Annotated in this window: 108 protein-coding genes and 9 pseudogenes (1 of these 117 cut by a window edge); 62 read left to right on the top strand and 55 right to left on the bottom strand. The window is 60.4% G+C overall.

Annotation, left to right across the window (positions count from 1 at the left end; translation table 11 throughout):
- Positions 1-62: 62 nt before the first annotated feature.
- From V5B59_RS22270 to V5B59_RS22285, 4 genes are all read right to left on the bottom strand, one after another.
- Positions 63-1,208: a cytochrome P450 gene (locus V5B59_RS22270; RefSeq protein WP_332352328.1), complete on the bottom strand. Its 1,146-nt coding sequence runs from the start codon at positions 1,206-1,208 to the stop codon at positions 63-65.
- 33 nt (positions 1,209-1,241) lie between these two features.
- Entirely contained in the window at positions 1,242-1,826 is a 585-nt protein-coding gene (locus V5B59_RS22275; protein ID WP_332352329.1) for a hypothetical protein, read from the bottom strand.
- Positions 1,826-2,560, bottom strand: coding sequence for a recombinase zinc beta ribbon domain-containing protein (locus V5B59_RS22280; RefSeq protein WP_034913923.1), 735 nt, complete (start codon positions 2,558-2,560; stop codon positions 1,826-1,828). Before V5B59_RS22280 ends, V5B59_RS22275 begins: the two co-directional genes overlap by 1 nt.
- Before the next feature lie 201 nt (positions 2,561-2,761).
- Positions 2,762-3,202: a DUF2924 domain-containing protein gene (locus V5B59_RS22285; protein ID WP_034913920.1), complete on the bottom strand. Its 441-nt coding sequence runs from the start codon at positions 3,200-3,202 to the stop codon at positions 2,762-2,764.
- A 209-nt stretch (positions 3,203-3,411) separates the two neighbouring features.
- Here V5B59_RS22285 and V5B59_RS22290 point away from each other — a divergent pair, with 209 nt between their 5' ends.
- The gene (locus tag V5B59_RS22290; protein WP_408612957.1) at positions 3,412-4,464 is read left to right on the top strand and encodes an IS4 family transposase; all 1,053 of its coding nucleotides are present in this window, start codon (positions 3,412-3,414) and stop codon (positions 4,462-4,464) included.
- On the opposite strand, the gene V5B59_RS22295 is transcribed toward V5B59_RS22290, so the two are convergent.
- Positions 4,404-6,488, bottom strand: coding sequence for a recombinase family protein (locus V5B59_RS22295; protein ID WP_332352330.1), 2,085 nt, complete (start codon positions 6,486-6,488; stop codon positions 4,404-4,406). The two genes, V5B59_RS22290 and V5B59_RS22295, sit on opposite strands and share 61 nt — an antisense overlap.
- A 274-nt stretch (positions 6,489-6,762) precedes the next feature.
- Between V5B59_RS22295 and V5B59_RS22300 the strand changes: the two genes are divergently transcribed.
- The 7 genes and pseudogenes from V5B59_RS22300 to istB all read left to right on the top strand — a co-directional run bounded on the left by V5B59_RS22300 (position 6,763) and on the right by istB (position 10,987).
- Positions 6,763-7,119 carry an IS4 family transposase gene (locus V5B59_RS22300; protein ID WP_408612958.1) on the top strand — a complete coding sequence of 119 codons (357 nt, stop codon included), beginning with the start codon at positions 6,763-6,765 and terminating at the stop codon, positions 7,117-7,119.
- A gap of 384 nt (positions 7,120-7,503) precedes the next feature.
- The gene (locus tag V5B59_RS22305) at positions 7,504-7,923 is read left to right on the top strand and encodes a DUF3780 domain-containing protein (protein ID WP_288129096.1); all 420 of its coding nucleotides are present in this window, start codon (positions 7,504-7,506) and stop codon (positions 7,921-7,923) included.
- A 96-nt stretch (positions 7,924-8,019) separates the two neighbouring features.
- Positions 8,020-8,253 carry an antitoxin gene (locus V5B59_RS22310; RefSeq protein ID WP_034913918.1) on the top strand — a complete coding sequence of 78 codons (234 nt, stop codon included), beginning with the start codon at positions 8,020-8,022 and terminating at the stop codon, positions 8,251-8,253.
- Positions 8,250-8,495, top strand: a pseudogene (locus V5B59_RS22315) (type II toxin-antitoxin system VapC family toxin); the annotation flags it as partial. The gene V5B59_RS22310 and the pseudogene V5B59_RS22315, both read left to right, overlap by 4 nt.
- A 2-nt stretch (positions 8,496-8,497) precedes the next feature.
- Positions 8,498-8,605: pseudogene (locus tag V5B59_RS26410) on the top strand (DUF1156 domain-containing protein); the annotation flags it as partial.
- A 112-nt stretch (positions 8,606-8,717) separates the two neighbouring features.
- A pseudogene (gene istA / locus V5B59_RS22320) lies at positions 8,718-10,258 on the top strand (IS21 family transposase).
- 12 nt (positions 10,259-10,270) lie between these two features.
- Positions 10,271-10,987 carry an IS21-like element helper ATPase IstB gene (gene istB, locus V5B59_RS22325; protein WP_332352332.1) on the top strand — a complete coding sequence of 239 codons (717 nt, stop codon included), beginning with the start codon at positions 10,271-10,273 and terminating at the stop codon, positions 10,985-10,987.
- On the opposite strand, the gene V5B59_RS22330 is transcribed toward istB, so the two are convergent.
- Both V5B59_RS22330 and V5B59_RS22335 read right to left on the bottom strand, forming a co-directional pair.
- Positions 10,899-11,471, bottom strand: coding sequence for a DUF6399 domain-containing protein (locus V5B59_RS22330; RefSeq protein ID WP_332351642.1), 573 nt, complete (start codon positions 11,469-11,471; stop codon positions 10,899-10,901). The genes istB and V5B59_RS22330 overlap by 89 nt on opposite strands.
- Entirely contained in the window at positions 11,426-11,941 is a 516-nt protein-coding gene (locus V5B59_RS22335; RefSeq protein ID WP_332351643.1) for a hypothetical protein, read from the bottom strand. Before V5B59_RS22335 ends, V5B59_RS22330 begins: the two co-directional genes overlap by 46 nt.
- Before the next feature lie 392 nt (positions 11,942-12,333).
- Here V5B59_RS22335 and V5B59_RS22340 point away from each other — a divergent pair.
- Positions 12,334-12,456 (top strand): annotated as a pseudogene (locus V5B59_RS22340) (ATP-binding protein); the annotation flags it as partial.
- A 211-nt stretch (positions 12,457-12,667) separates the two neighbouring features.
- Positions 12,668-12,949, top strand: coding sequence for a hypothetical protein (locus tag V5B59_RS22345; RefSeq protein WP_169071141.1), 282 nt, complete (start codon positions 12,668-12,670; stop codon positions 12,947-12,949).
- A gap of 196 nt (positions 12,950-13,145) precedes the next feature.
- Here V5B59_RS22345 and V5B59_RS22350 read toward each other — a convergent pair.
- Positions 13,146-13,892: pseudogene (locus V5B59_RS22350) on the bottom strand (IS701 family transposase); the annotation flags it as partial.
- Positions 13,893-14,096: 204 nt separating this feature from the next.
- On the opposite strand from V5B59_RS22350, the gene V5B59_RS22355 reads away from it, so the two are divergent.
- The 3 genes and pseudogenes from V5B59_RS22355 to V5B59_RS22365 all read left to right on the top strand — a co-directional run.
- Entirely contained in the window at positions 14,097-15,029 is a 933-nt protein-coding gene (locus V5B59_RS22355) for a hypothetical protein (protein WP_332352334.1), read from the top strand.
- A 235-nt stretch (positions 15,030-15,264) separates the two neighbouring features.
- Entirely contained in the window at positions 15,265-15,735 is a 471-nt protein-coding gene (locus V5B59_RS22360) for a YbhB/YbcL family Raf kinase inhibitor-like protein (RefSeq protein WP_332352482.1), read from the top strand.
- A 778-nt stretch (positions 15,736-16,513) separates the two neighbouring features.
- Positions 16,514-17,542: pseudogene (locus V5B59_RS22365) on the top strand (IS1634 family transposase); the annotation flags it as partial.
- A 90-nt stretch (positions 17,543-17,632) separates the two neighbouring features.
- On the opposite strand, the pseudogene V5B59_RS22370 reads toward V5B59_RS22365, so the two are convergent.
- The 8 genes and pseudogenes from V5B59_RS22370 to V5B59_RS22405 all read right to left on the bottom strand — a co-directional run.
- Positions 17,633-18,037: pseudogene (locus V5B59_RS22370) on the bottom strand (IS1634 family transposase); the annotation flags it as partial.
- 25 nt (positions 18,038-18,062) lie between these two features.
- Positions 18,063-19,346: a glycosyltransferase gene (locus V5B59_RS22375; protein WP_308240163.1), complete on the bottom strand. Its 1,284-nt coding sequence runs from the start codon at positions 19,344-19,346 to the stop codon at positions 18,063-18,065.
- Positions 19,343-20,035 carry a tetratricopeptide repeat protein gene (locus tag V5B59_RS22380; protein ID WP_169071299.1) on the bottom strand — a complete coding sequence of 231 codons (693 nt, stop codon included), beginning with the start codon at positions 20,033-20,035 and terminating at the stop codon, positions 19,343-19,345. Before V5B59_RS22380 ends, V5B59_RS22375 begins: the two co-directional genes overlap by 4 nt.
- A 175-nt stretch (positions 20,036-20,210) precedes the next feature.
- Positions 20,211-21,209 (bottom strand): polysaccharide deacetylase family protein, encoded by a 999-nt coding sequence (locus tag V5B59_RS22385; RefSeq protein WP_332352336.1) that lies wholly within the window; start codon positions 21,207-21,209, stop codon positions 20,211-20,213.
- 136 nt (positions 21,210-21,345) lie between these two features.
- Positions 21,346-22,170 (bottom strand): class I SAM-dependent methyltransferase, encoded by an 825-nt coding sequence (locus V5B59_RS22390; RefSeq protein WP_332352337.1) that lies wholly within the window; start codon positions 22,168-22,170, stop codon positions 21,346-21,348.
- A 190-nt stretch (positions 22,171-22,360) separates the two neighbouring features.
- Positions 22,361-24,586, bottom strand: coding sequence for a GNAT family N-acetyltransferase (locus tag V5B59_RS22395; protein ID WP_332352338.1), 2,226 nt, complete (start codon positions 24,584-24,586; stop codon positions 22,361-22,363).
- On the bottom strand, positions 24,526-25,731 hold the full coding sequence (locus V5B59_RS22400) for a DegT/DnrJ/EryC1/StrS family aminotransferase (protein ID WP_332352339.1): 1,206 nt from the start codon (positions 25,729-25,731) through the stop codon (positions 24,526-24,528). The genes V5B59_RS22395 and V5B59_RS22400 overlap by 61 nt, the downstream gene beginning before the upstream one ends.
- A 3-nt stretch (positions 25,732-25,734) precedes the next feature.
- The gene (locus tag V5B59_RS22405) at positions 25,735-27,528 is read right to left on the bottom strand and encodes an asparagine synthetase B family protein (RefSeq protein ID WP_169071303.1); all 1,794 of its coding nucleotides are present in this window, start codon (positions 27,526-27,528) and stop codon (positions 25,735-25,737) included.
- A 285-nt stretch (positions 27,529-27,813) separates the two neighbouring features.
- Here V5B59_RS22405 and V5B59_RS22410 point away from each other — a divergent pair, with 285 nt between their 5' ends.
- Genes V5B59_RS22410 through V5B59_RS22420 form a run of 3 tightly spaced genes read left to right on the top strand, consistent with a single transcriptional unit; the run spans position 27,814 to position 32,857 of the window.
- Complete coding sequence (locus V5B59_RS22410) at positions 27,814-31,134, top strand: VanZ family protein (RefSeq protein WP_332352340.1); 3,321 nt, start codon at positions 27,814-27,816, stop codon at positions 31,132-31,134.
- A complete protein-coding gene (locus V5B59_RS22415) occupies positions 31,071-31,961 on the top strand; it encodes a hydrolase 2, exosortase A system-associated (RefSeq protein ID WP_332352341.1) in 891 nt (296 codons plus the stop codon). Before V5B59_RS22410 ends, V5B59_RS22415 begins: the two co-directional genes overlap by 64 nt.
- Positions 31,958-32,857 carry a hydrolase 1, exosortase A system-associated gene (locus V5B59_RS22420; protein ID WP_169071306.1) on the top strand — a complete coding sequence of 300 codons (900 nt, stop codon included), beginning with the start codon at positions 31,958-31,960 and terminating at the stop codon, positions 32,855-32,857. The genes V5B59_RS22415 and V5B59_RS22420 overlap by 4 nt, the downstream gene beginning before the upstream one ends.
- A 37-nt stretch (positions 32,858-32,894) precedes the next feature.
- On the opposite strand, the gene V5B59_RS22425 is transcribed toward V5B59_RS22420, so the two are convergent.
- Positions 32,895-35,693 (bottom strand): Rne/Rng family ribonuclease, encoded by a 2,799-nt coding sequence (locus V5B59_RS22425; RefSeq protein ID WP_169071307.1) that lies wholly within the window; start codon positions 35,691-35,693, stop codon positions 32,895-32,897.
- A 403-nt stretch (positions 35,694-36,096) separates the two neighbouring features.
- On the opposite strand from V5B59_RS22425, the gene V5B59_RS22430 reads away from it, so the two are divergent.
- The 3 genes from V5B59_RS22430 to V5B59_RS22440 are packed head-to-tail and all read left to right on the top strand — an operon-like array spanning position 36,097 to position 38,417.
- A complete protein-coding gene (locus tag V5B59_RS22430) occupies positions 36,097-37,089 on the top strand; it encodes an RluA family pseudouridine synthase (RefSeq protein ID WP_034916736.1) in 993 nt (330 codons plus the stop codon).
- An 18-nt stretch (positions 37,090-37,107) separates the two neighbouring features.
- Positions 37,108-37,467, top strand: a complete 360-nt coding sequence (locus tag V5B59_RS22435) for a Rieske (2Fe-2S) protein (RefSeq protein ID WP_034916733.1) — start codon at positions 37,108-37,110, stop codon at positions 37,465-37,467.
- The gene (locus V5B59_RS22440) at positions 37,464-38,417 is read left to right on the top strand and encodes a S49 family peptidase (protein ID WP_169071308.1); all 954 of its coding nucleotides are present in this window, start codon (positions 37,464-37,466) and stop codon (positions 38,415-38,417) included. Before V5B59_RS22435 ends, V5B59_RS22440 begins: the two co-directional genes overlap by 4 nt.
- Positions 38,418-38,432: 15 nt before the next feature.
- Here V5B59_RS22440 and V5B59_RS22445 read toward each other — a convergent pair whose 3' ends face one another.
- Together V5B59_RS22445 and V5B59_RS22450 are read right to left on the bottom strand one after the other, a co-directional pair.
- Complete coding sequence (locus V5B59_RS22445) at positions 38,433-39,143, bottom strand: SAM-dependent methyltransferase (protein ID WP_169071309.1); 711 nt, start codon at positions 39,141-39,143, stop codon at positions 38,433-38,435.
- 33 nt (positions 39,144-39,176) lie between these two features.
- On the bottom strand, positions 39,177-39,755 hold the full coding sequence (locus V5B59_RS22450; RefSeq protein ID WP_034916731.1) for a Maf family protein: 579 nt from the start codon (positions 39,753-39,755) through the stop codon (positions 39,177-39,179).
- A gap of 140 nt (positions 39,756-39,895) precedes the next feature.
- Here V5B59_RS22450 and V5B59_RS22455 point away from each other — a divergent pair, with 140 nt between their 5' ends.
- The 9 genes from V5B59_RS22455 to V5B59_RS22495 all read left to right on the top strand — a co-directional run bounded on the left by V5B59_RS22455 (position 39,896) and on the right by V5B59_RS22495 (position 46,493).
- Positions 39,896-40,387, top strand: a complete 492-nt coding sequence (locus tag V5B59_RS22455; RefSeq protein ID WP_211203476.1) for a YceD family protein — start codon at positions 39,896-39,898, stop codon at positions 40,385-40,387.
- Between the two features lie 15 nt (positions 40,388-40,402).
- The gene (rpmF, locus tag V5B59_RS22460; RefSeq protein WP_034916721.1) at positions 40,403-40,582 is read left to right on the top strand and encodes a 50S ribosomal protein L32; all 180 of its coding nucleotides are present in this window, start codon (positions 40,403-40,405) and stop codon (positions 40,580-40,582) included.
- Positions 40,583-40,645: 63 nt separating this feature from the next.
- Positions 40,646-41,659 (top strand): phosphate acyltransferase PlsX, encoded by a 1,014-nt coding sequence (plsX, locus tag V5B59_RS22465; RefSeq protein WP_034916719.1) that lies wholly within the window; start codon positions 40,646-40,648, stop codon positions 41,657-41,659.
- Between the two features lies 1 nt (position 41,660).
- Positions 41,661-42,620, top strand: a complete 960-nt coding sequence (locus tag V5B59_RS22470; RefSeq protein ID WP_034916717.1) for a beta-ketoacyl-ACP synthase III — start codon at positions 41,661-41,663, stop codon at positions 42,618-42,620.
- A gap of 11 nt (positions 42,621-42,631) precedes the next feature.
- Entirely contained in the window at positions 42,632-43,573 is a 942-nt protein-coding gene (fabD, locus tag V5B59_RS22475) for an ACP S-malonyltransferase (protein ID WP_169071310.1), read from the top strand.
- Between the two features lie 5 nt (positions 43,574-43,578).
- Complete coding sequence (gene fabG / locus V5B59_RS22480; RefSeq protein ID WP_034916713.1) at positions 43,579-44,319, top strand: 3-oxoacyl-ACP reductase FabG; 741 nt, start codon at positions 43,579-43,581, stop codon at positions 44,317-44,319.
- A gap of 116 nt (positions 44,320-44,435) precedes the next feature.
- The gene (gene acpP / locus V5B59_RS22485; RefSeq protein ID WP_034899680.1) at positions 44,436-44,672 is read left to right on the top strand and encodes an acyl carrier protein; all 237 of its coding nucleotides are present in this window, start codon (positions 44,436-44,438) and stop codon (positions 44,670-44,672) included.
- 105 nt (positions 44,673-44,777) lie between these two features.
- Positions 44,778-46,016 (top strand): beta-ketoacyl-ACP synthase II, encoded by a 1,239-nt coding sequence (fabF, locus tag V5B59_RS22490; RefSeq protein ID WP_034916728.1) that lies wholly within the window; start codon positions 44,778-44,780, stop codon positions 46,014-46,016.
- A gap of 42 nt (positions 46,017-46,058) precedes the next feature.
- Positions 46,059-46,493, top strand: coding sequence for a protein YgfX (locus V5B59_RS22495; RefSeq protein WP_169071311.1), 435 nt, complete (start codon positions 46,059-46,061; stop codon positions 46,491-46,493).
- On the opposite strand, the gene nadB is transcribed toward V5B59_RS22495, so the two are convergent.
- From nadB to V5B59_RS22515, 4 genes are all read right to left on the bottom strand, one after another.
- Positions 46,459-48,048, bottom strand: coding sequence for an L-aspartate oxidase (gene nadB / locus V5B59_RS22500; protein ID WP_034916709.1), 1,590 nt, complete (start codon positions 48,046-48,048; stop codon positions 46,459-46,461). The genes V5B59_RS22495 and nadB overlap by 35 nt on opposite strands.
- 48 nt (positions 48,049-48,096) lie before the next feature.
- Positions 48,097-49,041: a UTP--glucose-1-phosphate uridylyltransferase GalU gene (galU, locus tag V5B59_RS22505; protein WP_034916707.1), complete on the bottom strand. Its 945-nt coding sequence runs from the start codon at positions 49,039-49,041 to the stop codon at positions 48,097-48,099.
- 133 nt (positions 49,042-49,174) lie between these two features.
- The gene (locus V5B59_RS22510) at positions 49,175-49,492 is read right to left on the bottom strand and encodes a hypothetical protein (RefSeq protein ID WP_034916705.1); all 318 of its coding nucleotides are present in this window, start codon (positions 49,490-49,492) and stop codon (positions 49,175-49,177) included.
- 57 nt (positions 49,493-49,549) lie between these two features.
- Positions 49,550-50,371 (bottom strand): class I SAM-dependent methyltransferase, encoded by an 822-nt coding sequence (locus V5B59_RS22515; RefSeq protein WP_169071312.1) that lies wholly within the window; start codon positions 50,369-50,371, stop codon positions 49,550-49,552.
- 126 nt (positions 50,372-50,497) lie between these two features.
- On the opposite strand from V5B59_RS22515, the gene ylqF reads away from it, so the two are divergent.
- From ylqF to V5B59_RS22530, 3 genes are all read left to right on the top strand, one after another.
- Positions 50,498-51,427, top strand: a complete 930-nt coding sequence (gene ylqF / locus V5B59_RS22520) for a ribosome biogenesis GTPase YlqF (RefSeq protein WP_169071313.1) — start codon at positions 50,498-50,500, stop codon at positions 51,425-51,427.
- Between the two features lie 3 nt (positions 51,428-51,430).
- Entirely contained in the window at positions 51,431-52,327 is an 897-nt protein-coding gene (locus V5B59_RS22525) for an acyltransferase (RefSeq protein ID WP_169071314.1), read from the top strand.
- 128 nt (positions 52,328-52,455) lie between these two features.
- Positions 52,456-55,152, top strand: a complete 2,697-nt coding sequence (locus V5B59_RS22530; RefSeq protein ID WP_169071315.1) for a LuxR C-terminal-related transcriptional regulator — start codon at positions 52,456-52,458, stop codon at positions 55,150-55,152.
- Here the strand turns inward: V5B59_RS22530 and V5B59_RS22535 are convergent.
- The gene (locus V5B59_RS22535; protein WP_169071316.1) at positions 55,130-55,291 is read right to left on the bottom strand and encodes a hypothetical protein; all 162 of its coding nucleotides are present in this window, start codon (positions 55,289-55,291) and stop codon (positions 55,130-55,132) included. The genes V5B59_RS22530 and V5B59_RS22535 overlap by 23 nt on opposite strands.
- 94 nt (positions 55,292-55,385) lie before the next feature.
- On the opposite strand from V5B59_RS22535, the gene parA reads away from it, so the two are divergent.
- From parA to V5B59_RS22580, 9 genes are all read left to right on the top strand, one after another.
- Positions 55,386-56,051 carry a ParA family partition ATPase gene (parA, locus tag V5B59_RS22540; RefSeq protein WP_332352342.1) on the top strand — a complete coding sequence of 222 codons (666 nt, stop codon included), beginning with the start codon at positions 55,386-55,388 and terminating at the stop codon, positions 56,049-56,051.
- Positions 56,051-56,695 carry a hypothetical protein gene (locus tag V5B59_RS22545; protein WP_169071317.1) on the top strand — a complete coding sequence of 215 codons (645 nt, stop codon included), beginning with the start codon at positions 56,051-56,053 and terminating at the stop codon, positions 56,693-56,695. The genes parA and V5B59_RS22545 overlap by 1 nt, the downstream gene beginning before the upstream one ends.
- A gap of 182 nt (positions 56,696-56,877) precedes the next feature.
- Positions 56,878-57,516 carry a DUF47 domain-containing protein gene (locus tag V5B59_RS22550; RefSeq protein ID WP_288130556.1) on the top strand — a complete coding sequence of 213 codons (639 nt, stop codon included), beginning with the start codon at positions 56,878-56,880 and terminating at the stop codon, positions 57,514-57,516.
- Positions 57,517-57,529: 13 nt separating this feature from the next.
- Complete coding sequence (locus V5B59_RS22555; RefSeq protein ID WP_332352343.1) at positions 57,530-58,543, top strand: inorganic phosphate transporter; 1,014 nt, start codon at positions 57,530-57,532, stop codon at positions 58,541-58,543.
- Positions 58,544-58,627: 84 nt separating this feature from the next.
- A complete protein-coding gene (locus V5B59_RS22560) occupies positions 58,628-59,263 on the top strand; it encodes a DUF47 domain-containing protein (RefSeq protein ID WP_332352344.1) in 636 nt (211 codons plus the stop codon).
- A 103-nt stretch (positions 59,264-59,366) separates the two neighbouring features.
- Entirely contained in the window at positions 59,367-60,047 is a 681-nt protein-coding gene (locus V5B59_RS22565; RefSeq protein ID WP_169071319.1) for a TIGR00153 family protein, read from the top strand.
- Between the two features lie 122 nt (positions 60,048-60,169).
- On the top strand, positions 60,170-61,438 hold the full coding sequence (locus V5B59_RS22570; protein WP_169071320.1) for an inorganic phosphate transporter: 1,269 nt from the start codon (positions 60,170-60,172) through the stop codon (positions 61,436-61,438).
- 42 nt (positions 61,439-61,480) lie between these two features.
- Complete coding sequence (locus V5B59_RS22575) at positions 61,481-62,095, top strand: serine/threonine protein phosphatase (RefSeq protein ID WP_332352345.1); 615 nt, start codon at positions 61,481-61,483, stop codon at positions 62,093-62,095.
- Positions 62,096-62,100: 5 nt separating this feature from the next.
- Entirely contained in the window at positions 62,101-63,552 is a 1,452-nt protein-coding gene (locus V5B59_RS22580) for a metallophosphoesterase (protein ID WP_248594984.1), read from the top strand.
- A 246-nt stretch (positions 63,553-63,798) separates the two neighbouring features.
- On the opposite strand, the gene V5B59_RS22585 is transcribed toward V5B59_RS22580, so the two are convergent.
- The 12 genes and pseudogenes from V5B59_RS22585 to ltnD all read right to left on the bottom strand — a co-directional run bounded on the left by V5B59_RS22585 (position 63,799) and on the right by ltnD (position 76,012).
- Positions 63,799-65,334: a DUF6399 domain-containing protein gene (locus tag V5B59_RS22585; protein WP_332351228.1), complete on the bottom strand. Its 1,536-nt coding sequence runs from the start codon at positions 65,332-65,334 to the stop codon at positions 63,799-63,801.
- Between the two features lie 208 nt (positions 65,335-65,542).
- Positions 65,543-66,319 carry a FadR/GntR family transcriptional regulator gene (locus V5B59_RS22590; RefSeq protein ID WP_288132385.1) on the bottom strand — a complete coding sequence of 259 codons (777 nt, stop codon included), beginning with the start codon at positions 66,317-66,319 and terminating at the stop codon, positions 65,543-65,545.
- Between the two features lie 65 nt (positions 66,320-66,384).
- Positions 66,385-67,203, bottom strand: coding sequence for a D-erythronate dehydrogenase (gene denD, locus V5B59_RS22595; RefSeq protein ID WP_332352346.1), 819 nt, complete (start codon positions 67,201-67,203; stop codon positions 66,385-66,387).
- A 96-nt stretch (positions 67,204-67,299) separates the two neighbouring features.
- A complete protein-coding gene (locus tag V5B59_RS22600; protein WP_332351692.1) occupies positions 67,300-68,916 on the bottom strand; it encodes an IS1634 family transposase in 1,617 nt (538 codons plus the stop codon).
- Positions 68,917-69,012: 96 nt separating this feature from the next.
- The gene (locus tag V5B59_RS22605) at positions 69,013-69,225 is read right to left on the bottom strand and encodes a hypothetical protein (protein WP_332352348.1); all 213 of its coding nucleotides are present in this window, start codon (positions 69,223-69,225) and stop codon (positions 69,013-69,015) included.
- A gap of 51 nt (positions 69,226-69,276) precedes the next feature.
- The gene (otnI, locus tag V5B59_RS22610; RefSeq protein ID WP_332352349.1) at positions 69,277-70,062 is read right to left on the bottom strand and encodes a 2-oxo-tetronate isomerase; all 786 of its coding nucleotides are present in this window, start codon (positions 70,060-70,062) and stop codon (positions 69,277-69,279) included.
- A gap of 77 nt (positions 70,063-70,139) precedes the next feature.
- Positions 70,140-71,111: pseudogene (locus tag V5B59_RS22615) on the bottom strand (MFS transporter); the annotation flags it as partial.
- Between the two features lie 20 nt (positions 71,112-71,131).
- On the bottom strand, positions 71,132-72,460 hold the full coding sequence (locus tag V5B59_RS22620; protein WP_169072214.1) for an IS4 family transposase: 1,329 nt from the start codon (positions 72,458-72,460) through the stop codon (positions 71,132-71,134).
- A gap of 169 nt (positions 72,461-72,629) precedes the next feature.
- Positions 72,630-73,019: pseudogene (locus tag V5B59_RS22625) on the bottom strand (MFS transporter); the annotation flags it as partial.
- Positions 73,020-73,152: 133 nt separating this feature from the next.
- The gene (locus V5B59_RS22630) at positions 73,153-73,794 is read right to left on the bottom strand and encodes an aldolase (protein ID WP_034914393.1); all 642 of its coding nucleotides are present in this window, start codon (positions 73,792-73,794) and stop codon (positions 73,153-73,155) included.
- Positions 73,791-75,077, bottom strand: a complete 1,287-nt coding sequence (gene otnK / locus V5B59_RS22635) for a 3-oxo-tetronate kinase (RefSeq protein WP_169071149.1) — start codon at positions 75,075-75,077, stop codon at positions 73,791-73,793. Before otnK ends, V5B59_RS22630 begins: the two co-directional genes overlap by 4 nt.
- A complete protein-coding gene (gene ltnD / locus V5B59_RS22640; RefSeq protein WP_169071148.1) occupies positions 75,074-76,012 on the bottom strand; it encodes an L-threonate dehydrogenase in 939 nt (312 codons plus the stop codon). The genes otnK and ltnD overlap by 4 nt, the downstream gene beginning before the upstream one ends.
- Before the next feature lie 290 nt (positions 76,013-76,302).
- Here ltnD and V5B59_RS22645 point away from each other — a divergent pair, with 290 nt between their 5' ends.
- From V5B59_RS22645 to tpiA, 6 genes are all read left to right on the top strand, one after another.
- The gene (locus V5B59_RS22645; protein ID WP_288132389.1) at positions 76,303-77,178 is read left to right on the top strand and encodes a lysophospholipid acyltransferase family protein; all 876 of its coding nucleotides are present in this window, start codon (positions 76,303-76,305) and stop codon (positions 77,176-77,178) included.
- A 255-nt stretch (positions 77,179-77,433) separates the two neighbouring features.
- Positions 77,434-79,182, top strand: a complete 1,749-nt coding sequence (locus V5B59_RS22650) for a carbamoyltransferase family protein (protein ID WP_169071147.1) — start codon at positions 77,434-77,436, stop codon at positions 79,180-79,182.
- Positions 79,183-79,385: 203 nt separating this feature from the next.
- A complete protein-coding gene (locus tag V5B59_RS22655; RefSeq protein ID WP_288132393.1) occupies positions 79,386-80,885 on the top strand; it encodes an endonuclease/exonuclease/phosphatase family protein in 1,500 nt (499 codons plus the stop codon).
- An 85-nt stretch (positions 80,886-80,970) separates the two neighbouring features.
- The gene (locus tag V5B59_RS22660) at positions 80,971-82,566 is read left to right on the top strand and encodes a phospholipase D-like domain-containing protein (RefSeq protein WP_034919214.1); all 1,596 of its coding nucleotides are present in this window, start codon (positions 80,971-80,973) and stop codon (positions 82,564-82,566) included.
- A 353-nt stretch (positions 82,567-82,919) separates the two neighbouring features.
- On the top strand, positions 82,920-84,176 hold the full coding sequence (gene pgk / locus V5B59_RS22665; protein WP_169071146.1) for a phosphoglycerate kinase: 1,257 nt from the start codon (positions 82,920-82,922) through the stop codon (positions 84,174-84,176).
- Between the two features lie 86 nt (positions 84,177-84,262).
- Positions 84,263-85,030 (top strand): triose-phosphate isomerase, encoded by a 768-nt coding sequence (tpiA, locus tag V5B59_RS22670; protein WP_034910198.1) that lies wholly within the window; start codon positions 84,263-84,265, stop codon positions 85,028-85,030.
- 78 nt (positions 85,031-85,108) lie between these two features.
- Here tpiA and V5B59_RS22675 read toward each other — a convergent pair whose 3' ends face one another.
- A complete protein-coding gene (locus V5B59_RS22675; protein WP_169071145.1) occupies positions 85,109-85,987 on the bottom strand; it encodes a dienelactone hydrolase family protein in 879 nt (292 codons plus the stop codon).
- A gap of 74 nt (positions 85,988-86,061) precedes the next feature.
- Here V5B59_RS22675 and V5B59_RS22680 point away from each other — a divergent pair, with 74 nt between their 5' ends.
- From V5B59_RS22680 to V5B59_RS22690, 3 genes are read left to right on the top strand one after another with little or no spacing between them, the layout of a single operon-like run.
- Entirely contained in the window at positions 86,062-86,643 is a 582-nt protein-coding gene (locus tag V5B59_RS22680) for a peroxidase-related enzyme (protein WP_034910206.1), read from the top strand.
- Positions 86,644-86,667: 24 nt separating this feature from the next.
- Positions 86,668-87,567, top strand: coding sequence for a pirin family protein (locus V5B59_RS22685; protein WP_372703740.1), 900 nt, complete (start codon positions 86,668-86,670; stop codon positions 87,565-87,567).
- 8 nt (positions 87,568-87,575) lie between these two features.
- Entirely contained in the window at positions 87,576-88,349 is a 774-nt protein-coding gene (locus tag V5B59_RS22690; RefSeq protein WP_169071143.1) for an N-acetylmuramoyl-L-alanine amidase, read from the top strand.
- Positions 88,350-88,376: 27 nt separating this feature from the next.
- Here V5B59_RS22690 and V5B59_RS22695 read toward each other — a convergent pair whose 3' ends face one another.
- Positions 88,377-89,624, bottom strand: coding sequence for a hemolysin family protein (locus V5B59_RS22695; RefSeq protein ID WP_288130705.1), 1,248 nt, complete (start codon positions 89,622-89,624; stop codon positions 88,377-88,379).
- Complete coding sequence (locus V5B59_RS22700) at positions 89,625-91,040, bottom strand: hemolysin family protein (RefSeq protein WP_034910193.1); 1,416 nt, start codon at positions 91,038-91,040, stop codon at positions 89,625-89,627.
- 244 nt (positions 91,041-91,284) lie between these two features.
- Here V5B59_RS22700 and V5B59_RS22705 point away from each other — a divergent pair, with 244 nt between their 5' ends.
- A complete protein-coding gene (locus V5B59_RS22705; RefSeq protein WP_034910192.1) occupies positions 91,285-91,779 on the top strand; it encodes a hypothetical protein in 495 nt (164 codons plus the stop codon).
- 160 nt (positions 91,780-91,939) lie between these two features.
- On the top strand, positions 91,940-92,926 hold the full coding sequence (locus V5B59_RS22710) for an NAD(P)H-dependent glycerol-3-phosphate dehydrogenase (protein ID WP_332352350.1): 987 nt from the start codon (positions 91,940-91,942) through the stop codon (positions 92,924-92,926).
- Positions 92,927-92,958: 32 nt separating this feature from the next.
- Here the strand turns inward: V5B59_RS22710 and V5B59_RS22715 are convergent, their stop codons facing one another.
- Genes V5B59_RS22715 through V5B59_RS22725 form a run of 3 tightly spaced genes read right to left on the bottom strand, consistent with a single transcriptional unit; the run spans position 92,959 to position 94,926 of the window.
- Positions 92,959-93,435, bottom strand: coding sequence for a tRNA (cytidine(34)-2'-O)-methyltransferase (locus V5B59_RS22715; RefSeq protein ID WP_034910188.1), 477 nt, complete (start codon positions 93,433-93,435; stop codon positions 92,959-92,961).
- A 35-nt stretch (positions 93,436-93,470) separates the two neighbouring features.
- On the bottom strand, positions 93,471-94,277 hold the full coding sequence (gene dapB, locus V5B59_RS22720) for a 4-hydroxy-tetrahydrodipicolinate reductase (RefSeq protein WP_034910186.1): 807 nt from the start codon (positions 94,275-94,277) through the stop codon (positions 93,471-93,473).
- 1 nt (position 94,278) lies between these two features.
- Entirely contained in the window at positions 94,279-94,926 is a 648-nt protein-coding gene (locus tag V5B59_RS22725) for an outer membrane protein assembly factor BamE (RefSeq protein ID WP_248594898.1), read from the bottom strand.
- Between the two features lie 9 nt (positions 94,927-94,935).
- Here V5B59_RS22725 and fur point away from each other — a divergent pair, with 9 nt between their 5' ends.
- Complete coding sequence (gene fur / locus V5B59_RS22730; protein ID WP_034910184.1) at positions 94,936-95,403, top strand: ferric iron uptake transcriptional regulator; 468 nt, start codon at positions 94,936-94,938, stop codon at positions 95,401-95,403.
- A 7-nt stretch (positions 95,404-95,410) separates the two neighbouring features.
- Here fur and V5B59_RS22735 read toward each other — a convergent pair whose 3' ends face one another.
- From V5B59_RS22735 to V5B59_RS22770, 8 genes are all read right to left on the bottom strand, one after another.
- On the bottom strand, positions 95,411-96,346 hold the full coding sequence (locus V5B59_RS22735; RefSeq protein ID WP_169070734.1) for a carbohydrate kinase family protein: 936 nt from the start codon (positions 96,344-96,346) through the stop codon (positions 95,411-95,413).
- Between the two features lie 89 nt (positions 96,347-96,435).
- On the bottom strand, positions 96,436-97,380 hold the full coding sequence (locus tag V5B59_RS22740; protein WP_169070733.1) for a DUF3426 domain-containing protein: 945 nt from the start codon (positions 97,378-97,380) through the stop codon (positions 96,436-96,438).
- A 3-nt stretch (positions 97,381-97,383) separates the two neighbouring features.
- Complete coding sequence (gene prmA / locus V5B59_RS22745; RefSeq protein ID WP_034910180.1) at positions 97,384-98,274, bottom strand: 50S ribosomal protein L11 methyltransferase; 891 nt, start codon at positions 98,272-98,274, stop codon at positions 97,384-97,386.
- Positions 98,275-98,290: 16 nt separating this feature from the next.
- Positions 98,291-99,655, bottom strand: coding sequence for an acetyl-CoA carboxylase biotin carboxylase subunit (gene accC, locus V5B59_RS22750; RefSeq protein ID WP_034910178.1), 1,365 nt, complete (start codon positions 99,653-99,655; stop codon positions 98,291-98,293).
- A gap of 136 nt (positions 99,656-99,791) precedes the next feature.
- Positions 99,792-100,244 carry an acetyl-CoA carboxylase biotin carboxyl carrier protein gene (gene accB, locus V5B59_RS22755; RefSeq protein ID WP_034910176.1) on the bottom strand — a complete coding sequence of 151 codons (453 nt, stop codon included), beginning with the start codon at positions 100,242-100,244 and terminating at the stop codon, positions 99,792-99,794.
- Between the two features lie 72 nt (positions 100,245-100,316).
- Positions 100,317-100,811, bottom strand: coding sequence for a type II 3-dehydroquinate dehydratase (aroQ, locus tag V5B59_RS22760; protein WP_169070732.1), 495 nt, complete (start codon positions 100,809-100,811; stop codon positions 100,317-100,319).
- 48 nt (positions 100,812-100,859) lie between these two features.
- Positions 100,860-101,387, bottom strand: coding sequence for a TlpA family protein disulfide reductase (locus tag V5B59_RS22765; protein ID WP_169070731.1), 528 nt, complete (start codon positions 101,385-101,387; stop codon positions 100,860-100,862).
- Positions 101,388-101,395: 8 nt separating this feature from the next.
- Positions 101,396-102,004: a hypothetical protein gene (locus V5B59_RS22770; RefSeq protein WP_034910171.1), complete on the bottom strand. Its 609-nt coding sequence runs from the start codon at positions 102,002-102,004 to the stop codon at positions 101,396-101,398.
- A gap of 112 nt (positions 102,005-102,116) precedes the next feature.
- Between V5B59_RS22770 and mpl the strand changes: the two genes are divergently transcribed.
- The gene (mpl, locus tag V5B59_RS22775) at positions 102,117-103,538 is read left to right on the top strand and encodes a UDP-N-acetylmuramate:L-alanyl-gamma-D-glutamyl-meso-diaminopimelate ligase (protein WP_169070730.1); all 1,422 of its coding nucleotides are present in this window, start codon (positions 102,117-102,119) and stop codon (positions 103,536-103,538) included.
- Here mpl and cyoE read toward each other — a convergent pair.
- The 3 genes from cyoE to V5B59_RS22790 all read right to left on the bottom strand — a co-directional run bounded on the left by cyoE (position 103,479) and on the right by V5B59_RS22790 (position 105,325).
- On the bottom strand, positions 103,479-104,375 hold the full coding sequence (gene cyoE / locus V5B59_RS22780; RefSeq protein ID WP_169070729.1) for a heme o synthase: 897 nt from the start codon (positions 104,373-104,375) through the stop codon (positions 103,479-103,481). The two genes, mpl and cyoE, sit on opposite strands and share 60 nt — an antisense overlap.
- A 90-nt stretch (positions 104,376-104,465) precedes the next feature.
- On the bottom strand, positions 104,466-104,825 hold the full coding sequence (locus V5B59_RS22785) for a cytochrome c oxidase subunit II transmembrane domain-containing protein (protein WP_034915734.1): 360 nt from the start codon (positions 104,823-104,825) through the stop codon (positions 104,466-104,468).
- Positions 104,822-105,325 (bottom strand): DUF2244 domain-containing protein, encoded by a 504-nt coding sequence (locus V5B59_RS22790; protein WP_034915731.1) that lies wholly within the window; start codon positions 105,323-105,325, stop codon positions 104,822-104,824. Before V5B59_RS22790 ends, V5B59_RS22785 begins: the two co-directional genes overlap by 4 nt.
- A gap of 246 nt (positions 105,326-105,571) precedes the next feature.
- On the opposite strand from V5B59_RS22790, the gene V5B59_RS22795 reads away from it, so the two are divergent.
- Genes V5B59_RS22795 through V5B59_RS22825 form a run of 7 tightly spaced genes read left to right on the top strand, consistent with a single transcriptional unit; the run spans position 105,572 to position 110,476 of the window.
- The gene (locus V5B59_RS22795) at positions 105,572-105,877 is read left to right on the top strand and encodes a hypothetical protein (RefSeq protein ID WP_169070727.1); all 306 of its coding nucleotides are present in this window, start codon (positions 105,572-105,574) and stop codon (positions 105,875-105,877) included.
- 25 nt (positions 105,878-105,902) lie between these two features.
- On the top strand, positions 105,903-106,988 hold the full coding sequence (gene coxB, locus V5B59_RS22800; protein ID WP_248594906.1) for a cytochrome c oxidase subunit II: 1,086 nt from the start codon (positions 105,903-105,905) through the stop codon (positions 106,986-106,988).
- A gap of 31 nt (positions 106,989-107,019) precedes the next feature.
- Positions 107,020-108,633, top strand: a complete 1,614-nt coding sequence (ctaD, locus tag V5B59_RS22805) for a cytochrome c oxidase subunit I (RefSeq protein WP_034915728.1) — start codon at positions 107,020-107,022, stop codon at positions 108,631-108,633.
- A complete protein-coding gene (locus tag V5B59_RS22810) occupies positions 108,630-108,752 on the top strand; it encodes a cytochrome oxidase small assembly protein (protein ID WP_211203417.1) in 123 nt (40 codons plus the stop codon). Before ctaD ends, V5B59_RS22810 begins: the two co-directional genes overlap by 4 nt.
- Complete coding sequence (locus V5B59_RS22815) at positions 108,734-109,348, top strand: cytochrome c oxidase assembly protein (RefSeq protein WP_288130696.1); 615 nt, start codon at positions 108,734-108,736, stop codon at positions 109,346-109,348. The genes V5B59_RS22810 and V5B59_RS22815 overlap by 19 nt, the downstream gene beginning before the upstream one ends.
- Before the next feature lie 5 nt (positions 109,349-109,353).
- Positions 109,354-109,563, top strand: a complete 210-nt coding sequence (locus tag V5B59_RS22820) for a DUF2970 domain-containing protein (RefSeq protein WP_288130716.1) — start codon at positions 109,354-109,356, stop codon at positions 109,561-109,563.
- A gap of 58 nt (positions 109,564-109,621) precedes the next feature.
- Entirely contained in the window at positions 109,622-110,476 is an 855-nt protein-coding gene (locus V5B59_RS22825; RefSeq protein WP_034915739.1) for a cytochrome c oxidase subunit 3, read from the top strand.
- A gap of 169 nt (positions 110,477-110,645) precedes the next feature.
- On the opposite strand, the gene V5B59_RS22830 is transcribed toward V5B59_RS22825, so the two are convergent.
- Positions 110,646-110,843 carry a twin transmembrane helix small protein gene (locus tag V5B59_RS22830; RefSeq protein WP_169070724.1) on the bottom strand — a complete coding sequence of 66 codons (198 nt, stop codon included), beginning with the start codon at positions 110,841-110,843 and terminating at the stop codon, positions 110,646-110,648.
- Between the two features lie 87 nt (positions 110,844-110,930).
- On the opposite strand from V5B59_RS22830, the gene V5B59_RS22835 reads away from it, so the two are divergent.
- Together V5B59_RS22835 and V5B59_RS22840 are read left to right on the top strand one after the other, a co-directional pair.
- Positions 110,931-111,629 (top strand): SURF1 family protein, encoded by a 699-nt coding sequence (locus tag V5B59_RS22835; protein ID WP_169070723.1) that lies wholly within the window; start codon positions 110,931-110,933, stop codon positions 111,627-111,629.
- Positions 111,614-112,243 carry a hypothetical protein gene (locus V5B59_RS22840; RefSeq protein WP_169070722.1) on the top strand — a complete coding sequence of 210 codons (630 nt, stop codon included), beginning with the start codon at positions 111,614-111,616 and terminating at the stop codon, positions 112,241-112,243. The genes V5B59_RS22835 and V5B59_RS22840 overlap by 16 nt, the downstream gene beginning before the upstream one ends.
- Positions 112,244-112,328: 85 nt before the next feature.
- Here V5B59_RS22840 and rpoH read toward each other — a convergent pair whose 3' ends face one another.
- Positions 112,329-112,997, bottom strand: the 3' portion of a protein-coding gene (rpoH, locus tag V5B59_RS22845; protein WP_169070721.1) for an RNA polymerase sigma factor RpoH. Its footprint extends 192 nt past the window's final position; 669 of the gene's 861 nt are visible here — the last part of the coding sequence; the start codon falls outside the window, past its right edge — the gene reads right to left on this strand; the stop codon is at positions 112,329-112,331.

The following is a 112,997-nucleotide window of genomic DNA, read 5'->3' on the forward strand; positions in this document are numbered from 1 at the left end:
CTTATGGTAAGTACCAAGGGCGACCTAGCTCTAACGGCTGGTCAGGCACAGATTGCCAATGGTTATTCGCTTAATATCACCGGCACCCGATGGTACCCACCCACGGGTGCCATCTCCCTCTCTGGCTGCTGGTCGGGCGCCAACTCAATGGTCTGCACCGACGCCAGCAATGCCTGCAACGCAATGCGTAGTTCCCAAGTGGCGAGCAGCCGCCCCGGACAGACATGCTTCCCGAGCCCGTAGACAAGGTTTGCTGCCGCGTTCCTCTCGGGGGCGAAGCGGTTGTTGTCGAAGACTGACTCATCACGGTTGGCCGAAGTCCAATTCAGCTTGACCCGGGCACCGCCTGGGATATCCTGGCCCCCAATGTGCACCGGGCAGGTGGTGATGCGTCGATTAGACACGAACGGGTCGTCGAGGCGCAAAATCTCATCGATGACCCCTTCCACTTCGCTGTCCGCGGCAGTACGTAGCCGCTCCGCAAGCCCCGGTTGCAGGGCGACATGGGCCACGAGTACGCCGATACACAGCGCGATGGATCCGAGGTCCCCTCCGGTCCAGTTGCGCAGGATCGAAACGAGCTCTGTCTCCGTCAGCAAGCGCCCGTCCACCATCTGGCGGCAAAGCCGAGTAGTCACGTCGTCGGGGGCCGTGCCTTCCATTGCACGGCGCGGCAGGATGACCGAGAGAATGATCCTGTCGAATTGTTCGGCCACGTCCGCCATCCAGGCACTGTCCCCGGAGCGCGTGGCGGTGTGGTTCTCCTCCATCCACGCCAGCAGCCGTGGTTCCAACTCGGCAGGCCAACCTAGCCATTTGCACTGGGCACGTACTGCGAATACGGCGCCGATGTCGCGCACGGCGTCCACCACCGCGCGTCTGGGCAAGTTTGCCATCAACTGGGTTGCGACACTTTCGAAGACCGGTACAAAGGGCTCCAGCGCGACGCGGCTTAAGTGCCGCTCGATAATTTCCCTATAGCGGGTGTGTTCCTCACCGTCCAAGCCGTTGGGAATCTGCAGGTAGCGAGAGACTTTGCTGGAGAACCGCTCGTGATCCAAAGCCGCTGCGACGACTTCGGCATACCTGAGCAGCACCCATTCGCCGGCAAGGTTCCTGATCACTGGATGCTTGGGTCGCAACTCATCGGTGTAGGCGCGCAAATCGCGGCCGGCGGCGGATAAGTCATCTGGCATGTGGTCGGTCATGTTGGCTCCTTCACTAGCAAGCATACCTTGCCGCTAGTCAGTCGTCAGTAAACGGCTACGGCTATTGCACTTTGATAGCGGCCTTTTCTCTCGCGATGGTGTGACGGTCTGCAACGGGTCGGGATCCAAAATTACTTTTTTGCGGTTTCTGTATAACCGCAGAGTCACGTAGTCGAGTTCTTCGCGCAGGTGGTCAAGCCGTTGGAGATTCGGTTTCGCACCAGATAGCTCTGCCTCAATGGCGCATCGAAGTGCCTCTTCCTTGAGTTGCAGACCTTTACGGTTGAGGTCATCTAGCTTTCTTGAAAGGGGAGGCATCTGACGGCTCCTATTCAATGCCCAGCGAATACCATTTATCTGCCGCGTCGAAAGCGTCCGCTCCAACCGGTGGCGCGTCCGCTGTACCGCCCTCGCGATCTCCTCCAGGCACCCGTAGGTCCCATTCTCCAGCAGCTTCTGCCACCGAAACGCCCTAGCGATCGCCTTGATCATCGTGTTGTCGATCGTGGCCATCGGCGCCGGATTGCCCTGCGTGCCATCCGGCAATAGGATCACCTTGCGCCCACCCCGCAGCTTGAAGATCATGGGGAGATCAACAGAAATGACATCGCCGTCCATCACGCCACCTTTCTCGCAGGCATCACCGACTGGATCAGATCCTTCATGCCGGCCATCTTCATGTCGATCCTCAAACCCGTCGGGCTGACCGTCACCCGATCCACCAGCAACTGAATGATCCGCGCCTGCTCGGCGGGGAAGAGTTCATCCCACACCGGCTCGATCGACTGCAGCGTCGTGATGACATCCTGCGCGTCTGCTGCGGGATCGAGCGCCACCACTTCGCGAATGGCCTGCGACATCATTTCGGGCGCCTGCAGCACCTTCCTGACCTGCGCAATCACCGCCGCCTCGATCTCGCCGGCTGGCACACGAGACACCGAGCACGCCTCCTTGCCAATCTTCATCGATGCCGTATTGACGTAGTAGCGATAGAATTTGGCACCCTTTTGGGTATACGCAGGAGTCATCGCCCAGCCGTCATCAGCAAAAATCAGTCCCTTCAACAGTGCCGGTGCCACGCCTTGACGGTTCTGCCGAGCACGTTGTTCCGGCTCCCCACGCCCCAGCATTGCCTGCACCTGTTCCCACACCACCCGATCCAGAATCGCCTCATGCTCACCGGCGAAGTGCTGGCCCTTGTACGCGGCGATCCCGATGAAGACCGGATTCTGGAAGAGCTTGTACAAATAGCCCTTGTCGATCAGCTTGCCGGCACGGGACTTGTCCTTGAGCGTCGTCCAGGACTTCGTCGTTACCCCTTCGGCGCGCAGTTCCCGGCACAGGGTGGTCACCGACCCGAGCGCGATGTACCGCTCGAAAGCCGCCGTTGTTGTAGGTCTCCGGTAGCGCCACCCAGCCTTCCGACTTCTGCGAGGTGATGTACGCTTCACAGGCATCGCGCTGCGCATCGAACGAGTTGTAGTTCTGCTCCAGCTCTTCCTCGGTGGATTTCCGGGTGTAGATCGCACAGCGCAGTTTTCGGGTCATCGCGTTCATGATGGCCTCCTGGCGCGCAGGCCAAAGAACGCCCAGCCATTCCAGGTTGTGCCAGTAATCGCCTTGGCAATTGCCGACAGCGACTGATAGCGCTGGCCCTGAAATTCAAAATGCCCCGTCTGGACGATCACCTCGTAGGCCGTGCCCTGCCACTCCCGGATCAGCGTGGTCCCGGTCACCGGGCGGTCATCGACCCGCCGGCTACGGATCCGCGCCTTGCCGCCATCGAGCTGTTCACCCAACTGTTCGAGGCGCTTCTCGGTGCTGGTTTTCAGTCCGCCATGGGCCAGTTCCTGCAGGCGGTAAGCCAGACGATTCTCCAGGAAGCGTCGGTTGTAGGCCGGCGGTTCCGTGTCGAACAGATCGCGCCACAGCTGCTTCAATTCAGAAATCGGGGTGGTCTTCAAGGCCACCACCCGGGCCAGGACGTCGGTCACGGTGCATCTCCCTTGGGGTTCAGAACAGAGTCATGAACGCGCTGTTCGCTCCGGGATTCAAGGCATACCCTTACGCACAACTCATTGAGCATTTTTGGCCGGCTTCGTGCCTGCCCTGAATCCATGATTGGACAGCCGTTTTTATCCCCGCGAGCCACTATCTGGCGGAGATGCTGTATGGTGTGCACCCTTTGAGCGGAGCGATGGGCATGGACGACTGGGCGGCGAAAGAATTCGGTGGAGCGAAACTCGGAGATGGTCGCCTGACCAATCGACTGATCAAGATAGCGAGCGCTTTTGCCGAGAGACCCACGGCCAGCATTCCGGGCGCCTGTGCGGGCTGGGTGGAGACCCAGGCGGCCTATCGCTTTTTCGATCAGGCCAGCGAGAAGAAGCAGGGCCTCGGGTGGGAGGACATCCTGACGCCGCACCTGGAATGCACCATTGCCCGCATGCGCCAGCATCGGGTGGTCTTGTGCCTGCAAGACACGACCGAACTCGACTTCAACGGTCAGCGCATCGAGGGACTGGGGCCACTCAGTTTTGAGGCTCAGCGCGGCATGTTCCTGCATCCCACCTATGCCATCACTGTCGACCGGGAGCCGTTGGGCATGATGGATTGCTGGATGTGGGCACGGGAATTCAAGGAGGCAGACGGAAGCCGTCCAGGAATCCTGGAGAGCATCCGCTGGATAGAAGGCTACGAGCGGGTGGCTGAAGCCGCGGCCAGGATGCCTGGCACCCGCCTGGTCTATATCGCCGATCGGGAAGCCGACATTCTCGGGATGATGCAACGAGCCCATGCCCTGGAAACGCCTGCCGACTGGATGGTCCGTTCCAAACACAATCGCTGCCTTCCCGAGGGCGGCAAACGGTGGGCGAAAGTCCGCTCGGGCGAAGCGCTGGGCGAGATCGAATTCCTCCTGCCCGCGCGGGGCAAGGAAGCCGCCCGTCCCGTGCGCCAGAAACTCTTTGCCCGCCGCGTCGAGTTGTCGGATGGCCAGGGCGGTCTGTTCAGCGTGACCTGCGTGATTGCCCAAGAGATCGGGGCACCCAAAGGCGTCAAACCCATTGAATGGCGCTTGCTGACCAATCGAGAGGCCGACCGCCTCGAAGCGGTCGCGGAACTGATCGACTGGTATCGCGCGCGCTGGGAAATTGACATTTACCAGACATACAACCTCCATAAGAGTGAAGTTCGTTATGACTTCGCACTTGCCCGCAGCGCGCTCAGCCTGGCCAGTTCTGCTTCGTCGGCCTGAATGAGCCAGAGTGGATGGTCGGCATGGATCACCTGCCGGCCGTGCAGTAGACCTCGGCGCAGCCAGCTATACAGCGTTGGCTGAGGGACATTCAGACGACGGGCAAGTTCATTCAGCGTCAGTTCTTCCTGTGCCTCTTCGATCATGCCCGCGTAAGCGGACTGGCGGCTGCGCAGACCCTGGCGCAACAGCAACGTGAGCACCATGGGCGCGTTGAAGGTGTCGCAGCGCTTGGCCGGGCGCCAATCTTCGGCGTTCAGCCGACGGGCAATGGCGGCGGCATTTTCACCTTGGGCGTGCAACTCGGCCACGCGCGCCATCAACTGCGGGTAATAGCTCAGTTGGTCGAGACGGGCCACCGGCCGGGTGAGGGTCGCCTGTGTGTCGTGGCCGCCGATCCAATGCACCTGAACATCGACCCGTTCGCTCTCGCCCTGGACGGTGACCACTACCCGCGTCACGAGTTGCCGAATGATGGCCTGCCGATCGGTAGCCATCGTCGTGGGCGCGTGCCACAGGGCGGGAATGTCGCAGGCGAGTCGGCGGATGGCCTCACGTTCGGCCGCGCTGAGCGTGGCCGGTTGTTCGGCGGCAAAGCGCGCATACTCGGCCTGCAATTCGCCTTCGACGGTCAGTGCGGCTTCCCACTGCTGCTCCAGGGTGCGGGCCACCAAACGGTTCTCGGGTTCGACTGCATTGAACTGCCGGTATGCCCGCTCGGCCTGGTAATGGGCTCGTTCGAGGCGCTGCTGCCAATACCGGTGCAATGGTTCGCGCTCGCTTTCGAGATCTTCGAGCGCCTGCAGGCTGATCTCCAGCGCGGCCGGTTGCAGGGCTGCCAGGACCTGCTCGGTGATGAAGTCATCGAGCGCCTGGCCAGCCAGCGATTGGCAAAGGGCCTGGCCGTAGCTGGCCGCCATCGTATCGCAGGCGTAGCGCAGCCCGGTGCCACTGCTGTTATACCGGGTCATCATGCGATGTCCGCATCGCCCACACACGAGCAGCCCCGAGAGGAGCGACGGGCCATGCCGGATGGCGCCCTGAGCTTTGATGCCATTGGCTTCCAGCTGACGCAGGTGGCGCTCGTATTGTTCCCAGCTGATGTAGGCCGGCAGGTGATCCTTGAGCAGGACGGCCCATTGCTCCCGTGGCGCCACCCGTCGGCCCGTCGCCGGCCGTCCGGGTTGCTTGCGCCGGATATCCGTTGGCCGACGACCATAGGCGTAGGCGCCGGCGTAAAGCGGGTTGTGCAGCAGATTCGAGAGCGTCACCCGGTTCGGCGCATGCCATTCCAGCTCGCCTCGATTCACCCCGGTACGCACGCGACAGGGAAGCTGGATCTGGTGGCGGACCAGATACTGGAGCATCCCGTTGAGCGTGCCGCAACGCTCGAATTGATCGAAGATCAGCCCGATCACCGTCTGCGCCTGCTCATCGGGATCCTTGATTACTTCACCCGACGGCCGGCGCACATAGCCGATCGGCACCTGCATTCCGAGTTCACCCCGGGTGGCCTTGGCGCGCTTGCCGGCCAGCAGGCGCTGCTTCAACACGTGCAACTCCGCTTCCGACATCGTCCCCTTCAAACCCAGTAGCAGTCGGTCGTTGTAATCGGTCGGATCATAAATGCCATCCAGATCGCCAATCAAGGTCCCGAACAGTCCGCAGACTTCCAGCAGTTGATACCAGTCCCGGCATGAGCGCGCCAGGCGGGACATCTCGAGGCCCAGCACGATGCCGACATGGTTGAGGCTGACCTCGCTCACCAGCCGCTGAAAGCCCACCCGGCCTTCCGCGGTGGCCCCCGATTTACCCTGATCATCGTCGATCACTTCGACTCGAGAGCGCGGCCAGCCCAGTTCCACTGCCCGCTCTACCAGTCCGTACTGCAAACGAGTCGACTCCTGATGTCGAACCAGTTGCTGCAAGGTGGACTGGCGAACGTACACCACCGCGAGACGGTCCCGATGATCGTTCCGGACCTTCTCGCTCAGCAACGGCCACGGGGCGCTCTTGCTGTTCATCACCTTGGGCTTCCGTGCCGCGGACTGAAGGCTACTGGCGTAGCGCCAGGGGGCTCAGCAGACGGATCACGCGGCGCCAATCCGCAGGCATCATCAGTCCCCACAGTATTTCGAGTCGAGATTTCAGGGCGAGTTCGCCTCTCCAGCCATTGTGCCAACCCCAAGAGGGCGGCTCGACTCAATTTCGGTGCGGTGGTCGTTCCCGCCAAATTTATAGCGGCATCCGTGATGGTATATCGAAATATTTTTCAATGTCCTCAAAAATGGCTGTCGGGTGGAAGCCCTGCAACTGGGGCATATCGACAAGATCGAACTGGCCTTGGCGGTTTACATGGTGGTGGCGTGGCGCCTGGCACACCTCGTGCGACTCGGGCGTACTCATCCAGACTTGTCCGCCTGCGAGTGGTTCAGCGAGGAGGAATGGAAGGGCGCGTATCTCCTGGCAGAGAAAGAGCCGCCCAGCACCCCGCCCAACCTCCGCGAGATGATCCGGCAGATCGCCATGCTCGGCGGCTTCCTTGGCCGCAAGTGCGACGGCGAACCCGGCGTCAAGACCCTCTGGCTGGGCTTCGCACGACTCCGCGACTTCGTCCGCGGAGTCGAGTTCATGCGATCTGTTCATGATGAATGAGTTGTGCGTAAGGGTATGGGCTTAAGTGGGTAGCCGTCGCCGAGAAGCTTGAGGAGATCGTCCAAGACGGCAGCCTACGCATGACGACGGGCTCGCTCTCATTTCCCACCGGGCAGGCACTGCTCGACTGGCTCTTGGCCACCAATCAGCCATTCAACGTTGGCAAAGTGAGCCATAAGCGATGGCAGGCGTTTCCACATCACCCGCACGCAAAGTCGTCGGTCTCGGCTTTCTACCGGACGAAGCCCGCCATGGCTTCCTGATCGACATTCCGAAGGGCAGCGGCACCAGCGAACTCATCTGCATCACCGAGCATCGCGGCAATGACCTCGACCATCTGGGAGCGCGCGCGGCGGATGCGCCGTCCCCCACCCGTCGCTGCGTGTGGTCATCGACCGCAAGCGCTGGCTGGCACTCGCCCCAGCCTTCTGGGAAGAAGCCAACCGCCGCCTGCGCGCCAACGGCCTGCCAGCAGTCAGGTTTCAGAAGAACCCTGGCAAACCGGTGCCGGTGCATCCGTCGCTCGGCAAGGAACTCTGTATCCTCTGCTGGGCGGTGGAAGACGCCTCGCCCGACGACATCCCGAACGCCCTGCACAACTGGGAATCGCTGGCCTCCGAAGAGCGCTGGTGGCTCTACACCATGACCGTCGCCACCACCGGCCAGGCCATGCAGAAGGGTCTCGGCTGGCGCAAGGCGCTACGCGCCGCCATTACCGACAACCCGTTCGTCAAAGGTGAGGGGCTTTCGCCCAAGGCCCGCCGCGAGATTCTGGGGTATTCGCAGCTCTCACTTTCCCTCTGAATTTCTTGATGACTCGCTGATCCGTTCCTCGATCTTCGGCTGACACTTTGACAATAAGTAGCTATCATTGGTCATTACTTTTTTTCGGGGTTTCACATGGATACCGCACGCCTTTTTCGATCGGGCCGCAGCCAGGCCGTTCGGCTACCCAAGGAATACCGGTTTGCCGGCACCGAGGTGGTTGTGCAGCATTTTGGCAATGGTGTTCTCTTGCTACCGGTGGATGACCCCTGGCAAACGCTGGAAACAGCGCTCTCGTCCTTCGAGCCAGGATTTCTCATGACACGGGAGCAGCCAGCGACGCAAATTCGGGCCGAGATTACCGCATGATTTTGCTCGACACCAATATCTGCATTTACATCATCAACACCAAACCGCCTGAAGTGCTGGCGCGTTTTCATCAATACCGACTGGGTGACATCGGGCTGTCGAGTGTGGTGGCTGCGGAACTTGCCTTTGCTGTAGCCAAAAGCGCTTCGGTGCGCAATCGCCAAGCGCTGGAAATGTTTCTGGCCCCACTCGAAGTTCTCCCTTTTGATATGACAGCCATGTGGGCTTATGGTGACTTGCGTGATGGTGGGGGCGCAAGCCGCTCATCCTCGTTCGTGCTTCCATCATTGACATGTTGATGCCCGCCTCTGCCAATCCAAAAATGGACAGGGAGATCTTTCTCAAGATTCTTGCGTATTCCACGGCAAACTGGACACCGATTCCACGGCAAACTGGACAGTCATTTGTCCTAGCGTAGCGCGCGGGATAACCGTGGCATCCTCGGTCAATTTGCCGAGGCCCACATGGCGAATACCAGGTTATCCATGCGCAAGATTGTTGACGTTTTACGGCTGTCCCACGAGGGTGGCCTCAGCCATCGCGAGATCGCTCGAGTGGTCAAAAGCTCGCCGACGACGGTCGGCGAGATCCTCCGCCGAGCGAAGCTCGTCGGCGTGACTTGGCCGCTGCCGGCAGGAGTGAGCGAGCTGTGGCTGGAGGCGCAGCTCTACCCGCCGGTGGCGCCCTCGAGCCAGAGTCGTCCCGAACCCGATTGGCCGGGTGTTCACCGCGAACTGCGGCGCAAGGGGGTGACGCTCGACCTGCTCTGGCAGGAATACAAAGCCGAGCATCCGTCGGGCTACCACTACAGCGGCTTCTGCGCCCACTATCGGCGGTGGGTCGTCCGGCTCTCGGTCAGCCTGCGCCAGACGCACACCCCGGGCGAGAAACTGTTCATCGACTACGCCGGCCCGACGGTGCCAATCACCGACGCGATGACCGGCGAAATTCGCCAGGCAGCGATCTTCCTCGCCGTGCTGGGCGCCTCGAGCTACACCTACTGCGAGGCCACCTGGAGCCAGAGCCTGCCGGACTGGATTGGCAGCCATGTGCGCACCTTCGAGCACCTTCATGGTTGTACGGCTCTGCTGGTCCCAGACAACCTCAAGAGCGGGGTCACCACCGCCTGCTTCTACGACCCCGAACTCAACCCGACGTACCGCGATCTGGCCACCCATTACGGCACGGCGGTCCTCCCCGCCCGACCGTATCGCCCGAAGGACAAAGCCAAGGTCGAGGCGGCCGTGCTTCTGGTCGAACGCTGGGTCCTGGCCCGCCTGCGGCATCAACAGTTTTTCAGCCTGGATGAACTGAACCGCTGCCTGGCCGAGCTGATGGCGGCGCTCAATACCCGTCCGTTCAAGAAGTTACCGGGCTGCCGTCAGTCGGCCTTCGCCGAAATGGACCGGCCCGCCTTGCGGCCGTTACCGCTCACGCGTTACGAGTTTGCCGAATGGAAGGTGGTCCGGGTCGGCATCGACTATCACGTCGAGGTCGTTGGCCACTACTACTCGGTGCCCTACCGCTTTGCCCGGGAGAAGGTCGATAGTCGGCTGACGGCGACGACCGTCGAGTGTTTCAGCGCGGCGCCCGCATCGCCAGCCATGCCCGGAACGACGCCCGCGGTCGGCACACCACCGTCGATGCGCACATGACCCCGGGCCACCAGGCGGTCCTCGGCTGGAATGCGCCACGCCTGCTCGACTGGGCGACGCGGATCGGGCCGCATACCGCTGCCGTCGTGCAGAGCGTCCTGCATCAGCGCCGACATCCGCAGCAGGGTTACCGGGCGTGCCTGGGCATCCTGCGCTTCGGCAAGGCCTACGGGGACGACCGCCTGGAAGCGGCCTGCGAACGGGCCATCGCCATCGGCGCCACGTCCTACAGCAGCCTGAAATCGATCCTGAAGAACGGTCTGGACCAGAAGCGCGTCGTCAGTACCCCGGCCCAGACCTGTTTGCCCCTCGAACACGCCAATCTGCGTGGCCCCGATTACTACCACTGAAAGCGACTTGCCATGCTCAACCATCCCACCGTCGAGAAACTCCACCAACTGCGCCTCTCCGGCATGGCCCGTGCCTTGGCCAGCCAGGCGCAAACCCCGGACATCGGCCAGTTATCGTTCGACGAGCGCCTCGGCTTGCTCGTCGACAGCGAGGCCGCCGAACGTGAGTCGCGGCAGAACGCCGCCCGTCTGAAGCGGGCCCGGCTCAAACAGGCGGCCACACCAGAGGATGTCGACTATCGGCATCCGCGCGGCCTCGATCGGGCGCTGTTCGCTCGCTTGATGACCGGCCGCTGGGTGGGCGAGCACCAGAACGTCCTGCTCTGCGGCCCGACGGGCATCGGCAAGACCTTTCTCGCCTGCGCGCTGGCCAATCAGGCGTGCCGGCAGGGTCATTCGGTGCTCTATGTGCGTTTGACCCGACTCCTGCCGACCCTGGCCATCGGCCGCGGCGATGGCAGTTACCTCAAGTCCTTGGCGCAGCTCGCCAAGACCGAGGTCCTGGTCATCGACGAGTGGGCGCTGGCGCCGCTGACCGACGAGAGCCGCCGCGACCTCCTGGAGATCTTCGATGATCGCCATGGGACCCGCTCGACAATCATCACCAGTCAATTGCCGGTCAAACACTGGGGCTACCCACTTAAGCCGGGACAGATTGCAATTTCAATGGGTTACGCACGACCCGTTGGCGGGCTTTCCGAGGCATGGGAAGTTCCCCCATCTGGCTGACCAGCCAGTCGAAAAGATCAGGGAACGATGTACCAAACAAGCGTGCGGCCGCCGTAGTTCCGTCATGGCGTCTCAACCCATAGTGGTGGATGACCGTCAAAGCCTTCAGACGCCTTTCCGTCCACCCACGCCCGTTATGGTACATCTGGGAAAGGCAACCATTGCGCCCCTCAACGGCGGATGAACTACGATGGAATTGGCGCACCATCCATTCTCCCCAAGTAAGCCAGCGTTGCAGCTCACGATCGGACAACGCGACGTGGAATGGGTTGGCTTCCCAGGCCTGCACTGCCTTCTGCCATGTCTGCCGGTAACGTTTCCGGTGAACTTGGTTTGGGGTCTTGTCCATCTGATGATGCCAATACAGCACGGGTAACAGGGGGTCCGTCAGCCACTGCTGGGTGGCTGGGTCCACTGCCCATTGGGTCAGGATTTCCGCTACCCAAAGCCACCAAAAACGGATGTGGCTGGATAAGCCATCCATCTGGGCGCGAAACTTCCGCAGGGCAGAACGGGGGTCCAAGATGCCCTGTTGCGCCGACCAAAAGCCGGAGACAACCACCGGCTGAGGCCATATTGTTCATGAAACGTATCCGCGCCCGAAGCACACTCAAAGCCTACGACCGCCAGTTTGATCAGCGCCTTGGCCCGATCACTGATCGCATGGCCCACCTGAATCCCCCGCGCTTCCAACCGGGGGGCCGCTTGAGCAAACCACGTATCAAAGCTGCGGTTGTCCTGTAGAGTTTCCAGCAGCAGATAGCCGGAGGACAAATCCATCAAGATCAGGATCAGCATCTCCCCAAAGAAAGTCTCATCCGCCGCCAATACAGCTTTTTGTGTCGGCGCAGGGGCAGAGGCTTCGCAGATCTGCGGGAAGGCGGGCAATAGCTCTTCCATCTGACGGAGTTGCGTCCGCAAAGCTCCGGGAGATACGCCCACGTGGGTATCCATGCGGATCAGCCTGAAAAAATCCGATCAGGCATCCGCCCCCACATGGGGCCGCAACCCGAACGAGTACAGCACGGCAAACACCAGCAATCTCTGCCAGGCAACTCCAGCCTCGGTTTCCCACAATCCCGATTCAGGGGGCCGGTTCCTGCGAAACTGTGCCTTCAGGTGTCGGTGGACGCTGCTTTTCGTGTGGCCAACCACCTTCCCCAATGCGCGCAGGCTTTGCTTGGCAGCGATCCCAGCAACAATCGCGCGGCTGGCCGCCCGTATGGCTTGAGTGGTGGCGTTTTTTTGTCATGGTCGGAAGGATACAGGGATACAGCAACCAGTTTCTACCGCCTCCTTCCTCTGAATACGGCAACATCACTGTCCCGGCTTAAGTGGGTAGCCAACACTGGCATGCCGCAATCGGTGACCCGACGCTCGCCGATGCGATCCTCGACCGCCTGGTGCATCAGGCGCCTGTCCTGGATCTCGATGGCGAATCGCTGCGCAAGAACGGCAAACCCGAATGAACCGCCGCGCCAGACTGACGAGTGATCCACCGCCGCCCGCCAGCCGTCCAGCTATAGAAGGAGCGCCGTCTGGCGGGCGCCCGTGGATCACTCTGCGCTTTGCCCCTCCCGGGCGCCAGGCATTCCACCGCCCGCGCCTCGGTTTCAGGGATTTCCTGCGTGCCAGCGCGCAAACCGTGCGTTACTGCGTAACGCTCATCAGGAGGTAAGAATGGCCAAGACCAACGCGCAACGACAGTTGGAATACCGGGAACGTCATCTGAAAGATGAAAACGGACACGGCGATCGGCTGAATATCGTTCTTCATTTCCACACCAAACGCGCACTCGAACGTCTGGCATTCTGTTACGGCGTAACACAACAGGAGTTCCTGGAGAGGCTTCTTCGTCAGGCCGATAGCGACGCCGCAACGCAGGCGTCGAGGCTTCCCGATGGCAGCGCCGACTACTACGAGAAACAGCGTCGATTGGGTCCGGAAATCGTTACGCCGTAACGAACCCGGCCTCCACCGACAGGCGACAAAAAAGCCCAAACACATTTATTCGGGTGAGCTAGAAACTTGACCCGAGTAAGCGTCTTGGAGTACCACCCATTCACCCCGCGTCGCTACGCTCCGACTGTCCAGTTTGCCGTGGAATCAGTGTCCAGTTTGGCGTGGAATGAGTGTCCAGTTTGCGTGGAATACACATCAGGCGCGCGGCCCATTCGCGGGCTTCCCAGGCCGGTACCCACGCCTTTCCCGGATCAGCAAAGTAAAACTGCTGGTCGCTGTGCACCTCGGTGGCGAAGAGCTCGCCTGCGTCGTCCCACTCAAACAGCAGCCAGGTCGCGTGGCCATAGAGGCCGTCGGCACCGAGGAAGCCAAAACGCACCCCAGCAGCTCGTGCCCGCTTGACCCTCTCGGCGGCCATCTGCGGCTTACTCCGAAAGACCCGTGCCGATTCCGGAATCCCGGCTTCCTGGCAACGCTTGGCATCCTCGACCCAGTCCTTTGGCAGGAACCACTCGAAGTCGATGATCGCCGCCTGCGGCCCTCGCGCCAAGGCGGCATACACCCCAACCTGTGAGTTTTCGACCTTGCCCAAGCGACCGTTGTACTGCCTGGCCACGCCCGCTGAATGGTCACCCTTCTTTTCGAACCCAGACTCATCGAGCAACCGTCCTGCCTCTGGCCCACCGATCCACTCGTCCGCTTGTCGCGCCGTCTCCCGACGCACCTTCTCAAAGTCCCACGCGGCATCGCTCAACAGGTGGTGAAGGCGGTGATACTCGCTCTCCGCCACCGTCTCGCTCATCTGTTCCAGGTTCGCACGAGGGCTTTGAAAAAGGCCCCGCAAGTACGGTTCCGCTGGCTCGGCCGTGCTTCGCGTTTTACTGCGGAAACACTCTCGGAACGACTGAAAATGGCTGCTCAGATTCTCGCAGCAACCGGCCACCGCACGCCTGATCCCAAATAAATAAATTTGGAGTTTTCATTGTCATACTCCTTATGTCGTAGAGCATTAGATATGTGGTTCAATAGCCTGTATTTCAACCATTTTAGCAATGTGGCAAAGTAGAAGTAGGATCGAGCACCACCACCTCACGGATCGCCTGCGACATCACTTCAGGAGCAAGCAAGACCTTTCTGACCGCACTGTATGGCCGTCGATGGTGGGTGGGTCGTGAGGCGCCGCTCGCGCCTGGAGCGGGCGGAACAGCTTGGGGCGGCCAGCGCGCGCTTGGCGGCGGGACAGCCGCAACGGCAGGTAGCCGCCGACCTCGGCCTGGCACGCAGTACCTTGCAGGAGTGGTGCCAGCCGGTTGCGGTCGGCGCAGCCCCGGCGGCCTTGGCGGCGTGGGTGGAGACCGCTGAGGGCGTGCGGTGGCTGCATCAACTGGTGTTGGCGGCGCACTTCAGCATTACCCTGCAGGGTGGTGCCGGAGTTCGGGTGGTGTGCCAATTTCTTGAGTTGAGCGGGCTGTCGGCATTCGTCGGTGCCAGCTACGGCACCCACCAGGGCCTCAATGCAGCCCGGGAGGAGGCGCTGGTCGCTGTCGCACATGAGCAGCGCGCGGCGCTGGCGCGGGGCATGCCCCACCGGGATCTCACGGTGTGTGAGGATGAGACCTTCCATCCGCAGATCTGTCTGGTAGCGCTGGAGCCGGTGTCGGGCTTTCTTCTTCTGGAACAGTACGCGGCGGATCGCAAGGCGGCGACCTGGACGCAGGTGCTCCAGGCGGCCCTGGTCGGGTTGAACGTCGCCGTGATCCAAGGCACCAGCGACGAGGCCACGGCGTTGCATCGGCAGGTCGAGATGGACCTGGATGCGCATCATTCGCCGGACCTCTTCCATGGTCAGCACGAGGTATCGAAGGCCACCAGCCTGCACCTGGCCCGCCAGATCCGGCAGGCGGTGATGCGCGGAAATGGCCAACAGCGACTCAACTCTTTACCTTGGCACATCAAGACCCTACCATTGGCTCCGTTGAACAGCCATTCGAATGCGCTGGATCGTGTCGTTGACCAAAGCTGTTCTTGGCACCTCCAGCCCCAGGTTCCGTGCGATCGTGTTGATTGTTGCAGGATTTAATGGCATACCTCCTGCGTCTATGGCCGCAATGACTTCCTTGGCTCGCTGGACTTCTGGAGGTAACTTGGCTCGGGGAAGGAAGAACCCTTTCAGCCACTTCAACAGAGTTGGCTTTCGGTGAGGTATCACAATGTGTAGCCTGCTGAAATTGACTATCTTTTTGCTGACATCCGTTTTGGCTCAATTTGTCGCGTCGGCTGCCTTGGCGGCAACCACTCAAGCTGGAGATAAGATCGTGGACATGACCATCACTTCAAGTACGTTCGAACACAACGGGTCAATCCCAAAGCTGTACACCTGCGAGGGCAAGGATATTTCTCCACCATTGGCATGGACTGGCATTCCTGCTGGTGCAAAGAGTCTAGCATTGATTGTGGACGATCCTGATGCGCCAGATCCCGCCGCGCCGCGCATGACCTGGGTTCATTGGGTGCTGTACAACCTGCCTGTTACCAGCATCGGGCTACCCGAGGCCGTTCAGTCGTTACCCGCAGGCACGCTGGATGGACTGAACGACTGGCAGCGCACTGGCTACGGTGGCCCCTGTCCTCCCATCGGTCGGCACCGTTACTTCCACAAGCTTTACGCCCTTGACGTTGTGCTGCCCGACTTGAAAAAACCGACCAAGAAAACCCTGGAGCAGGCTATGAAGGGGCATATCGTTGTGGAAGCGCAGTTGGTCGGTACCTATCAAAAGGGGCGTTGATCTCGTTTTGCACGGCAACGGCTATTGCGGACCGTCACGTTAGTGTAGACCAGGGCGTTTTTTGATGTCCGCTTTCCTACCTGTTGAATGCTCACTTTCGACCCGATGCGGACAATCGAGGTCTTGGAAAGCGGGCGCCCAATGGTGTCGCTAACCTGCGCGAGCGAAGCGAGCGTCAGGTTCAGCGACTTGGCGGCATGTTCAGACGCACCTTCCCGGATCCATTGAGGTAAGCCATTGATTAATTGTAAGAAATAATAAGTCGTGCGCTGGTTGAAACAGCACACGGTGGCCGATGTGTTGGACAAAGCTGCTACGCGGAGGATATACGGCCGAAGTCGATGGGCTGGCCCGAGAGGTATCATCTGGCCTTGATTGCGAGGAACCTCTTCTTGATCAACGCGGGAACGATCTTGCCTGGGAAGCAGCCAAGTACGAAGGCCGCTGCAGCGTTCACCGTCAATTAGGGAGACCTTTGGCCATGTAAGCGCCTCCCCCGTCCTCGACGAGGGATGGGAGAGTGATGTTCGCAAGCCGACGAAACGGTCTGTCTCGAATTCTGGCATAATCAATGCTTTGCCGCCAAGAAGGGACGCCAACGGCCGCAACGGCATCGGTGAAGTCCCCGGCAGGGCAGTTTATTATGCCAAGTATTTCTATTTGTCATATTCAAAAAATATATTTTCTATGGGCTGGCCCCGCGCCTCCCTGACCGGGCTTGTCCAACAAACGGTTCTGATCGTGGCTTCGCTTCGCTCGCACGATCTAACCTTATTCGTTGGGGGTGGAGGGCTTTGATGAGGATGACCTCTATGCCGCGCTGGACTGGCTGGCGAGCCAGCAGGAGCGCATCGAGCGAGAACTGTACCGGGCCTACGTCAAGGCGCAGGGCCAACCGCCCGTGCTGGTGCTGTACGACGTGACCTCAAGCTATTTCGAAGGGGAATGCAACGAACTGGGGCAATACGGCTACCACCGCGACGGCAAGCGAGGCAAGCCGCAAATCCTTGACGGACGCCCAGATACGCACCTTCTTCCAGGAGGGCGTGCTGCAGACGGATCTCTTCGATACGCCTCTGTGCGAGGTGGAGCACGACGACAAGCGCCTGATCGTGCGCCGCAACGAAACCGTGCGGGTGAGGGGCGGCGGCGAGAGGACAAGTGGGCGCAGTTGCAAGCGCAGGTCGCCGAACGTAATGCCTTCGTCCAGAGCTCCAGGCGCGCCAGCGCGGCGGCAGGCCTGGCCGCCTTGCAGCGCTGGGCCAAGAGCCACAAGCTCAGCGCGTTTGTCACCCTGACGCTGAAAGAATGCGTCCTGGTCTGTACCCTCGACAAGGAGGCCAAGGCGCAAGACGCCCTGCTCGACGGCTGCTATCTGCTGGAAACCGATGTGCCGCTGGCCTTGATGGACGCGAAGACGGTCGATGCGCGTTATCGCGATCTGCAAAAAGTCGAGCGCAACTTCCGTATCGTGAAAACCACCTTCCTGGAAATTCGCCCGATCTTCCTGCGCAAGGCCGAGCGTACCAAGGCGCATGTCTTCGTGGCGATGCTCGCGTTGAAGATCACGCGGCGATTTGAAGCCGATCTGCACCGGACCTTCGGCAGCACCGAAGACGACCCCGCCGCCATCACTCCGGACGACGCCCTGGTGGCCCTCGGACGATTGACCTATCTCTACACCACCGACCGCAACGGTCAGCGTCACACGCATCTGCCACGCCCGGACGATCAACAGGCCAAAATCCTCAGCGCCATCGGTCTGTCCTTCCCGCTCAAGGCCAAAGCCGACAAGCTCGCCGCGTAGGCAGGCGCCGCTTTCGCGGCATCGGCTATTTGTTTAACAAAAACAGATACTTAAAGCATAATTGCGCTTGCTGGCTGGAGGAAGATCCGTCAGACGCAGGCGCAGCACCCGATAGAGCAGTGCCAGGAAGCAGATCAAGGCATGCGCCTGGATTCGGTCCGGAAGGCGAGGGAAGACCGGCGCGATTTCGATCTCCGACTTCAGAATTCGGAATCCTCGTTCGATGTCGGCCAGCGCTTGGTAGCGCGTCACGATCTCGGACGGGGGACAATCCGGCACATTGGAAACGAGGATCCACTTCCCGTCCATCAGCCGTGCGCGCTTCAGCGCACGTTCATCGATCGCGTCGGTGAACACCTCGGAGGAGAGATCGACCTTGATGATGTGTGCCAGATGCGCCGCAGCGACCGCTTGGTAGAAACGGGCTGTCGTGCCGGGGTCCGATAGCTTCTTGCCCGGATGGGTCTGACCAGCCTCCTGGGCATCCAGTTGTCCAGTTTGGTATGGAATACACAGTAGCTCAGGTTCTTGCCAGTCCATCCAGAAGCGCCGCAAGCTCCTTCGTTCTTGCCTTGCGCGAGTGTCTCATGGCGAACTCCCTGGAAACGCCCGAATCGACTCCCTCGGACAGCTTCTTGACGAATAACCGAAGTGTACCAGCGATGTTTTCTGCGTCGGCAATATTGGCAATATGGTTCACCCTGGCCTCCGACAGCATACTTGCGGAAATGCCCTCGGGACCAACGAGCCCGAGAATCGGTCGTCCGGAGCGGTAGTATTCGTAAATCTTTGCCGGGATCTGATGGTTGCAGCATGCGCCTTGGAACAACAATAGCCCATCGGCTCGCAGCATTTCCTGAAGTGCCTCATGATAACTGACCACTGGCGCCAGCCTGACGATGTCGTCAATGCCCAGTTCGGCGATCATCGGCTTGTACAATTCGTCGTTGCCGGTTGCCCGAAGGACAACCTGAAGCTTCGAGCCATCAATGTCTCCCGAATGTTTCAGCATTGCCAATGCAGCGAAGAAAGGGCGCGGGTCTCTTTCCGTGGGGTAAAGGATGCCGCTGTGAAGGAGCGTGATCTGCCCAGGCCGTCCCAGGGGAGTGTTTGTGAAACCGGACTCGGCACTGCGGAAGTTGTCTTCGTCGAAGCCGTTTTCGATGACTGCCCAGCGCGATGCCGGAATCTCGGGGTAGCGTTCGGCATACATCTGTCGCGTCGGCTCGGTGGTGAACACCGCCTTTGAGCAGTGATGAACCGTTTCATGTTCGATCTTGCGATGAATTTTCCATGTTCTCGGGTCGCGCGGGTAGCCCGTCTCGGTCATCGAATCGCGAAAGTCTGCGATCCATGGTAGCCTGCTTCGCTTGCACAGGCTGAGCCCGATCAGGTGAGCCGTGACAATGGGGGACGTGGAAAATATGGCTGCAGGGCGGTAACGGCGAATCATTCGCATACCGGTCCAGACGGCCCCAGGCCACCAGCTGACCCAGCGATCGGGCTGCGCCATCCAGCGAAAATACCTGCCTCCGATCGAGAAATGGCGAGAGGTGTCCAGCCCGAAAGCACGTCGAACAATGGCATCCTCCGGGATCTCCTTGAGTTGATGAGGACTGGTCGCGTCGTAGGCCCTGGGAGAGACTGTAAGAACCAGTGGTTCCCAGCCGTACTCGCGAAGGTACGCAGAGAACTTCAATGTCCTCTGTATGCCACTACTGGCCTGGAATGGCGGGAAGTGGTAGGCGATCATGAGTAACTTTCTGTGGTCGGCCATTTGGGGTATTGCGGTTGTCAGAGTCATTTCTGCTGCTCCGGACCCGAGACAGGGGGGTCTTCGCCGTCATCCCGGGTGGCTGTCGCCTGTTCCGCGAGCTCTGGCGCAGCGGTCTCGCCGGCGCTTTCCGGAGCAGGTTTCTGGACAATCGGCACGATCTCGGATGGATTTCCACCAAGCAGGCGATATTGCTCACGCAGCACCCTTGAACCCGGACTATATTCCAGGCCTGATTTCACCAACTGCTTTGCTTCAGCTTTCTTTCCAGCCTTTATCAGAAACTCGGCCCAGTGTGAATAAGCCGGCCAGTATTCAGGCCGCAGGGCTCGGGCCTGGGCAAATGAATTGTTGGCCTCTTTGAAAAGGGACAGGCGCAGTTCCACCTCGCCGGTTCGAGTGAGGATTTCCGGAAGCAGGATGAAATCGCGCGTGGAGTTACGGAGAACGTATTGGTAATCCGCGCGTACGTTGGAGAGCATGGATTTTCTGGTGGCTTCCGGGGTACCGCTGCTCAGGGCGCGCAGCAGGTTGATCTGCCCCCAACAATAATGGTGCATGTGCGAGAACGACTTGCCCATCCGAGCTTCCCAGCTTTTGCTCTCGGGGCTCCCATACACCCAGCTCTGGGTATGGGGGCAGTAAGCCGGAATCAGGCGCATTTCCTCCACTGTGACGTTCTGAGGCTTTTCTGCCAGGGTGGTGGTCGCCGTGCTCATCAGCGCCAGAGCGAGTGCCAGATGTCGCGCGGCGATTCGAGACAGATATTTCCTCGGTTTCGTGTACCTGAACATTCGTGGGATTCCTATGTGCTGTTAGTCCAACTGCTGAATGAAGATCTGTCCTGTCATCGATGGAAGCGATCATGGCTCGAGGGATCATGGGCCAGTTCTTCTAACCGAAAATTCTTCGTGCCAATTGCTCTCCGTGACGCAGGAATGTCGAGGAAAGGCTCGCCTTTCCCGGATATGGATAGGATGGACAAAATGGATAATCCTGCCGCAGTTGGGTATCGATCGTTGGGGCAGGAGATAGCGTACTGACTTCAAATTTGTCCCGGTGTGCCGCCAGGAACGCGCAAAGCGCTTCGAAACGCCTGACCACGATACCGTCGGGCTCACTGCGCCCCTGCCGCAGCATTTCGAAATTGTGGGAAAGGATGACGAAGTGCCTGGTTCCATTGTCGGCCGCGGATTCCAGGGCATTGCGCATTTCAGGGAAGCTGCAGGCACCGAGCTGGGCTGGCCTCGGTTTACCGAAGCCGTCGCGAAAAATCGTCAAAGGCAGGATGCGCACTCCCTCGAATACCTGTGGCCGATAGAAATCCAGGGTGTTCCTAAGGTCAATTCCACAATCCGGATGCACCGCGTTGAGGCTGCTGTCCAGAGTGATCCCACATTGCCGGAGAGCGCGGTAGGTGTCGGTGTTACAGGCAAAGCTCCCAGCCCGGAAGGCAGTCACCTGGTCATGTCCGGCAGCGGCCAGAAGATTGCGGCCGTAGGCCAGCAGGGTGCACTGTTCCTCCAGGGTGTAGTAGGAAAGATGTTGGCGCTTCCGATTCGCTCCAGGAAAGAGCAAGGGACGGATTTCATCGGTCCATTCCGGATGCAAGTGCAACTGGATATCGTGATTCCCGGCACGAATCATGTCAACGATGACGGCCAGGTGCTCGATTCCGAAGCGTCCGGCAAACAGTGGCTCCACGAAAAAAACCCCCTTGAGCGCATTGCGATCAAGAATCTCGAGAGTTTTGGGCAGCGCATAGTCACCGCTTTGCGAGTGGCCATAGACATAACGGTGGAAACTGTGAGGAAAGCGGACGTCCAGTTCTTCCCAGTTGTTGCACCAGATCTCGATATCGAAGGTCAGATAGACTTTCATGGTCTCATGCATTGCTGTTGATTTGCTGGAGTTCGAAAACGGTTGCTGACTTTGCCGACTCGGGAAGGAGAAATACGTCCGGAAATACCGGTCCGACGACTGGAGGGGCCGAGACTGGTGCGGGCCCCCACTGGTCTGTCGCTCCAGTTCACCGTTCTTTGATCGCGAACAACACTGTCCAGGGAGTTAACACTTGTCCGGCAAAGCGCAGCGGCGGAATCATCCGCGCCATGTTGACGGTCAGCCTCTGCAGCGTCCCCATCTGATCGGTATCAATCAGATCGAAACGATCCAGGCAGCGAAAGCCGCGTGGTTTCAGATAGGCGGAGAGAGAATAGACGCTGAACCAATTCACCGCGGGGTACTTGGCATCGTTGGCGATCTCCGGTCTGGTAGTTACCGCAAGGTGCTCGAACCTGCGCTTCACGAAGCCGGGGTACCAACTGTACATTGGCAAGTCGAACTCCTCCTGAACCGGGCACAGGCAGTTGGTGGTGCTGAGATACAGCAGGCCGCCGGGTTTCAGCACACGTACCGCCTCATTGAGGCAACTTTGCCAGTCGCAGACATGTTCCAGAAGTTCTGGTACCAGGGCGACATCCATTGATTCGTTGGCATAGGGCAGATCTGTCGCTGATCCAATATTGAACTCGATTTCGAACTGTTCCTCGCGCCCTCGTTGCCTGGCCACTTCGATCAGTGACGCGTTGACATCCAGACCATGGACATGGTGTCCCAGTTGCGCCCAGAGGCGGCACTGAGTACCAGCACCACAGCCGATGTCCAATACCTCCAGTCTGCTCGTGCGGCCAGCCGTGGTAGCGAGGAGCGCCAAGGCCTGGTCACGTACCCGGGTGAAACGTTCTATGGTCGCAGGCGAAAGGCTTTGCTGAGAGTAGTAGTCAAAAAAACCGACGTTGGTCGAATGATCCCATGATCCTGGGGGCTGCGTTTCTCTTCTGTCGGTAGACATTTCTGCGCATTCCTTGAAAGGTGTGTGGCGGGGACGAGGTTACGACTCGAAGGAGCCTGTTCCGAGACGAAACCTTGGCGCTTACGGAGCAATAGGCTCACTATTGTAAGGTGGTCTGCTGAATGCTTTGGTGCAATTTCAAGCCTGCACATGACATTGGCTTGCCAAGTGTGTGCTTGCCGGTCGGTGTTCATTTTTCCCGCAATGGGCGGAAAAAGCCTGCTTGCGGCCAAGCCAGCTTGATCCTTGCGGCGATGGTTTTGACCACCCGACCCAGAACCTCCTTGACCAACAATGTGAAGCCAATGATCGTCCCGGGGTTGTAGGCGATGATTCCCCAGCGCTCGCGGCGGTCACTCATCCACTTCTGCTTGTAACTATCATCGCCGATCAGGTAGTCCACCTCGTGAACGTGATCACAGTCGATAACGTGCTGCATGAGATGTGCGGCAAGAACGGTTCCCGGTGCGTACGATGCGAAACTGTCATCGTACGCCACCTTGTAGATGCTGGCCTTATTGCCGTCTATGAACCAGAGTTGTGCCGCAATCGCGCGGTTTTGCAGCCGAGCAATTCCTAGACGGAGCGTGCCCATGCCAGCAAGCTTCCGGATCAGGGAGGGGACGAAATCCGGATAAGGTTCCGGTTTCTTCCAGCTTGCTGCGTAGACCTGCTGGAACTCGGCGATGGATGGTTCAATGTTCTCGGGCGTCATTACGATTTCAAGCGTTCCACCTGCAGCGGCGAACTTCTTGCAACTGCGACGGATTGAACTGCGCAGGTTGGCACTTCGGCTCTTAAGATAGTCTTGCCAGGTACCCCTCACAGTAAGAAACCAGTTGCCAAAGCAGAAGAACGGAAACGGGATCCAGTCGTTCGCTTTCAGCGCGTTGAACAGGGATTGGTATGCTGGGGTGTCCGGATCCATGGGGGCAAAACGCATCACATGGGCACCTCCATGGTCTCGATCGGCCGCTGCGAGCAGATCGTTCAAATCCAGCAAGTCGGCGTCTTTACTGAGCAGCGGAGCGTAGAGTGAGGTGTAGTAGTTGCTCAGGGATTCGACGCTCTTGACCGGTCCTTTCGCTCTCAACCTTACTGGAAGAAGCACTGCCGGGAATTGCTTCTCGGCAGTGAAGTAGTAACGAATACCCGGATCGCTCGGGAACACATTGCTTTCCAGGAGTTCGAACCAGGCGGCGGACGCTTCCAAACGGTCTGCGCTGGCGAACTCGCCGAGGTGGTACGGTGTATCCTTGAAGTTCCCGATGCGCTTGCAGTCCTTCACTTCGTCTTTCAGCCGGGCGTTTTCTGGCCTTTCAGCCCGGAGCTTCCGAAGATTCCGCCGGAAAGCTCTCAGCACAGAGAATGCAGCAGCGTACAGCGGACCCCTGAAAATCTGAATGTTCTGAAGAGTGCAGGCAAATGTCGCCCATTCCTTCTGATCGCTGGTGGCATTGGTGTAGAACTCGATCGTTTTTCTGGAGGGCATGGAGAATTGTTCCTCGATCAAGCGATAGAGCAGGAGTCGGCCTGGAGCAAAACGCGCCAGGGATTCGTCGTATGCCGTTTTCAGACAGATCAGCAGATGATCGTTTGCAATCACCAGGCGAGAGGATGCCAGATGCGCGCCGAGATGGAGTTCATAGACCGCTGCCTGGTGGCTCAGCGCAAAACGGTGCAGGATTTCCCGATAGAAGGCGCCTTGCGGGTTGCCGATCGAAATTGCAGTCCCTCGCTGTCCTTTCCAGCCAGCGGTTTCCAGTGCGCCGTACCTGCCAATGCAGGCTTCCATGTCTGCCGCCTCAACGAACGCCGCCAGTCCAGTAGGTCCGATCTCGGTCTCCGTGCGCCGGAAGTATCGGGCAAGGTTCCCCTGCAATTTTTTCGGGCGTTCTTGCCAGTAACTACGAAAATCATGATTCTCCTGCCGGATACCGATCGTGCGTGCCTGTGCGAGGACGATCCTGGGCAACGGTAGACGCGAGAAGTCAGGGAGATAGCGTGGATCTACTGCGTACAGTTCAATCGTCCACGCCAGACCCGGCAGTGCGGTCCATAGGGTTTCGAGCAGGCAGGCGTCATCGAGCAGGACGGCGCCTGTTTGTACCTGTGCAGGACGAAATGAGGACCACCGGCCAAAACCACCCGAGCAAAGGATCAGCGCACCCACAATGCCTGCATCCGTCCGGTGAATGCACAACTGTTCGCCACCGTCGCCGAAATGATCCAGCAAAGGTTCAATGAAACGACTGTCGAAAAAAGGGTGGCGATCGTACAGTCTGGCATTCAGGCGGTCCCATTCGTCGGCAAACTGTCGGAAGGCGGTCTTTGCATCATGGATTTCCCATCCCATTACTGAAAGCCTTTCGCGGAAGAACGGTTGAGCGTCTTGTCGAGGGCGGTGATCATCCACTCCAGTTGATTGCTGGTCAGCGCTTGATGGCAAGGCAAATGCAGGAGGTGAAGCCGATAGTCTTGCGAGATCCGGCAATTGGAGTCGGCCATCTCATCCCAGCGCCAGATCGGAACACCGAGATGCTTCAGCCAGTAGAAATGTGGGTCTGGATGGGCGATATACAGTGGGAACATGTATGGCGCAGTGTGTTCCGGCAAGTCAGAAAACAGCGTCTGGCAGTTCGATATGCGGGTGACGGCTTCCAGCCAGCGATGGTAGTTCTCGCGGCGGCGACGCATGTTGTCGGTGATGGAAGACTGGTCGACGATTAGGCGCGAGCAGCGCAGTGATTCCCTATGGGCCAAGGCTCCGGAAAAAAGGGCGGAGGGAGCCGAGCGTTCCTCGATCTCGTCATTGCCGGGGACTACTGGACAGGCACTGAGGGACTCCAGGCGCAAGTCGATCGAAGAGATGTCCCCAATCATGATCCGTGCCGATCGGCTTCTTTCCCAGGCGTGCTTGATGCCGCGCAACTCCTCGACTGGCGTGGCTGGTACGGTTTTCACACGATCGAGCAGGTGATCCTCTGGTGTGTAGAGCAAGCCTCCATCATCGCAAGCGAAGAATTTGTAAGGGCTGGATACGACAAAGTGACCATAGCTGCCGGTACCGGCTGCGCGAAAGTGCTCGGTGAACAGCACATGTGAACAGTCCTCGATCAAAGTGATTTCGCGATTGACGCAGAATGCTTTCAATCGGCTGAAATCCTTGGCGATACCGAAGTAATGCGTCGCCAGCAGCGCCTTGACCGGTTTCTCGATGCTGGCAAGAAGTTTCTCCAGAGCGTCGAGGTCGGGTGATAGATCGGCCTGGAGGCGATAGAGATGGACTTCCGCTTCCAGGGCCATGGCCGGGTCCAGCATGGTTACGCAGTGATACGCTGGAGCCAGCAGAGCACCCTCACGATTCAGACCAGCCAGCCGATAGGCCTCGCCCAGCGCGTATCGCCCGCGCGAGAAATGCCGGAAGTTCCTGCTTGCCCGACGCGGAATCGATCTGCAGAGCCAGGCCGAGGGCGATGGGAGGAGGGGTGTGTTTGGTAAGGGGGATATCCGGGGTTTTGGAAAACCACAGGGTTTCGGGTCAAAGCGTATGAACTTCATCTCTCAGTCGCAGCCATCCCTCGCGCTTTTTGGTCTCTCCTGGGCGCGCAGCCATTGTTCCAGGATGGTCAGGACCCACACCATCTCCCCGTAGTAGCCAGGGTGCTCGGGCAGATGTTCGCTCATCAGCTTCTGAATGAAGTCAGCACGTACGATTCCGCGCGTCGCGAGGGTGCTCAGTGAGTCCTCGACGAGTTGCATCAGGGCCGGGGTGCGTGTCGTCCACACGCCAAAGGGCAGTCCGAAGCCCTTTTTCTTCTTGGTCAGGATTTCGTCGGGAAGGAAACCGCGCAGCGCCTCCTTGAAGAACCAGCGCAGCTTGAAGCGGCGAAGTTTCCAGTCGGGCGGCAGGCCCATCGAGAAATCGGTCAGGCGGTCGGTCAGCAAGGGATAGGCGACCGGGATGCCGGCCATCTGGGTGGCGCCGCGAACTTTCGGCAGGTCGCTGTCGGCCAGCGTGTAGCGCCAGTCGTAAGCGAGCATGCGATTGATCAGGCTCGGCGCCTGACACTCGTTCCAGGTGCCCTGCATGTGCCTGGACGGTTCGCTCGAATCGATCTGGGCGAGAAAATCAGCAGTGAGTACTTTTTCCGGATCGAGTTGCGTGATCAGGTTGAAGCTCTGCAGGCGATCGGGCATCGGAACGCGTGAATGGCGAACATAGCCGGTTGCCTGCCTGAGGCCGGGGATTCGCCGCAAGGGGCTGCCGTCTGTGCAAATTGGCTCGATCAATCGCCTGAGGCGATGCGGCACGCGGTGGTAGAACTCAAACACTTGTTGCGTAGCGTAGCGGGTGTTGCCGCCGAACAGTTCGTCGCCGCCATCGCCGGCCAGCATTTTGGTGCAGCCGTCGGCCTGCGCGATCTTGGCGCAGTAATAGGCCGGCAGCGCCGAGGAGTTGCCGAAGGGCTGATCGTGATGCTGTGCGACCATTGGCATGCTGGCTACCAGGTCGGCCGGTGTCACATAGTATTCATGGTGTTCGCAGCCAAAGTGCCTGGCGGCGAGACGAGCGTATTCCATTTCGTCGTAGCCTTCGGCGTCGAAGCCGATCGAGTAGGCGGGTGCCGCTCTGCCGGTCACTTGGCAGAGCATGCCTGCCACCGTCGAGCTGTCGGTGCCGCCAGACAGGAAGGCGCCGACGCGTTCGTGGCCGGCGACCTCTTCGGCGATGCTGTCGCGGATCAGGTTGCGGAAGGTGTCGCGCGCTGCGGCGAAGGGCTGGCGGTGTTGCTCGTCGAAAAGCAGGGGCCAGTGGCGGGCTTCGTGTACCCCATTCCGGTCGATCAGCACGCCGTGTGCCGCCGGCAGCCGGCACACCTGGCGGAAAATCGTGCGTGGTGCCGGGATCATGTGGAAGTACAGGTAGTCGAAGATCGCCTGCGGGTCGAGTTCGTCGCCACGCCCCTGAACGCAGTCGGCACGATCCGAGAAAGCCAGCGTCTTGCCGTCGGTGCGATAACACAGCGTCTCGATCGCAAAGCGGTCAACGGCCAGGAATACGCAGGCACGCGTCGTATCCACAATCGCCAGAGCGTAGGATCCACGGATGCGCGCGGCGACTTCTGCCCCGCTCTTCCGCCAGGCTTCGAGAAGCGCAGTGGCAAATCCTGCCGATCGCGAAGCGCCGGCGACACTTTCGTCCCGGAAGGAGGGTGAGCCGATCACCACGCATGCGCTATCGGCGTCGCGGGCAACCTCGTCGCCCTGCAGGACAAGCGACTGGATCAGCATGGGCGCAGTGCTGGGATCCAGGAGGCTGGTCAGGTCAAGCTGGCCCGAAAGTCTGTCTTTCATAAAGTGTCTGGTTGATTGCAGGTTGATTGGCGGACGCGATGCTACGCTAAAGCCATGACTTCTACTGTGTGAAATTTCCTTTCAAGCCAACGGTCATGACTTTTCCAGGCACCTCCGATCATGAAAGTCATGACCGTTTCCCTCTCCCCCAACCCCTCCCCCGCGAGGGGGAGGGGAGATTCGTGAGTCGCATACGCGACTTTCACATTAAGATTGCAGGATCAGTACGCGTCTTATATCAGGCATACTTGACAACGAGTGGCAGCCACCAACAGGATCCTGAGCATGAGCAAGCATCGTATCGGTAGCCTTCACACACCTGTCCCCGCTGCCGACTCTGGCGCATTCCGTCTCGGCTGGCTTCTCTATCTCGTCTTCATTGTTTATGGCAGCCTGGTTCCCCTGGATTTCCATGCCCTGCCTCTCGATCAGGCTTGGGCACAGTTCAGACAACTGCCGATGCTGCAGATCGGTGCCGAGGGCCGGGCCGATTGGGTGGCCAACGGAGTCCTTTATGTTCCGGCGGGCTTTCTGACGGTAGTGGTGCTGGGGGGTGGGAAGGGTGGGCTGTGGCGGCGTTTTCCCCGGCTGGCGGGCGCCGCCCTCTTCTGCATCGCTCTTGCTCTGGCGGTGGAGTTTACCCAGTTGTTCTTCCCACAGCGAACATTTTCACGGAATGATGTGATTGCCGAGGTGATTGGCAGTCTTGTGGGTATCCTCCTGGCGGCGAACTGGTCCGACTGGTTCAGTCAATTGCTTGCCTCCTGGGTCGGGACGCTCGACCAGTTGCTGGTCCGGGCGTTGCAGGCCTACGCGGTCGGCTATCTGGTATTCAGCCTGTTTCCGTTCGATTTTATGATTTCTGCAGGCGAATTTGCCGGCAAGCTGAATGCGGATGGATGGGGCTGGTTTCTTGCGGGTCAGACCACGGAACGGGGAGCGATCGTGCTGGCTGCCAAGCTGCTGGCCGAAATGCTCGCCGTCGTACCTGTCGGTGTCATGCTCGGGCGCCGCAACCAGTTGCGAGGGCGGTCGGCGACCGGCAATGCGCTGCTCTATGGCGGACTGCTTGGGCTGGCCATCGAGGCCATCCAGTTCCTGATGTTCTCGGGCGTCAGCCAGGGAGCATCGTTGCTGACGCGCATTGGCGGCATGTATCTTGGTGCTCTTTTCTGGCAGGAGCGGCGGCGCTTTCGGGATTTGCCCAACTCCGGCGTCGGCAAACGGCTGGCGCCATGGCTCGGCCTGCTCTACCTGCCAGCCCTGGTCGCCGTCAATGGCTGGTTCGATCATTCGTGGCATGGCCTGGAACTGGCCGGCAAGACGGTTGCAGAGACTCGCTTCCTGCCCTTCTATTACCACTACTACACCACCGAGCAAGCGGCTTTGCTCAGTGTTGCTGCGGTGGCGTTGATGTATGCACCGATCGGAGGACTGGCCTGGTTGCGTCGACTGTCGCCGGCCGTCGCGTTCTGGCTTGCCCTGCTCGTTGCCGGCATGATCGAGACCAGCAAGCTTTTCCTCGCCGGCTTTCACCCGGATCCGACCAATCTGTTGATCGCTGCATTCGCCGCCTGGTCGCTTACGAGCTTGCTCCGGCAATTCTACTCCGCCGTGGCAGATGAAGTGCAGCAACCCGAAGAACGGCCTGTGAAGGTAGCCACGACGACCGCCGAGCCGGCACGGATCGCCGTTTCCTCCTGGTTTTCTCTGGCCGGAACCTTGGCACTTGCGGCCTGGGTAGCCGTTGATTTTCCCATTTACTCACTCCTGCTGGCAGTACTTTTGCTTGCCTATGCCGCGCTGCTCTGGTTTCGACCGCAACTGCTCTGGATGGTCATCCCGGCTGCCCTGCCGCTCCTTGACCTTGCCCCCTGGAGTGGACGCTTCTTCCTCGATGAATTCGATTTCCTGGTCATGGTCAGCCTCGCGCTGGGCTACGTCCGCACGCGCGCTCTCCAGCGAGGCGTGTACCGCGATTGGTGGGCTCTGGCGGTGACCGGACTGCTGGCGTTGACTTTGACTATCTCTGCCCTGCGGGGCGGGCTGCTTCCCTTGTCCTTGCCGGATGTCAACGCCTTCACCAACTACTACAGCCCCTACAATGCCCTGCGGGCCGGCAAGGGTGCTCTGTGGGCACTGCTGCTGTTCGGTTTGATCCGACGCTTCGAGGCCGACGGACGCGATATCCGCGGCTTGTTCGCCGGCGGCATGGTGGTCGGGCTTGCCGGGATCGTTGCTGTCGTGGTCTGGGAGCGCGCCGTTTTTCCCGGATTGTTCAATTTTGCAGATGTCTACCGTGTGACCGGGCCGTTTTCTCAGATGCATACCGGCGGGGCGGACATCGAGGTTTACCTGACCGCCGCTGTGCCTTTTGTCGTGCTGCTGGTAATGATCCGTACGCTTTGGGCCCGGCTCGTCGGTATCCTGCTTTTCCCCGCTGCGACCTACGCGCTAATGGTGACCTTCTCCCGCGCCGGCTATGCTGGCTATGGCATTGCCCTGGCAGGTGCCTGTCTGGTGATCCTGCTGTCGCCGCGCAAGGGACCCGAGCCGGGTGCGCCGCCAGTCCATGCAAACCACGCCAAGGGGCTTGGAGTCTTCGCGCTGAGTCGCTGGGCGCTGCCGGTGGGTTTGCTTGCGCTGGCAGTGGTGGTGGCGCTACCGATCTACAGCGGTTCGTTTGCCCAGGAGCGCCTCTCCCAGGTGCGTGCGGACCTGGCGGTTCGACAGGCCCACTGGGCAGATACCTTGGCCATGCGCGACTCCGGACTGGCTTCTACGCTGTTCGGCATGGGGTTTGGCCGCTTTCCGGAAAGGCACTACTGGCGCAGCAGCGAACCCAGGGCGGCAAGCTACCGCCTGGAAAGCGAGGCCGGCAATGTCTTCCTGCGGCTTGGTGCCGGCCTGTCGCTGTATATGGAGCAGTTGGTCACGGTGCAGCCGCATCGGGACTACGTGCTGCACTTGGCGCTGCGAAGTTCTCAACCGGTGACGCTCTCGGCATCCCTGTGCGAGAAATGGCTGCTCACTTCCGGGCGCTGCGTATTCGGTACTGCGGCCAGCGAGGGAAGACAATGGGAGGAACACCAAATTCGTTTGGCCAGCGGCGAGGTCGGTGCTGGATCGGGGCTGTTGCACGCACCGGTCAAGTTGTCCCTGCAAAACACCTCTGCGGCCAGCCTGGACCTCGACAACGTACGCCTGCTGAACGAGGATGGCGCAGATCTGACGGATAACGGTGGCTTTTCTCGTGCTCTGGATCGCTGGTTTTTCAGTGTTGACGATGACTTGCCCTGGCATGTGTGGAGCATGCCGGTGGCCATTCTGTTCGAGCAGGGCGTGATCGGCCTGTTGGCATTTGCGGTCATGTTGTTGCTGGGAGTCTGGCGGACCGGGCGTCGGGCTCGACAAGGCGACATCATGGCCGGGTGCTTTCTGGCATCACTGCTTGGGGTATTGTTCATCGGCAGTGTCGATAGCATCATAGACTCCCCGCGCTTCCTGTTGCTCTTGCTCTTGCTTTGTCGAGTCGGATGGATGTGGAGCGAGACCGTCGGAGTGCCGGCAATGCGCTTATCGACTCCGCAAACCAGTCGTTATTAAGGGGGCTCCTATCCTTGCAGCCATTTTTTCTTCAAGCAGAGAGGGGATATCGCTTCTGCGTCTATCACCCGACAGTCAACCGTGCAGCGCGTGGCGCGATCATTTATGTGCATCCATTTGCCGAGGAAATGAACAAATCTCGCCGTATGGCCGCCCTGCAGGCGAGGGAAATGGCCAAACTTGGCTACGATGTCCTGCAGATCGATCTGCTGGGCTGTGGAGATAGCTCCGGGGATTTCGCAGAAGCCGGCTGGCGAGACTGGCAAGACGATGTTCATAGGGCCTGTCGTTGGCTGCGCACCAGGAGCGATGCGCCTTTGATCCTCTGGGGCTTGCGTGCTGGCTGTCTGCTGGCGGCGAGTGCGGCAGTCACGCTCAAGGAAGCAGCCAATTTCATTTATTGGCAGCCGGTGGTCTCCGGAAAACAACATTGGCAACAGTTCATACGCCTGAAGATGGCCTCAGAGCTGGCTTCAGGGCAGGCGAAAACCGTCTCCGAGCAATTGCGGCGGCAATTGTCGAACGGCCAGTCTGTTGAAATCGCCGGCTATACCTTTTCTCCGGCGCTTGTCGAGAGTCTGGAGGCTGCGGAGCTCAACCCTCCCATCGATCTGGGCGGACGCGTAGCGTGGCTGGAACTCTCGACTCGCGAGGGTGCAAGCCCTTCTCCGGTTTCCAGGAAATGCATCGGGCAATGGGAAGCGGCGGGTGGGTACAGACTGGATGCCCGGATGATTCATGGCCCAGGCTTCTGGCAGAGCAGCGAAATCGAAGATGCACCCGAACTGATCGAGGCGACGGTAGCGGTACTGGAGTCCTGGCAATGAATTACACAGAACAGGTCTTGCTCTTCTCTTGTGCCGGCGAGAGCCTGGTCGGCATCGTTGCCTCTCCTGCCGGGGAGCCCGCAAGGAAAGGGGTGCTCATTATTGTGGGTGGACCGCAATATCGCGTCGGTAGCCATCGCCAGTTCGTGCTCTTGTCGCGTACTTTGGCGGAGGCTGGCTTCCCGGTGATGCGTTTCGACTGCCGGGGAATGGGTGACAGCACCGGTGGGATTCGCGATTTCGAGCACATCAATGCGGATATTGCTGCGGCAATCGATGCCTTTGGCACTTCCTGTCCTCAGCTTGAGCAGATTGTCCTCTGGGGATTGTGCGATGCGGCGTCGGCTAGCCTGTTGTATTGGGATGCGACGCAGGATGCGCGGGTGACCGGGGTGGTGATGCTCAACCCGTGGGTCCGTACCGAGGCTGGACTGGCCAAGACCCACCTCAAGCACTACTACGGTCAACGGCTCCTGCAGGCAGACTTCTGGCGTAAGTTGCTCACGGGAAACCTTGGATTGGGCCGGTCACTCAAGGATCTCATGGCCAACATTCGAAGCGCAGGTCAGAACAGTCGCTCGACAAGCAGCGATCAGATGCTTCCATTCCAGAAAAGAATGGCACGTGGCCTCGAGAGCTTTGGCGGTGCTGCATTACTGATCCTCAGTGGCAACGATTTGACTGCGAAGGAATTTTCCGAGGCCTTGAAAACCGATCGCGCCTGGCATGCATCCTTGCAGCGCGGGCATGTGGCATTCGTGGATATCGAGGACGCCGACCACACCTTTTCATCGGCAGTCTGGCGCAATTCGGTGGCCACTGCGGTTACGGATTGGCTCCAGAAAGTGGAATCCGGGGCCGGGCCTCCACGAAGCGCTTGGTCGCGCGCTCCATAAGGGAATTCCCGGCCCTCCCGAAGGGTCTGCGGCAGGTCTACTTGCGGGTTTCGATCATGACCAGCGGCTCATCGGGAACGACCACGCTAGCCCGTCTGCGACGTGGCGGCCTGGACGCGGTAATCGGGCTGCTCTGCTGCGGCGACCCCTGAACCTGGTTTTTGCTGGTTTCCACCATGATCAGGCCACTGCCGGCGATCGCTTCCTGGATGGTGGGTGCGAGTGGGATGGCGGCAAGCGGCTCGATCGATGCAAGCGCATCCGCTGCAGGAGGCAAGTCGATGTTTGCAGCGGCCAAGACGACCGACGGTGCTTCGATGCCGAGCGGCGCCACGACCACCGGCTGGGCTTCGCTCGCTGCTGGCGTGGCGACCACCGCGGCTGCTTCCAGGGTTGCCGGGACTACCGCGACCATCGGGGACTCGACGTTTGCTGGCGCCTCGCCGGTGCCGGGTACATCGACCAGGGCTGCGGGAACTGCCTCGGCAATGGGTGCCTCGCGGGATGCCACAGGTGCTGAAACGGTTTCGGCAATTGCCGGAGGAGTCTCGGCAAGGGGAGCAGATGGCTGCGCGGTGTCTGGCATAACCCGCGTTGCAACTGCCTCGCCAGGAGCCACTGGCTCGACGGTCAGGCTTGCCATTTCAGTGCTGCTGCTTGCAGCACTCGCGGCAGCGATTCCCGGTGCTTCGACCGTACTCTCGGTTCGTTCGCTGCGCTCGCGGCGTCCGCCACGCCGACCACGGCGACGCGCGGCGCTGCCGGGGTCGTCGCTGGCTTGCTCTGGAACTGGAGTGGCAAGCGCCGGCGGCGTGACCGGCGCCACTTCGTTGCCTGCCGTGACCGCTGCAGGCGTTTGTGGCCTGCGTTCGCTGCGCTGGCGGCGCGGTTCGCGTGCCAGCGTCGGATCCCGCGGTTCGCGCGGCTTCTGCGCTTCGCTTCGTGCTGGCGCGGGCGATTGCGGCAGGGTTTCCCTCGCATCCCGATTGACGCGTGTCTCGGGGAGTTCGCGTGCCTCGTCACGGCGAGGTCCGCGAACACCGCTCCGGCGATTGTCGCGCGGTCCCTCGCGCGCAGGGGTGCTGACGCGTGTCGGTTGCGGAGGTTCCGGAACGGCAGCAGGCTGGTGGCGGAACCAGGAAATGATCTTTTTCCAGAAATGCTGGCCTGCCGTGACGGGTTTTTCGACATTCCCCGATGCCCTTTCGGCAAGGTTCGGTGCCGGCTGCGATGAGGTCACTCCCTTGATTGCCGCTTCCGCTCGGGGCGCTTTGCTTTCACCGGTCACGGCGACGTTCTTGCTGTCGTCCTCGGTCGGCAGGGCAACCATGCGGTACGAGGCCTGTTGCAGCAGTTCCGGGCCTGCTTCATCCTGACGCAGGCGCGTGAACGTGTGCTGTGGCGTTTCGAGATGAATGTTGGGAATCAGCAGGATGGTGACCTTGTGCCGCTGTTCGATGGCCTGGACGTCGGCCCGTTTTTCGTTGAGCAGGAAGGTGGCGACATCGACCGGCACCTGCGCATGCACGGCGGCAGTGTTGTCCTTCATCGCTTCCTCTTCGAGAATACGCAGGATGTGCAGGGCTGCAGATTCCGTGCTGCGGATGTGGCCCGTCCCCGAACAACGCGGGCAGGGGATGTAGCTGGTTTCGGCGAGTGCTGGGCGCAGGCGCTGGCGCGACAGCTCGAGCAGGCCGAAGCGGCTGATCTTGCCGGTCTGCACGCGGGCGCGATCGAAGCGCAGCGCCTCGCGGACGCGATTTTCAACCTCGCGTTGATTGCGCTGATTCTCCATGTCAATGAAGTCGATGATGATCAGACCGCCGAGATCGCGCAGGCGCAGTTGGCGGGCCATTTCTTCGGCGGCTTCGAGGTTGGTCTTCAGCGCCGTTTCCTCGATGTCGGCACCACGGGTCGAGCGGCCAGAGTTCACATCGACGGAAACCAGCGCTTCGGTATGGTCGATGACGATCGCGCCACCCGACGGCAGGGTGACCTGGCGGGAGTAGGCGGATTCGATCTGATGCTCGATCTGGAAGCGGGAGAACAGCGGCACATCGTCGCGATAGCGCTTGATGCGATTGACGGTTCCCGGCATCACATGTTCCATGAATTGCTGTGCCTGTTCGAAAACATCGTCGGTATCGATCAGGATTTCGCCGATTTCGGGCTGAAAGTAGTCACGGATGGCGCGGATGACCAGGCTGCCCTCCTGGTAGATCAGGAAGGCACCCTTCTGCTGCTGGGCGGCGGCTTCAATGGCTTTCCACAACTGCAGCAGGTAATTGAGATCCCATTGCAGTTCTTCGGCGTTGCGGCCGATCGCGGCAGTGCGGGCGATCAGACTCATTCCCGGTGCGACCTGTAGCTGATCCATCACTTCCCGCAGTTCCGTACGCTCGTCGCCTTCGACGCGGCGCGAGACGCCGCCACCGCGCGGATTGTTCGGCATCAGCACCAGGTATCGGCCGGCGAGACTGACAAAGGTCGTCAGCGCGGCACCCTTGTTGCCGCGTTCGTCCTTGTCCACCTGGACGATCAGTTCCTGGCCTTCGCGCAGCGCTTCTCTGATACTGGCGCGGCCCGCGTCGACTCCGGGCTGGAAGAAGGCGCGGGAGACTTCCTTGAAGGGAAGAAAGCCGTGTCGTTCCGATCCGTAGTCGACGAACGCCGCCTCGAGGCTGGGCTCGATGCGGGTAATGACTGCTTTATAAATGTTGCTCTTTTTCTGTTCCTTGTTCGCCGATTCGATGTCCAGGTCAATGAGCTTCTGACCGTCGACAATGGCAACACGGAGTTCCTCGGCCTGTGTGGCGTTAAACAGCATGCGTTTCATGATTTGGGCTCCCGCGCGCTTTGCCGGGGGCAAGGGCCTTGTGCAGGCAGTAACGGATTAGTTGTGGGGGGAATGCTTGAGAGACTTTCCAGTAGTGCAACTAATAGGGGTATCTCGCCGACTCGATTTCTCGTCGGGCCTTGAAAGCCAAGGACTCGGGAATCTGCCAGGGCCGCTCCACAGGTGCTAGGCGCGCGCAGTTCAAGTAGTATCGCTACTTCGTGGTGAGCGTACTTAACCAGGTGATTGGCGTTGAGTGATCTTGCGCAGCTTGGCGCAAGAGAGGCGGCTGAGGCCTGCCGGAAAGTGCGTCGCAATGGCTTTACAATCGGCGCTGCTCGACGGTCTCACGGGTCAGCGCCTCTTTCAACCCAAAACGCAAATCAAGTCAAGTATATTCAAAATGGCCGAAGTTAGCAAAAACTCCGTTTCCCAGACGCTGATTACCGAGAATGAGCATGGACAGCGCCTCGATAACTTGCTGCTGAAGAAGTGCAAAGGGGTGCCCAAGAGCCACGTCTACAGCATCGTGCGCAGCGGACAGGTGCGAGTCAACGGCCGGCGAGCGGAGGTTTCCTACCGTCTGCAGAGTGGCGATGTGCTGCGTATCCCGCCGTTGCGAATCGCCAGCATCGAACAGGAAGTGGTCGCCGGCGCCGAATTCAAGGTGCACCTGCCCATTGTTTTCGAAGACGAGGGCTTGTTGGTCGTCGACAAGCCAGCCGGCATCGCCGTGCATGGTGGCAGTGGCGAGAGCTTCGGGGTCATCGAGGCGCTGCGACGGCAGCGGCCACAGGCGCGTTTTCTCGAACTTGCGCATCGGCTTGACCGCGAAACCTCGGGAATCCTCTTGCTGGGCAAGAAACGCTCGGTGCTCCTGGCCTTGCACCAGATGTTCCGTAGCGGCGGTCTCGGTGGGGGGGGGCAGGGAGCCGACAAACGTTACCTGGTCCTGGTCTGCGGTCGCTGGATGGATCCGCTGCGCAATGTTCGGCTACCCTTGCTCAAGTATCTGCAGGCATCGGGTGAGCGTCGAGTGCGCGTTTCCGAGGAGGGCAAGACTGCGCATACCCTCTTCCGCCTCGTGGCGCGCTGGGAACGTTTCAGCCTGCTGGAAGCCGAGCTGAAAACCGGGCGAACGCACCAGATCCGAGTCCATCTCGCGCATCTGGGCTTTCCGATCGCCGGTGACGAAAAATATGGCGACTTTGCGCTGAACAAGGCGTTGTCCAGGGAAGGGCTGAAGCGCATGTTTCTGCACGCTTGGCGGATGCGCCTGCCACACCCGCTGGAGGAGCGGGAATTGGTGGTGGAAGCGGCGCTGCCGGCGGCGCTGAAGAGCTTCGTGCACAGCATTTCGGCGAAGGAAAAGCAGGATTATGGCGAGAAGGTCTGAGTGGACGGGACTGTCCGAGTGGCCATGGCTGCACGCCTGATCTGTCTTTCCGGTGATTTGCTGGACGGCGGGCCGGGGGTACGCTTCACGGTCAGGCGCTATGGCACCGAAGAGCCGGCATTTGCGGTGCGATTTCAGGGTCGTGTCTTTGCCTACTGCAATCGTTGTGCGCATGTTCCCGTTGAACTCGACTGGCAGCCCAAGGAATTCTTCGATCATTCCAAGTTATACTTGATCTGCGCAACGCATGGCGCGCTCTACTCGCCGGAAGACGGCCGCTGCCTGGGCGGTCGTTGTAACGGCAGAGGGCTGACGCCGCTACCCGTCGAAGAACGGGATGGCGCGATCTATTTCACCCCCAGCGAGCAGATATCTTGAGTACCCCTGAAAACGAACCACCCTGGGAACGGCAGTTACTGGAGAAGGTTGCCTTCGCGTCGCTGCACGAGCAGCGGGCGAAGCGGCGCTGGGGTATTTTTTTCAAGCTGGCTGGCCTGGCCTACCTGGTCGCAGTCCTGGTGCTGGTCGTTGATTGGGGCGGCTCCGAGCAGCTTGCCGATGGCAGGCATACGGCGGTCATCCATCTGCATGGCACGATCGAGGCACAGGGCGAAGCCAGTGCGCAGAATGTCAACGACGCGCTGGAAGCCGCTTTCGCGGACAAGGGAACGGCGGGCGTCATCCTGCGGGTCAACAGCCCGGGTGGCAGCCCTGTTCAGGCAGGTATCGTCCACGACGAAATTCGTCGCTTGCGTACCAAGCACCCGCAGATTCCGCTGTATGCCGTGGTCGAAGACCTCTGCGCTTCCGGCGGCTACTACGTTGCTGTGGCGGCTGACAAGATTTTCGTAGACAAGGCCAGCATCGTCGGGTCGATCGGTGTGCTGATGGACGGTTTCGGTTTCACCGGGACGATGGAAAAGCTTGGCGTCGAACGTCGGCTGCTGACCGCCGGGGAGAACAAGGGTTTCCTCGATCCTTTCTCGCCGCAGGACGCGAAGCAGAAGGAACACGCGCGGGTGTTGCTGCGCGAGATCCACAAGCAGTTCATCGAGGTCGTCCGGCGAGGGCGCGGCACGCGGCTCAAGGAAACGCCGGAGATGTTCAGCGGCCTGATGTGGACCGGCAGTCAAAGTGTCGGTCTGGGTCTCGCCGATGGCTTTGGCACCGTCGGTTCGGTGGCGCGTGACGTGATCAAGGCGGAGCGGATCGTCGAGTTCACCATCAAGGAAAATATCGCCGAACGTTTTGCCAAGCGCCTGCGTGCCGATGCCGTGCAGGGTGTGGCGGGCTCGCTGCTTGGCGCCGGCAGGCCACTGTTTCATTGACCGCGTAGGTGTTCACTAGGCCTGCAAAAGGAATACCGTCGGTCGGCGACTGATCTCGGGGTGCTGTTGGCGCCGCCATTCGGAAACCGTTCGAGTCGTGATCTGCTCCTCATCGAGCGAGAGGTCGGTCGCGACACAGACGCGCGTGCTCGGCGCACAGGTCTGGACGAGTGCTGCGAGCATCTGGCGGTTGCGGTAGGGCGTTTCGATGAAGATTTGGGTTCGCTGTTGCTGCCGTGATTCTCTTTCCAGCTCGCGCAAGCGTGTTCCGAGTTCCTGGGGGCCGCTTGGCAGGTAGCCGTGAAACGCGAAACTTTGGCCGCTCAGTCCTGAAGCCATCAAGGCGAGCAGGATCGACGAGGGACCGATCATGGGAACGACCTGGACGCCTCGCTGATGGGCCAGCGCAACCAGAGCGGCACCAGGGTCGGCCACTGCGGGGCAGCCGGCCTCGGAGATCAGTCCAAGGTCATTGCCAGCCAGTGCCGGCGCCAGAAGTTGTGGTAGCGCGCTGGCCGCGGTATGTTCGTTGAGTTCCAGTATCTCGATCTGTTGCAGCGGCGTCTCGGAAGGCAGCGACTTGAGGAAGGCGCGCGCCGTCTTGGCATTCTCGGCAACGAAATGCACGAGTCTTTGCGCACAGGCCAGAACGGGCCCTGGCAGTACGTCCGCTACCGGAGTTTGGCCGAGTGGCACCGGAATCAGATAAAGCCGGCCGGTTTTCATGCAGTGCCTGGCCTCCGAACGATCCCCTGACGATCAGAATACCGAGACGTTCTCGATTCGCAGCAGGTCGCAGAGCGCGATCAGCGGCAGTCCGATCAGTGCATTCGGGTCTTCGCCGTCGATTCTGGCAATCAGGGCGATTCCCAGCCCTTCCGATTTGGCACTGCCGGCACAGTGGTACGGTTGTTCCTTGCGCAGGTAGCTTTCGATTTCCTCGTCTTGCAGGTTTCTGAAAGTGACCAGCGTCGCTACGCCGCGCCGATGTGCTTTGCCGGTTCTTGCGTTCAGAAGGCAGAGACCGGTGAAGAAGTTCACGCGGTGGCCACGCATGGCCTGCAACTGGCGCAGTGCATTGTCATGGGTTCCCGGTTTCCCGAAAATCTGGCCGTCCAGACAGGCCACCTGGTCGCTGCCAATGATCAGGGCGTCGCCGTGCGAACCGGCGACGGCGCGGGCCTTGGCTTCCGAAAGGCGCAGGGCGCCAGCTTCAGGGGTTTCGCCTAGCAGCAGGGCTTCGTCAACGGCGGGATTGGCGGTCTCGAACGGCAAACCAAGGCGAGCCAGCAGTTCACGGCGATACGGCGAGGTCGAGGCGAGAATGAGCGGTGGCATGGGCATCGGAGGGTCAACTTCTGCGCAAAGACCGGGGCAAAGCGGAAAAAACCAGGGAATGCCGCAATTTGCCGCGTCGCTGCTTTGACTTCAAAAGCCGAAGATAATATCATGCGCCCCTTGTGTCGTGACGAGTCGTGATGGACGTGATTGACAGCCAGGTATTTGCACGTGAAGGAGGTTCGCTGCAAGGCGAGCTGCCCGTCGCAGCACTGACTCGATTGCTTGATCTGTTGACTGCTTCAGATGGCTCTCTGACGTACCGGATCCAGGGACGAATGGGGCCTTGCAAGCGCCCACAGTTACTGGTGGAGGTGGATGGTGTCTTGTCCCTGTGCTGTCAACGCTGCCTCGAGGCGATCGACTACCCGATCGAGGTGCGTAGTCTGCTGGAATTTGTCGATAGCGACGGTGACCTGACACAGGAGGAACTGGAGGATGACTCCAGGGACTTTCTTCCCGATCAGAAGGAACTGGATGTTGCCGTACTGATCGAGGATGAAATTCTGCTTGCGCTTCCCCTCGCTCCGCGCCACGATCATTGCGCCCTGCCCGGGGTTGCTCCGGGGTCGGCAAATGTGTCACCGTTTTCAGTGTTGGCCGGCCTTCAGGGCAAGGCTGAGCAAGTTTGATTCTAGGAGTTCGTGATGGCTGTGCAACAGAACAAGAAATCCCCTTCCAAGCGTGGCATGCATCGTGCGCACGATTCCCTGAGCGGCATGCCGCTGGCGATCGAGCCGACGACCGGCGAGGTCCACCTGCGTCACCACGTCAGCCCGTCGGGTTATTATCGGGGCAAGAAGGTCGTCAAAAGCGCCGGCGAGTGATTCTGCTGGCTTGGGTGAGCGCCTTTCCGTGATGGTGAGTTGCCAGTCCTGGTCTGTCATCGGATGACCATTACCGTCGCCATCGACTGCATGGGAGGGGACCACGGTCCCTGCGTGACCGTTCCGGCAGCACTCCAGTTTGTACGCGATCGTTCTGACGTGCGCGTCATTCTGGTGGGTCTCGCCGAGAGCATTCGCCCTTTTCTGGGCGACGCTGCGATCGGCCGGGTTGCCGTACGTCATGCCACGGAAGTGGTGGCGATGGATGAGTCGCCGGCACTGACGCTGCGCACCAAGAAAGACTCGTCGATGCGTGTCGCCATCAACCTGGTCAAGCAGGGCGAGGCGGATGCCTGTGTTTCGGCCGGGAACACCGGCGCGCTGATGGCCATTTCCCGATTCGTCCTGAAGATGCTGCCGGGGATCGATCGACCGGCGATCTGTGCGGTGCTGCCCACGCTCACCGGGCACACGCATGTGCTCGATCTCGGCGCCAATGTCGATTGCAGCCCAGGGCATCTGCTGCAGTTCGGAATCATGGGCGCTTCGCTGGTTTCTGCCATCGAGCATCGAGATCGACCAACGGTCGGGATGCTGAACATCGGCGAAGAGGACATCAAGGGCAATGATGTCGCCAAGCGGGCTGCCGAGTTGCTTTGGGAGTCGGGTTTGAATTTCGTCGGTAATATCGAAGGTGACGGGCTCTACAAAGGCGAGGCAGACGTCATTGTTTGCGATGGCTTTGTCGGCAATGTCGCGCTCAAGGCTTCGGAAGGTCTGGCACAACTGCTGGCTACTTTCCTGCGGCAGGAATTCCGGCGCAATCTGTTTACCAGGCTGGCGGCTGTGGTCGCCATGCCGGTGCTCAATAGGTTCAAGAAGCGGGTTGACCATCGCCAGTACAACGGCGCCACCCTGCTCGGCTTGAAGGGTATCGTCGTCAAGAGCCATGGCTCGGCCGATGTCATTGCTTTTACGCGCGCGCTGCAGCGTGCTGCAGATGAGGCCAGTAGTGGCGTTCTCGCACGCATCAGCGAACGCGTTGCGCAGCAACAACCGCTTCAGGAGACCGCCTAGCATGTTCTCCCGCATTACCGGGACCGGCAGTTTTCTGCCCGGCCCCCCAGTCAGCAACGATGATCTCGTGCACCGTGGCATCGAAACCAACGATGACTGGATCGTCAGTCGTACCGGCATTCGCTGCCGTCATCTCGCGGACCAGGGCGAGACTTCCAGTGATCTGGGCCTGGAGGCGAGCCGTCGGGCACTGAACGCCGCTGGTCTTGAGGCGTCCGATCTGGATCTGATCATTGTGGCGACCTCGACCCCGGATTTCATTTTTCCGAGTACCGCCTGCTTGCTGCAGGCCAAACTCGGGAATCATGGAGCTACGGCGTTTGACGTGCAGGCGGTTTGCAGCGGCTTCGTCTACGCGCTGGCGATTGCCGACAAGTTCCTCCGTTCGGGGAGTCATCGGCGCGCTTTGGTGGTCGGAGCCGAAGTCTTCTCGCATATTCTCGACTGGAATGATCGAGCCACCTGTGTGCTGTTCGGCGATGGTGCCGGTGCAGTCGTTCTGGAGACGTCCGATCAGCCGGGAATCCTGGCAACCGCCCTGCACGCCGACGGTGCGCACCACGCTATCCTGTCGGTGCCGGGTGGTGTCAGCGGCGGTCGGGTGACGGGCGATCCTTTCCTGCGTATGGATGGGCAGGCGGTGTTCAAGTTTGCTGTGCGCGTCCTCGCGGAAGTTGGCGAGGAGTGCTGCCAGGCGGCCGGCATCGCATCTTCCGATATCGACTGGCTGATTCCGCACCAGGCCAATATTCGCATCCTGGAAGCCACGGCCAGAAGAATGAAAATGCCGATGGACAAGCTGGTTGTCACCGTCGACCGGCATGGCAACACGTCGGCTGCCTCGGTTCCTCTGGCTCTGGATGAGGCCATTCGCGATCGACGCATGCAGGCCGGACAGAAGATCATGCTCGAAGGCGTTGGTGGTGGTTTCACCTGGGGCGCAGTTCTGTTCGAATTCTAAAGGAAGTATGCATGGCGTTCGCTTTTGTTTTTCCCGGTCAGGGCTCGCAAGCGGTGGGAATGATGGCGGCCTACGGCGATTCCGCGGTGGTGCGTGCCACTTTCGCCGAGGCTTCGGCGGCACTCGACCAGGATCTCTGGAAATTGCTTGCCGATGGCCCGGCCGAAGCCCTGGCACAGACCGTCAATACCCAGCCCGTGATGCTGAGCGCCGGGATTGCGGTCTATCGCCTATGGCTCGACATGGGTGGCGAGGTGCCGACGCTCCTCGCCGGTCACAGCCTCGGCGAGTACACCGCGCTGGTGGTCGCCGGCGTCATTGCCTTCAAGGATGCGGTGCCGCTGGTTCGCCTGCGTGCGGCGGCGATGCAGGAAGCGGTCCCCGCGGGCGCGGGGGCGATGGCCGCCATTCTCGGGATCGATGACGATAGAATTGCCGCGGCCTGTGCCGAAGCCAGGGTGGCCGGCAGCACTGCCGAGGTGGTTGAACCGGTCAATTACAACGGGCCCGGGCAGACCGTCATTGCTGGCAGCAAGGCGGCAGTGGAACGTGCCTGTGCCGTGTGCAAGGCGAATGGCGCCAAGCGCGCGCTGCTGCTGCCGGTTTCCGCACCCTTTCACTCCTCGCTGATGCGGCCGGCGGCTGCCAAACTGGCAGCCCGTCTGGACGAGTTGAGCTTTGCCGCAGCCCAGATACCGGTGATCAACAATGTGGATGTGGCCATCGAGTCGGACCCCGCTCGGATCAAGGACGCTCTGGTTCGGCAGGCGTACTCTCCGGTGCGCTGGGTCGAGACGATCCGGAAAATGGCTGCCATGGACATCACGACGATCGCCGAATGCGGACCCGGCAAGGTTCTGGCAGGCCTCAGCAAGCGCTGTGCAGAGCCGTTGACGAGTATCGCGCTGGCTGATCGGGCGGCGATCGAAGCTGCCGTAGCGAACCTGGAGTAAGGATCATGCTCGAAGGGCAAGTGGCACTCGTGACCGGTGCCTCGCGTGGTATCGGTCAGGCGATCGCACGCGAACTGGGCCGCCTGGGAGCAACCGTGATCGGGACCGCAACGAGTCCCGAGGGTGCTGCGAATATCGCGGCGTACCTGAATGATGCAGACAGCAAGGGTGAGGGGGCGCTGCTCGAAGTGCGCGATGCCGGACAGGTGGATGCGCTGGTCAGCCATATCGAGAAGACCTACGGTGCGGTATCGATCCTGATCAACAACGCCGGTATCACCCGCGATAACCTCGCGCTGCGTCTCAAGGACGACGAGTGGGAGACGGTCCTCGATACCAACCTGAAAGCCGTTTTCCGACTCTCCAGAGCGGTCATGCGCGGCATGATCAAGGCCAGGTATGGGCGGATCATCAACGTGACCTCGGTGGTCGCTCATGCAGGCAATTCCGGTCAGGTGAATTACTGCGCGGCCAAGGCTGGCGTCGCCGGCATGAGCCGGGCGCTGGCCCGAGAACTCGCCAGTCGCAATATCACCGTCAATTGTGTGGCGCCCGGGCTGATCGATACGGATATGACGAAGGCCCTCGACGACAAGCAGAAGGCCGCGCTGCTCGGGAATATTCCACTCGGTCGCTTCGGATCTGCTCAGGATGTCGCTGCTGCAGTTGCTTTTCTGGCATCCGCGGGGGCTGCTTATGTCACCGGTACGACACTGCATGTCAACGGTGGCATGTTCATGGGCTGAGCAATGCCGGCCGCCGGAGACTTGCAGCCGGCTGCTGTGAGCATTGGTAACTTGCGGCCATTTTGTTAGAATGGCGCGTTTTGTTTTACATTTGAACCTTGAGAAGGAAGACCTTGATGGAAAATATTGAACAGCGTGTCAAGAAGATTGTCGCAGAACAGCTTGGTGTCAATGAAGCGGACATCAAGAACGAATCGTCGTTTGTCGATGATCTTGGCGCTGATTCGCTGGACACGGTGGAGTTGGTGATGGCTCTGGAAGAGGAGTTCGAGTGCGAGATTCCGGATGATGAAGCCGAGAAGATCACCACCGTGCAGCAGGCCATCGACTACGTGACCGCTCACAAGAAGTAATCGACCAGGAGCCTTGCCGACAGTTCGCGGTAGCGGCTGTCTTCGGCAGTGCGTTTGAGGGTAAAGGAAATCCGTTTCCGAATGTTTCAATCGTCGGAGTCCAAGTTGGCACGTCGCAGAGTCGTCATCACAGGCCTAGGCATCGTTTCTCCGGTTGGAAATTCCGTCGAAGAAGCCTGGCAGAACATTCTTGCCGGGCGTTCGGGTATTGGCCGGGTGACCCGTTTCGATGTGTCCGGCTTTCCCGTGCACATCGCTGGCGAGGTTCGGAATTTTGATATTGGCCAGTATCTCTCGTCGAAAGAAGCGCGCCGGATGGATGTCTTCATCCATTACGGAATGGCGGCGGGACTGCAAGCCATACGGGACGCCGGTCTGGATGCGCAGCCGGTGGCGCCGGAGCGGGTTGGCGTGTCGATTGGTTCGGGGATTGGCGGTCTGCCGATGATTGAAAACACCTGTGACGACTTCGCTGCGGGTGGCGTTCGCAAGGTATCGCCGTTTTTTGTTCCCGGCTCGATCATCAACATGATCTCCGGTAACCTGTCGATCATGTGCGGTTACAAAGGTCCCAACATCTCGCTGGTCAGTGCCTGTTCGACGGGTACGCACAGCATCGGTGACGCCGGGCGTCTGATCGAATACGGTGATGTGGACATCATGATCGCCGGAGGGTCCGAAGGCTGTATCTCGAAACTCGGCCTGGGAGGTTTCTGTGCGCCGCGCGCCCTCTCGACGCGCAACGATGATCCGCAGACGGCAAGCCGCCCGTGGGACCGGGACCGCGATGGCTTTGTGCTCAGTGAAGGGGCTGGTGTCGTGGTGCTTGAGGAATACGAGCATGCGAAAGCGCGTGGCGCCCGGATATACTGTGAACTCGCCGGCTTCGGCATGAGTGCCGACGCCCACCACATGACTGCGCCATGCGAGGACGGTGAAGGTGCGGCGCGTTGCATGACAAACGCCTTGCGCAACGCCGGGCTGAATATGGATGAGGTGCAGTACGTCAATGCGCACGGCACGTCGACCCCGCTGGGTGACAAGGCCGAGACCATTGCCGTCAAGCGGGCTTTCGGCGAGCATGCGCGCAAATTGGTGGTCAATTCGACCAAGTCGATGACCGGCCATCTGTTGGGCGCCGCGGGCGGCATCGAGGCCCTGTTTACTGTACTGGCGGTCTATCATCAGGTTTCGCCGCCGACGATCAACATTTTCAACCAGGATGAATCCTGCGATCTCGATTATTGCGCCAACACCGCGCGTCCGATGAAGATCGAGGTCGGAATCTCGAACTCTTTCGGCTTCGGCGGTACCAATGCCACCGTCGCCTTCAAACGCATCTAGTCCCGGAATCAGCGCGCGCTACCCGGGTAGTGCGGCAGTGCCGTGCAATTCCCGATCACTATCGAGCTGCGCCGCTCGCGTCTGCTGTCCTTCCTGACGGTCCTGTTGCACGCTCTGGCGGCGGGCTGCCTGTGGGTGCTGCCCTGGCCAGAGGAGGCGCGCCTGCTGCTGCTGATCGTTGCGCTGTCCTTGGCGGACGCGCTGCGACCGTCGACAATCGTCGGGCTGCGCCTCGGTGAGCGCGGCGAACTGACGCTTCTGTTTGCCGCCGGCGATGTCCTTTTCGGATCGGTGCAGGCCGACACCGCAGTATTCAGTCAGTTGATCGTCCTGCGCGTGCGCGATGACGAGAACGCTGGGCGGCTCTCGAGCCTGGTCCTGCTGACCGACAGCATGCCGCCAGAGCAGTTTCGTCTACTGCGTCTATGGCTGCGTTGGCGAGTCAATCCTGGCGATTCGGCCGTGGGCGGCGTCTGACCACGGTATTGCGCGCGCGCGGCAGCGTTTCCGGATAATTGCGACTGAAGTGCAGTCCCCGACTTTCGTGGCGCCGCAGCGCGCAGCGGATGATCAGGTCTGCGGTGACCACGAGGTTGCGCAGTTCGATCAAATCGTGACTGACCCGGAACTGCGAGTAGAAATCATCGATTTCACGCATCAGCAGGTGAATCCGGTTCTGCGCGCGCTGCAGGCGCTTGGTGGTGCGGACGATGCCGACATAGTCCCACATGAAGCGGCGCAGTTCATCCCAGTTGTGGGAAATGACGATTTCTTCATCCGGGTCGCTGACACGGCTGGCGTCCCAGGAAGGTAGCTGCGGGAAATCCCCTGCAGGCTGTTCGAGAATGTCCTTGGCTGCGGCTTCGGCGAAAACCAGGCATTCGAGCAGCGAATTGCTGGCCAGACGATTGGCGCCGTGCAAGCCGGTGCACGAAGCCTCGCCGGCGACATAGAGGCCTGGGATGTCGGTGCGCGCCCGCAGGTCGGTGACGACGCCACCACAGGTGTAGTGCGCGGCGGGAACGACCGGGATCGCCTGGCGGGTCATGTCGATTCCCAGATCAAGGCAGCGCGCCAGAATATTCGGGAAATGCTCGCCGAGAAACTCGGCTGACTTGTGCGAGATGTCCAGATAAACGCAGTCCAGGCCGCGCTTTTTCATCTCGAAGTCGATTGCTCTGGCGACCACGTCGCGGGGTGCAAGTTCGGCGCGCGCGTCGTGCCTGGGCATGAAGCGGGTACCGTCAGGCAGCAGCAGGCGCCCGCCTTCGCCTCGCACCGCTTCGGAAATCAGAAAGGACTTGGCCTGTGGATGGTAGAGGCAGGTCGGATGAAACTGGATGAACTCCATGTTCGCCACGCGGCAGCCGGCACGCCAGGCCATGGCGATGCCGTCGCCGGTCGAGGTGTCCGGATTGGTCGTGTAGAGATAGACTTTACCGGCGCCGCCGGCAGCGATCAGGGTGTTCCTGGCGCCCACGGTCAGGACTTCACCGCTGGTGCTGTCGAGTACATAGGCACCGTGACAGCGCTGCTCTCCGAGTCGCAACTTGTCGCCGGTAATCAGATCGATGGCGATGTGCTGTTCGAGGACGGTAATGTTCGGCTGCCGGCGAATCAGGCTGGTCAGCGTGTTCTGAACCGCGAGGCCGGTCGCATCAGCGACGTGGATCACGCGCCGGGCGCTGTGACCTCCCTCGCGGGTCAGGTGGTAGCCTTCGTCATCACGAGTGAAGGGAACACCCTGCGCAATCAGCCAATCGACCGCGCGCCGACCGTTTTCGATGACGAAGCGAGTCGCCCGCGGGTCATTGAGAAAAGCGCCAGCGGTGATCGTGTCGCGAATGTGCGCTTCGATCGAATCGCGGTTATCGAGCACGGCCGCAATGCCGCCCTGCGCCCAACTCGAAGCGCTGTCTTCGAGGCTGCGCTTGCTGACCAGGGCCACTCTGCGGGTTGGTGCCAGCCGGAGTGCTGCGGCTTGTCCGGCCAGACCACTGCCAATGATGAGAACGTCGAAGCGAAGCGGCAAAAGGGGGAATCCTGTCGAAAAGGGCTGCAACTATAGCACGGGCAGAGGCTATGACAAGCCTGCTGCCTGGGTTGATTCCTGGATCCCGGCCATCATTGGCAACGCCAATTCCTGCCGGTTCTTCAGCCAGGCCGAGAACTCGTGCCCGAGTTCAGGGTGGCTTTCCCCGAGGACGACGCTGGCCTGCATCAGGCCGAGTTTGCTGCCACAGTCGTAACGCTGGCCATGGTAGCGGTAGGCCAGCACTGGTTCACTGGCCAGCAGTGCGGCGATGCCATCGGTGAGCTGAATTTCGCCACCCGCACCGCGCGGCTGTTTGCGGATCAGTTCAAATACCGCCGGGGTCAGGATATAACGGCCCGCCACCGCCAGATTCGATGGCGCAGCGCTTGGGTGCGGTTTCTCGATCAGGCCCTTGATGTTCATCAGATCGGACGATAGTGGCTCACCCTCGACGATCCCGTAGCGGTTGGTCTGATCCTCAGGCACCTCCTGCACGGCAAGGATGCTGCAATGGTGCTCGGCGAACAATTTGGTCATTTGTTGCATGATCGGTGGCGTGCCGATCATCAGGTCGTCGGCCAGCAGGACGGCAAAGGCCTCACCCTGGATCAGGCGCTCGGCGCAGAGTATCGCGTGCCCGAGGCCCAGCGCCCGCGGCTGGCGTACATAGACGCAATCCATGTCGTCCGGCTTGATCGAGTGCACCAGCGCGATCAACTCGTCCTTGCCGGTAGCGGCGAGTTCCGCCTCCAGCTCGTAGGCGGTGTCGAAGTGGTCTTCGATCGAGCGCTTGTTGCGGCCGGTGACGAAGATCATTTGCCGAATCCCGGCCGCGTAGGCTTCTTCAACCGCGTACTGAATCAGGGGCTTGTCCACCACGGCGAGCATTTCCTTCGGGCTGGCCTTGGTGGCCGGCAGGAAGCGCGTGCCGAGACCCGCGACCGGGAAGATCGCTTTCTTTACCACGAAATCAATTTTCAGACTGGTCATGATGAAATCCGGATGGGTATGGTTGACTGATCATTCTATCGCTTTCGCACCCCCGAACGCCTCTGGCCTCTGACAATCATCGCAGTTCTTCCCACTGCGGGCCGCTTGCCCAAGGCCAATCGGCGAGCCTGGGTCAGGGGAGGCGCGCTGCGGTCCACGACATGCCGCCGGATACTGCCAGCAACGACGCGATCAGCAGTGCGACGCAGAGCGCGCGGTACAAGCCGGGGCTGCCGGTACGGTCTGCCATCGCGAGGATGTGCAGGGCACCCCAGGCGACGGCCAGACCGGCGATCAGCGGGATCACCAGTACTTGCAATTCGATCCTGTTGAGCGAGAGCATGCGGCTTTCCCGCCAGGGTACGCAGAGGAATATGCCGAAGGTCCAGAACAGGGCGGTACTTCCGGCGGCGCAGATGGCGGCAACGGTGCGGATAATCCATTTTTCCATTGACAGTCCTTGAGTGGTGGCAGTGGCTGACCAGCAGACGCTTGCCTGCTGCTATCCTCAGTAGATGAAACGCGCACGCAACTCGTCGAGGTTCAGTTGCTGCAGGATCTGTTCGAGCCGCGTCGTGGCGTTGCTGCGCGCGACACCAGTGTGCCTGGCGATGATCAGCTCGTTCTTCAGTGAGTGTTCCCAGCCGACGAGCTCGGTCACCGTCAGCTGATAGCCCTGCGCTTCGAGCTGCAGGCAGCGCAGGGCATTGGTCAGCTGGCTGCCGAATTCGCGGGTGTGGATGGGATGCCGCCAGAGTTCCGACAGCGGCGTCTGCGCCAGGGATTCGCCTTTCCTGCGGCGCAGCACGCCGGCGACTTCGGCCTGACAGCAGGGGACGAGAACGATGAATTTCGCCTGCTTGTGGAGGGCGAAGCGAATCGCGTCGTCAGTGGCGGTGTCACAGGCGTGCAGAGCGGTGACGATGTCCACCCGCGCGGGCAGCCCAGACGACTCGATGGCGTTCTCGACATGCAGGTTCAGGAAGGACATGCGCGTGAAAGCGAGTCGGCTGGCAAGGCTGCGCGCGTGCTCGACGAGTTCTGCGCGCGCCTCGACACCGTAAATGTGGCCATCGTCCCGGGTGTGGAAGAACAGATCGTAGAGGAGGAAGCCGAGGTAGGATTTACCCGCACCGTGATCGACCAGCGTCAGGCCCTTGCCACTGGCGACGATCTCGGTGAGCAGCGGTTCGATGAAATGGCAGAGGTGATGGACCTGCTTGAGCTTGCGCCGGCTGTCCTGGTTGAGCTTGCCGTCGCGGGTCAGGATGTGCAACGCCTTGAGCAGTTCGATCGACTGCCCGGGCCTGATTTCGGGGATCGCCGACAAGCGGTTTCCTGACGAGGGATGGGAAAGATCTCATTTTAGCGGTTTACGCTGCTGCCAGCGCCGCGGAAGCGCCAGCCTGGCCGAAGCGGTGGGATAATGACACTCTTTCAGATTGTTGGACTCTGCATGGCCATCCAGTGGTATCCCGGTCACATGACCTCGGCGCGCAAGAAAGCGGCCGAGACGATGGCGTCGATCGACGTGGTCATCGAGGTGCTCGATGCGCGCCTGCCCGAGGCGAGCACCAATCCTCTGGTCCGCGAGCTTCGCCTGCATCGCCAGCGTCCATGCCTGAAGGTCCTGAACAAGGCCGACCTGGCCGACCCGCAGGTGACGCAGGCGTGGATCGCCTATTACAACCGGCAGGAGGGCGTGCGCGCGGTGGCACTGTCGTGCAAGAAACCCGGCGACGTGGCCCGCCTTCCCGGACTGTGCGAGGCTCTGGCGCCACATCGCAGCGAAAACACCAAGCCGCTGCGGATGATGATCATGGGCATCCCGAACGTCGGCAAATCGACGCTGATGAATGTCGTTCTCCAGCGCAAACTGGCCAAGGTCGGTGACGAACCGGCAGTGACCCGCGCGCAGCAGACCTCGCAGCTCGATGTTCGGCATTCGATTACCGATACGCCCGGACTGCTGTGGCCGAAAATCGAACATCCAAGCGACGGTCTGATGCTCGCTGCGAGCCATGCCGTCGGTCGCAATGCGATGATCGACGAGGAAGTGGCGACCTTTCTCGCCGGGCTGTTGCTGGCGCGTTACCCGACTTTGCTGGCGAAGCGCTACGGCTTCCCGGCCGATGCAATCGAGCATCTCGATGCCGTGGCGGTCATCGAAGAGATCGCCAGACGCCGTAGCCTGCGCGTCCGTGGCGGCGAAGCCGATCTCGAGAAGGCAGCGAAGATGCTGCTGCAGGATTACCGGGACGGTGTTCTCGGCCGCATCAGCCTGGAGACTCCGTTGACGCGCAGCGCCATGCTGGCGGCTGAGCAGACGCAGACGGTGATCCGTGGAACGGCACTGGACGACGATCTGCCAGCCGCGCACGCTTGACCGATGCTGAATTTCCTGCCGGCGCCGTTGATCGGCCTGATCGCTTTCTCACTGCTGGCGCTCAACTCGTTCTTCTGGGTGCCGATCCTGGTGTTCGTGGCCGGTTGCAAGCTGCTCCTGCCGTTCCGGGTGGTTCGCCTGCGCCTCGACCCGGTTCTGGTGCATATCGCCGAGGCCTGGATCGCGTGCAACAGCGGCTGGATGGCGCTGACCCAGCAGGCGCAGTGGGATGTCCAGGGGATCGATGGGCTCGACCCACGCGGCTGGTACCTGGTCAACTGCAATCATCAATCGTGGGCCGATATCCTCGTCCTGCAACATCTGCTGACGCGGCGCATTCCCTTGCTCAAATTCTTCCTCAAGCAGCAATTGCTTTGGGTGCCGGTGATGGGATTGGCCTGGTGGGCCCTCGATTTTCCGTTCATGCGCCGCCATAGTGAAGAAGTTCTCAAGGCGCGCCCGGAATTGCGCGCCCGCGATCAGGAGGCGACCCGCCTGGCCTGCGAGAAGTTTTCGCTGATTCCGACCAGCGTGATGAACTTTTGCGAGGGGACGCGCTTCACGCCGGACAAACATCAGCGGCAGCAGTCACCGTATCGACACCTCCTGAAGCCGAAAGCCGGAGGAATTGCGCTGGCACTGAATGTGATGGGCGACAAGTTTCGCGCGATTCTCGATGTAACCATCGTTTATCCCGCCGGCGCTCCGAATTTCTGGGAGTTCCTTTGCGGTCGGATGCATCGCGTGCAGGTTCGCGTACAGACACTGCCGGTGCCGAGGCATCTGGCGAGCGGAGACTACGCCAATGACCCGGCGATTCGAGAAGCTTTCCAGCAGTGGATGCAGCAGATCTGGCAGGACAAGGACGCGCAGATCGAAGGATTGCTCGCCGACCAATGAGCCCCGACCCTGGGCTTGTGCCTCCGTCAGGCAGTGGCCGCCGCTCTCGGTGGCCGCGAAATGAGTGCACAGTTCCCGCAGCGCCGAGCGCCTGACGTATCATCATATTCTTTCGTTTCAGGTCAGAAATGCCATTGCTTCAGATCGTCCGTAGCAAGCTGCAGCGTCCCCGGGCTAGCGCCGACTTCGTCGCGCGCAGCGAGTTGCTGGCAAGGCTCGAAGCCGGCAGCAACCGGCCACTGACCCTGCTGGTGGCGCCGGCGGGTTATGGCAAGACGGCGCTGGTCACGCACTGGCTCGCTGGCCGTGACGGCCTGGCTGCCTGGCTCTCGCTCGACCACGAAGACAGCGATCCGATCGTGTTCATCCGCTACTTCGCTGCCGCATTGCGCACGGCGATTCCCGATGCCTGCGCCGAGACGCTGGCGTATCTCGATGCCGGGCAGCAAACCTCGCTGACGGTGCTTGCCGGCAGTCTGAGCAACGATCTGGCAGCGCTGCCGGTGCCGCTGGTGATGGTTCTTGACGATTATCACCGCATCGACTCGCCGCCGATCCATGCCCTGCTCGATCGCCTGCTGGTGCATCCGGCGAGTGCTCTGCATCTGCTGGTGATCGCCCGCCATGATCCTCCCTTGTCGCTGGGCGCGCTGCGCGTTCGCGAGGAGATGAACGAAATCCGGATGCGCGACCTGCAATTTGGCGAGCGTGAAGCGGCGATCCTGCTCGAACGCTGCGTCGGACGTACCGTTTCGGCAGCCGCATTGGCCAGACTGCAGGCCTGTAGCGAGGGCTGGCCGGTTGGTGTTCGCCTGGCGGCACTGGCGCTGCGAAACAAGGATGCGGCTGACGCGCTAGGCACGCTCGAGCACTGCTTCAGCGGCAGTACGCGCGAGGTCGAGCAGTATTTCTGCGAGGAAGTGCTGGCCCAACAGAGCGTGCTCGCGCGTGACTGCCTGCTCAGGACCTCGATTCTCGACCGTTTCTGCGCGTCCTTGTGCGACGCCGTTCTCGGGGACGCTTGCAACGGGCATGCCTTGATGCAATTGGTGTCGAGCGGCGCGCTGCTCTGCATTCCCATCGACGATCGCCTGGAGTGGTATCGCCATCAGCGTCTGTTCCGGGAGTTTCTGCAGCGGCAGCTCGAACTGCAGTATCCGGCGAGCGAGATTGCCGCACTGCATCGACGCGCGGCCGCCTGGTTCGAAACGCAGGATTTTCTCGAAGAAGCGATTCCGCATGCGCTGGCCGCAAGCGGCGCGGTAGCGGCGGGACATCTCCTGGCGCGCAATCGCCAGCGACTTCTCAACCAGGAGCAGCGACAACGGCTCGAACGCTGTCTGCGTCTGTTGCCGCCCGATAGCGTCGCGGAAGACCCCGAATTGCTGCTGCTGAAGGCCTGGCTGATGTATCACCAGGGGCGGCATGTCGAGACCCCGGCGGTTCTCGACCGGATCGAGGTGTTGCTCGAAAGCGCTGCCAGCGGTCTGCCCGCTGTCTCTGCGCTCTGTGGCAGTGTGTCGGCGCTGCGCAGTCTGCAGTATTACCTCGAAGGGCGGGCCGACATGGCTATCCGCTCTGCCGAGCAGGCGCTGCAGGGCTTACCGATCGACTGCGCGCAAGCCCGCGTGCTGGCCCAGGCGGTCATCGCCGGAACCCGGCAAATGCGCGGTGACCTGGTCGGCGCGCGCCAGAGTCTGCATGCAGCGCTGGCGCGGGCGTCGGGACCGATCGACGTTTCCCAGGCGCCGCTGCTCGCGACCTTGTGCTTCATCGACTGGATGGCTGCCGATCTGTCGGCATTGCAGTGGACGGCCAACCAGCACTACCCGCTCGGCGAGGATCGTTTGCGCAGCGCAGGCAGCCCGGTACTCGGGCGCTACTTTCATGGTCTGGTCCAGTATCAGCGCAACGATCTGGCGCTGGCGGAGGCCACGCTGCTGCCGGCGCTCGCCCCGCAGCCGGTGCCGCGCCCCGGCTACCGAACCGAAGTCACCTTCGTTCTGGCGGCAGTCTATCAGGCGCTCGGCCAGACCAACCTGGCACGCGAGATCGTCGATACGGTCTGCGAGCACTTGCAGCGCAATGGCGATTCGCCGGCCTTGTTTCGTGCGCAAGCCTGCCAGGCCGACCTGGCGCTGCGCCAGGGGCGCTCCGACGCGGCTCGGGAATGGGCGCGCAACTTCGATCCCGGTCCGGTCCAGTTCGTCTACCGCTTCAGCAACGCTCCCCACCTGACGCTGGCCCGCGTGTGGATTGCCGAGGGAAGCGTCGACAGCCACGAGCAGGCGGCTCGCCTCCTGCAGTTGCTGGAAACCGAGATGATGGCCAGGCACAACGTCCGTTTCCTGATCGAGGTCGTGGCGCTGCAGGCGCTGCTGCGGCATCTCCAGGGCGAGGAGACGGTCGCGTGCGAACTGCTGGGCCGTGCCGTCGCGCTGGCGCAACCTGGTGGCTTCATCCGGCTGTTCGTCGATCTTGGGCAAGATCTCGTGCCGCCGCTGAAACGACTGCAAACCGGCCAGAGCATTGTCGGCAACGCGGCCAATGCCCGCTACGTCGGGCAGATTCTCGCCGCGTTCAACGACGACTGGCTGGTCAGTGCGGGTCGCCAGCAGGTGGGTGCAGACCTTACCCGCCGTGAACTGAAGATCCTCAAACTGCTCGCAGTCCGGTTGAGCAACATCGAGATTTCGGAGGAGTTGTGCATTTCACGGGCGACGGTCAAGCGGCATACCCAGAACATCTATCGCAAGCTGCGCGCATCGAGCCGCCGCGAAGCCGTCTTCAGAGCCAGAACACTCAACCTACTCGCAGACGCTTGACCACCTTCTTGCCGAGGCTGCCGACATCGGGTTTTGCAAGTGCAGCTCGCCCGCCATGGCTGCTGGTGAGTGAATTTTCCTTGATCGTAATCAAGGACAGCGGGCCATTTTGCAAAAAATGGCCCATTTCATGGCCCATTGCGGGCCCATTTCGGCTTGTCCGTTTTTCTCGCGATGGCATAATCGTGGGTTATGCGGATCACCATAAGAATGTTCCTTCAAAGGTACGATAAATGTCTTTGTCATTAGGTCGGGTGATTGCTGTGGTTTCACAAAAGGGGGGGGCTGGCAAAACCACGGTCGCCATGCAGCTCGGGGGGGGGTTTCATGCCATTGGCGCTTCGGTGCTGCTGGTCGACCTGGACCCGCAGGAAAGCGCGCTGCGCTGGGCAGAATCGGCGCCCTTGCTCGACTCGGACCTGCAACTCGATGTCCGCAAGATGTCTGGCCTGGAATTGATCAAGCATGTCGTGGAACTGCAGAGCGAGGCCGATTATGTCGTTCTCGACACCCCACCGTCGATCTACCATCCGTCTACGCTGGCCGCGCTGGCGGTGGCGCATCTGGCGATCGTACCGGCAGTACCGAGTCCAACCGACCTGTGGTCGACACGGGCGGTCGAGCGGCTGATTCTCAATCGCATGGAGCAAAGCCATCGCCTGCACGGCTGCATTCTCCCCAACCGTGTGCAAAACACCGCTCTGGCTACGGATGTACTTGAACTGTTGCATGAATTTACCTTACCCATCCTCGATGCTATGCTCTGCCAGCGCAACGCGTATGCGCAAAGTGCGGTGGTCGGCGCGTCGGTTTTTCAACTGGCCTCTGGCGCCGACGCAGCGCAGGATGAAGTTCGCAAGCTGATCGCAGCCGTTCTTAAACAATTGGGAGAAAACTGATGACTACACCCACACGTACTACCAGCAGCAACAAGACCGCTTTGCGCGCCAGTCTCAAGAAGGAAGACGAATCGCTCGCCGAGCGTCTGGTGGCAACCGACGTTGCGCTGGTCGTCCCGCCGGAGCCCGAAGCCGCTGTTGCGCCAGTAAGCCAGGCCGCAGCGGCGCCGCTGAGCAAGCCTGCAGACGAGGGGAAGCCGGCGGCCGTTGTGGAAGCTCCCGGCAAAGCCGCGAAAAATACGGCACCGGCAAAAACCAAGTCGGCAAAAGGAGCCGCTGCGGCGGCAAAGGCCAAGCCGGGCAGCAAGAAAGCCGCCGCCGCGGCCAAGCCGCAGGCCAAGGTCGAGGCCGCCGCCGAGGCAGGCAAGAAGACTGCCGGGCTGGAGGAAGCGCTGGAAAAGATCGAAAAGACGGCCAAGGAAAAGGGCGACAAACTCGTCCGTTACACGGTGGAATTGCTCAAGAGCGAAGAGGCGGCCATCGAGGCTGTGCGTGCCGAGTTGTCGAAGGCCGCGGGTTGGGCGGCCAGCAAGTCGGACATCCTGCGCGCCGCGGTGCGTCTGTTTGCCGAGCAGAAGATGGAGCAGATGAAAGCCTTGCTCGCCGCGGTGAGCGTTCCCGAGAAAGGCAAGAAGAAGGACTGATCGACTGATCGAGCGTGGGGGGAATGGATCGTCCGAAGTTCCTTTCCCGCTGCGGCCAGCCTGCGCGATGCTGAGCCATTGCCCGAGTGGGTTTGTGAATAAGTGAATAAGTGGTGCCGACAATCGATCGGCGTGTTTTGACTGAGAACTGCTCCGACGAGCAGATAACCAAGGGAGGTCGTATGTTTAGTAGTCTGATGCCGCAACGCCGGGAATTTTTTGAACTTCTCGCGGCGCATTCCGAAAAGGTCGCTGCCGGGGCCAATGCAACCTTGCGCCTGATCAATGGCCTGGGCGATGGCAGTGGCAACGCTGCGGCGCTGATCGCGGAAGTCAATCTCAACGAAAAAAATGCCGATGAGATCAAGGCCAAGGTGATTGGTCGCCTGCACCAATCCTTTACCACGCCGATCAACCGGGATCAGATCCATTCGCTGATCAGCGATCTCGACATGACGCTCAATGTCCTGCAATCGGTGGCCAACGCCATCGACATGTACGGCATCAAGCAGTCGACGGTCGAAGCCCGCGAAATGGCTTCCTTGAGTGCCGATGCCTGTATGCGCCTCAACCGTGCAGTCGCGGCTTTGGGCGACAAGGCGCGTGGTGAGGAAACACTGAACCTGTGCAAGGAAATCGAGGAAATCGAAACCAAGGCCGACCGGGTACAGCAGAAGGCGATCACCGAGCTTTTCAAGGAGGGGGCCAACGTCTGGCAGACGATGAAGATGCGGGAGTTCTACTCTCTGCAGGAATCCGTCCTCGATTGCTGCCAGGACGCGGCCAAAATGATCGAAGAGATCCTGATCGAGAACTCCTGAGAGGTAGCGCAAAATGGAAGGCCTAAATATGAGCATCTGGACGCTGGGGCTGCTGATTGCAGTGGCTCTGGCGTTCGACTTCATGAACGGGTTTCATGACGGTGCCAACTCGATCTCGACGATTGTCGCCACCGGTGCCCTGACCCCCAAGCAGGCGGTGCTGTTCGCCGCATTCTTCAACTTCGCCGCACTGTGGGTATTCCAGCTCAAGGTGGCGGCGACGATCGGCAAGGGCACCGTCGACCCGAGTTTCGTCGATTATTACGTGATCTTCGGGGCTCTGGTCGGGGCGCTCGCCTGGAACATCATCACCTGGTATTACGGCATTCCGTCCTCGTCCTCGCACGCGCTGGTCGGTGGCCTGGTCGGTGCAACGGTTGCCAAGGCCGGTTCGGGCGCGCCGATCGTCTGGGAGGGTTTCGGCAAGATCCTTGCCTTCATCATCATTTCGCCGCTGGTCGGGGTGATCATCGGCGGTCTGCTGATGGTGCTGGTATCGTGGATCTTCCGCAACAAGTCGCCGTATCAGGCCGGGAAATACTTCAAGAGCGGGCAATTGATCGCCGCCGCCGCGTACAGCCTGGGCCACGGCGGCAACGATGCGCAAAAGACGATCGGCATCATCTGGCTGTTGCTGATCACTGCCGGCGTGGCAACCAAGGACGTGGCGACGTTGCCGACCTGGGTGATCTACTCGTGCTACTTCGCGATCGCCTGGGGAACCTATCTGGGTGGCTGGCGCATCGTCAAGACGATGGGCACCAAGATCACCAAGCTCAATGCGGTCAGCGGTTCGTGCGCCTCGATGGGTGGTGCGATCACGCTCGGGCTGGCGACGCTCGGCGGCATTCCGGTGTCGACGACGCATACCATCACCGGCGCGATCATCGGTGTCGGGGCAGCCACCGACGTCAAGGCGGTGCGCTGGGCGATCACCATGAACCTGCTCGTCGCCTGGGTGCTGACGATTCCTGCCGCCGGGCTGATTGCGGCGATCTTCTGGTACATAGGGACCAAGTTCCTGTAACCCACACAGGTGGGTGCTTGACGGAACGGGCGCCCCGGCAACGGGGCGTCGCAGAACAACAGATGATTATCAAGGGAGTTATATATGTTACCCAAGCGAACCCAGTTTTTTGAGCTCCTCGAGGCACACAGCGAGCGGGTTCTGGCCGGTGCCAATTCCATGCTGCGCCTGATCAACGACCTCGGGGTCAGCGGGCAGGAGGTTGCCGCGCTGATCCAGGAAGTCAACATGAACGAAGCGAGTGCGGACCAGATCAAGGCCGACCTGCTGCTGATGCTGCACAAGTCCTTCGTCACCCCGCTCAACCGTGACCAGGTCTACGAGCTGACGCTGGACATCGACCGGATCATGAATGCGGTGCAGGATGTCGCGCAGGCGGTCGGCATCTACCACATCCATGAGGCCAATGCCGAGTCACGTGAACTCGCGTCGATGGCCGTCGATGCCTGCTCACGCCTGACGCGCGCCATCGCCGCCCTGAAGAAGAATGAGCGTAGCGAAGAGACCGTCAACCTCTGTGTCGAAATCGAGCGTATCGAAGAGAAATCCGATGGGGTCATGCAGCGGGCGATCAAGGCCTTGTATGCGAACGAAGGAAATGAGCAGGCGGCCTTGCGGGCGCTGGCCTTGCAAGAATTCTATGCCTTGCAGGAAAAAGTGCTTCGCACTTGCAAGGCCTCGGCCCAGATGGTCGAAGAGATCCTGCTCCAGAATGCCTGAGACCTGACCTGCTCCGCGCGCGCAACGCCCCGGCAACGGGGCGTTTCCTTTGGCAATCGCCAGATTTCTTCACCTGCTTCAGCCGAGAACGCGGAGAACGCCCATGTTACCCAGCAACCCGATGGCCGCCTTGTTCGGCAAGTCGCCGTTCAAACCGCTGCCGCAACACATGCGCATCGTGATCGAATGCGTCGAAGAAGTGCAGCCCTTGTTTCAGGCCCTGATTGACGACGATCAGGAGCAGCTTGAAGAACGCAAGAACCGCATCTTTGTCAAGGAGCGTGAGGCGGACGCGATGCGGAACGAGCTCTGTGAGCATTTGCCGAGAAGCATGCGCCAGGCGGCGGGCCGGCAGGATCTGCTCGAACTCCTGGCGGCGCAGGATGCCATTGCCGACACTGCGCAGGACATCGCCGGTTTGCTGGTGGAACGTAGGATGGAGGTATACCCGGGCATGGCCGAACCGCTGATGCGACTCGTGGCCCGCTGCATCGATACCTGCCGGCAGGCGCACATCGTCGTCGAGAAGCTTGGCGAGCTGCAGGAGGCCGGATTCCGTGGTCGCGAGGCCAGCCAGGTGGATGAGATGCTTGCTGAACTGGGGAACATGGAATCCGACACCGATTTGATGGGAATGGCGCTGGCCCGAGCCTTGTTCTCGGAGGAGGACAAGCTCAAGCCGGTGTCGGTGATGTTCTGGTACCAGTTGATCCAGTGGGTTGGCAATCTGGCCGATTACGCGGAGAAGGTCGGAGATCGGCTGCGTTTGCTGATCACCCGCTGACGATCACAATTCAAGGAAGATTCCAGGAAGAAGGCCTGCCCGTTTTCGACTTCAACCATCCGAATTCCGGCTGCTCCGTTCGCATGTTCTGCAAGGGGGGATTCGCCAGCTAAGGCGGTAGTATGGAAATCATCGATCAGTATCAAACCTTGTTTTATGTCCTGGCCCTCGCCGGTGGTCTGTACATGACCTGGGGAATCGGCGCCAACGGCGTCGCCAGTGCCATGGGCACTTCAGTTGGTTCGGGTGCGATCACCGTCAGGCAGGCGCTCGTCCTGGCCGCGATCATGGAGTTCTGCGGTGCTTATCTGGCCGGCGGAGAGGTGGCCGACACGATTTCGACAGGCATCATCGACGGCAGGCTCTTCGAACCGGTGCCGCATCTGTTGGTGCTCGGCATGATCGGGGCGCTGCTGGCGGCGGGGGTCTGGCTGATGGTCGCCAGCATGCGCGGCTGGCCAGTGGCGACGACGCATGCCCTCGTCGGCGCCGTGTGCGGGGTTGGCGTTGCGGCCCTCGGCGTGCATGCGGTGCATTGGGAAATGATGGGCGAAATCGTTGCTAGCTGGTTCATCTCGCCGGTCCTGGGCGGTACGGTCGCCCTGCTGCTGACCATGAGCATCCGCAAGCTGATTTTCAATACCGTCAACCCGATCGCCCGGGCGCGCAAGTGGGGTCCGATGTATGTCTTCCTGGTCGGCTGGATGGTTTCTCTGGTCACCATCAGCAAGGGCCTCAAGCATCTGGACATTCATTTCGGCCTGTTCTCGGGTCAGATCCTTGCGATCGTGATCGGCGTCGTCCTGGCTCTTGCCGCCCGGCTGATGATGAACCGCATGCAATTCGATGAGCATCTCGACAGGGCTTTTCAGCACGCCAGCGTCGAGAGGCTGTTCATTCCGCAGATGGTGTTCACCGGCGCGGCGATGGCCTACGCGCATGGTTCAAACGAAGTGGCCATTGGGATTGGCCCGATGGCTGCGGTGATTCAGATCCTGGTGACCAGGGAGGTGTCTGCCATCTCGCCAATCACGCCCTTCCTGTTGTTGATCGGCAGCTTCGGCATGGTTGCCGGTCTGGCCACCTACGGTTACAAGGTGATGGCCACCCTGGGCCACAAGATTACCGAGTTGACGCCAACCCGAGCCTATTGCGCCACCGTTGCCACTGCGTTCGTGACGGTGGCCGCTTCCGGCCTGGGCCTGCCGGTGTCCAGCACGCATATCGCGGTTGGTGCGGTGATGGGTGTCGGCATTGCCCGCGGTATCGGCGCCCTGGACCTGCGTGTGGTCGGTGGCATCATCGTTTCCTGGTTCATTACCGTTCCGGTCGGGGCTCTTCTGGGGGCCAGCATTTTCCATCTCCTGAGAGCAGTATTTTCCATAGAATGATCATGCCTCTTCCTGCTGGATATTTCCACTGAAACTGCAGCCATGACGGAACTGCCTACCCTGCCCATCGAATCGCTGCAGCACTTCAAGGGGATCGACTTCCCGGAGGACATTCGCTTTGGCCAGATTCTGGTGACTGGCCCGCCCGGTGCCGGCAAAAGCACCTTGATCGTGCGTCTCGGCGGCTGGTCGGAGGAGGGCTATCTGGATTTGGGCCGCAAGCATTGGTGGCGATCGGAAATTCTGTCGGTGCGACCGCGCGAGATCCATCTGGGACTTCCGTTTCAGGGCCTGGCCAACGCGGTGTCGGTCTTTGATGCCGAGTTCCTCGATCGCGACCCATTGCCACCCGTCGATTTCGATCGCATCGTCCTGCCGCCTCGCAAGCGTTATTTTTTTTCGGTCGACTGGTATCGGCGCTATGTGTTTGAATTCCTGCTGCCACCTCCCGATCTGGTCTTTGAGCGCCGTGTCGAGCGGGCTCGCCACAGCACCCATCCGGTCGATGCGCAACTGAGCCTCGAGATTTGTACTGCCCAGCTTGCAGTTTTCCGCAGCGTTGCCGAGTTTCTGCACCGCAAGGGCTTCAAGGTGTATCTCCGTGAGGGGGCAGATGGCCACCCGAGACGTTTCCATGAGCCGCAGTCGCAGCCGTGAGAACGATGGCCGCCCGGCGCTCGTTCAAGCTGTCGAGCTTGTTGGCGTGGCTAAAAGGAGTTGCGGCGAGACTGGGCTTCGGCTGGGGGCGCGACCTCAGACTGGGCGACTCCTACCGACTGGGCAGCAGCAAGGTGCGGGTTCCTCTTGGTGGTCTGCCGATCGAGATCTCGCTCGGTCTCAACGACAAACGCCTGCATCTCTACCCGGAGACGCGACTCAATGCGCGCGGTGAACCGCTCAGGCTGGGTAGCTTCATCATCGTCGATCCCAGCGCTCATCGTCGCCGCATCAGCGGTTTTCTGCGCCTGACCCCGAAGAGCTGGCTGTCGCTGGGTTCGGCGGACATGCTCCAACAGGCCCTGTTCAATTACCCCGCAGCCATCGATGAGGAGCACCTGGTGGTGATCCATGGCCGCGACGCGCTGGTGTTTCGCAATTTGAGCGACGCCGGTACGGCGATCGGACCGGCACCTGCGGAAGATGGCTGGCTTCGCGAGAAACTCTGGCGGCGGTTGCGTGCGCTTTTCGGTGGTTCGATTGCGCTGTTGCCCAGGGATGAGGCGATGCAACTCATCGAAGACGTCAATCGGCTGCTGCAGAAGGAGATCCATCGACCAATCGATGAGCGGGGCATGCCGGGTGGATTGCTGCGGCTACCGTCGACGCTCACCCCGATTATCGTTGCCGACCTGCATGCCCGGATCGATAACCTGCTGACGGTTTTGAGCCAGAACGCTTTTCTCGACGCGCTGGAGCAGGGTACGGCGGCGCTGGTGATTATTGGCGATGCCGTGCATTCCGAAATGGATGGGCAGTTGCGGGAGATGGAGAGTTCGATGCTGATGATGGATCTCATTTTCCGGCTCAAACTGCGCTTTCCGGAGCAGGTGTTCTATCTTCGCGGCAACCACGATTCGTTTTCCGAGGACATGTCCAAGGACGGAATTCCGCAGGGACTGCTGTGGGCCAGGGAACTCGGCGAGCGACGCGGTACGGCCTACCTGAAAGCCATGCAAGAGTTCTACCAGCTGTTGCCTTACGTGGTGGCTTCCGAGAATTTCGTGGCCTGCCATGCGGCGGCGCCGATAAGCAAGATCAGCATCGAGATGCTGGTGCAAATCCACCGTCACCCGAAGCTGGTCATGGAGTTGATCAGCAACCGCCTGCAGCGGCCGAACCGGCCACAGGGCTATCACCGGCGCGATGTCAAACGCTTTCGCCAATGCCTGCAAGTGAAACCGGAAACGCCCTTGATCGTTGGCCACACGCCGATCGACCGGGAGAACACCCTGTGGCTCGACGTCGATGGCATCGCCAATCATCATGTGCTGTTCAGCGCCAATCCCGAGCAGGTCGGCGTTTTCACCCGTGTTGGCGGTACCATGATCCCCCTGGTCTACCCGGTAGACGCGTTGACGCCGATCATCAACGCTCTCGATCAGGCGCCGGGCTGAGCCGCGAAGACTCTCCGCGGCAGCAACAGCATCCGGAGCTGAATATGATCATGATCGGGGTGCCTGGAAAAGTCATGACCGTTACCATGAAAGTCGCGTCAGCGACTCACGAACCTCCCCTCCCCACTCGCGGGGGAGGGGTTGGGGGAGAGGGAAACGGTCATGACTTCCATGATCGGGGGTGCCTGGAAAAGTCATGACCGTTAGGCACTGCGCAGAAATGACTTGAAATGTTTGGCTTCCCACTTAAGCCGGGACAATCTCTAACTTCAATGGGTTATGCACAACCCGGTGGCGGGACTTCCTCGGTAAGGGAAGTTCCCCCATCTGGTTGAGCAGCCAATCGAAAAGATCAGGGAAAGAGGTGCTAAACAGACGTTCGGCTGCGATAGTGCCGTCACTACGTCTCACCCCATAGTTGTGGATAACCGTTAGCGCAGCCAGGCGGCATTTCGTCAGACCTCGCCCGTTATGATACAACTGGGACAAGCGGCCATTGCGCCCTTCGACGGCGGAGGAGCTGCGATGGAACTGTCGCACCATCCATTCCCCCCATTCTAGCCAGCGCTGCAACTCACTCTCGGAGAATCCCGAATGGAACGGGTCTGCTTTCCAGGCCTCTAATGCTCGCTGCCAAGCCTCCTGATACCGTTTCCGGTGAACCCTGTTTTGCGTTTTCCGCATTTGGTAGTGCCAATAGAGTACGGGCAACAGCTTGCTCGTCAGCCATTGCCGAGTCGCTTCATCCAGAGACCAGCCCAGCAGGATTTCTTCTACCCAAAGCCACCAAAAGCTGACGTGACTCGATAAGGCGCCGATCTGGGCACGGAACTTCTTCAGGGCGGAACGGGTATCCTGGATCCCTTGTTGCGCCGCCAGAGTTTCCAGGGCCTGTGCTCGCGTTTCCAGTCCTGCCACTACGCTCTCCGCCGTCGTGCGAGTATTCTCCTCCAGGGAGAAGGGATGGATTTCCTCGGCGATTCCCAGCAACTGCTTCTGGTACTCTTGCTGCGCCTGTTCCACTTGCGCGCGGGCTTCCCAGGCACAGGCCTGTTGTGCCGCCAAAGCCGCCTTTTCCTCGGTACTGGCTCCGCGCGACGGCTGATCAAGGGCCTTCTGGGCCAGTTCGCAGCACTGATCCGCCTTGGCTTTTCGACGTCCCAAGGCCGGTGACAACCAGCGACTGAGGCCATATTGCTCGTGGAACGTATCCGCGCCCGAGGTACACTCAAAGCCTGTGACCGCTAATTTGATCAGGGCCTTCGCCCGGTCACTGATGGCGTGGTTGACTTCGATACCCAGTGCTTCCAGGCGCGGGGTCACCTGGGCAAACCAGGTATCGAAACCCCGGTCCTTCTGAATCGACTCCAGCAATAGGTAGCCCGAGGACAAATCCATCAGCACCAAGATCAGAATCTCCCCAAAGAACGTCTCATCCGCGGCCACCACCGCTTGGCGTGTCCGCGTCGGTACCGAGGCTTCACACTGTTGCTGAAACAGGGGCAACAGCGCTTCCATCCGGCTGAGTTGGGTCTGCAAGGCGCTGGGAGACACCCCCACATGGGTATGAAGGCGGATCAATTGGAAGAAATCCGACAAGGCACCCGCCCCCACATGATGTTGCAGCCCGAACGTGTACAGCACAGCAAATACCAGCAATCTCAGCCATGCCTCCCCCTCTTCGGTTTCCCAAAACCCCGATTCAGGATGTCGGTTCCTACGGGCTTGCGCTTGCAGGTGGCGATGAACACTGCTTTTCGGGCGATGAATTAATTCCCCCACTGCACGCAGGCTTCGTTTTCCCTGGTCTGTAAGTGCGGCAAAAATGACGCGGCTGGTTGTCCGTATGGCTTGAGTCGTAGAGTTTTTTTGTCATAAAACTGATGATACAGGAGATGCGGCAACCAGTTCCCATCTCCTCAGCTCCCTTCATCCTCAGACTCTATCGGTAGCATGACTGTCCCGCTTTAAGTGGGAAGCCAAATGTGTTTCACTCCCGTTCAGGCTGCAGTTCAATGGCGTAGCGGGCGCCTTCCTCGTTCCAGAACATCTCGTCAGCCTGCCGGATCCGTTTCGCCGCGTTGAGCATGTGTATCCGCCCTGCCCGCCGCGCCGCTGCCGCGTCCCTGCTCTCAATCGCAGACAGAATGGCTTCATGCTCGGTACGTACCTGTTGCGCGAAGTTGGCGCGCCGGGCCTCGTTGGCACGGGTGATGCGGGTAACCTTGCGCAATAGCTGGTCGAGAAAGCCCAGTACTGCGACGTAATGACGATTACCGGTCGCCGCGGCAATCTGCTGGTGGAAACTCACGTCTTCCTCGACACCATCGCGACCGTCAGCAACCGCTGCACTGAGTGCGGCCAGCGTCATGCGCAGTCCTTGTACCTGTTCCGGAGTGGCGCGTTCGGCCGCGAGCCCGGCCGCCTCGGTTTCGATGGCCCGCCGCAGATCGAGCATTTCGATCACTGCACGAACCGAATCCACACCATGCGTATTCACCCGTACTGAGGCAAAACCGGTCTGGCTGAGCACGAACACCCCGCTGCCCTGGCGCGATTCGAGCAAACCATCGGATTTCAGCCGCGATACTGCCTCGCGCACGACGGTGCGGCTGACACCAAGCTGCTGCGCCATCTTGCCCTCCGCTGGCAGCTTCGTGCCGACCGCAAAATCGCCGCGGTCGACCTTCTCGCGTAGCAACTGCGCTACCCGTTCGGTGAGATTGAGCGAAGTGTCCAGCGTCTGTAGAACCTCGTCAGCAAGCATGCGGTAGCGCCTCAAGTCAATGGGAAAGTTATCCTGTCGGTAACATCCGGATTGGCAGTGCCGATTCAAATCTCCCCGAGCGATTGCGGATTATCCTCCATATAGCTGCGGATGATGCTTGCAAAGTCAGAATCGGGGGAAAGACCGAGGGCCAGCGCGCGGGCAGAAGTCATTCCTGCCGGCCAACTCCCGACGATGCGCTGGATGTTGGCGTCGGCTTGGTGGTGGATGCGGTTTGCCACCCGCTCACCGGCGACGCTGCGCAGTGCCTCGATCATGACACCGACACTGACTGTCAGCGCCGGCAGGTTCATCGCGATACGAGTTCCCCACTGTTCGCTACTGGCGTTCATCGCGGTCAGCAAACCGCGCACGGCAGCGCGTGGCGACAGCAGAGAGACCTGCATTTCCACGGGCACCGGGCATACCGCCGCGTGTCCGGCGAGCGGTTCGCGAACGATGCCGCTGAGAAAACTGGATGCCGCCGCATTGGGCTTGCCTGGTCGCACCGAAATCGTCGGCAGGCGCAGGCTGCGGCCATCAATGAAACCCTTGCGGCTATAGTCGGCGATCAACTGTTCGCACATGAACTTCTGAATGCCGTAGGAGTTTTGCGGTTGCGGCAGAGTGAAATCGTCCACGACCGTGGGTAACTCGCCGCCGAACACGGCCACCGAACTGGCGAACACCAGGCGTGGGCGGCTGGCGACGTGCCGGCAGGCTTCCAGCAAGGCGCGTGTGCTGTCGAAGTTGACCCGCAGGCCAAGGTCGAAGTCTGCTTCGCACTCGCCGGAAACCGCCGCTGCGAGATGGAAGACGTTGGACGTATGCGGGGCGATCACTGCTCCGCCGGCGGCGAGCAGTGTCGCCAGATCGCCGCTCACGACCCGACGGATCTTCCCCCAGCCAGCAAGCGCAGTTATGCTGTAACTATCGGTTTTTGTTAAAAAAATAGCCGATGCCGCAAAAGCGGCGCCTGCCTACGCGGCGAGCTTGTCGGCTTTGGCCTTGAGCGGGAAGGACAGACCGATGGCGCTGAGGATTTTGGCCTGTTGATCGTCCGGGCGTGGCAGATGCGTGTGACGCTGACCGTTGCGGTCGGTGGTGTAGAGATAGGTCAATCGTCCGAGGGCCACCAGGGCGTCGTCCGGGGTGATGGCGGCGGGGTCGTCTTCGGTGCTGCCGAAGGTCTGCCGCAGAGCCGCTTCAAACCGCCGCGTGATTTTTAAGGCCAGCATCGCCACGAAGACATGCGCCTTGGTCCGCTCGGCCTTGCGCAGGAAGATCGGGCGAATTTCCAGAAAGGTGGTTTTCACGGTGCGGAAGTTGCGCTCGACTTTTTGCAGATCGCGATAACGCGCATCGACCGTCTTCGCGTCCATCAAGGTGAGCGGCACATTGGTTTCCAGCAGATAGCAGCCGTCGAGCAGAGCGTCTTGCTCTTTGGCCTCCTCGTCGATGGTACAGACAATGACGCGTTCTTTCAGCGTCAGGGTGACAAACGCGCTGAGCTTGTGGCTCTTGGTCCAGCGCTGCAAGGCGGCCAGGCCTGCTGCCGCGCTGGCGCGCTTGGAGTCCTTGACGAAGGCATTACGTTCGGCGACCTTCGCTTGCAACTGCGCCAGCTTGTCCTCCCGCCGACGCTCCTCGCGCACCCGCACAGTCTCGTTGCGGCGCACGATCAGGCGTTTATCGTTGTGCTCCACCTCGCACAGATGCGCATCGAAGAGATCCGTCTGCAGCACCCCCTCCTTGAGGAAGGTGCGTATCTGCGCGTCCGTCAACGCCGTGATATAACGGAAGCCCTGTACCGACAGCGCGGCTTTCCCCTTGGCCTTGATCATTCCCCGATCGCCGACCATCACCACCTCGGCAATGCCGAATTGTTCCTTCAGGATCGTGATCTGGCTGGCCACCGTCGTCGGGTCCGCGGTATTCCCTTCGAAGACCCGCACGGCCAGAGGCTCCCCGTCCTCCGCGGTCAACAAACCGATGACGATTTGCGGCTTGCCGCGCTTGCCGTCGCGGTTGTAACCATATTGCCCCAGCTCGTTGCATTCCCCTTCAAAGTAGCTCGAAGTGACGTCGTAAAGCACCAGCACGGGCGGTTGGCCCTGCGCCTTGACATAGGCCTGGTAAAGCTCCCGCTCGATGCGTTCCTGCTGGCTCGCCAGCCAGTCCAGCGCGGCATAGAGGTCGTCCTCATCGAACGCCTCCACCGCCAACACATCGGCCACCGTGTGCTGTTTCGCCCAGCGTACCGCCGACAACCGCGAGCCACCATGCGCGATACGCGCGAGAATCAGGAACAGGTTGAGCTTGCTTTCCGCAGCGCTGCCCAGCACCCGCGTGAGGCCCACCTGGTCGGCCAACTGCTTGAGGGCAAACAGCACCCCAAAAATCTCGCCGCTGGTCATCTCTCCCGACCAGTCGTCGAATTCGCCCTTCACCAGACGTTCCATGGCGACGATTCGTTCCGGTGCCCAGTTCGTCAGATTGGCGATGGTTCGTGTGCAGACTTTGCCTCCCTCGCGATAGGACTCGCGAAGCAGGATGGCCGGCCTGGACTTTCGGTTGGGGACGCGGGCGATGTACATGCCGACAATAATAGCCAATAGCACATTGTTTGTAAATAGCTATTATTATATTTACATGCCTACATTTTTGCCGATTTTCTGGTTTCTTGCCATGAATCAACGACTTACCTCAAGGGCTCCGGGAAGGTCCGCCCGAACGCGCGGGTCGGCCAGCAGAATTGGATCGCTCGGGGTAAACAGGTCGAGCAGCGTCAGACTGGTCAACGGCAGCAGGCGACCCTCTGCATCCGGCAAGGTCTCCTGCGCGAGCAGCGCCCGCGCCAGACGGACACCCAGAAAACCGGCAGCGCCGGTGATGATGACGTTCATGTGGTGGCTCCTTATCATTCATGCGAGAGTCGCGTCAGCGACTCGCCAATATCAGTGCCGTTCGCGCCAGGCACGCAGCCAGCCCAGACCGGCCGAAGTGCCAGCGCGCGGCCGGTACTCGCAGCCGACCCAGCCTTGGTAGCCACTGGCGTCGAGCATTTCGAACAGGTAGGGATAATTGATTTCGCCGCCATCGGGCTCGTTGCGATCGGGGACGCTGGCGATCTGCACATGGCCGATACCCGCCTGGTACTGGCGATATTTCATGGCGATGTCGCCCTCGACGATTTGCAGGTGATAGAAATCCATCTGTACCTTGAGATTGCCGGCGCCGACCGCTGCGACGATGGCGTGTGCCTGGTCCTGTCGATTCAGGAAATAGCCTGGAATATCGCGCGTATTGATCGGCTCGATCAGAACCGTGCGGCCCTGTTCGCTGGCCAGTGCACAGGCGAGTCGCAAATTGCTGATGTAGGTATCGCGGCAGGCCTCTGGACTCATTCCCGACTTGGGAATGCCGGCCATCACATGGATGCGCTCGTTGCCGAGTACTTCTGCATAGCGCAGAGCCTGCGCGACGCCCGCAGCGAATTCGAGGTGGCGGCCGGGCAGGCAGGCGATGCCGCGTTCGCCGGCCGACCAGTCGCCCGGCGGCAGGTTGAACAAGGCCTGTTCGAGGCCATGCGCCTGTAGCTGGGCGGCGATCTCCTCGGCCGGGTAGTCGTACGGAAAAAGGTATTCGACACCTTCAAAGCCATCCGCGGCAGCGGCGGCGAAGCGCTCAAGGAAGGGCAAATCCTGGTACATGAAGCTCAGGTTGGCGGCAAAACGGGGCATCTTGAATCTCCTTCGGGGATGGTGGGTCTGGCCACGCCGGCCGACCCACCGGGTTGATCAGTTGCCGATGCATCGGCTCAGCGGTTGACCTTGTCGGCCGGTGTGGTGAGTACCAGCGCGCTGCCGATGACCAGTGACAGTGCAATCACGTACATCGCGACCTCCGTGTTGCCGGTGGCGTCACTGAGCATGCCGATCAAGTTCGGGCTGGCATAACCAGCCAGATTTCCCACCGAGTTGATCAGTGCGATACCAGCGGCGGCGACGGTACCGCTCATCAGCGCCGTCGGCAGCGACCAGAACAGGGGAGCGCAGGTGATCGCACCGGCAGCGGCGAAAGAGAGCGCGATGATACCCAGCATCGGGTTGCTGGCGCCAATCGCCGCCGCTGCACTGAAACCGACGGCACCGACCATCGCCGGCACGACGAGGTGCCAACGGCGTTCCTGCATGCGGTCGGCACTACGTCCGACGAGGATCATGACGATCACCGTCAGGATGTTCGGGATCGCTGCATACACGCCGATCATCAGTTTGTCGCTGATGCCGCTTGCCTTGACCAGCGTTGGCAGCCAGAAAGTGATGGCGTACTGGCCCATGACGAAGCAGAAGTAGATCGCGCAGCACAGCCAGACGAAACCGCTCCTGAATACGGCACGCACCGCCTCGCCGGAAGTATGCGATTCGGGGGGCGCCTGATGAAGGGCAATATCCTTCTCGATCAGGACCTTCTCTTCTTCGCTCAGCCACTTGGCCTTGCGGATGCCGTTGTCGAGATAGAAGATCACCGCAATACCGACGAGTACCGCCGGCACGGCTTCGATCATGAACATCCACTGCCAGCCGGCCCAGCCGTGTGTATTTTCCAGGGCTTTCATGATCCAGCCCGACAGCGGGTTACCGAAGATACCCGATACCGGGATGGCGGCCATGAACACGGCAACCATCTTGGCGCGCCGGTGCGACGGGAACCAGTAGGTGAGGTAGAGGATGACCCCAGGATAAAATCCGGCTTCTGCCGCACCGAGCAGGAAACGCATGGCGTAGAAGGCACCCGATTACCCACAACTCATCCGTCATTGAAATAGGCGGCACGGCCAGCCTCCAGGGCAATGGCAAATGCCCTGACCTTCTGCATCCCTTCCCAGATCGCCTTGGGGCCGGGATGCCCGTCGTGTTTTCGCCCGAGAAAGCCGCCAAAGCCGGCAATCAGCCGCACCATCTGACCCAGGGGCGGGGGAGCATCCGGCGGTGGTGAGCGATGGGCGACGATCCAGGCGGCTTGCCATTCCTCGATATCAAACACCACGTCACAGGGCAAATCGGGGCAGTCCCGGCCCCAGGTAACCAAGGACAGGATGCGCCAGGCGATAATCAGGTAAATGACCAAGGCGCGTTCCAGTCGCTCCATGCTGCCCAACTGCAGGGATTCTATCTTGCAGCCTGATTTCCAAATGCGGAAAAGAATTTCTATCAGCCAGCGGCGGCGATACCAATCAATGAGTTGTACGATGTCTTCGAGCGTTTCCGCCGTCCGATTGGTCAGCAATTTCCATTCAATGGGCTCCTCCCCAACCGGCGGGTTTTCTTCTCGCGCCAGGATCGCGGTCACGGTCACGACCGGCGCACCCTTGCGTACGGGCAAGGTGACCCGCTCCCGGTAAAGCGTTTGCCGCACCAGTCGGGCCGGGCGGTCTGGCGCTGCGGGCATGGTGAATTCCAGTTCTCCTTCCGCTTCGCCACCGCCCACACGGTCCCACAGCTTGTCGCCCATGCTCGTCTTGCGGTTATGCTTGGACCGGATCAGGTAGTCCGCCGGATAGTCCCGCTCGGCGGCCGTGTTCATCACCGCTCGAATGTCGCCTTCCCTATCCGTTATGTATACCAGCCGGCTACCAGGCACGGTCTCGGCCAGATCGGCCACGATGGTATAGCCTTCCACCCAGCGGATACTTTCCTTGATGTCGGGCTGACCTTTTGGCTTTCGCGCCCACATCCAGCAGTCGGTCGCGCCCAACACCAACCCGCTCGGCGTCATCGCCAGGGTCGGATGCGCAAACATCCCATGCTGGGCGTCGTAGCTCAACCGTCCCAGCCCGGCAATCCCCGGCTGCGAGGTAAAATCCGCTTCGGTGGTATCCTGAACACACAAGACAACCGGCTGGCCCTGCATCCGCTTTATCGTTTGCTGGGTATGAACCTCCAGGATTTCACGCCAGTCCGTCGCGGGATTGTCCAGCAGCCGGTAGGCCGCTTTGGTTTCCGCCCAACCCCCGCAAGCCACCGGGATGCTTCCGGTCGGTTGTGCCGACAGATCATCCACCAGCTTGATCAAGCGCCGCGTCCGCCGCGCATCCCCCAAATCCAGATCCTTGAACTCCTCCGCTGCCCAACCCATGCCATACCTCCGCAAGATTACGAAATATACGTTTTAACAACAGCTTGAAAACTGTTGCCGTTTGCATATATGGGGTGGGTAAGCGGAAATGCAACAGCGTTTGCTATCGCGTTGGAGTCAAGCCACGCCGCGCGCTCCTATGTCAAGTGAGTTGTGGGTAATCGGGTGCGTAGAAGGCGTAGCGATTGTCCACCCAGGCAAATGCGCCCGAGATCAGGCCCCAGGTAATCATGATGCGGGCGATCCACAGCTTGGCGCCGACACGGTGCAGAATCAGATTACTCGGTATCTCGAACAGGAAATAGCCGACGAAGAAGAGGCCCGCGCCCAGGCCATATACGGCTTCGGCCGTCCCGGGATTGAAGTCGGTGAAGGATCTCATCATGTCGAGCTTGGCGAAGCCGACATTCACGCGGTCCAGGTAGGCGACCACGTAACACAGCATCAGAAACGGCATGATTCGCCAGGCGATCTTGCGATAGGTCGCGTCGAGATCGACGGTGGCGCTGGGTGATATGTTGACGCTGGATAGCGTCGTAGCAGCAGAAGGTATTGCCATGGTCATTTCCTCATTTGGTGGATGCGTGTCGGTCCACTCCGTTGTCCCCACGCCCCTGTTTTTAAGCTGTGGAGCGGTCTCGTCGCATCCCCAGGGGCGATGCTTCGGGATCCCTCCGGACGGAGAGCAGCCCTTACCAGACCGCGCCGAAAGCCCGGCGCAACTCCTCGATCTGTTCTTCGTTCAGCGGCGGCGGTTTGTCCGTTGCGGCGAGCCAGAGCTTCGCCGTCTCTTCGAGTTCTTCGAGCAGACAAGCTGCGGCGGCGACGCTTTGCTGCCAGACCACCGGGCCGAGGCGCTCCAGGAGCACGGCCCGGACCCCGCGCGCTGCCGCCAGCCGCACCTTTTCGGCGGCAGCCGGATCGCCGGGGCGGTGGTAGGGGATCAGCGGCACATGCCCGACCTTCATCACGTAATAGGGTGTGATGGGTGGCAGGATGTCATCGCTTGCCCAGACGCCGGCCAGACTCAGGCGCACCAGGTGCGTCGAGTGCGTGTGCAGCACCGCACAACTGCCGGCGCTTTCACCATAGATCAGGCGATGCAGCGTCAGCGTCTTCGATGGACGATCGCCGGAGACCTGTCTGCCTTCCCGGTCGACCCTGGCGATTGCCGTCGGGTCGAGAAAGCCGAGGCAGGCATCCCTTGGGGTGATCAGCCAGCCATCTTCGAGACGCACGCTGATGTTTCCCGCCGAACTGTGCACATAGCCGCGCTGGTAGAGGCTGGCGCCGATGCGGCAGATTTCTTCGCGCGCGCGCGTCTCGGCGCTCATGCCAGGGTTCTCGCCGAAGCCACTTGGCGCAGGGCTTTTTCGAAGAAGTCCGGGGTACCAAAATTGCCGCTCTTGAGCGCCAGCAGCAGCGGTTCGGCGGCCAGTGTCGCCGTCCACGGTACACCGGGGTCGATTTGTGGACCGATCTGCAGCGCGCTCACCCGGAGAGCACCGACCACGGCGCCGGAGGTTTCGCCACCGGCGACGACGAGTTTGCGCACACCCTGTTCAACCAGTGCCAGAGCCACCCGTGCCAGCGCCAGTTCGATCAGATGACCGGCGTGCTCGGCGCCCAATTCAGCCTGCACCTGGTGCACCGCATCCGGCTCACTGGTCGCGTAGATCAGTACCGGGCCAGCCGCGAGCTGTGGCGCAGCCCAGGCCAGTGCGGCGCCGACCGCATCCTCGCCGCGCGCGAGCGCGAAGGGATCGAGCTGGAATGCCGGTCTTCCGGCGGCCTGCCAGGTCTGCACCTGCACATTGCTGGCCCGCGAGCACGAACCCGAGAGCACTGCGGCGAAACCGTCGACGACCGGTAGAGCAGCGGCTACCGGATTCGACACGAGCAGACCCTGGCGGCGGAAGTTCTCCGGCAGGCCGAGGGCGACGCCGGAACCGGCGGTGATCAGCGGATGCTCGGTACAGGCTTCGGCGATCTGGTAGAGGTCGGCGTCGCTCAGTGCATCGACGATCGCAAGTCGAACCCCCGCGGCCTTGAGTGCGGCGAAGCGAGCGCGGATCGCCGCTGCGCCAGCCTGGACGCTGTCGTAACGGACCAGTCCCACCTGGCCGCGGCTCTGGCTTTGCAGCACGCGCACCAGGTTGGGGTCGGTCATTGGCGTCAAGGGATGCTGTTGCATGCCGGATTCGTTGAGCAGCACATCGCCGACGAACAGGTAGCCGCGACAGATGGTGCGGCCGTTCTCGGGAAATGCCGGGCAGGCGATCGCGAAATCTGCCCCCAGGCGTGCCAGCAGGGCCTCGCTGACCGGACCGATATTGCCGGTCGCGGTCGAATCGAAGGTCGAGCAATACTTGAAGTAGAACTGCCGGCAGCCGGCAGCCTGCAGCCAGTCCAGTGCTGCCAGCGATTGCTGCACGGCTGCAGCGGCCGGGATCGTGCGCGACTTCAATGCGACCACGATGGCATCGACCTCCGGCCCCAGCGGTACGGACGGCAGACCGATCGTCTGGACGGTACGCATGCCGCTGCGCACCAGCATGTTGGCCAGATCGGTGGCGCCGGTAAAGTCGTCGGCGATACAACCGAGCAGCGCGCTCATCGTCCGGCTCCCGCCGGCAGATCGATGCCGGTGAGCGCCTGAAACATCTTGATCACCGCCGAATCGTCTTCAGCACCATAGCCGCGGGCGCTAGTAGCGAGGTACATCTGGTGAGCAGCCGAGGTCAACGGCAGCGGAAACGGGTATTTTCGTGCCGTGTCGAGGACGATACCGAGATCCTTGATGAAGATGTTCACTGCCGATAGTGGCGTGTAGTCACCGGCGAGAATGTGCGGCACGCGGTTCTGGAACATCCACGAACTGCCGGCGCTGTTGCTGATGACTTCGAACAGTGCCTGCGGATCGGCGCCGGCCTTGATCCCCAGAGCCATCGCCTCGGCCGCCGCCGCGATATGCACACCGGCGAGCAACTGATTGATCATCTTGACCTTGGAGCCCTGCCCCGGTGCGTCGCCCAGGCGATACACGCGCGCCGCGATGGCCGTGAGCACCGCTTCGCAGGCGGCGAAAGCGGCCGGCGTGCCGGACGCCATGATCGTCATCTCGCCACTCGCCGCCTTGGCGGCACCGCCAGAAACCGGTGCATCGAGCATCAGGATGCCCAGTTCACCCAGGCGTTCACCAAAGCGCTCGGCCACGTCGGGAGCGATCGTCGCGCTGAGAATGGCCACCGCACCCGGCGGCAACGCTGCCGCCGCACCGTCCTGCCCGAAGAGCGCGGCTTCGGTCTGATCGGCATTGACCACCAGCACGATCAGGACCTGACTGCCCGCGGCGACCTGTGCCGGCGTCGAACAGGGCAGCGCACCCAGAGCCGCAAAATCCGCAAGCACGCCTGGCCGCACATCGCAAACACGAGTGCTAAAGCCCTCCCGCAGCAGCGAGCGCGCCACACCTCCCCCCATTGATCCCAGACCGATCACCCCGACGACGGGTCGTACGGCCACTGCTTCTTCCGTGGTAAGCGCAGACATGGTTTTCACTTCTCCTCTGACGAATAAACTTAGCATGTAATCATCTTATAGTACAACTTTAGGCATTGCAAGTGTTTTTTGAGGAGCTGCGGGCACTCGTCAACAGGTCATCGCTACCCGGATCGCCGCCAGGAAGGAAAAGCAGGTGGCCATCGCGTCGATGAAAGTACAATACCGCGCCGGCGCTCCTTGCGCGCCGGACCCATCCACTGCTGCCTGACCTGCCACGGCATGAGAAACCTAGATCAAGGCTCCATCCTCGCCATCACTGACTGCCGGCGCCTGCGTCGATGCTGAGCCGCCTGCTGATTGCCTCGGTGTGGATCCTGCATCTCCTGCCGCTGCCGGTGCTGGCGTGCCTCGGCAATGCGCTGGGCGTCGTGATCTACGGCCTGGCGCGCCGGCGCCGACACATTGTGCTGGTGAATCTTGGTCTGTGCTTCCCGGAATTCGACGAAAATCGGCGCCGTCGGTTGGCGAAAGCGCATTTCCAGGTGTTGACGCGCAGCGTCCTGGAACGCACGCTGCTGTGGTGGGCGAGCCGGCAGCGGCTGTCGCGCCTGATCCGGGTCGAGGGCGAGGAACGGATGCGGGCGCTGCTCGATGCCGGCCGTCCGGTGCTGATGCTGGCACCGCACTTCGTTGGGCTCGACGCCGGCGGCGTGGCGATTGCCATGCGCTTCGACAGCGCGAGCATCTACGCGGTGCAGTCCAACCCGGTTTTCGATCGCCTGCTGCTGCGCGGACGCCAACGTTTTGGCGACCAGTTGCTGCTCTCGCGCCAGGAAAGCGTGCGTGCCAGCGTGCGGGCGATGAAGGCCGGGCGGCCGCTGTACTACCTGCCGGACATGGATTTCGGGAAACGGGATTCGATCTTTGTCCCCTTTTTCGGAGTGCAGACGGCAACCGTTCCCGGTCTGTCACGGCTGGCGCGGCTGGCTGGCGCTGTCGTCGTTCCCTGTGTGACCCGTCTGCTGCCTGGTGGTGCGGGCTATGCGGTGACGGTTGGCGAGCCTTGGCAGGATTTTCCCTCCACCGATGTCGAGGCCGATACCCGCCGCATGAATGCCTGGATCGAGGACGCAGTGCGCAGCATGCCCGAGCAGTACTACTGGGTGCATCGTCGTTTCAAGACGCGGCCGCCGGGCGAAGCACGCCCGTATTGATCCTTCTCTCTGGGTTCGGTCTGTCCCGCTTGTCGGCAAGCGAACGGTCATGACTTTGCAAGACACCCCCGATGATGAAAGTCATGACCGTTTCCCTCTCCCCCGACCCCTCCCCCGCAAGTGGGGAGGGGGGATTCGTGCGTCGCTGACGCGACTTTAACATTAACAGACGCCGGCGCAGGTATACTCGACGAATTCGTCGGCCCGCACTCCTTGCTGCAGCGGCCGAAAATGTGATCCTCTGAGAACTCGACCTTGGCACTGACTCTACTCGGGCTGTCCGGCGCGCTGACCCACGACCCTTCGGCGGCGCTCTACATCGACGGCAAACTCGTCGCAGCGGCAGAGGAGGAGCGCTTCGTTCGCGACAAGCACGCCAAGAACCGCATGCCCTACGAGGCTGCGAAGTTCTGCCTGGAGTTTGCCGGCATCCAGCCCGCCGAGGTCGATGCGGTGGCCATTCCCTTTGCCCCGATCAGCCTCTCCGAAGCGGCACGCTGGCACTATGCAAAACGCTACTGGTATGCACCCGAGCGTTCGCTCGACGCCATCCTGACCGGCAACCGGCGTTTTTACCGTTACCGCAAGCGCATCGAGTGGTGCCTGCTGCAACTCGGCTTCGATCTCGGGAAGACCGAGATCGTGCCGGTCGAACACCATCTCGCGCATGCGGCGAGCGCCTACCATTGCTCTGGATTCAAGGAGAAGACCGCGATTCTCGGTATCGACGGCAAGGGCGAATACGCCACCACCTTCTTCGGCTACGGCGAGAACGGCAAAATCCACAAGATCAGGGAATTCTACGACCCCGATTCTCTGGGAGGGCTGTATGGCGCATTGACCGAGTATCTGGGTTTCGAAATGCTCGATGGCGAGTACAAGGTGATGGGAATGGCGCCTTACGGCGACCCGAACCGCTACGATTTCTCGCGCCTGGCGAAGTTCGAGAACGGCAAACTGACGGTCAACACCGACTACGCCAACGTGATCGGTTTCCGCCGCTACAAGGAAAATGGCAAGGGCTACTATTTTTCTCCGAAGCTGGTCGACTGGCTCGGTCCCCGTCGCTCGGGAGACATTGCCGACGACCCCTACATCCACTACGCGGCGAGTATGCAGAAGCTCTTCGAGGATCTGTCGCTGCAGATGATCGAGCATTACCTCGGCGACATTCTGCGCGAGACCGGCCGACTCGCTTTTTCGGGAGGTGGTGCGCTCAACGTCAAACTCAATCAGAAGATCATCGCCCGCCCGCATGTGCGCGAACTCTTCGTCCAGCCGGCTTCCGGCGATGCCGGAACGGCCGTTGGCGCAGCCGCCTACGTTTCGGTAGAGCGCGGTGTTCCGGTAGAAAAAATGGAGCATGTCTACCTCGGCCCGGCGTACAGCAATGAAGATGTCATCGCCGCCTGTGCCCGGCATCCGGCCTGCCCATCATGGCAGCGGCTCGAGGATGTGCCGCAGCAGATCGCCCGACTGCTTGCCGAAGGTCAGCCGGTGGCGTGGTTCCAGGGGCGAATGGAATTTGGTCCGCGCGCGCTGGGCGGCCGCTCGATCCTCGGTTGCCCGAGTGTTCCAGGCGTCGCCGACCGGATCAACGCGCAGATCAAGTTCCGCGAGCGCTGGCGCCCGTTCTGCCCGAGCATGCTCGACCGCGTCGGCCCGCAGATGCTCGGCAGCGCCCATCCGGCGCCGTTCATGACTTTTACCTTCGAGGTGGCGAAAGGCTGGAAGGAACGCGTCCCCGAAGTCGTGCACGAAGACGGCAGTTCGCGCGCACAGGTACTGCGGCGCGAATTCAACCCACGCTATTACGATCTGATGGTCGAGTTGGAAAAACTGACCGGTAACGGAGTCGTTCTCAATACCTCGCTGAACCGCCGTGGCGAAGCGATGATCTGTTCGCCGACCGACGCGCTGAACATGTTCTTTGGTTGCGACCTGCAGTATCTGGTGATGGAAGACCTGCTGGTGGTCAAGGCCGCAGCAGAGACGGACGCGTAGCGGATTTGACGAGGCAGTAGTGCTCGGGCGATACTTCGTGTCGTGCGTTGAGCCGCCCGGCGCTGGCGCGAACAGGGGAGGGTGCGCGTTGCTGCTTGCGGTGGCATCCGGCTGTTCCGACGCTTTCTCGAAGCATTTTCTACGCATTTTTGTATTTCCAGTGCCGACCGACAGGCAGCATCGGGGCGCTGAGGTGGGGACCAATGGAAAAAATCAATCTACTCTGCGCAAAAAACCTGATCAGCAGAAAAACGGCAGAGCAGGAGCTGTCGTTTCTGATGTTGGTGGAGAACCTTGCCTTCGACAAGCAGGTCGATGTCGCCTGGGCCGGAGAAGACGGCGTGTGGCATACCCTCGCTGCTTCGTATCACGGTCGCGTTGATCAGGACAGGGAGTACTGGTTCGCCAGGATCACCTTCGCATTGGCCGCCGATGCATCGCTACCCGGAAATGTCGAGTTCGCCTTGCGCTATCGTGTGTTGGGCACGGAATACTGGGATAACCATCACGGCAAGAACCACGCCATTCAGGCCGATTCGGGAATCCGGCTGGCGGATCAGTACCCGCTGCTGAACGTCGGCTGCGAGCGTGCTCTGGTCGATGGCCAAAGCTTTCTGCCCGTCGTTGTGGCAACGAAGAAAGACCTGCAGGCCACGAGCGTCACGGTGCACTGGACCACCGACAACTGGCAGAGCACGCACAAAGAGCCCTGCCGTTACAAGCGCAAGTACTGGGACAGCGAGTTTCTCAGCAATGCGAGAAATCCCAATCAATACGGCTGTCAGATCTGGAATGCCATGCTGAAGGTGGACGATGCCTGGCAGGTGCAATACCGGATTTCCTGCGAAACCCGCCAGCGCATTCTCTGGGACGACAACTTCGGCAAGAACTACACGATCCAGCGTCTGCCGCTCAAGGTGTTGATCCTGAACCTGCATTGCCGGCAGGAAGAGAATCAGGATGACAAGCTCTCGCAAATCGCCAAGGCAATTGGCGCTCTCGATGCCGACATCGTCTGTCTGCAGGAAGTGGCGGAACTCTGGAACGACGGCGAGGGCGACTGGGAAACCAATACGGCGAGAATCATCAATGAACGCCTCGTCCTCCCCTATCACCTGGTGACCGATTGGTCGCATCTGGGCTTCGAGCATTTTCGGGAAGGGGTAGCCCTCCTGAGCCGGTATCCGATCGAGAAGCATGCATCGAAATACGTCTCGGAGAGTAGCGACCCCTACAGCATTCACTCCAGAAAGGTCGTCATGGCCCAGGTCCGGGTGCCGTATTACGGTCTGCTGAACGTCTTCTCATCGCACCTGAGTTGGTGGGAGGATGGTTTCGCTGAGCAGTTCGACAATCTGCGGCAGTGGGCCAGCGATGAAAATGGCGACCAACTCACGGCCACGATGCTTTGCGGGGATTTCAACATCAAGGCTGGTTCCAGGGGCTATCAATATGTCGTCGATTCGAACGAATACGAGGACCAGTATCTGTTGGCCAACTCGCCGAAAATTTTTCGAAAGGTTTTCGAAGTCAGGGAGTCAGCCTGGGAGAGTGCGCTGGAAGACGATCATCGTATCGATTATGTCTTTCTTCGCAAGGGGAGCAAGCTGCGCGCGACCTCGGGTCGGGTCGTGTTCACGGATCAGGATTATGGGCGAGTGTCCGATCACTTTGGCTACCTGGTGACATTCGAGCCGACGTGAGCTGCGGGCGCAACAGAGTCGTTCGCTCGCCACGGATTCTGGCGAGCGGACATTACACAGCATAGGGCAGTGCAGTCTCGATATTATGAAAACAGCAGAGCAATACGCGGTACCCGTACACGGCAATCTGGGCGGATCCTTCGTGCGGGTTAACGACTTCAACGAGAAATTCTATCTGCGTTGGGGAAAAATCAGCTTCGATGTGTTCTTCGGCACACAGGTGAACGTGAAAGTCATCCTGAAGGTCTATCGGGATAATAATATTTGCGAAACCTACATTGTCGATACCGATCCCTACGACATCGAGTGGAACCATCACAAGCGGCGCACCCGGGATTTCTATATCCACCCCTCGTCGAGCAGTTTCGGGCATGCAAACTGCGTCAAGTTTGCCTTTGTGGTGCACCTCGACGAGCACTCGATTGCCTCGCAACTCGAGTACATTTTCATGGACTGGTCGCAGTTGCGCGAGGAACAGCCGCAATATCGCAGAATTACCCCGGAATGGGCGACCAGCAATTCCTATCGCACACATGAGCTGAATGCCTGGACGTTGCAATGCGACGTCGATTGGTACAACCACCATTTCGAATCATTGCGCCTGATTCCCAAGTTCACCAAGGGTCAGCAGTATCACCCCTACCATCCCAAACGCTTCATTCACGATCACATCGACAAGGTCATTCGCAGCAAGCACGATCATCCCAATCGGTTCTGCACCATCAAGGTCAGCGTCGACTGCATCGACGACTACGACTTCACTTGCCACCTGGTGCATGCCAGTGAAAACGGCGTCTGTGTGCAGTGCATCGTCGACTGGCGGAAGATGACGCTCACCAACAGTCCGAACTATGCGCGCCTGAAGCGCGCCGGCATCGAACTGGTGGGTGTCTTCTGTACGCCACACCATCATCTGATCGAGGTCGATCCCGACATGCATACCAAGTTCGTCCTCTTCAACGATGAGGATTGCATCCTGGGTTCGTTCAACATCACCTTCGATCGCTGGTGGGCGAATTGGGAATCGGGGATGACCTTTCATTCGAAAGGCGTCTGTCGTCTGCTCGACAACATCTTCCAGAGCGAGCGTGGCGGCGTCAACCAAAAATATGGCATCGACCCGCTCAGCCATTTCAACCTGCTCTACACCTTCGGCCGGCACTCTCTGCTCAACGGCAAGCATTACCTTCCGCACCACGCCATCCTGAGCGAGATTCACCGTGCCAGGCACTCGATCAAATTGACGCTGTTCCTGATCGGCAACCTGCTGGGCGAACACGGCGACAGCGTCATCGATGCGCTGATCAACGCCAAACACCGCGGCGTGCATGTGCATATCCTGCTCAACGGGCATCTCGCGCGGCAGGGTAAGGTTGGCGTCGAACGTTCGATGCACGATGAGCTGAATCGCCCCCTATTGCCGGCAGCGCAGGGACTGCGGACGGCGGGGATTGCGGTCGGCCTGGTGTACGGCCAGGATGATCACCCGGTGCCTTATTCGCCGATCCACTCCAAGTACTGCATCATCGACGAGGCGACGGTCATCGAAGGCAGTTTCAACTGGTACAACACTTCGGTGTTTTCCCATGACCTGACGGTGGTGGCCACCAATCGCGAAATGGCGAGATCGTATCTGCACGAGTTCGAGCAGATCCAGCAGGTTTTCCGGATCTATTACTGAAACTGAAGCTGCGCTTCCGGATGCGATGCCGGGTGCGCAGCGGTCGGCGAACGACCCTTCCCGATCGGAAGAAAGGCCGTCCTCGACAACAACGACACGATGCACAACCCTCTTGACAACAGACAATTGACTCTGCTAACCGTGCCAAGGATACTTCGTCTGCGTGTCTGAAACGCTTTCCCGCAGCTTGCATTTGCGCAACGCAGTGGCGTCAAAGGTGCTCCGTTGGCGAATCGTTCTGCCGCTCACAGACACCTTGCCGCTTTTGAACCTGCTTTGCTTCCATCCAATTCTGCTTGCCGCTTTTTTCCACATCCAGCCTTTTTCAACACCCACTCACTGTCGAGGAAATCATGTCCAAACTGTTCATCGAAGATCTCGCCCTCGAAGGCAAACGCGCGCTGATTCGCGTCGATTTCAACGTCCCTCAGGACAAGACCACCGGCGCCATCACCAATACCAAGCGGATCGAGGCGGCCTTGCCGACGATCCAGTATGCTCTGGACCATGGTGCAGCCGTCATTCTCATGTCTCACCTTGGTCGTCCCGACGGCAAGGTCATGCCGCAATACAGTCTTGCGCCGGTGGCCACCGCTCTCTCGTGGCTGCTCGGACGCCAGGTGCAGTTCCTGTCCGATTGCGTTGGCCCGGAAGTCGAGGCCGCCTGCGCCGCGATCAAGCCTGGTGAAGTCATCCTGCTCGAAAACCTTCGCTTCCATCTCGAAGAAGAGGGTAAGGGCACCGTCACCAGCGCCGATGGCACGGTTACCAAGGTCAAGGCCAATCCGGAAGACGTCAAGGCCTTCCGCGCTTCTCTGACCCGGCTCGCCGACGTCTACATCAACGATGCCTTTGGCACCGCCCACCGCGACCACTCGTCGATGACCGGCGTGCAACTGCCCGAGCGCGCTGCCGGCTACCTGATGAACAAGGAACTGGCTGCCTTCTCGGCCGTTCTCGAATCGCCGCAGCGGCCGTTGCTGGCGATCCTCGGCGGCGCCAAGGTTGCCGACAAGATCCAGTTGATCAACAACCTGCTCGACAAGGCCGACCAGATCATCATCGGTGGCGGCATGGCCTTCACCTTCAAGAAAGTCCTCTCGGGAATGCCGATCGGCAACTCGCTGTACGACGAAGAGGGCGCCAAGCTGGTCCCGGACCTGATGAAGAAGGCCGAGGAAAAAGGCAAGGAGATCCTGCTGCCGGTCGACTTCGTGATCGCCGACAAGTTTGACGCCGGCGCCAACACCGGCACCGCCAACGATGTCGATGGCGTTCCCGACGGCTGGCTGGGGCTCGACTGCGGTCCTCAATCGACGAAGATCTTCACCGATGCGATCCTGAAGGCCAAGACCATCATCTGGAACGGCCCGGCCGGCGTTTTCGAATTCGAGAAGTTCGAAGCCGGCACCAAGGCCATGGCTGACGCAGTCGTCCAGGCTACGGCTGCGGGTGCGATCACCGTCATCGGCGGCGGCGACACCGCCACCGCTGCCAAGAAATACGGCGCCGACAAGAAAGTCACGCACAGTTCGACCGGCGGAGGCGCTTCGCTCGAATACCTGGAAGGCAAGGTCCTGCCGGGCGTCGCCGCACTTTCCGAAAAGTAAGGCTGCCGGCGGCCCCGCGCGGGGCCGCTGCTGCCCAGTCATCGCAAGCCATCCAGCAATATCACAACGTCACATCGAGGAATACCATGCGCAAGATCGTTATCGCCGGCAACTGGAAAATGAACAAGACCGTCGCCGAGTCAGTGAAGCTCGCCGCCGACGTCGTCGCTGCTGCCAAGGACATCAAGAATGTCGTTGTCGCCATCGCCCCGACCTACCTGGCTCTTGCCAAGGTGGCCGAGGTGGTCAAGGGAAGCAACGTCAAGCTGGCGGCGCAGGACGTGCACTGGGAAAACCAGGGCGCCTTCACCGGTAAGGTCAGCGCCGACATGCTCAAGGAAATCGGCGTCGATTTCGTGATCATCGGCCACTCCGAGCAGCGCAGCTACTTCGGCGAGACCGACGAAACCGTCAACAAGAAAGTCAAGAAGGCCCAGTCGCTCGACATGACGCCGATCATCTGTATCGGCGAGACGCTCGCCGAGCGGCAGGGCGGCCAGCTCGAAAGTGTTCTCACCACACAGGTCAATGGCGCTTACGCGGGTCTTTCCGCCGCCGACGCGCTACGCACGGTAATCGCCTACGAACCGGTCTGGGCGATCGGCACCGGCGTCACCGCCAGCGACGACGAAGCGCAGCAGGCACATGCCTTCGTCCGCGGCCTGCTGGCGCAACTCTACGGCAAGGACGTCGCCGAGTCGATCTCGATCCAGTATGGTGGTTCGATGAAGCCCGAGAATGCCGCCGGCCTGCTGGCCCAGAAGGATATCGACGGTGGCCTGATCGGCGGCGCGGCGCTGAAGGCCGACAGCTTCCTCGGCATCATCACCCCGGGCGAGTCGATCAGCAAGTAGTCTGTTTGAAGGCGGGGCTGCGTAGCGGCCCCGTATGGCACTGCGCAGGATTCGTGAGTCGCTGACGCGACTTTCACATCAAACGCCGTTCTGCTTGAACCAGGCCTGCAGGCGACGCCAGCCATCCTCGGCAGCGTCCTTGCGGTAACTCGGTCGGTAATCGGCATGGAAAGCGTGCGGCGCCTGCGCATAGACATGGATCGCCGACGCCTTGCTGGCCGGATTGACCGAGTCGGCGAGAGCCTTGCGCATCTTCTCTACGCTGTCGATCGGGATCCCCTGATCGAGCCCGCCATAGAGTCCCAGCACCGGTGCAAACAGCTTGCCGGCGATGTCGATCGGGTGCCGCGGGCTGAGTTCGCTGGGCACGCCGACGATCCTGCCATACCAGGCGACGCCGGCCTTGAGCTGCGGATTGTGCGCCGCATACAGCCAGGTGATTCGACCGCCCCAGCAGAAACCGGTGATGCCGAGGCGTGCGGTATTGCCGCCATGCGCCCCGGCCCAGGCCACGCAGGCATCGAGGTCGGCCATTACCTGCGCATCGGGAACCTTGCTGACCACCTTGCCGAGCAGTTCCTCGATATTGCTGTACTGGCGTGGATCCCCCTGGCGTGCGTAGAGTTCGGGGGCGATGGCGAGGTAGCCGAGCTTGGCCAGACGGCGGCAGACATCCTTGATGTGATCATGGACGCCGAATATCTCCTGCACCACCAGGATCACTGGCCAGTTGCCGCCGCTGGCGGGCTGCGCGCGATACGCCGGCATTTCGCCATCGCCTGTCGTCACCTGGATCTCGCCGGCGCTGAGGCCGACGCTGTCGGTCGTGATCATCGTCTGTGCGACGACTGGCTGCACCGCCAGCGCGAAACCAGCGCCGATGGCGCTGACCATGAACTGCCGGCGGCTGAAGGGAACGGCGGGAACCAGGCTGTCGAAATCACTGCGGTCGCTCATTGCTTTTCTCTCCTCTGATGGATGCAAATCTTGTGTATCATGCCATGATCTGCAACCCTCGGAGCATGGAGAAAATGATGAATCCCCCGATCAGTCGATTCCCTGTTCCGGCACTCGATCAATTGCCGGAAGACATGCGTAAGCGCATCCTCGAAGTGCAGGAAAAGTCCGGGTTCGTCCCCAACGTCTTTCTCACTCTGGCGCATCGTCCCGACGAGTTCCGTGCCTTTTTTGCCTACCACGATGCGCTGATGGAGAAGCCGAGCGGCCTCAGCAAGGCTGAGCGCGAAATGATCGTCGTCGCCACCAGTGGCGCCAACCAATGCCAGTATTGCGTCGTTGCGCACGGCGCGATCCTGCGCCTGCGCGCCAGGAATCCGCTGATCGCCGACCAGGTTGCGGTCAACTACCGCAAGGCCGACCTGACGGCGCGGCAGCGCGCGATGCTCGACTTTGCGCTGAAGACCTCGCTACATTCGGCCGAGATTGGCGACGCTGATTTTGCCGTGCTGCGTGAGCATGGCTTCTCGGACGAAGACATCTGGGACATCGGCGCCGTCGCCGCATTTTTCGCGATGTCGAATCGGCTGGCGAACCTGAGCTCGATGCGGCCGAACGACGAATTCTTCCTGCTCGGTCGCCTGCCGAAGGCCTAGTCTCAACAAGCACCCATGAAAATCCTGCAGATCAATGCCGGCGCCCGCCGTGAAGGCGCCAATGTTTCCCATCCCGAGCAGATCAACAGAACACGCACTGTCGAGCGACAACTAATGGGCAATGCGACCTCCGACGGTGCTGGCGTGAAACTGACGCGTGTGCTGGACCAGCAGTTGCAGCATCGGCTCGATCCCTTCCTGATGCTCGATGCTTTTGGCAGCGACAATCCGGATGACTATATCGCTGGTTTTCCCGACCATCCCCATCGCGGCTTCGAGACCATCACCTACATGATTGCCGGCCGCATGCTGCACCGTGACAGTGCAGGTCACCAAGGATTACTCGAGAGCGGCGGCGTCCAGTGGATGACGGCGGGTCGCGGCGTGATTCATTCCGAGATTCCACAGCAGGAAGAAGGCGTCATGGAGGGCTTTCAGCTCTGGCTGAACCTGCCCGCAAAAGACAAGATGAGCGAGCCTTGGTATCGCGATTTCACCGCTGCAGACTTGCCACGTTTCACCAACGACGCAGGTACTAAGGTGACGGTGATTGCCGGCACGAGTCATGGCCTGCCCGGGGCGGTGACTCGAGAGGCCACGATGCCGCTCTACCTCGACTTGCACCTGCCGGCTGGATCGCAATTCACTCAAGCGCTACCGGCAGGTCACAACGCGTTCGTCTACGTGTATCGTGGCACGGTCAGCATTGCCGGCAGCAGCGTGCCACTGCAACACCTGGCCATCCTTGCCAATGATCCCCAGGCCGACGGCGTGCTGATCAAATCAATGCAGGGTGCAAGGGCATTGCTGATTGCTGGCAGGCCACTGAATGAATCGATCGTGCAATACGGACCCTTCGTGATGAACACCGAAGAGGAAGTTTACCAAGCGATGAGCGACTACCGGGATGGCCGTTTGGCCTGACTGGGGATTTGCTGGGTCAGCGTGACCACCCGTGGATGGGTAAGGGTAAAGGCTTCATCCTTGCCGCTGTGATGGCGGCACTACTCGTTGCCTGTGCACCACTGCAGCAGAAAACGGTGGTGAGGACAAACTGGGTGGCATCCCCCAACTTCGACGAGCGCAGGCCAAATCTGGTGATCATTCACCACACCAGCAACCATACGCTGGAGCAGGCACTGCACACGCTCACTTCTCCAGAACGTAAGGTCAGTTCGCATTATCTGATCGGCCGCAACGGCACGATCGTCCAACTCGTCGAAGAGAACGCTCGCGCCTGGCATGCCGGTAAATCGTGGTGGGGCGGCTTTACCGATATCAATTCGGTGTCGCTCGGCATCGAACTCGATAACAATGGCCGCGAACCCTTTGCCGACGCTCAGATAGAAGCGTTGCTCGTCCTGTTGGCCGATATCCGGCAGCGCTACCACATTCCTCCGGCAAATTTCATTGCTCACGCCGACGTTGCACCGACGCGCAAGGACGACCCCAGTGCCTGGTTTCCCTGGCAAATCCTGGCCGGACAGGGTTTTGGCCTGTGGTGTGAGGCGCCGCTGCCGCCAGCTCCGGTCGGCTTCGATCTGGCGCTTGCACTCACCGCGATAGGCTATGACCCTGGCACCCCGGAAGCTTCACGAAAGGCCTTCCGCTTGCATTTCCTCCGTGGTGATCAGGAACCTTCTGTTGAGCATGAAAATGCACTGGCTTTCTGTTTGTTGCAAAAGAAGAAGTCGCCGAGCCCGTAATGGAGGGGTACGATGCATCGCCACCCGCTACCAGCGGATCTGCACTTCCTGGATGACCTGCGGCGTCGCGCGCTGGATGGTGAACTTGATGCCTTCGACTTCGATCGTCGTGCCGGGTGCAGGAATCTCGCGCGCATACTCGAGGAGGAACCCCGAGAGCGTGTCGTAGCTGCCATGGCCGGGCAGCTTCAGTCCCAGTTTTTCGTTGAGCATCGCCGGGTCGGCGCGGGCGCTGACCAGGTAGTCATGGTGGCCAAGTTTCTTCAGCCATTCGGCAGGTTTTTCCTGCCGGTCGTATTCGTCCTGGATGTCCTCGACCACGTCCTCGATGATGTCCTCGATGGTGACGATCCCCTCGGCACCGCCAAACTCGTCCATCACCACGGCCATCGCATCACCATCCTTGCGCAGCTCGACGAGCATCGTCTCGGCGCTCTTGCTGGCTGGCACATAGCGCGCCGGGCTGATGAAGGGCTCGATCGACGCTGATTCGTCTACACCCAGCAGATCCATGCTGTTCAGCACGCCAATCACCCGGTCGATACGTCCGTCATAGACCGGCAGGCGGACATGCGAGCACTGCACTGCCAGACGAACCGCTTCTCCGACCGTTGATCGCTTCTCGATGGCGTTCACGTCGATCAGCGGCACCATCACCTTGTAGACCGTCGTTTCGGAAAAATTGAACATGCGCCGGATCATCGTCTTTTCGATGGCCTGGATGTCGCCCCCTTCCTGCGGTGGCATCTGTACCATGCTCTGGATCTGCTCGCGCAGGGTGAAAGGGTTGTGCTCTGCACGCGCGCCCGCGAGACGCGAAAGGAACTTCGACAAGGTGACAAAGATGATGAGGATTGGCCAGAAGAGGATCGAAAAGAAGCGCAGGATGTAAATCACGTAAGGCGTGATCGTATCGGCGCGCTGCTGGCAGACACTTTTCGGGACGATCTCGCCAAACACCCAGATCAGCGGTGCGACCAGGACCACCGCCAGCCAGCTGCCATGTTCCCCGAACAGATCGATCATCAGCGCGGTCGCGATCGTCGAGTTGGTCACCACCGCGATATTGGTGCCGACCAGCGTCGTAGACAGCAACCATTCCGGCCGCTTCTCGAGCATTTCGAGCGCCAGACGCGCGCCACGCGAGCCTTTGGCGGCATCGTGACGCAGCTTCATTCGGTCGGCGCTGACGATGCCGAGTTCTGAACCCGAGAAGAAGCCCTCGGCGACCAGGCAAACGATCATCAGCAGGACAGTGATCCAGATCTCCACCATCTATGCATCCTTCCGCTTGCCGAACACAGGAGCCGGCGCCCCGGCACTCGCTGGACCGCCCTCGCCAGCCGGCGGCATGGCTTGTGCCGTTGCCGATGCGCCGTGTACAAACTCGTCACCGGCATCCGTTTCCGGTCGTGCGACCACTTCCGGCAGGCGTTCGACCAGGGCGTGCGTGATGCGGTTATGCTCGATCATTTCCACGGTGAACTTCAGGCCGCAGAGATCGATCACTGCGCCTGCGGCCGGCAGTTCACCAAAGGCGTCCAGCAGCACGCCGGCCAGGGTTTCGGCCTCCTCGCGCTCGATCGCGACGCCAAACTCCTGATGGAAGTCTTCGACCGACATGCTGGCATCGATCAGACGGCGGCCATCGGCCAGTTCGCGCACCGGGTGTCTACTTACCGCTTCTCTGTCGGAAGGGCTGGCAATCTCGCCGAAGACGCACTCGAGCAGATCTTCCATCGTTACCAGCCCGGTAACGCCCCCGTACTCATCGACGATCAGCGCGAAGGAGAGCTTGCGCTGGCGGAAGGTATGGAACAGCTCCACCGCCGGTTTCGATTCGGGAAAGAAGTTTGCCTGGCGCAGCAGTTTGCGAACCCCCTGCGGATCGCGTTCGAGGCGTGCAAGATCGACGCCGAGCAGATCGCGCGCGTGCAGGATGCCGACGATGCTGTCACGGTGTCCCTTGAATACCGGATAACGGGACTGGCGGCTTGCCTTGATCTGTGCCAGTAATTCCGCCAGCGGCAGATCGGCCGACAGAAAATGGATGTCCGAGCGCGGGCGCATGAGATCGCGCAGGGTCTTGCTGCCGAAGTCGAAGATCTTCTCGATGTACTGCGCTTCCTGACTGTCGAGGGCGCCTTCGCCAACGGCATCATGTACCAGCGTGCGAATCATGTCTTCGGTGACCAGATTGCCCTGTGAGCGCTGTCTGCCGACGATCAGGGTGATGAAGAAATCGGCGATATACCGGATCACTTCGCGCAGCGGCGTAATCAGGCGAGCGACGAGATCAATCGGACGGCATTCGACGTTGGCAAATGCGACGTTGTTGCGAATCGCCAGCACTTTCGGCGTGATCTCGCCGAACAACAACAGGATCGGCACCATTACCAGCAGGTTGATCATCTCGTTCTCGGCGCCGAACAGGTGGATGATCATCGCCGCCGAGATCACCGACGCCGAGACATTGACGAACTCGTTACCGATCAGGATGGTGACGATCAGTCGCCGCGGCTCGCTGCGCAGCCGTTCGATCAGCTCGATGCGCGGATTCCGGGCAGCGCGCATCTGATCGAGCTGGAAAGAACTCAGCGAGAACAGCGAGGTCTCGGTGCTCGAAAAGAAGCCCGAGAATCCCAGCAGGACGACAAAAACGACCAGTTCAATCCAAAGTGATGGGTCCACCCCAAAGCTCCCGAATCAATGTGTGCATACTTTACGACAAAAGTTAGACGCCGGCCATGGCCTGCCAATGCAAACTCGTTCAGTTTCAGCCAATTTGATGCCAAGGTCAAATACTGTGCATTTCAGTCTGTGGAGGGCACTGGCCGCTGCTGCCTATCACGAAAAGTATATTGCTGCGACGCAGCATATTCTGCTATATTGTATGCGTTCGCTACTTGCGTACGCACGCTGCTGCAGGACATGTATGTACATCGTAGATGACCCCACCCTTGCGCTGATTACCCGATTTGTGGGTGATTCCCCGAATCCGGATCTCGCGGATGCCGAGTTCTTTCGCCAGCAGCTTTCGGCCATCGAAGCGTATGTCGAAAGCTTTCCTGACGCTGACAGGGAGTTGCGTGCACTGGAGTGGATTGAGGCCAATGCCAGGCAATATCGCCAGCAGTGGCAAAAACAGGCGGCGATCAGTACCCTGGCCAGTACGCGTTGCCCGGATTGCCCGATCGCGGGCGGCGACAAGCACACGCCTTGTGCCATTCACACACGCTGGTTGGCTCTCCTGCGACGCTACGCCGCGAGCGAGTTGTCTTCAAATGCTTATGTGGAACAAAGCCTGGCGCTATTGACTGCACACAAGGACTGGCTGAAGGTCGGCCATGCCCGTCAGTCTCTGCTGCGCGCAGGTGCGCTGCGTGACGTTTTCACGGACGCTCAGCGAGAGCCGCAGCGGCTTCAATGAAGCAAGTTTCCATTTGTCCTTGCAAGGCGAGATGCCGCATTCCTGATCGGCAGCCTGATGGCTGACACATCGGCCATTTGACGGTATTGGCCAGGCGGCCACTGCGGAACCGACCCACAGTGCTGCCGAACGACTCGGTGGTCGGAAAGGGGGAAGTGCAATGCAAATCGCGGTTCTGGGTGCCGGCGCCTGGGGTACTGCCCTGGCGATCTCCTTTGCCCACCGTCATTCCGTCAGCTTGTGGGCACGCGATCCCGAAAAGGCTGCACGCATGCAGGCGGCCGGTGAAAACAGCCGCTACCTGCCGGGCCATCGCTTTCCTGCTTCGCTGCGGGCGACTGCTGATTTTTCGGCGGCCTGCAAGAATGCCGAGCTGATGCTCATCGCTGCGCCCCTGGCTGGTTTGCGTACTGCGCTGCAGCATCTGCGCGATGCCGAGGTCGAAACGCCCTTCCTCTGGGTCTGCAAGGGCCTTGAAAAGGGGACCGGACTGCTGCCGCACCAGGTCGTTCGGGAGGTGCTCGGCGAACGCATGTGCGGCGTACTCACGGGGCCGAGCTTTGCCGATGAACTGGCTCGCGATTTGCCGACGGTGGTGACGATCGCGTCGACCGACGCGAACTTCGCGCTGCGCTGTGCCGAAGCCTTGCGTGGGCCGCGACTGCGCATCTATGCCAGCGATGACGTGATCGGCGCCGAAGTGGGCGGTGCCGTCAAGAACGTCATGGCCATTGCCACCGGTGTTTGTGATGGTCTCGGGCTGGGGATGAATGCCCGCGCCGCCTTGATGACGCGGGGGTTGCACGAAATCGCCCGTTTTGGCAAGGCGCTGGGGGGACACGCCGACACCTTCATGGGCTTGTCCGGCATGGGCGACCTGTTTCTGACCTGTACTGGCGACCTCTCACGCAACCGGCGCGTGGGCCTGTTGCTGGCCACCGGCAAGCCCCTCGATCAGATTACCCGCGAACTGGGCCAGGTTGCCGAAGGCGTACCCGCCGCGCACGAGGTACAGCGCCGTGCCGCTGCGCTTGGCGTCAAAATGCCGATTACCGACTGGGTTTGTACGTTGCTCGACGGCAGCGTGACGCCAATCGAAGGTGTCGCCGCGCTGATGGAGCGGGACATTGGTTTCGAGGGCAGGTAGCGCTCGATGCTCCGGCACTTCGCCCGCCAGACTCATGCGGCGCCAGCGTAGCCGATCTGCCGCCAGGCTTCATATACCGTAATGGCGACGGCGTTGGAGAGGTTGATGCTGCGATTGTTTGGCCGCATCGGCAGGCACAGGCGTTGCTCGGCGGCAAACTCGGCGAGAATTTCTGCCGGCAGTCCGCGCGTTTCACAACCGAAGACCAGCACATCCCCGGCCCGGAAGTCGGCAACAGCGGGACGCAGAGTTCCTTTGGTGGTCAGCGCAAAACGCCGCCCCTGCGGCGAAAGTGCCGTCAGTGCCGCACAGCAGTGGGTCCAGTCGGGGTGAATCTGCACGCTCGCCAACTCCGCGTAGTCCATGCCGGCGCGCCGCAGCCGGGCTTCGGTCAGCGCGAATCCGAGCGGTTCGACGAGGTGCAGGCGTGTGCCGGTATTGGCACACAGGCGAATCACATTGCCGGTATTGGGCGGGATTTCCGGGTGGATCAGTACGACCTCGAACATCTGCCCGCCTGCACGCTGCTTGATCGGGCGGCGACTCAGCGCAGACCGAGTACGTCCTGCATGTCGAACAGGCCGGATTTGCGCTGCACCAGAAAATGCGCCGCGCGCAGGCTTCCCAATGCATATGGCATGCGACTGCTCGCCTTGTGGCCGATTTCGATGCGTTCACCAACGCCGCAGAACATCACGTTGTGATCGCCGACGATGTCGCCGCCGCGGATGGTGGCAAAGCCGATGCTCGACTGCGGCCGCTCACCGGTGACTCCCTCGCGCGTGTAGATGGCGCACTGCCTGAGTTCACGCCCGAGCGCCTGCGCCACCACCTCACCCATGCGCAGCGCGGTTCCCGAGGGCGCGTCGACCTTGTGCCGGTGGTGCGCCTCGAAGACCTCGACATCGTAGCCTTCGCCGAGAATCCGGGCCGCCACGTCGAGCAGTTTGAAAACCACGTTGACGCCGACGCTCATGTTCGGCGCCAGGACCACCGCAATGTCCTCTGCTGCGGCAGCAATCGCTGCCTTGCCCGCGGCGTCGAAACCGGTGGTACCGATGACCATCGCCACGCCATGGCGGCGGCAGATTTCGAGGTGCTGGAGAGTTGCTGCGGGGCGTGTAAAGTCGATCAGGCAGGTGGCACGGGCAATGCCGGCGTCGCGGTCGCTGCTGACCAGGACACCGCAGGGCATCCCTACCAGTTCGCCAGCATCCTTGCCCTGTTCGGGGACGCCAGGCTGGTCAATCGCGGCCACCAGCGTCGCTGCCACATCTTTCAGCGTGACTTCGAGCAGCATGCGTCCCATGCGTCCGCCAGCACCGGCGATCGCGATCCTCAATCCATCCATGTCAGAATCCCATGCTTTCCATAATCGTGCCGAAGAAACCCGGTCCATCCGGAGGCGGCAGCACCGTACTGCCATCTGCCGGCAGCGAGCCCAGATCGATTTCCCGGTTGCGCGCCTCGAAGACCACTGCGGCGTCGGTGGATTGCACCGGGGCCACATCACCGGCCACGTTTCGCAGTTTGCCGTCGGCGTCAAAAAAGACCGTAAACCGGCGCGTTTCGATCTCGCCCGAATTCCCTTTCTTCAGCCAATAAAAGTAATCCCAGCGGTTGGCGTGAAACATGTCCGTCAACACCGGCGTGCCGAGGATGAAGCGCACCTGATCCTTGGTCAGGCCGGGGCGCAACTGGGAAACCATTTCCTGAGACAGGACGTTACCCTGCTGCACGTCGATCCGGTATTCGTTGACGATGCGCGGTACCGTCGAGCAAGCGGCAAGCGTGCAGAGAACCATGACAGGATAGGCGAAACGTGGAAAGATCATGTTCAGGTCGGATCGTGGTGTGTGATCAGTGCGAGCCAGGGCAAGTGAAGCGACCCCGCCGGGAGCCGGATCATGTTCGATCCGAACGAAAGCTTGGCGGCAGTGCCGCACGGCTGCCATCGCAGGGTATATCATAACCGAAACCCTCCTTTCATAGCCGATCAAGGTAAGCCGATGAGCAACTCCGACGACCTCAAGAACATGGGGCTGAAAGCCACCATTCCACGCCTCAAGATCCTCGCCCTGTTCGAGAAGACCGAGATCCGCCATCTCACCGCCGAGGATGTCTACCGACTGCTGCTCGCCGAGAATCTGGACATCGGCCTGGCCACCGTCTATCGTGTCCTGACCCAGTTCGAACAGGCAGGGCTGATTGAGCGCCACTATTTCGAATCGGGCAAGGCGGTCTTCGAGTTGAGCCCCGGACAGCACCATGATCACCTGGTCTGTGTCGACTGCGGCCGGGTCGAGGAATTCTACGATGCCGAGATCGAACGCCGGCAAACGAAGATTGCCAAGGATCGCGGTTTCGTCATTCGCGAGCACTCGCTTTATCTGTATGCCGAATGCACCAAGCCGGACTGTCCGCATCGCGGCACTGCGCTCCGGCATCCCGGCGAGCGCAACAGGACGCCCTCCTGAGCAGCGCTTACCAGAGGGGCGCTGCAAAAGCCCTGGCGAATAGCTCGGCGATTGCATCCCGGCTTGGACGATGATTCTGGCCACCCCGATGGGCGATCTTGACAGCGCCCATCACCGCTGCAAGCTGACCAATCTTTTTCCAGCCCCAGCCGGCGGCAATTCCGTAGAGCAGGCCCGCGCGGTAAGCGTCACCGCATCCAGTAGGGTCAACGACCGCCTCGGCCTGAACGCAGGGAATCTCATGGCAATGGCCGCCGGCATAGATTCGTGAACCGGCACCACCCAGGGTGACGACCAGCGCTTCCACTTCGCCAGCGAGTTGCTCAAGCGATCGGCCAGTTCGGTCGCACAGCAGCTTCGCTTCATAATCGTTGAAACAGGCGTAATTGGCGAGGCGCATGAAATTCATCAGTTCGTCGCCAGAAAACATCGGCAAGCCCTGACCAGGGTCGAAGATAAAGGGCACGGCCGTCGCCGCGAGATCCTGCGCGTGTTGCAGCATGCCGTCACGACCATCGGGAGCGACGATGCCGAGTGTTGCCCCTTCGACGTCGGCGACCCGATTGAGATGCGAGTACATCATCGCGCCGGGGTGGAAGGCGGTGATCTGGTTGTCGTCGAGGTCGGTGGTGATGAAGGCCTGCGCGGTAAAGCTGCCGGCAATCCGGCGCACATGTGCGCGCTTGATGCCGTAGTCATCGAGTCGCAACAGATAGGGGTCGGCATCGTCGCCCACCGTGGCCATGATCAAGGGTTCGCCACCGAGCAGTTTGAGGTTGTAAGCGATATTGCCTGCGCAACCGCCAAACTCCCGACGCATCTCGGGTACCAGAAAAGCAACATTGAGAATGTGAATCTGCTCGGGCAGGATGTGATTCTTGAAACGATCATGGAAGACCATGATGTTGTCGAAGGCGATGGAGCCGCAAATGAGCGTAGACATGGACTTTCCGGGGTTTTAGGGTCTGAGGTGGAATGGGAAGGAATGGCGGCAAGGCCTGCTCGGCACCCGCAGCCCTCTGGAACACGCAATCAAGGGTAGAAGACGTAAAGCCGGTAACCGGCAGCTTTGATCCCGCCGGCCTCGATCCATAGCCTGATCTCGACGTCGGCATTGGCTGCGAATGATTCCTCTGGCAGCAGCGAAGGTAACAGATACTCATCAGGCTGCAAAACGCGGCGTGCGATCACCCTGTCATTGCTGTCGGTGAGCGTCAGTTCGAGCGCCGGGTAGGCCTGCGCATATGCTGCCCGATTGCGCAGCGTAGCTTGCAGGGCGAGCAGTTTGTTGCGTCCCGGATCGATCTGCAATTCCGAGTTCTCGATGCTCACCCACTCTGAATGGCGCGGTAGCGGCATGCCGGTTCCCAAGGCATCACTCAGCGCCGTCAGCGCTGGTCGCAGGCCGGGTATGCCGATCGCGATGGCCGTACGAAAATGAAACACCAACTGGCAGGCAAGCATCACGGCAAGCAGTGCAGCGACGGTCGCGAATGTCCTGCTGGTCATGGCCTTGTCGGCCGGCCGCGCCGGCCTGCCCACCACCCCTTCGAGCCAGCCGCCGTAGCCTGGCATTGCGCGCGTTTCATGAGGCCGCACCGGACTTTCTGCCAGGGGCTTCTCGGCACTGGTGATGCCTGGTTCAGAAGAGCATGGCGCAGACTCGATGGGAATGTCGGCAGGCTGCATATCGGTCGGCTCGGGAACTGGCGGCAATAACAGGCCGGTGGCGGGGGCAGGGCGATGGGTTGGCTCCTCCCAGGTTTGCACGGCTGCCGTCGCGGGATCCGAAGAAGCCGCTACCGTCGCCTGATCCGGGGGGATCGGGGTCAGCAGCGGCGCGTCGTCGTCGAGCAGGCTGTCGATGGCATTGAACACTGTGCGGCATTGCCCGCAGCGGACTTTTCCGGCACGCGCGCGGATCTGCTCGGAAGTGACACGGAAGATCGTTTGGCAGCTCGGGCAGCAGGTTTTCACGGCTTATGCCTTGACGCCCGCCAGGCAGACCCAGCCGTCGCGAGTGTCAGCAACGCCAAGCGGCAGGTAGGGCGCGTAGGCTGCAATCAGCTCGTCCGCCTGCGAGAAGAGAATTCCCGACAGCGCGAGCCTACCACCTGAGCGGACGTGCGCGCTGATCAACGGTGCCAGGACCTTGAGCGGATTGGCAAGGATGTTCGCTACCACGATGTCGAACTGAGAATGCAACTCTTGTGCCGAATCCTGGAAGCGGGCGTTGACCCCGTTCCCCTCGGCATTTTGCCTGGCTGAGATCACCGCCTGCGGGTCGATATCGACGCCGACCACCTCGCCTGCACCGAGTCTGGCCGCGGCGATGGCGAGAATCCCGGAGCCGCAGCCGTAATCGAGCATCGACATCCCAGGGAGCGCACAGCGCTCAAGCCATTCCAGGCAAAGCCGGGTCGTCGGATGCGAGCCCGTTCCGAACGCCATGCCGGGATCGAGCACCAGGACGATTGCTTGTGGATCCGGGGCCTGGTGCCATGAGGGAACGATCCACAAGCGCTTCGAGACACGAATCGGCTCGAACTGCGATTGCGTCAGTCGCACCCAGTCCTGATCGGCCACCTCTTCCTGTGTGAAGGCCGGCAAATCATCGAGACCGGCCAGCGCCGCGCAGCTTGCCAGAAGCTGCCTGGCATCGCTGTCCGGCTTGAGCAGCGCAATGACCCGTGAACGATTCCAGCCCGGCCGGCTGATTGAATCGGGCTCGCCAAACTGCGGCTGTTCATCGGGTGTGCCAGCATCCGCATCCTCGATGCTGGCTGCCAGTGCGCCTGCATCGAGGAGGGCGTCAGCAAGCGCCTCGGCGTGTTGGCAGTCGGTCTGGATGCTCAGAGATAGCCAGGCCATCGTGATTCGGCGACGATCAGCCGCCCTTGTTGACCTCGTCCTTGGCGGCGAGTCTTTGCTCCAGATAGTGGATGCTGGTGCCGCCCTCCATGAAACGGGCATCCTGCATGAGATCCTGATGCAGTGCGATGTTCGTCTTGATGCCTTCGATGCTCATTTCGGAGAGGGCAATGCGCATGCGACGAATCGCCTGGTCGCGACTGTCGCCATAGGCGATCACCTTGGCGACCATCGAGTCATAGTGTGACGGAATGGTATAGCCCTGATAGATATGCGAGTCCACGCGAATTCCGGGCCCTCCCGGCGGATGATAGAAACTGATCTTGCCTGGCGACGGAACGAAAGTGAAGGGATCTTCGGCGTTGATCCGGCATTCGATGGCGTGGCCGCGGAAAGTCAGATCACGCTGCCTGAAGCGCAGTTTTTCACCGGCAGCAATGCGGATCTGCTCGGCAACGAGATCGACCCCAGAGATCTGCTCGGTGACCGGGTGTTCAACCTGGATGCGGGTGTTCATCTCGATGAAGTAGAACTCGTTATTCTCGAACAGGAATTCGAAGGTGCCTGCACCACGATAGTTGATGCGCCGGCACGCTTCGGCACAACGCTCACCGATGCGCACGATATACCGGCTGGGGATGCCGGGGGCCGGCGCTTCCTCGATGATCTTCTGGTGACGGCGCTGCATCGAGCAATCGCGTTCGCCAAGGTAGACTGCATTCCTGAAACTGTCGGCCAGGACCTGGATCTCGACATGGCGCGGATTTTCCAGGTATTTCTCCAGATAGACGTTGGGATTTCCGAAAAAGCTTTGTGCCTCCGAACGGGTCATGTTCACGGCGTTGATCAGCGCTGCTTCGGTATGGACGACGCGCATCCCGCGTCCACCCCCTCCACCCGCGGCCTTGATGATCACCGGGTAGCCGACGGCCTTGGCAATCAGCACGATCTCCCTGGGGTCGTCGGGTAACGCACCTTCCGAACCGGGCACACAGGGGACTCCGGTGATGCGCATGGCCTCCTTCGCGGAGACCTTGTCGCCCATCAGCCGAATGGTCTCCGGTCTGGGCCCGATGAATACGAACCCGGAGGATTCGACCCGCTCGGCAAAGTCGGCGTTCTCGGAGAGGAAGCCATAGCCTGGGTGAATGGCCTGCGCGTCAGTGACCTCGGCCGCCGAGATGATTGCCGGTACGTTGAGATAGCTCTGGGCGGAAGGCGCCGGACCAATGCAGACCGACTCGTCGGCCAATCTGACGTACTTGGCTTCTCGGTCCGCCTCCGAATGAACGACCACTGTCTTGATCCCGAGTTCGCGGCAGGCGCGCTGGATGCGAAGGGCAATTTCTCCGCGATTGGCAATGAGGACTTTTCCGAACATGGCGGACGGTTCTCCTAATGCGCGAGTCGCGTCAGCGACTCACGAATCTCTCCTCCACACTCGCGGGGGATGGGTTGGTGGAGAGGGAAACGGCCGTGACTTTCCTGATTGGGGGTGCCTGGAAAAGTCATGACGGTTAGCCGATGATGAACAAGGGTTCACCATATTCGACCGGTTGACCGTTCTCGATCAGAATCGCCTTGATCGTTCCCCCCCGCTCGGCTTCGATCTCGTTGAGCAGCTTCATGGCTTCGATGATGCAGAGCGTATCTCCGACCTTGACCATACTGCCTACCTCGACAAAGGGTTCAGCACCGGGACTCGATGCACGATAGAAGGTGCCGACCATCGGCGCCTTGATGATATCTCCTTCCGGAAGATCGGTTTCCTCCGCTGCGGCAAGCGTGGCAGTTGGCCCCGCTACTGGCGGGGCAAGCGGCAATGCGGCCGGCGGCGCGTAGGCATGCTGCGCCATGCCGCCGCCCTGCTTGACGATGCGGACCCGTTCCTCGGCATCGTTGATCTCGAGTTCGGTGATGCTCGAATCCTCGACAAGGTCGATGAGTTTCTTCAGTTTTCGCAGATCCATGGATTCACTCCAGATAGTCGTTCTTGTTTGTGGCCAAGCCTGGAGCATGCGCCAGGACAAGCCCGCAGGCGATCAAAGGTTTCGCTCTGCAGCGATCCTGCCCAGGAGATATTCCAGCGCCAGCAGATAACCCTCGCTACCCAGGCCGCTAATGACGCCAATCGCCAGCTCAGAAAAATACGAGTGCTGGCGAAACGGCTCACGGGCATGTACGTTGGACAGGTGCACTTCGACGAAGGGAATGCCGGTGCCGGCGAGAGCATCGCGTAAGGCGATGCTGGTATGCGTGTAGGCCGCAGGATTGATGATCAGAAAACGGACACCCTGGGCGCGGGCGGCATGAACGCGCTCGATCAATGCGCCCTCGTGATTGCTCTGGAAGGTTTCGAGATGCACGCCGGCGGACTCGGCACGGTGAGCAAGTGCCAGATTGATCTCGGCAAGCGTGCTTGAACCGTAGTATGCGGGTTCGCGAGTGCCCAGCAGATTGAGATTGGGCCCATGCAGGACGAGCAGTCGGGGGACATCCGGCGTGGCGTCGGTTTTCGACGAAGTTTGCTTCTTCATGGCCGTCAGTTTGCCGCAAATGGCGGCATTTTGTCCAGCAAGACGTCTTCAGCGCGTCACCGCCTGCTGCAGGATACGCTCCAGTTCACTCTCGGACAAGGGGCCGAGTCGGAGCAGCAGGAGTTCACGCTGCGGACTGATCACCAGAGTATAGGGGAGGCTTAGCTGAGTGTTCCCGAGTTGCCGGGCGAGTTCGACGCCTGTTGCGCCGCCGATCAGCAAAGGGTAGCTGACCGGATAGGTTTCGGCAAAAGTTCGGATACTGTCTTCGGTGTCGAGAGCAATGCCGACAAACTGCACGTCTTGCAGCAAATGGCGGTCCTGCAGTCGCGAAAACGCAGGCATTTCGTCCCGGCAGGGTGGGCACCAGGTGGCCCAGAAATTGACGACCAGCGTTTTTCCTTGCCAACGCGAGAACGGATGCGACTTCCCGTGCACGTCATCGAGACGACTGGCGAACAGGCGCGCCAGAGCCTCGGTGGTGACGGCCGGCAAAGCCTGCTGCGGCGTACCGGAAAGTTGCGATGCGGCGTAGATAGCGGCCAGCAGGGTAGCGGCCAGCAGGCCGATCAGCACGGCGCTTCTCATGGGGCAGGGGGGCAGCTGGCGGCCAGCAGCCTGTTGACGACGTCCAGTCGGGCGCGCTCCCGAATCTTGCCGTCACGCGTCCTGAAGCTCACACGCTCCTCGTCACGCGGGTAGATGACGAGGTTGGCAACGGCGTCATCACCAACGATCGTCAGAACTGCCTCGGCACGATCGGTACGCGGAAGGCTATGGCGGAAAGCCATGCCCTCGTTGAGCAGGAAGATTTCAACGTCTTTGGCACTATCCGGGAACAATTGGATATCGATCTCGGCATGGCGGCCAGCGCTGCCATCGAGCACCGACCCGGTCAGATAGGGATGGAAGCGTTGCATCGTCGCCATCAGCCGGGCTGCGGTGCGCAGCAGATGCCGGCTTCTCGCCTGCTGTTCCTGGTCCTGGAACAAGCGCTGATAGATCCGCAGTTCAGCCTCGACTTCACTGTCGTCAGGCATGGCTACGCTCTCCGGCAAGCCGAGGCCGCGTGCCGCCTTGCGTTTGGCCAGGGTGAGATCGCTGATACCGTCCTGGGCCATCAGGCGGGCGGCGAGCGCAGCCAAATGGCTGCGCTGCTGTGAATTACGCTGGCGATCCTGTCGGCCGCTCATTGGTGAATCCCGAAGTGGTCTGGCGATGGCAGAGTGCTCGTCCGGGCGCGCAAAGACTCTGGCAAGGGTACAATCGCGCCTCTTCAGCCTGATTTTAACTTGGATTCGGGACATGCATATTCACATCCTCGGCATCGGCGGCACTTTCATGGCGGGCCTTGCACAGCTGGCGCGCGCCGCGGGGCACCACGTCACAGGTTGTGACAGTGGCGTTTACCCACCGATGAGTACGCAGCTTGAAGCTGCCGAGATCGAAGTCATCGAAGGCTACGATAGCGCGCAGACGGCTTTCGAACCCGATTGCTACGTGGTCGGCAATGCCATTACGCGTGGCAACGCCCTGCTCGAGGAAATCCTTGACCGCGGTCTGCCTTACCTTTCGGGTCCGCAATGGCTGGCCGAGAATATTCTCAAGGAACACTGGGTGATGGCAGTGGCTGGAACGCACGGCAAGACAACGGCTTCCGCGATGCTGGCGTGGATCCTTGAAGACGCCGGGCTGAGTCCAGGTTTCCTGGTTGGTGGCGTGCCGGTGAATTTCGGAGTTTCGGCGCGTCTGTCCGGCAGCAACACGGACACTCCGTTCTTCGTGATCGAAGCCGACGAATACGATACCGCTTTCTGCGACAAGCGCTCCAAGTTCATTCACTACCGCCCACGCACGCTCGTCCTGAACAATCTCGAATTCGACCATGCCGACATTTTCTCTGATCTGGCAGCGATCGAGACACAATTTCACCATTTCGTTCGCACTTTGCCGCGCCATGGACTGATTGTGTCGAACGCCGCCGACGGCAACCTGGAACGAGTTCTGGCCAGGGGCTGCTGGACTCCGGTGAAGCGCTTCAACGACACCGCTGGCTGGCGGGCGGAAGGGAACGATGTCGATGGGTCGCTGCAGCTGTTGCACGGCGACGAACTGCTTGGCAGTACGAACTGGGGCTTGACCGGTACGCACAACCGCAGCAACGCGGTTGCCGTCCTGCTCGCTGCCAGGCATGCCGGGGTATCTATTGCCAGAAGCCTGGCGGCGTTGTCACGCTTCAAGAATGTCAAGCGTCGTCTGGAGTTGCGGGGGGCCGTTGGCGATGTCCATGTTTACGACGATTTTGCCCATCACCCGACGGCAATTGCGACGACGCTGGCGGGTTTGCGCAGCAAGGTGGGCAGCAACCGCATTCTGGCGGTCCTGGAGCCGCGCTCGAATACCATGAAGCTCGGAGTGATGAAAGCCTCGCTGCCCGCCAGCCTCGGCGACGCCGATCTGGTTTTCTGCTATGCCGCGAATCTCGGATGGAGCGCCGCCGAAGCGCTCGCTCCGCTGGGCGAGAGGGTAATCATCGAAGATGATCTCGGCCGCCTGGTGGCTCGCATCGCCAGTACCGCATGCGCTGGTGACCAGGTGCTGGTGATGAGCAACGGCGACTTTGGCGGTATCCACGAGAAGCTGCTGGCAGCACTCGCCGCCGACGTTTCAGCGCAGGAAATGGTCAGCCAGCAGGGCCGCGAAGAGCAGCGTCAGATAGATGATTGAATAGCGAAAAGTCAGTCTCGCCAGCTTGTCGCTGTAATCACGCCACAGCGTGACGCTGTAGACGAGAAAAATCACATCGAGGACCAGTGCGCCAAGCAGATACCAGGGGCCGCTCATTCCCAGCGTGTAAGGCAGTACCGTCGCGGCGGTCAGCATGACCACGTAGAGCAGACTGTGCAGGCAGGTGAAGCGGATGCCGTGCGTCACCGGCAGCATCGGCAAGCCCGACTTGGCGTAGTCGGCACAACGGTAACAAGCGAGCGCCCAGAAATGCGGCGGTGTCCAGATGAAAACAATCAGGAAAAGGACCAGAGCCTCGGGGCCCACCTGACCGGTGATCGCCGTCCAGCCCAGGAGCGGTGGCATCGCGCCAGAAGCACCACCGATGACAATGTTCATCGGTGTCGCCGGCTTCAGCAGCACCGTGTAAACCAGGGCGTAACCGAGAAAGGTGGCCAGCGTCAGCCACATCGTCAGGGGATTGACAAAGCTGTACAGGATCCATAAGCCGAAGCCGCCGACGAGAGTTGCCAGGGTCAGGGTTTCCGTGTACGAGACTTCTCCACGCGCCGTCGGGCGTGCGCGCGTACGCGCCATCAACGAATCAATGTGTTTTTCGATCAGGCAATTGATCGCTGCCGCAGCGCCGGCGACCAGAGCAATACCGACTGATGCCGCAACAAACAGTCCGAACGGCGGGAATGACGGCGTGGCGAGAAACATCCCGATCATTGCGGTGAACACGATCAGGCTGTTAACCCGCGGCTTGCACAACTCGAAGAAAGCTCCCAGGCGTTGTCCGGTCGAACGACGGGAGCTTGTGCTGATAGCGGCCATATCTTACTGTTTTCTCCGACCCGTGATAGTTCGGCAGAGCCCGTGCGACTTGGTGGGGCCTCTTTGCCTGTGGAAGCTGCGTGTTGCGATTCAGCCGGTAAAGTGGATGCCGATCAGGATGTAGTCGATGAACAGCAGAATGGCGAACGGCACCATTGCCCACAGCCACTGTACCGTTCCGGTCGGCCCTGCAAACTTGGCCGGTTGCTGGCCGGCACTCTTGCGGTGCTTGAACATCGAGTAGATCGTGATGCCAAGCACCACGACGAACAGAATGGTGATGATGATCATGAAATAGCTGTGTATCTGGAGCGTATTGCGGCTGACCGCGCCTACTGGTGTGGGGAAGTCCCAGCTGTACTGAGCAAGGGCCAGCGATGGAAGCAGCGCCGCAAGCAGAGTCGATAGCGAAACGCCCGCTCGTGGACAGAAACGATGAAGTGCCTTCAATTTGTCTCCTTAGATATCTTGTCGGGCCAGGCAGCACCGAGGCTTTGTTTCAGTTCTGAGGCGAGTGCCTTTTTCTGCTCTTCTGTCAGCATACGGCCGACTTCGACTTCCCGTCCATGCGAGCGGATCAACAAGCGATGACTGCTTTGTCCCTGCGGCTTCACATACTGCAGGCGCACCCAGTACGGCTGAAATGCGTGCCGCTCAGCCAGGGCGCCACGGCGGGTTTCGATCGTCAGTTGCCCTGATTCAAGCGCAATTCTCTCGAAATCCTCTGCTGTTTCCTCGCTATGTCGCAGTGCCCACCAAAGCAGGGCAAGCTCGATGCCGGTAAAAGGCAGCACCGGCCAGGCGCCGAAATACAAAAAAACGATTGCAATCGTACTCGAAGCTGCGGCCATGGCGACAAACACCCAGTTGCGCTCGGTCACCGAAAGCGACTGGTTCGGGCGAGCCACCCAAGTTCGTCCTGTCAGTGTCCGGGCTGCAACCAGGCTCATTAATCCTCTCCACAATGGCCAGCCTCCCCGAGTAAACTGGCTGGACTTGATACAAATCAAGGTATCGGCCGGGAAATTCTAGCACGGGGCTACACTTCGTTGGCAACAAGTCCCCCCAACATTGTGATTGTATTCGCTTTCGTGACGAATCATGGCGCAGCGCCACCGGCAGCCAATGCATCCCTTGGACGCAACATCCGGACAAGATGTTCCTGTAATTCTGAGATGCCGCGAAGGAGCTCCGGTGTGGCGCACCACCGTCGGGGTGCCCGCAGCCCGCTGGCACAGGATCATGCTTGCGATCACCGCGACCTTTGCTTCCTTGATTTTTTTGCCTGCGAATTGATCCATATCAATTATATTGTGTTAGCCTTTGCGGCTGGTGAGAAACTGGAACGGGGTTCGCACGAGCCCTTTTTGGTAGATTTTCAAAAACGTCAGGTGCTTGCGCCAATGCTGCTCTGCGTGGTGAATGCACTTGGTGGGGGAGAGGGAGAACATGGCACGATACTCAAACAAGAACCGCTACCTGAATCGTTTGCGACTGGGTAAGGCCGGGCTGCTCGGGTTGCTCGGTATGCTCAGTGGCGCCGCAAACGCCGCCTGGCAACTCAATCTGCAGGAACCCGTGACCGCTACAGCCCGGCGTGTTTACGACCTCCATACGCTCTTGACGGTGGTGATCGTCGTCATTTTCGTCGGCGTCTTTGCGGTCGTCACCTATTCGCTAATTTTTCATCGCAAGTCCAGGGGCCACAAGCCGGCTGATTTCCACGACAACACGACCGTGGAACTGGCCTGGACCATCGTGCCGGCGCTGATCCTGATCGCGATAGCCTTCCCGGCTACGTCGGCACTGGTAAACATGCGCGATACCTCGCAGCCCGATCTTACGATCAAGGTCACTGGATATCAGTGGAAGTGGGGTTACGAATACCTCACCGGCGACGCTGCCGGAGTCAAGTACATGAGTGTGCTCGCCACGCCACGCGACCAGATCGAAAACAAGGCACCCAAGGGCGAACATTATCTGCTGGAGGTCGATCGCCCGCTGGTGGTGCCGGTTGGAAAAAAGGTGCGCATTCTCACGACGGCGACCGATGTGATTCATAACTGGTCGGTCCCGGCATTCGCCGTGAAGACCGATGCAGTCCCCGGTTTCCTGCGCGATACCTGGTTCCGTGCTGACAAGGAAGGCACTTACCGCGGCCAGTGCTCGGAACTCTGCGGCAAGGACCACGGCTTCATGCCGGTGGTGGTCGAGGTCGTCTCCGATGAAAAGTACGCCGCCTGGGTTGCCGAGCAGAAGCAGCAAATGGCTTCGGCTGCGGACGATCCGAACAAGGTCTGGAAGCTCGATGAACTGCTTGCCCGCGGCGAGAAGGTCTACGCGGCCAACTGTGCTTCCTGCCACCAGGCGAACGGACAGGGATTGCCGCCCGTTTTCCCCGCTCTGGACGGATCGAAGATTGTCAAGGGTCCGAAAGAAGGACATCTCGACATCGTCATCAACGGCAAGCCGGGTACCGCAATGGCGGCCTTCGGTGCACAGTTGAGTGATACGGATATCGCGGCCGTTGTCGCCTACGAACGGAACGCATGGACCAACAAGCTCGGCGAAGTCATTCAACCCGCCGAAGTCAAGGCGCGTCGCGGCAAGTGATCGCGCTGCCGGCCCTCAGGAGAAACTGATTATGCAAGCCACGCACACTGCCGGACATGCCGGCGACCACCATCATGACGACCACGCCCACTATCCGAGCGGCTGGAAGCGCTGGGTGACCACCACCAACCATAAGGACATCGGTTCGATGTACCTGTGGTTCAGCTTCGTGATGTTCCTCGTCGGCGGTGCGATGTCGCTCATCATTCGCGCGGAGCTCTTCTCCCCTGGACTGCAGTACGTGTCCCCGGAGTTCTACAACCAGATGCTGACCCTGCATGCCCTGATCATGGTCTTCGGCGCGATCATGCCGGCATTCGTCGGCTTCGCCAACTGGATGATCCCGATGATGATCGGCGCCTCCGACATGGCGTTTGCGCGGATGAATAACTGGAGTTTCTGGTTGTTACCGCCAGCCGCCATTCTCCTGACGGTGTCGATCTTCGTGCCCGGCGGCGCTGCCGGAACCGGTTGGACCCTCTACCCCCCACTGTCGGTACAAATGGGGATAGGGATGGACATGACCATCTTTGCCGTCCATATCCTGGGCATGTCATCGATCATGGGTTCGATCAATATCGTCACCACCATACTCAACCTGCGTACACCCGGCATGACTCTGATGAAAATGCCGCTGTTCTGCTGGACGTGGCTGGTCACGGGTTTTCTGCTGATTGCTTCGATGCCGATCCTGGCCGGTGCGGTGACCATGCTGCTGACCGACCGCCATTTCGGGACTACTTTCTTCAATGCAGCCGGTGGTGGTGATCCGGTGCTGTTCCAGCACATCTTCTGGTTTTTCGGCCACCCTGAGGTCTATATCATCGCCTTGCCGGCCTTCGGCGTCGTTTCCCATGTGATCCCGGCATTCTCGCGCAAGCATCTCTTCGGCTATACCTCGATGGTCTATGCGATTGCCGCGATCGGTCTGATCTCCTTCTTTGTCTGGGCGCACCACATGTATGTAACGGGCATCCCGCTCACAGGCCAGCTCTACTTCATGTATGCGACGATGCTCATCGCGGTGCCGACAGGGGTGAAAGTCTTCAATTGGGTCACCACCATGTGGCGCGGGTCGCTGACCTTTGAAACGCCGATGTTGTTTGCACTCGGTTTCCTCGTTCTGTTTACCATCGGTGGGCTTACTGGCCTGGTGCTGGCCATGACAGCGGTGGACATCCAGTTGCAGGATACCTATTATGTCGTTGCCCACTTCCACTACGTCATGGTCGCAGGAGCGCTTTTCTCTGCCTATTCCGGCCTCTATTTCTGGCTGCCGAAATGGACCGGTCACATGTACAACGAAGGTCTGGGGAAACTGCACTTCTGGCTGTCGATCATCTTCTTCAACATCGCCTTTTTCCCGCAACACTTCCTCGGCCTGGCAGGCATGCCGCGACGGATTCCTGACTATTCGCAACAGTTCGCGGACTTCAACGTGGTTTCCAGCGTTGGTGCCTTTGGCTTCGGTTTGAGCCAGTTGCTGGTCTTGATCGTCGTCTTTCAGGCAGTGAAAGGCGGTGCCAAGGCGGACAGCCGGCCATGGGATGGCGCGCACGGACTGGAGTGGACTGTTCCCTCACCCGCACCGTACCATACGTTTGAAGATCCGCCAGCGTTTGATGCGGCCGAGGCACACGCATGACCCACGACGATACATCATCGCGCGAGCAGGGCAGCCGTCGCATCGCGGTCGGCCTTGCCCTGTTCGCAGCAGCCGTATTTCTGAGTTTCATCATTCGCCAGTGGATGGCCAGCTCTTGAATCCTGAGCTCAGCCCGGTTGGATCGACCACTGCCGACTCGCGCCCGCGGGTCGGCAGTAACGTCCGCATCGCATCGATTCTCGTGATCGTGGTCGTTGGCAGCTTGCTGTTCGTGGCCGCACAACCGCGCCTGTACCGGGCATTTTGCGAATGGACTGGCCTGTACGACATCGACCGTGCGGAGCAGGTCGCTGTGTCGTCTCTCCCGGGACGTCCCGTGACGCTGGAGTTCGATGCCAACAGTCATGACGGAGGCTTGCTCTTTCGTCCTCAGACCAACAGCCTTGCGGTCAAGACCGGAGAAATCGTGCACGTGATCTATCGCGTCGAGAATACGCGCGACAGCACCGTGATCGGGCAGGCTGTTCCCAGCTACGGGCCGCAGCATGCAGGTGGCTACGTAAAGAAGCTGGAGTGCTTTTGCTTCAAGCAGCAAACGTTTGCGCCGCACGAGGTGCGCGAGATGGACGTCGTGTTCCTGATTGATCCGAAGCTGCCTGATGACGTTGCTACGCTTACCCTTTCGTATACGTTTTTCGAAGTGCCGGCAGGTGGCGCGAAGGCATTGGCGACGTCTGCGGAAGTCCGGACTTGAACGATGTGTTGGTGAATCCACAATCGCCGAAGAACGGCCTGTTTCGTACCATTCGTACCGTTGCCTGGGCGCTTTTGGGGGTGCGTGGGCACAAACCGTACGAGCAAGATGCACCACCGTTGTCGCCGTTGAAGCTGTTGATCACAGCACTGGCTTTCATGCTGGTTTTTGTACTTACGCTGGTAACTGTGGCAATTTACAGCAGTCGTCATTGATGGACACATGAACAAGGTAACAGGGCCATAACGACAATATGATTTGGAGGGAATCAAGATGAGTCACCCCGCATCCGCAAGCCGCTATTTCGTTCCCGAGCCTTCGCACTGGCCGGTGGTTGGGTCGTTTGCGTTGCTCTTGCTGGCAACCGGCGCCATTCTGACGTTTAATTCGATTGCCTACGGCGGATACTTTTTGCTCGGCGGGTTCGCCGTTCTGACGGTCATGCTGTTCGGCTGGTTTGGACGTGTGATCGGTGAATCGGAAGGCCAGCGCTACAATCTGCAGGTAGATCGTTCCTTCCGTTGGTCAATGGCCTGGTTCATCTTCTCCGAGGTCATGTTCTTCGCGGCTTTCTTTGGCGCGTTGTTCTATGTCCGCGTATTGTCCATTCCTGACTTGGCGAGTGCGGAGCAGGCTGCGCTTTGGGAAGGCTTCAAAAATCAATGGCCAACTGCCGGTCCTGCGGCCAAGGACGCTTTTACTCCGATGCACGCATGGGGAATCCCGGCCATCAATACCCTGCTGCTGCTGAGTTCGGGCGCCACGGTGACCTGGGCGCACTGGGGATTGGTCGCCAACAAACGGCAGCAGTTGATCGTCGGCCTGATCTTGACGGTGCTGCTCGGTCTGTTGTTCCTGGGCCTGCAGGTGTACGAATACCGCGAAGCCTATAGCCACTTCAATCTCAAGCTGACCACTGGGGTGTACGGTTCAACCTTTTATATGTTGACCGGTTTCCATGGTTTTCACGTGACGCTCGGCGTGACGATGTTGACCGTGATTCTCCTGCGGGCGTTGAAGGGACACTTCACCGGGGAGCGACACTTTGCCTTTGAAGCGGTTGCTTGGTACTGGCACTTTGTGGACGTCGTCTGGCTCGGCCTGTTCGTCGTTGTCTATTGGCTGTAACTTCCTGACGCGTGGCGCACCAAGATGTGCGCCACCGCTAACGGTCATGACTTTTCCAGGCACCCCGATCATGAAGTCATGACCGTTTCCCTCTCCCCCGACCCCTCCCCCGCGAGGGGGGAGGGGAGATTCGTGAGTCGCATACGCGACTTTCACATTAACCTCGCAATCACAGGCGTTCAACGATCCAGCCAAGCCAGTGGGCAGCCATCAATAGCAGAAACAGCCCAAACGATAGGCCGACACGGAAGGAAAGTGCCTTCACCGCTCTGGTTTTGTCCGGGCCTTGATCGCGATAGATAAACACCAGGGCGCTGCCGAGACTGGCAATGATGGCAATCAGCATCAGTACGACGAAGATGCGCATGAATTTCCCTCCTGAAAGATCACAGTCTACCGTAGTCTAGGACTTTCGGTTCGCATACGACAACAACCCGGGAACAGCGTTCTGCAGATGTCGATCTTCTCCCTCAAGCGCGGGCCTCTGCACCTGCTTGTGGTCCTTCTGGTGGTTCTGACCTGTCTCGCCATGTCCCGCCTGCAACTCTGGCGTGCGGAAACACGCGGCGAGCGCTTTGCGCGCGAGCAGTCCGCCCTTGTCTCGACACCAATCAAATTGTCCGCGCAGCAGCGCGATCGCGAGAGCCTGATCGACAGGGCGGCAACCGCACGCGGTCACTGGCTGGAGGAGAAAACCATCTTTCTGGACAACAAGATCTATCGTAGTCGCCCCGGCTATCATGTACTCACGCCTTTGCAGTTGTCGGGCAGTGCATCCGTCGTATTGGTCAACCGCGGCTGGATACCTGCGCCGCGACTACGTTCTGACATCCCGTCGTTGGCATCGCCAGTAGGTGAAATCGAGATTGCCGGCGTGACTCACAGCTTTGAAACCAGGACATTCGAATTGCAGAAAACCCCACCGGAGGGAGCCATCTGGCAGCATGTGCGGGAAGAGGACTACCGTCAGCGCAGTGGCCTGGACGCGTTACCGGTAATTCTGATGCAAACCGGTGCGGAAGGCGATGGTCTGGTACGCGATTGGGGTACTCCTGACAATCCGGCGGTGAAACATTACGGCTATGCGGCCATGTGGCTGATTTTTGCGCTCATGGCCGTGGCCTATGGACTCCTTGCATGGCGAAAGAAATGACCTCAGAGAAACAGGCGGGCCAGGACGTCCCTGTCAGCTGGGCTCCGGCCAGCGTTTTGAAAGCTTCGAGTCAGACCAGGGGCAGATGGACGCTGCTGGCGATCGTTGCGATAGGCCTGTTGCCGCTTCTTGTTGCGTTGTACTTTCGCTATGTCTCACCGCCGCAGGTCAAGGCGACCGTTGGTCTGCCGCTTGACCCTGTGCCACTTCCGTTTGAATTCCTGCAACGTCCGGATGGCACCCGACTGGAGCATCCAGAAGTCAGTGGCAAGTGGCTGGTGATTTTTGCGGCGCCCGGCGCCTGCGATGCGCGCTGCCAGCACACGCTTTATCTGACACGGCAGGCACGTACCGCGCAGGGACGCAATATGGAGCGTATCGACCGCCTTTGGGTGATCACCGATGCCACGACACCAGCGCCTGGTCTGATGGCATCACACCCCGACCTGGTCCTGGTTAGAGCGACAGACGCCAAACTGATGGATATTCTCGGAGGAAGTGAAAGCCGCCATATCCATCTGGTAGATCGACGAGGTCTTGTGGTCTTCCGCTACCCAGAAAACCCTGATCCAACGGCCTTCATCCGCGAACTCGGCAAACTGGTCAGACTTTGACTACAGGAACGGCGTGCAGCCATACTGCAACAGATGGGCCTGTAGAGCCGCGCTTTGCTGAGGACGGCAGTCTGGTCCCTTCGGTTCACGTTTGCTCCACCAGGGGCGCCAGAATTGCACGCATTTTCTGCATCGCCTTGACTTCAATCTGGCGAATCCGCTCGGCGGATACACCGAATTCCGCCGCCAGTTCGTGCAGGGTCGCCGGGTTGTCATCGGTCAGCCAGCGCGCTTCGACAATCCGGCGGCTACGCGCATCCAGACCTGTCAGGGCACTTTGCAGACCATCGTTCTGTAAGTACGCACGCGCGCGTGCTTCAAGCACACGTAACGGTTCACTCGAATGGTCCGACAGATAGGCAATCGGAGCAAACGCGTCTTCCTCTTCATTATCGCCTTCGAGCGCCAGATCATGACCCGATAGACGAGTATCCATCTCGATCACTTCGTCCGGCTTGACGCTCAGGCGCTGCGCGATATCCGCCACCTGCAAGGAACTCAAGCCATTGCTGTTCGCTTTCATGCCGCGCAGGTTAAAGAACAGTTTGCGCTGCGCCTTGGTCGTAGCCACTTTGACCATTCGCCAGTTCTTGAGGACGTACTCGTGAATCTCGGCCTTGATCCAGTGGATGGCGAACGAAATCAGACGTACTCCGTGCCTGGGGTCGAAATGCTTCACCGCTTTCATCAGGCCGATATTTCCCTCCTGGATCAGGTCGGCGTGTGGCAGACCGTATCCGAGGTATCCGCGCGC

Origin of the sequence: Candidatus Accumulibacter contiguus (assembly GCF_036625285.1) — a bacterium.
Taxonomy (GTDB): Bacteria; Pseudomonadota; Gammaproteobacteria; order Burkholderiales; family Rhodocyclaceae; genus Accumulibacter; species Accumulibacter contiguus.

Bases quoted from the DNA above. Each gene is read 5' to 3' on its own strand.
- V5B59_RS22550 (WP_288130556.1), top strand. From the start codon at position 56,878: ATGTTTAGTAGTCTGATGCCGCAACGCCGGGAATTTTTTGAACTTCTC.
- V5B59_RS22275 (WP_332352329.1), bottom strand. From the start codon at position 1,826: ATGGACGGCGATGTCATTTCTGTTGATCTCCCCATGATCTTCAAGCTG.
- otnK (WP_169071149.1), bottom strand. From the start codon at position 75,077: ATGAGCGCGCTGCTCGGTTGTATCGCCGACGACTTTACCGGCGCCACC.
- V5B59_RS22270 (WP_332352328.1), bottom strand. From the start codon at position 1,208: ATGACCGACCACATGCCAGATGACTTATCCGCCGCCGGCCGCGATTTG.
- V5B59_RS22455 (WP_211203476.1), top strand. From the start codon at position 39,896: ATGGACGTGATTGACAGCCAGGTATTTGCACGTGAAGGAGGTTCGCTG.
- V5B59_RS22310 (WP_034913918.1), top strand. From the start codon at position 8,020: ATGGATACCGCACGCCTTTTTCGATCGGGCCGCAGCCAGGCCGTTCGG.
- V5B59_RS22620 (WP_169072214.1), bottom strand. From the start codon at position 72,460: ATGGGTTGGGCAGCGGAGGAGTTCAAGGATCTGGATTTGGGGGATGCG.
- V5B59_RS22525 (WP_169071314.1), top strand. From the start codon at position 51,431: ATGCTGAATTTCCTGCCGGCGCCGTTGATCGGCCTGATCGCTTTCTCA.
- V5B59_RS22535 (WP_169071316.1), bottom strand. From the start codon at position 55,291: ATGGGCCATGAAATGGGCCATTTTTTGCAAAATGGCCCGCTGTCCTTG.
- V5B59_RS22710 (WP_332352350.1), top strand. From the start codon at position 91,940: ATGCAAATCGCGGTTCTGGGTGCCGGCGCCTGGGGTACTGCCCTGGCG.
- V5B59_RS22430 (WP_034916736.1), top strand. From the start codon at position 36,097: ATGGCCGAAGTTAGCAAAAACTCCGTTTCCCAGACGCTGATTACCGAG.
- istB (WP_332352332.1), top strand. From the start codon at position 10,271: ATGCTCAACCATCCCACCGTCGAGAAACTCCACCAACTGCGCCTCTCC.
- fur (WP_034910184.1), top strand. From the start codon at position 94,936: ATGAGCAACTCCGACGACCTCAAGAACATGGGGCTGAAAGCCACCATT.
- V5B59_RS22450 (WP_034916731.1), bottom strand. From the start codon at position 39,755: ATGCCACCGCTCATTCTCGCCTCGACCTCGCCGTATCGCCGTGAACTG.
- V5B59_RS22770 (WP_034910171.1), bottom strand. From the start codon at position 102,004: ATGAGCGGCCGACAGGATCGCCAGCGTAATTCACAGCAGCGCAGCCAT.
- V5B59_RS22600 (WP_332351692.1), bottom strand. From the start codon at position 68,916: ATGTACATCGCCCGCGTCCCCAACCGAAAGTCCAGGCCGGCCATCCTG.
- V5B59_RS22575 (WP_332352345.1), top strand. From the start codon at position 61,481: ATGACGGAACTGCCTACCCTGCCCATCGAATCGCTGCAGCACTTCAAG.
- tpiA (WP_034910198.1), top strand. From the start codon at position 84,263: ATGCGCAAGATCGTTATCGCCGGCAACTGGAAAATGAACAAGACCGTC.
- V5B59_RS22705 (WP_034910192.1), top strand. From the start codon at position 91,285: ATGTACATCGTAGATGACCCCACCCTTGCGCTGATTACCCGATTTGTG.
- fabG (WP_034916713.1), top strand. From the start codon at position 43,579: ATGCTCGAAGGGCAAGTGGCACTCGTGACCGGTGCCTCGCGTGGTATC.
- V5B59_RS22660 (WP_034919214.1), top strand. From the start codon at position 80,971: ATGAAAACAGCAGAGCAATACGCGGTACCCGTACACGGCAATCTGGGC.
- pgk (WP_169071146.1), top strand. From the start codon at position 82,920: ATGTCCAAACTGTTCATCGAAGATCTCGCCCTCGAAGGCAAACGCGCG.
- parA (WP_332352342.1), top strand. From the start codon at position 55,386: ATGTCTTTGTCATTAGGTCGGGTGATTGCTGTGGTTTCACAAAAGGGG.
- fabD (WP_169071310.1), top strand. From the start codon at position 42,632: ATGGCGTTCGCTTTTGTTTTTCCCGGTCAGGGCTCGCAAGCGGTGGGA.
- V5B59_RS22470 (WP_034916717.1), top strand. From the start codon at position 41,661: ATGTTCTCCCGCATTACCGGGACCGGCAGTTTTCTGCCCGGCCCCCCA.
- V5B59_RS22565 (WP_169071319.1), top strand. From the start codon at position 59,367: ATGTTACCCAGCAACCCGATGGCCGCCTTGTTCGGCAAGTCGCCGTTC.
- V5B59_RS22295 (WP_332352330.1), bottom strand. From the start codon at position 6,488: ATGAACAGCAAGAGCGCCCCGTGGCCGTTGCTGAGCGAGAAGGTCCGG.
- V5B59_RS22840 (WP_169070722.1), top strand. From the start codon at position 111,614: ATGGCGAAAGAAATGACCTCAGAGAAACAGGCGGGCCAGGACGTCCCT.
- V5B59_RS22830 (WP_169070724.1), bottom strand. From the start codon at position 110,843: ATGCGCATCTTCGTCGTACTGATGCTGATTGCCATCATTGCCAGTCTC.
- V5B59_RS22345 (WP_169071141.1), top strand. From the start codon at position 12,668: ATGGCCAAGACCAACGCGCAACGACAGTTGGAATACCGGGAACGTCAT.
- V5B59_RS22605 (WP_332352348.1), bottom strand. From the start codon at position 69,225: ATGAACGTCATCATCACCGGCGCTGCCGGTTTTCTGGGTGTCCGTCTG.
- V5B59_RS22380 (WP_169071299.1), bottom strand. From the start codon at position 20,035: ATGAGCACGGCGACCACCACCCTGGCAGAAAAGCCTCAGAACGTCACA.
- V5B59_RS22835 (WP_169070723.1), top strand. From the start codon at position 110,931: ATGTCGATCTTCTCCCTCAAGCGCGGGCCTCTGCACCTGCTTGTGGTC.
- V5B59_RS22545 (WP_169071317.1), top strand. From the start codon at position 56,051: ATGACTACACCCACACGTACTACCAGCAGCAACAAGACCGCTTTGCGC.
- V5B59_RS22445 (WP_169071309.1), bottom strand. From the start codon at position 39,143: ATGAAAACCGGCCGGCTTTATCTGATTCCGGTGCCACTCGGCCAAACT.
- V5B59_RS22735 (WP_169070734.1), bottom strand. From the start codon at position 96,346: ATGTCTACGCTCATTTGCGGCTCCATCGCCTTCGACAACATCATGGTC.
- V5B59_RS22630 (WP_034914393.1), bottom strand. From the start codon at position 73,794: ATGAGCGCCGAGACGCGCGCGCGCGAAGAAATCTGCCGCATCGGCGCC.
- acpP (WP_034899680.1), top strand. From the start codon at position 44,436: ATGGAAAATATTGAACAGCGTGTCAAGAAGATTGTCGCAGAACAGCTT.
- prmA (WP_034910180.1), bottom strand. From the start codon at position 98,274: ATGGCCTGGCTATCTCTGAGCATCCAGACCGACTGCCAACACGCCGAG.
- V5B59_RS22555 (WP_332352343.1), top strand. From the start codon at position 57,530: ATGGAAGGCCTAAATATGAGCATCTGGACGCTGGGGCTGCTGATTGCA.
- otnI (WP_332352349.1), bottom strand. From the start codon at position 70,062: ATGCCCCGTTTTGCCGCCAACCTGAGCTTCATGTACCAGGATTTGCCC.
- V5B59_RS22675 (WP_169071145.1), bottom strand. From the start codon at position 85,987: ATGAGCGACCGCAGTGATTTCGACAGCCTGGTTCCCGCCGTTCCCTTC.
- rpmF (WP_034916721.1), top strand. From the start codon at position 40,403: ATGGCTGTGCAACAGAACAAGAAATCCCCTTCCAAGCGTGGCATGCAT.
- V5B59_RS22590 (WP_288132385.1), bottom strand. From the start codon at position 66,319: ATGCTTGCTGACGAGGTTCTACAGACGCTGGACACTTCGCTCAATCTC.
- V5B59_RS22570 (WP_169071320.1), top strand. From the start codon at position 60,170: ATGGAAATCATCGATCAGTATCAAACCTTGTTTTATGTCCTGGCCCTC.
- galU (WP_034916707.1), bottom strand. From the start codon at position 49,041: ATGACCAGTCTGAAAATTGATTTCGTGGTAAAGAAAGCGATCTTCCCG.
- V5B59_RS22355 (WP_332352334.1), top strand. From the start codon at position 14,097: ATGGCCGTCGATGGTGGGTGGGTCGTGAGGCGCCGCTCGCGCCTGGAG.
- V5B59_RS22405 (WP_169071303.1), bottom strand. From the start codon at position 27,528: ATGAAAGACAGACTTTCGGGCCAGCTTGACCTGACCAGCCTCCTGGAT.
- V5B59_RS22680 (WP_034910206.1), top strand. From the start codon at position 86,062: ATGATGAATCCCCCGATCAGTCGATTCCCTGTTCCGGCACTCGATCAA.
- V5B59_RS22530 (WP_169071315.1), top strand. From the start codon at position 52,456: ATGCCATTGCTTCAGATCGTCCGTAGCAAGCTGCAGCGTCCCCGGGCT.
- cyoE (WP_169070729.1), bottom strand. From the start codon at position 104,375: ATGGCCGCTATCAGCACAAGCTCCCGTCGTTCGACCGGACAACGCCTG.
- coxB (WP_248594906.1), top strand. From the start codon at position 105,903: ATGCTCAGTGGCGCCGCAAACGCCGCCTGGCAACTCAATCTGCAGGAA.
- V5B59_RS22790 (WP_034915731.1), bottom strand. From the start codon at position 105,325: ATGAGCCTGGTTGCAGCCCGGACACTGACAGGACGAACTTGGGTGGCT.
- V5B59_RS22400 (WP_332352339.1), bottom strand. From the start codon at position 25,731: ATGAAGTTCATACGCTTTGACCCGAAACCCTGTGGTTTTCCAAAACCC.
- plsX (WP_034916719.1), top strand. From the start codon at position 40,646: ATGACCATTACCGTCGCCATCGACTGCATGGGAGGGGACCACGGTCCC.
- V5B59_RS22385 (WP_332352336.1), bottom strand. From the start codon at position 21,209: ATGCATGAGACCATGAAAGTCTATCTGACCTTCGATATCGAGATCTGG.
- V5B59_RS22695 (WP_288130705.1), bottom strand. From the start codon at position 89,624: ATGGTGGAGATCTGGATCACTGTCCTGCTGATGATCGTTTGCCTGGTC.
- V5B59_RS22390 (WP_332352337.1), bottom strand. From the start codon at position 22,170: ATGTCTACCGACAGAAGAGAAACGCAGCCCCCAGGATCATGGGATCAT.
- ltnD (WP_169071148.1), bottom strand. From the start codon at position 76,012: ATGTCTGCGCTTACCACGGAAGAAGCAGTGGCCGTACGACCCGTCGTC.
- V5B59_RS22410 (WP_332352340.1), top strand. From the start codon at position 27,814: ATGAGCAAGCATCGTATCGGTAGCCTTCACACACCTGTCCCCGCTGCC.
- V5B59_RS22655 (WP_288132393.1), top strand. From the start codon at position 79,386: ATGGAAAAAATCAATCTACTCTGCGCAAAAAACCTGATCAGCAGAAAA.
- V5B59_RS22580 (WP_248594984.1), top strand. From the start codon at position 62,101: ATGGCCGCCCGGCGCTCGTTCAAGCTGTCGAGCTTGTTGGCGTGGCTA.
- accC (WP_034910178.1), bottom strand. From the start codon at position 99,655: ATGTTCGGAAAAGTCCTCATTGCCAATCGCGGAGAAATTGCCCTTCGC.
- V5B59_RS22645 (WP_288132389.1), top strand. From the start codon at position 76,303: ATGCTGAGCCGCCTGCTGATTGCCTCGGTGTGGATCCTGCATCTCCTG.
- dapB (WP_034910186.1), bottom strand. From the start codon at position 94,277: ATGGATGGATTGAGGATCGCGATCGCCGGTGCTGGCGGACGCATGGGA.
- V5B59_RS22330 (WP_332351642.1), bottom strand. From the start codon at position 11,471: ATGGATGGCTTATCCAGCCACATCCGTTTTTGGTGGCTTTGGGTAGCG.
- V5B59_RS22715 (WP_034910188.1), bottom strand. From the start codon at position 93,435: ATGTTCGAGGTCGTACTGATCCACCCGGAAATCCCGCCCAATACCGGC.
- V5B59_RS22810 (WP_211203417.1), top strand. From the start codon at position 108,630: ATGACCCACGACGATACATCATCGCGCGAGCAGGGCAGCCGTCGCATC.
- ylqF (WP_169071313.1), top strand. From the start codon at position 50,498: ATGGCCATCCAGTGGTATCCCGGTCACATGACCTCGGCGCGCAAGAAA.
- mpl (WP_169070730.1), top strand. From the start codon at position 102,117: ATGCATATTCACATCCTCGGCATCGGCGGCACTTTCATGGCGGGCCTT.
- ctaD (WP_034915728.1), top strand. From the start codon at position 107,020: ATGCAAGCCACGCACACTGCCGGACATGCCGGCGACCACCATCATGAC.
- V5B59_RS22560 (WP_332352344.1), top strand. From the start codon at position 58,628: ATGTTACCCAAGCGAACCCAGTTTTTTGAGCTCCTCGAGGCACACAGC.
- V5B59_RS22335 (WP_332351643.1), bottom strand. From the start codon at position 11,941: ATGGATACCCACGTGGGCGTATCTCCCGGAGCTTTGCGGACGCAACTC.
- V5B59_RS22375 (WP_308240163.1), bottom strand. From the start codon at position 19,346: ATGACTCTGACAACCGCAATACCCCAAATGGCCGACCACAGAAAGTTA.
- V5B59_RS22290 (WP_408612957.1), top strand. From the start codon at position 3,412: ATGGACGACTGGGCGGCGAAAGAATTCGGTGGAGCGAAACTCGGAGAT.
- V5B59_RS22510 (WP_034916705.1), bottom strand. From the start codon at position 49,492: ATGGAAAAATGGATTATCCGCACCGTTGCCGCCATCTGCGCCGCCGGA.
- accB (WP_034910176.1), bottom strand. From the start codon at position 100,244: ATGGATCTGCGAAAACTGAAGAAACTCATCGACCTTGTCGAGGATTCG.
- V5B59_RS22425 (WP_169071307.1), bottom strand. From the start codon at position 35,693: ATGAAACGCATGCTGTTTAACGCCACACAGGCCGAGGAACTCCGTGTT.
- V5B59_RS22420 (WP_169071306.1), top strand. From the start codon at position 31,958: ATGAATTACACAGAACAGGTCTTGCTCTTCTCTTGTGCCGGCGAGAGC.
- aroQ (WP_169070732.1), bottom strand. From the start codon at position 100,811: ATGAAGAAGCAAACTTCGTCGAAAACCGACGCCACGCCGGATGTCCCC.
- V5B59_RS22825 (WP_034915739.1), top strand. From the start codon at position 109,622: ATGAGTCACCCCGCATCCGCAAGCCGCTATTTCGTTCCCGAGCCTTCG.